The organism is Mesorhizobium sp. AA22, from assembly GCF_001672375.2.
Lineage (GTDB): Bacteria > Pseudomonadota > Alphaproteobacteria > Rhizobiales > Rhizobiaceae > Mesorhizobium > Mesorhizobium wenxiniae.
Map to the genome: position 1 here is coordinate 2236131 of NZ_CP048406.1, position 111168 is coordinate 2347298.

Consider the following 111168-nt stretch of genomic DNA (forward strand, 5'->3'; position numbering starts at 1 on the left):
GACGATGGCGTCGACCTCGCGGATGTTGGCCAGGAACTGGTTGCCCAGGCCTTCGCCCTTCGAGGCGCCGCGCACCAGGCCGGCGATGTCGACGAAGGAGATGCGGGTCGGGATGATCTCTTTCGACTTGCCGATCGCCGCGATCTTCTGCAGGCGCGGGTCGGGCACCGCCACCTCGCCGGTGTTCGGTTCGATGGTGCAGAATGGATAGTTGGCTGCCTGCGCCGCTGCCGTCCTGGTCAGCGCGTTGAAAAGCGTCGACTTGCCGACGTTGGGCAAGCCAACGATGCCGCATTTGAAACCCATTTTTATCCGGTCCTATCGGGAAATCGAAATTTGATGAGGGCTATGGGCGAAAGGGGTGACGAACGTCAACCCCTTCGGCTCCGTTCGCGCCGAAGCTCAATCCTTGCCGCCAAACAGCTTCTTCAGCATGGCGGCCATCGGGCCGGTTTCGGGCAGCTTGACTGCCGGCTGCTGCGGCCGCGCCTGACGGACGTGGCTCTGCTGTTTTGCACCCTGTTGTTTTTGCCCGGGCTTTTCCGGCTCGGGCGCGACGCCGGTCTTTCGCTGGACGGCAACACTGACCTTGTTCATGAAGCCGGGCTCATCACCCCTCACGATCAAGTCGGCATGATCACCGATGGCGTCGAGCAGCGGCTCCACCCATTCGCGATCGGCCCTGGCGAAATCGCCAAGCACATGATGCTGGACGAATTCCTTGACGCCGGGATGGCCGACGCCGATGCGCACGCGGCGGTAAGCGTTGCCGACATGGCCGTCGATCGAGCGGATGCCGTTGTGACCGCCGGCGCCGCCGCCGGTCTTGACACGGACCTTACCGTCGGCGAGGTCGATCTCGTCATAGAAGACGGTGAGCGCCGAGGGAGTGAGCTTATAGAAGCGCAGCGCTTCGCCGATCGACCGGCCTGAATTGTTCATGAAGGTCTGCGGCTTGATCAGGATGATCTTTTCGCCGGCAAGCGTACCTTCGGCGATCAGCCCCTGGAACTTCTTCGACCAGGGGGAAAAGGAGTGGCGGCGGGCGATTGCGTCCGCCGCCATGAAGCCGACATTGTGCCGGTTGTTGGCGTATTTCGCGCCCGGATTGCCGAGGCCTGCAAACAGCAGCATCGTCACCTCTAGTGTGGTGGATTTGAAGTTCCTGCCGCTTTGAAGCCATCAACGTTCAGGAACTTCAAATCCAAAAACCACACTAGAACCTCATGGTTGCTAGTGTGGCCTTTAGAATCCGAAATTCGCCCGGTGCGCTGCTCCAAAGTGATGCGAATTTCGGATTCGCCACACTAGGCGGAAAGGGATTACTTCTCTTCGTCGGCAGGTGCCGCTTCGGGTTCAGCCGCTTCGACCGTCTCTTCCGCCTCCGGCTTCATCGCCGCGGAACCGGCAATGGTCGCGACGGTGAAGTCGCGGTCGGAGATCACCGGCTTGACGCCGGCCGGCAGCTTGACCGCCGAGATGTGGATCGAATCGCCGATATCGGTGCCGGTAAGATCGACGGTGATGAACTCCGGGATCGCATTGGCAGGGCAATGGAACTCGACTTCATGACGCACGATGTTGAGCACGCCGCCGCGCTTGATGCCGGGCGACTTGTCCTCGTTGATGAAGTGGACCGGCACGTCGACATTGACTTCGGTGTCCTTGCCGATGCGCAGGAAGTCGACATGGACCGGGAAATCCCTGACCGGGTCGAGCTGGTAGTCCTTTGGCAGGACCTGGATCTTCTTGCCGTCGACATCGATCGTGGCGATCGTGGTCAGGAACCCGCCGCCATGGATCTTGTAGTAGATGTCCTTGTAGGTCAGCGCAATCGCCAGGGGAGGCTGCTTGTCGCCGTAAATTACTGCAGGCACTTTACCGTTGCGGCGAACTGCACGGGCGGACCCCTTACCGACCTGTTCGCGCGCTTCGGCCTTGAGCTCGTAAGTATCGCTCATGGCATTTCCTTTCGCGTTGTTCTGGAGCGTTCGCGGCCGGCGAGGTGCCTGGGGCCGTAAACGTCGAAAGCCGTCATGGCCTTACATGATCGGGTCCAAAATCTTTTTGGGATCACGTTAGGCCGGACAGCCTTCCGCCGCGTTGCCTCCAAGGGTGTCTACGCGGGTGGCGGCTCTATAGCGGAAGGTGGGACGAGGTGCAAGCCAAAGGCGGGCGTGAGGAAGCTCCGAACGCCCCAATGTCTGCCCGTTGCGGGAACAAGCCCTGTTCCCGCAACGGGCAGACGTTCTGCGCTTCCAGTGAGAATAACCAAGATCGCCAAAATGCGGCAGTTTGCCCCGCCGGTCATCAGCCCGCAACTCAGGATTTATCGGGCACGTCCGTGATCGTAGACACAGCGAAAACCTATGTAGACGACGTAGAAATCGACAGGTTTCCATTGCATCGCGCTGGACACCATCTCTTCGGCACCATACCACCAGGAACCACCGGCAGTTAGAGCCGATTGGCCATCACGATCGGCAAGCCATTCCCACACGTTGCCACCCATATCGTAGAGACCATTGACCCCGACCTGCGTGGTACCCGCTGCCGCATGGCGCGGCCAAGGATCGTCGCTCCGCGTGTTGGCGCCGATGGGCGTGTCGCCGACAGGATATGCATATTGCCTGCCGGCGATGAAGCCCGCCGATGGGGCAGGGCGGGTTTCGCGATAGGCCGCCGGGACCCATTCTTCGATGGTCGGCAAGCGGCCGCCGGCCCAAGCGCAATAGGCTGCCGCCTCGTGCCAGCTGACATGAACGGCCGGCTCGCTCGTCGATTGTGGCGCTTCTCCGAAGGGCGTCCGATATGTCCATCCAGGACGCCGCTCCCATCCCGAGCCCCACTCGTGTCCGCCACCCAAGGTTTCGGCGGCCGTCATCAGCCCCGTCGCTTCAGCGAAGCCGGTGAATTGTCCGATTGTCACTTCGGTGCGGTCGATGGTGAATTGTCCCACGAGAGCCCGTTCGTTGGCGCTGAGCTGGCCGCAGGTCACCAGAAGAACGGCGACCGAGAGAACTGCGGGAGCATTCTTCAAGCGAAGGGCCACTTCACGACCCCTCCATAGTTCTTTCCTGGATAGGGCGGTTGCCGGAGGGCATCGGCCACGCCGGGAAGGGATGTGTAGTATTCCGCCATACGCTCTCGCATCGCCCCGTCCGGCAGCTCGCCAAAGAGCGCGCCCATGTTGTCAACCAGGTGTTCGGGATTGCTGGTTGCCGGAATCACTACGGTAACGTTGGGGTGGGAAATGATGAACTTGAGAAAGTACTCAGCCCAGCTTTCAATGCCCAATTCGGCGGCGAAAGGCGGAAGAGGCTGCTCGGCAACTGGCGTGAACAGGCGCGCCTTCTCGAAGGGAATGTTCACCTGCACGGCGACGCCATTGTCCGCACAGGCCTGCAGCAGTCTCTTTTCGGCCGCCCGCGTATGGATGGTGTAGGCGATCTGAACGAAGTCGAGCGTGCCGCCTGCAACCAACCGCTCCATGGTATCGTAGTATTCGGCGCTCCACTGCGTCGCCCCGATATAGCGGATCAGGCCTTCCTCCTTCCATTGGCGCAGCAGGTGCAGGACCTGATCGTGATTCTCGAGACTATGAACTTGTTGGACATCCATCCGGCTACGCCAGAGGCGCTCGCGCGAGCGAAGAAATTGCGCCTCCGAGTGACTGTTGTCCGAGAGATATTCGCCCGTTGTCCAAGTCTTGTTGGTGACGAAAATGTCATCCGCTATGCCCAGTTCGGTCACGAAATCGCCGACGCTGACCTCGGACATGCCGTACAGCGGCGACGTGTCGATGACGCGCCCGCCCATCTGATGGAAGGAACGGATGATCTCGCGAATGTTGTCTCGCGGTTCACCGGGCATGATGTCGAATGTTTCGAAAGTGCCCAGACCGACGGCGGGGATCATCTCGCCCGTCTTGGGGATCGGCCGCATGATGGCCGAGCGCTCTTGCGCGATTGCCTTGATCGGAAATTGGCAGGCCGCGGCGACTGCGGCCAGCGTTGCGGTGGAACGGAGAAGATCGCGGCGGGTGGTGAGAAACTCGGGACGAGACATCGAGGGTACTCCGTTTGATGTGCGGGCAAGCTAGCCAAAACACGGAGCAAATGCGCGCCTCATCCTGACCGGATCGCTTCATCCTGATCGTTTCTTGCCGGGACGGCGACCGCTCGAAACTCACGTCGATATTCCGACGGCGTCGTGCCGAGTATGGTACGGAATAGCCTTGCAAGGTGGCTTGGGCTCGCCAAGCCCACTTCGAGAGCTATACGGTTAACGGAACAATCCGTCTGAGCCAGCAATGAAGCCGCGCGCTCGACGCGCCGTTCAGAGATAGCTTGAACGGGCGTGCGGCCCGCGGCGCCCCGAAAAGCCCTGTAGAAATGGCCTTCTGAAATACCAAGCGGCGTGGCCAGATCGGCGATCTGGACCGGCTGCGGCAGCAAATGATCGATGCGTTCCATCGTCATACGCAGCTGCCTGGCCGAGAGTTGCCGGATTCCCTTGGCGCGAACGGGGCGACCGGATCGACGCAGCAGATATTCGGCAAGCGCTATCGTCATGACGCTGCAATAAGTGGCGTCGAGCGCGCCATCGACGGACAGGAGATTTTTCATTTGCGCTATCAGACCGTACAAAAATGGTTCTGAAAGCTCGATGAATGGAGCTATCGACATGATGTCTGCGGCGACGGATCCCGGATGCACGGCGATCGCGCCCCACTCCCATGCGACGTGCTCCAAGGAGAGTCGCCGTTCGCAACCCGCAGGCAGGAAGGACACGGTTCCCACTCGGTCTCGGCCGGAATACCGCAGACCGCTGTCAGTCCTGAACTCATGCCGGATCGCTCCACCCTTTGTAGTTGCCATGATCAAGTGACAATCGGAGCGAATGTTGCCTTCCACCGCACGGGTATAGCGACGCGCAGCTGTCTCAAACCAGCCCCCTTGCCAGCCGCAGGTGGCCTGGCTCTGAGGCATCGGTGAGACAGTCCAGGTCGCGCCGGTCACTAACTCCGTCATACGAATCTCTCGGGCCTTTTAGAATCCCAAGATGGAAAGGGACCGCGGCGAAATCAACCGTGCGGTTCGATCACGTTCACGAAGGCGACGAGTTCGGCAAAACACCGTCAAAAGGCCGAGCAGCGGCAGGTTGGAGCAGACCTGAAGACGAAGTCGACGCCTTTCATGTCGGCGACGACCCAAGCCCGGCGGCGGCGATGCTTCCCATGCCGAAGGCGGAGCCAAAGAATATACAGGCGATCATGCCGACCCGGCCGGGCACCAGTCGGCCCGAGGTGCAGCCGTTGCAGGCATGGGCAGTGTTTCGCTTCGAATTTCGGGTTTGCGCCCCATTTTCAAACGTTTGGATCGCGCTTGAAAGCCGACCGCAACCGATCAGTGTCAGACCGGAAACAGGAGTGCCGAAAGCAATCCGGCGACATACAGTCCGACCCCGAAGGATAGATGAGTCATGAGGCCGCGCAGACGCGCAGTGTGCGGGTTGGGAGTTTTCGAGGCTGCAATTCCGGCTCCAAAGGCTGGCTGCATGATGAAGAACGGGGCGACAACCGTGGACATGCCGACAAGAAGTGCGGGAAGCAATGTCGGATATCGTGCCCAGTCGATGCCCCATACTCCCATCAGCAATGCAGCAAAGACGATGCCGATCGCGTAATGCGCTACCCATCCAATCGGCGTTTCGCCTGGAATTCGGGGAGCCTGCGCGATATTTGCATGCGCGAAACGGCCTCGCGGAAAGTGCCCGATCCAGCGGCCGACCCAGGCATAATCAAGCGGCGGAATCGCGAACGCGCGCTTCAGAAATAGCCCCCAAAGATCCATCACCGCCGTCGCGCCCGCTCCGATCGCGGCTGCGCGGACAACCAACTCCAACTGGTCGCTCATTTCTAGGCTCCTGTCCTGTCGATGCTGCTTCTTGGGCGTCAGACACTAGCCGATATAAGCATTTCGTTCAATGTATTGATTGATTGATAGATTCATGGTAGGCCTGCGATATGAAAAACGCAGGTCTCCATCATCCGATCTTCGACGAAATAGCGGATCTCGCCCGCACGCTGGGACATCCACATCGGCTGGTTCTTCTCCGCCACATTGCCGACGGCGAACTCGCCGTGGAGCAGCTGACGCAACTTTCCGGGATCGCGTTGGCCAACACGTCGCAGCATCTTCAACACCTCAAGCGGGCCGGCTTGGTGCAGACCCGGCGAGACGGGAAACGCGTGCTCTATCGTTTGGCCGATGGCCCGATCGAAAACGTGCTCGCCGCCCTGCGAAGCCTTGCGAACCATAGGCGGGAGCAAATCCGCGAACTTATCAATGACACTATGAGCCGGCCGGACAGGCTGGAGAACATCTCGCGCGAGGAACTCGTGCGCCGCATGCGGGACGACGAAATCGTGCTGCTCGACGTTCGGCCGCAGGAAGAATACGCAGCCGGGCATTTGCCGGGTGCGATCAACATTCCCGTCGGTGAGCTGGAGGAACGGCTTGCAGAGCTTCCACGAGAGAAGGTCATCGTTGCCTATTGCCGTGGTGTCCAGTGCATTCTCTCTGCCGACGCGCTGGCAATCCTGAGGGCGCGAGGCTGGGCCTCACGCCGGTTCGAAGGTGGTTTTCCCGAGTGGCTGACGTCAGCCCTGGATGTCGACGGCATGAACTACGAAAGCGGCTGACAATGTTGCGTCATCCGGGCTCAGGCGCTCCCGGTCACAACCTCACCAGACCGAAGCCGGCACAAGCCAGGGCGATTCCTGAAGCGATGGTTCGCGCCTGGTTCCAGAACTGCCACCGTTCTGAATAGCCCTGCCAGATCTCTCTCGCAGTCTCGATATCTTTGGGAATGGGGGTTGCGGCCAATGCCTCGTTCATCGGCACGTGCACCGTCAATGTGAGGAAAAGGCCCGATGTCAGATAGACGAGCGCCGCCGCAGCGAACCAGAACGCAGGCGACTTGCGGCCACTGAAACGCATCGCGGCAGCCGTGAGCCCTAGGACGACCGGCGTCAGAAAGAATGCGGGAAAGAACACGGCGTTGCGAACCGATGCATTCATCGCCTGCATAGCCTCGATTGCCACGCGCGGATCAGTCTGGTCGAGCCCCCACATTGTGGAGCAGACCCAGGCGTAGAAAAATCCGAAAATCGCTCCGGAAAAGACGATCGATGTGACTGATAATCCTACCACTAGCCCAGGCATTACAGCTTCAAGAAACCCGTATCGTTGTGTACGCTTTCGAATATACGTACAAAGGTGTACGGTTCTGGTCAAGCAATTTCAGAGCTTGGCAGTTTGGAGATTGGAATGCGCGAGGACACCAAGGCTGCGCGTCGAGCACAGATCGAGAGGGCAGCCTACAAGCTTCTCAAGGAGAGAGGCTACGGCGGGACTTCCATGCTTGGCATAGCCAAAGAGGCAAAGGCGTCAAACGAAACCCTCTATCGCTGGTATGGCGATAAGAAGGGCTTGTTCAAGACGATGGTCGAAAACAATGCAAGGACGACGAAGGCGGCACTGGATGCGGCAATAAGGGACGACGCCGATCCTTTGGTAACCCTTGAAGATGTGGCTCCGATCCTCCTGTCGATGCTGCTTGGCGAGCGGGCAATTTCCCTGAACCGCGCTGCTGCTTCTGACGAAAGTGGCGAATTGGGTGCGACGATTGCGGCAGGTGGTCGCGATTCGGTATTTCCGCTGATCGAGAAATTGATCCAGCGCGACTTGGAGAGCGGTGCGCTGGTTGCGCCATCTGCGCGCATAGCGGCCGATTGGTTCTTGAACCTGCTGATTGGTGATCTGCAGATCCGGCGGGTCATTCACTCTCTGCCGGTTCCTTCAGACAAGGATGTCCGTTCGAGAGTGACTGCCGCGATCAGCGCATTTAAAAGGCTTTGCAGCACATGACGGCAACAATCGATCTGTGCCCGTTCCACGCGTGAGGTGGGCAGGAAGACGGCGCTCCCGACCCTCTAGGGGCGAGCCGAAACCAAATTCAGCTTCACCCGATCGTGGCCTCCCTCTCGAGCTTCCTCGCTTCCTTCATGTTCGGCAAAAAAACCGTCAGCAGCCCGAGCAGCGGCAGGTAGGAGCAGACCTGAAAGACGAAGTCGATGCCTTTCATGTCGGCGACGACGCCGAGCACCGCGGCGGCGATGCCGCCCATGCCGAAGGCGAAGCCGAAGAAGATACCGGCGATCATGCCGACGCGGCCGGGCACCAGTTCCTGCGCGAAGACGACGATGTTCGAGAATGCCGAGGACAGGATCAGGCCGATCAGCACCGTCAGTATCATCGTCCATTCGAAATTGGCGTAGGGCAGAGCCAGCGTAAAGGGCAGCACGCCGACGATGGAGAACCAGATCATCGCCTTCTGTCCGTAGCGGTCGCCGAACGGGCCACCGAGCAGGATGCCCAGCGCCGAGGCGCCGAGGAACAGGAACAGCATGACCTGCGACATCTGCACCGAAACGTCGAATTTATCGATGGCGTAGAAGGTGTAGTAGCTGGCGAGGCTGGCGATGTAGGCGTTCTTGGTCAGCACCAGCAAGGTCAGCACCGCCAACGCGCCCATCACCTTGCGGCGCGGGATGGGCGATACAAAATCTGCCGCCTTGCGGTTGGCGAGCGAAGCGCGCAGGCGGCTGTACCAGCCGCCGACCCGCCACAGCACGATGATACCGATCAGCGATCCGACGGCAAACCACGCTATGCTGGTCTGGCCGAAAGGCACCACGATGAAGGCAGCCAGCAGCGGCCCGATGGCCTGGCCGAAGTTGCCGCCGACCTGGAACAGAGATTGCGCCAGGCCGAACCTGCCGCCCGAGGCGAAGCGGGCGATGCGCGAGGATTCCGGGTGGAAGATCGCCGAGCCGATGCCGATCAGCGACGCGCCGATCAGCAGCAGCCAATAGTGTCCGGCATAGGCCAGCACGATCAGGCCGATCAGCGAGGACGCCATGCCGTAGGGCAGCGAATAGGGCATCGGCCGCTTGTCGGTGACCATTCCGATCAGCGGCTGCAGCAATGAGGCCGTTACCTGGAAGGTGAACGTCAAAAGGCCGATCTGCCAGAAATCGAGACCGTAATTGTCTTTCAGCAGCGGATAGATGGCCGAGAGCAGCGACTGCATGATGTCGTTGACACAATGACAGAAGCTCACCGCAAGAATGACGCTAAAGGCCGTCGCTTGCGCCGAAGTGTGGCTGGCCGTCGCAGGCGTGGCGGCGGTGGTGGCTGTCGTATCGGTCAAGGCATGCTCCGTGGTCTTTTTGGCGGGCGCTCGCGCAGGCGGCCTCATAGCCGGGTTGCCTTATAAGTCACTTGCCGGGCGACTTCTTTCGTGGTTTGGTCCAATAGTTTCGCGATTGGGCCATTACTCAATGCCGCGTGGCAATGAAATCTTCAAAGTGGGCGACACCGATCTCGGCCAGCTTGCCGACCTCGGGCAGTTGCATGAGCGCCGCTGGCAGTGGCTGGAGCAGGCCGTCGGGCCAGCGGTGGCCCTGCCGACCGAATATCCCGACGGCTACCACGTGCCGCAGCACCGTCACAGTCGCAGTCAGTTGCTGCATGCGCTTGTCGGCGTCGTGCTGGTGACGACGCGGCATGGCCGCTGGATGGTGCCTCCCGATCATGCCATGTGGATTCCCGCCGGCACCGAGCATTCCGTGGAGATGCTTGGCGACGTCAGCATGCGTTCGGTCTATGTGATGCCGGACGCCATTGCGGGGCTGCCGCATGGGCTGCGCGTCGTCGGTATTACAGACCTGATGCACAGCCTGATCGTGGAATCGGAAAAGCTGCCGCAGGGCGCCGAGCTGGAAGGGCGCGGCGGGCTGATCATGAGCCTCCTGCTGCATGAAATCCCGAACCTGCCGGAACGGCCGCTCGGCCTGCCTTTTCCTTCAGATCCAAAGCTTGCGGCACTGTGCCGGCGCTTCGTCGCAGCACCCTCGCCGCACGCGACAATCGACGAATGGGCCGATATCGTCGGCATGAGCCGCCGTTCCTTCACCCGCGCCTTTCATCGCCAGACCGGATTGTCGCTGTCGACATGGCGCCAGCAGGCCTGCCTGTTCGCGGCCTTGCCGAGGCTGGCCGACGGCGAGCCGATCACAAGGGTGGCGTTCGACCTCGGCTATGACAGCGTGCCGGCCTTCATCACCATGTTCAAGCGTATGCTGGGGGCATCGCCGCGGGGCTATATGCGAGGGTCAAGGGACAATATCAGGGTGTCGAACGGGTAACGCATGACCCGAACCTTCGGTTCGCTTCAGCGAAATCGGAACCGATTTCGCTGGGGACCATGCGCAAAATCAAAATGCCACAGCGTCCTTTGCGCGTCCACTGGACGCGCGGCGCTGTAGCGCTGGCAGATTTCAGTCGAACAGGCTCGATACCGATTCCTCGGTCGCCGTGCGCGAGATCGCCTCACCCATCAGGTCGGCGATAGAGATGACGCGGATGTTGCTGGCGTCGAGCACCGCCTGGGTCGGCTGGATGGAATCGGTAATGACCAGTTCCTGCAGCTTCGAGGCGCCGATGCGCGCGATGGCGCCGCCCGACAAAACGCCATGGGTGGTGTAGGCAGTGACGCTGGTGGCGCCGCCGGCAAGCAGTGCATCGGCCGCATTGCACAAGGTGCCGCCCGAATCGATGATGTCGTCGATCAGCAGGCAATCCTTGCCGCGCACGTCGCCGATGACGTTCATGACTTCCGATTCACCGGGGCGCTCGCGACGCTTGTCGACGATGGCGAGTTGAGCATCGATGCGTTTGGCCAGCGCGCGGGCGCGGACCACGCCACCGACATCCGGCGACACAACCATGACATTGGCAAGCTGCTTATATTTCGCCTTCACGTCGCGGGCCATGACCGGCACCGAGAACAGGTTGTCGGTCGGGATATCGAAGAAGCCCTGGATCTGGCCGGCGTGGAGATCCAGCGTCAAGACGCGATCGACACCCGCCCGCGTGATCATGTTGGCGACCAGCTTGGCCGAGATCGGCGTGCGGCCCGAGGCGCGGCGATCTTGCCTGGCATAGCCGAAATAGGGAATGACCGCCGTGATGCGCTTGGCCGACGAGCGCATAAAGGCATCGATCATGATGAGCAGTTCCATCAGGTGATCGTTGGTCGGGAACGAGGTGGACTGCAGGATGAAGACATCCTCGCCGCGCACATTCTCCTGGATCTCGACGAAGATTTCCTGATCGGCGAAGCGCCTGACGCTGGCTTTGCCCAGCGGGATGTTGAGATAGCGGGCGACCGCTTCGGCCAGCACCCTGTTGGAATTGCCCGCGAAAAGCTTCATGCACCGTTCCTGGTGAAGGATGGAGACTCTGGCAGACTCTCTTGAGCCCCTTAGTCGGGGCTTTTAGCGGCCCGTGCCGGTATTGCAAGCGTCGTAAGCGGAATCCGCAGGCTAATCTCAATAAACGTCTACGACGAGGGAAGCCGGCAACATGTCAGCCCGCCAGTCACCCCGCTTGGCCGCCAAGCCATGTGGCAAACTGGTCGATCGTCTGGTCGGCGATCGCCTGCATGGTCTCCGGCGCGACCGCAGCCCAGCCTTCGCCACCATTGGCCGAGGGCGCCTTCTGCTGGCCGTTGATGCGATGCAGCCGGTTGCCTGCCGGGTCATAGATGTCCCAGACATAGATGACGGTGGTGTCCTTGCCTTCCGACATCGTCGAGAAATAGCCCTTCAGCACGTGAGTAGGGGTCTGGCCGGCGCTACCGGCCAAGGTGATGCCGCGCTGCTTGGCTCGCGTCTGGAGCTCCGCGGTCAGCGGTGTCGCGGCTTCCACCGAGGCGCCGACGATCGGCGCTACCTGCAGGCGGGTTCGTGCGATGACTGCGGCGCTCTTTGCGGGCTGCGAGGGGGCGGAAGGCTGTGCCGTTGCGGATGGATGGGCGGTCGTTGCAGGTGTGGTGGGCGTTGCTGCCGTGCCGGTTCCGGTCGTTGGTACGGCCTGTGTCGACTGCGAGGCGATGGCGGAGGGTTCGAGAACGTCCTTCGCGTTGGTGCAGGCGGCCAGCGTCAGCGCCGCGAGCAATGACACGGTCGTCACATGCGATCGCCTCATTTGCCTCAAAACTCCCTGGCGATGAACGCCCCTTGCATTCTTACCATTATGGATTCATTGCACAATCAAGTCGAGATCATGGCGGGACAGCGGTTTCGGCTGCGATTCGGTCGTCAGATACGTACGGCCGAGCGTCATTGCCGTCTCGGTTTCGGAGTCCATGATGATCATGTGGGCGAACAGCGTCATGTTTGGCGCGATGGGTTCGGGATTGCCCTGATAGAACATCGGCATGTCCATCCATGATGGGGTGAAGCGGGCGCCGAGCGAGTAGCCGCAGGCGTTGAGCCGGTGTTTGGTCAAGTTGTGGGTTTCGAGCGTGCGGGCATGCGCGTCGAACACGTCGCCGAAGGTATTTCCGGGCGTCATCGCCTTTTCGACGGCCAGAAGTGCGGCGCGTGCGGCATCGAACAATTCTTGGTGACGTTTCGACACCTTGCCGGTCAGCACCGTGCGCATCATCGCCGCATGGTAATGGTGGAAAACGCCGGCCCATTCGAGCGTCAGCTGGTCGTTTTTGCTCAGCTTGCGGCGGCCAGCCTTGTAACGGCAAAGCAGTGCGTCCACGCCAGAGCCGATGATGAACTCGTTCGCCGGATAATCGCCGCCGCCGGCAAAGATCGCGCCCTGCATGGCAGCAAGGATCAGGGCTTCGTCTCCACCCTGCTTGATCAGCGGCAGGGCCGCATCCAGCGCGTCGTCGGCGAGATTTGCGGCCTTTTCCACCTTGGCGATTTCGGCCGGGCTCTTGAACAGGCGCAGCCGGCTGACGATGCCGGACGCGTCGGCGATCTGGCCAAAGGTCTGCAATTGCTCGTCCAGGCGTCGGCCATTGTAGGCGGTCAGGCCGTGGGTGTCGTATTCGACTCCGATGCGGGCGCCGAGCAGGTCGAGATCGTTGAGCAGATTGCGCAGGTCGATCGCCGGATTGGCGCCGTCGCGATCGGTCCACAGCACGATGTTGTCGATAATCGAGGTGTGGCGCGCCTGGCGCAGATCGGCCGAGCGCGTGAGCAGGATCATCGAACCGTCTGCCTTCACCACCAGGCACTGAAAGAAGCAGAAGCCGAACGTATCGTAGCCGGTCAGCCAGTACATGCTCTCCTGCGCAAACAGCAGGACGGCATCGAGCTTCTTCTCGGCGATCTCGATCATCAGCCGATCGCGCCGCGCGTCAAATTCCGACCGTTCGAAATGCAGCGCCATTATTCTGTCTCCAAAACGATTGCCGAAATCTGCCGCCCATAGTCCGGCTCCTTGCGATGCGTGCTGCGCCGGTAGGAATAGAACAGATCCTCCTCGGCATAGGTGCAGCGGCCGAGCCCATCGGCGATCACACCGGCCCGGGTCAGCCGATCGACCGTATAGAGGTTGAGGTCGAACATCGCGTGCCCTGTTTTCGCGGAAGGCGCGAAATAGTGGATGTTGCCGGCATCGGCCTCGACGAAGCGGGCGACGAATTCGGGTCCTACCTCGTAGTTTTGGGGGCCGATGGACGGACCGAGAACCGCAACGATGCGCTCGCGCCGGGCGCCGAGGCCCTCCATCGCGGCAATGGTGTTTTCCAGCACGCCCGACAAGGCGCCCTTCCAGCCGGCATGGGCTGCGCCGACGATACACGCCTCGGCATCGGCGAACAGCACCGGTCCGCAATCGGCGGTCGAGGCGCCGACTGCGATGCCTGGCCGGTCGGTGACGACGGCGTCGGCCTTCGGCCGCACGCCGGGAAAAGGCTCCCTGACGATGACGACGTCGGGCGAATGGATTTGATGGGCGGTCAAGAGATGGCTCGCCGGCACGCCCATCCAGTCGGCGACGCGGCGGCGGTTCTCGGCTACCCGCGTTTGGTCATCGCTGGAGCCGGTGCCGATGTTGAGGCCCCGATAGATGCCGCTGGAGACGCCGCCGACGCGGGTGAAATAGCCGTGGCGAATGCCTTGCGCCCGCGCCTTTTCCAGCAAGGGCGACCGAACGGGTTCCGGTTTGGTCTGATTCAGCATGGCGGCGTTGTTGTCCGTGTGGGCGATTTCGTCAAGCGACAGTCCAAAAATCGGCGACATTCCAAGATGGGCTACAGTCCAAAGATCGGCGACGTCCAAAACGGGCGACAGTCGGAAATTGGGAGAGTGGGAGAGGCGGCAGCGAAAAGTCAATCCGCCGTTGGAAAGGGCGGAACGGCGATGCCGGCAGGCAGAACTGCAAGCACCTTGAACAGGTTGCCCATGGCTTGCGGACCGGCGAGGCGTTCGACCTCGCCTGCAATCTTTTCGCGAGCAGCCTCATTGGCATTGGCGCCGAGCTGGCCGGCGCGTTCGAGAAGACCCATTTCCACCAGGAATTCGCCTTGCGTGGAGAGATGGGCATCGAGGCCATGCGCCCGCACAATCGCGGCAAGGGCGGCGAAATCGACATGGGCGGTGAGATCGGCTTCGCCCGGATTGGCCAGCACATCTTCGTGATCGTGCTTGCGCACGGCCTGCAACGTGTCGCCGACCCCTGGTCGGAGGTAGCCATAGTCGAGGAACAGGCCGGCGCCACCGAGCCGGGCCAATCGCTCAGCGATGGTCGCCATCAGCGCGGCTCGGGCCGGCGCGACCTCGACGATGGCGCCCTGTGGCGCGTTTTCGGCATCGTCCGGCAACAGCGTCGGATCGACCGAGCCGGCGCCGGCGAAGAAGTGCAATTCGTCAGCGTCATCGAGGCCGATCATCCGTTCGCGCCAGCCTGTTCCGGCACGGACGAACTGGCGGATCGGCACCGCATCGAACAATTCATTGCCGACGATGAAAAGCGGGGTCTGCGGCAGCATCTCGATGCTTTCGTGCCAGCCGATCGCGGTAGGCGTGGCGGCAAGCGTTTGCTTCTGGACATCTGCAAGCCTCGGGCTGGTTTCGATCATGGCGAACGATGCGCCGGCGGTCAGCGCCGGATCGAGCCGTGAAAGCGTGCGCAGCATGTCCTTCATCAATGTGCCGCGGCCGGGGCCGATCTCGGCGATGGTGACCGGCATCGGCCGGCCGTTCGCCAGCCAGGCTTCGTAGAGCCAGACAGCGACCAGCTCGCCGAACATCTGGCTGATTTCCGGCGCGGTGACGAAGTCGCCGGCAGCTCCGAACGGCTCGCGCGTCGTATAGTAGCCGTCCCGCGGATCGAACAGGCAAAGTGCCATATACTGGTTGACGGGGATCGGCCCCGCCGCACCGATCAACTCGACGATGCGGGCTTTCAGTCGGGTCATACCGGCCGTGGCTGTGTAACCGGCTTTGCCGTCGCCATCGCCCAGATGCCGGCCAGCAGCATCGGCAGCGACAGCACCATGCCCATCGTCAGCCAGCCGGTGCCGAGGAGGTAGCCGAGCTGCTGATCGGGCTCGCGGAAGAATTCGACGAAGATGCGCGAGAGACCGTAGCCGGCGATGAAGGCGCCGCCGACGAAGCGCGGTGTCTTCAGCTTGAGCCTGGAATGGGTGAGGAAGCGCAGGACCAGAAACAGCACCAGGCCTTCGAGCAGCGCCTCGTAGACCTGGCTCGGATGGCGCGCGAATGGCCCGCCATTGGGGAATTCGACCGCCCATGGCACGTCGGTCGGCCTGCCCCAGAGTTCGGAGTTGATGAAATTCGCCATGCGGACGAGGCCAAGGCCGACCGGCACGCCGGCCGCCACCACGTCGAACAGCGACCATGTGCGGATACCGCGCGACCAGGAAAACAGCGTCATGGCGAGAATGACGCCGAGCAGCCCGCCGTGGAACGACATACCGCCCTGCCAGACGGCAAGGATATCGAGCGGATGGGCGATGTAACGTGGCAGGTCGTAGAACAGCACGTAGCCGACACGCCCGCCAAGCACCACGCCGATGGCCGCCCACATGATGAAGTCGTCGAGCTCCTCGGGCTTCATGGGCACGGTGCCGCTGGGCCAGAGCCTTGCATTGGTGACGAGCCGCTTGGCATACGACCAGGCAAAGAGAATGCCGACGATATAGCCGACGCCATACCAATGCACCGCCAGCGGCCCGATCTTGACGATGACCGGGTCGATATTGGGAAAGGGCAGGGCGGCCAACGGCAGCATAAAATATTCGCTCAACAGGATCTCCCGGTTGCGATCATGTTCGGGCGCGGACCATGCGGCAGGGTTTTGGCGGGGTCAAGGCGACGTGGATGCTTGCATTCCGCGTCGCGCGCCACTACGTCAAATCGAGCAAGCGAGGATTTGCCATGTCGACCGGACCGAATCGCATTCTCGATGAATTCGCCAAGCTGATGACCGACGCTGCGGGTGCCGCGCAAGGCGTGCGCCGCGAAGTGGAAACCGCCTTCAAGGGGCAGGCTGAGCGCGTTCTCAACTCAATGGATTTGGTGCAGCGCGAAGAATTCGAGGCCGCCCGCGATATGGCGGCGAAGGCCAGGGAGGAAAACACCCGTCTCGCTGCGCGCATCGAGGCGCTCGAGGCGAAGCTCGCCGAATTGACCGGACAGGCCGCACCTGCGGCTGCGGCAAAGCCCAGATCAAAAAAATAATCGTTAAACTTTTCCACAAAGCACAATCGCAAAAAGCGCTTTGTCGTGAATCGCTTACCGGCATTGCGTGAATCTTTGTGACAGCGGCTTTCCACATGCGAATGACGCAGTGCGAAAAATTGGGCTGGTCACGCGACTCCCGATCAATAGACTGAATTTGTTGCATGATTCGGAGCAGGGTCATGCGCCGGGCGGTGGGGTCCGGTCTGGGGTCTTTGCGTTGACGAAGTCCCGGCCGTCCGAGTCCTAGACAAGATTGTTCGTTGTGTGTGCCCCCCGCGGAGCGTGTGGCGCTCACTAGAGCGACGTGCGTCCACTTGGACGCACAAAGTACGCTCTAGAACTTTGAACGTTCGCGTCGTGCTTTCCGAAAATCGAACCGATTTTCGGGCCGATGCGAAGGAACGACAGGAAGCATTCATGGAACTTCTCGAACTCGAATTCTCGCGTGAAATCCATCCCGTGGATGTTATCGAGCAGGTGGCCCACAACAACGACTGGTCCTTCGAACGGGCCGGCGATGACGAGATTTCGATTTCGGTTGCCGGAAGCTGGACCGACTACCACGTCTCATTCTCCTGGATGGAGGATTTCGAGGCGCTGCATCTGGCTTGCGCTTTCGACATCAAGGTGCCGGAGGCGCGCGCGCTCGAAGTGATGCGGCTGCTTTCGCTGATCAACGAGCAGATGCTGTTCGGCCATTTCGACCTCTGGGAACAGGAAGGCGCGATCATGTTCCGCCAGTCACTGCTGCTCGCCGGCGGGGTCGAGCCGTCGAGCCAGCAGGTCGAGGTGCTGTTGTCGTCGGCGCTGGAAGCCTGCGAATGCTATTTCCAGGCGTTCCAGTTCGTCGTCTGGTCGGGAACCTCGGCCAAGGATGCGCTGGCCGGCGTCCTGTTCGAGACCTACGGAAACGCCTGAGCCAGACCTGACCCTCAATGAGTTCGAGCAGCCAGCGCAAGCCCGAGGTCAGCTTCGCCGATTTCGACCGGGTCGATATCCGCGCCGGCACGATCGTCGAGGCCGAGCCGTTCCCCGAGGCGCGCAAGCCGGCGATCAAGCTGAAGATCGATTTCGGCCCGGCGATCGGGGTGAAGAAATCGTCGGCGCAGATCACCAAATATTATGCGCCCGAGACGCTGATCGGCCGGCAGGTGTTCGCGGTGGTCAATTTTCCGCCGCGGCAGATCGGACCCTTCATATCGGAAGTGCTGACGCTTGGCTTTCCCGACGAGGAGGGTGCTGTCGTCCTCGGCGCAATCGAACGCAGGGTGCCTGACGGTGGCCGACTGTTCTAGCAAGGCCTTCTCAGGCGGCTAGTTTTCGCGTGGTGCCCAGCGCCTCTTCAACCGTCTCCAGGAACATTTCCGCGCAGGCCTTCCAACTATAGCGCATTGCCCGTTGGCGCGCCTCGGCGCGGTCGACGTGGAGCGCGGCGAGCGCGGCTTCACGCAAATCGTTCGACACCGCTCCGCCAACGCCGTCGCCGACAATGTCGATCGGTCCGGTCACCGGATAGGCTGCGACCGGCGTGCCGCTGGCCAGCGCCTCGATGATGACATTGCCGAACGTGTCGGTGCGGCTGGGAAAGACGAAGACATCGGCCGAGGCGTAGATTTCGGCCAGTTCGTCGTTCGGGCGGTGGCCAAGGAAATGGGCATCGGGGTATCTGGCCTTGAGCCTGGCCAACTCCGGTCCCTCGCCGACGATTACCTTGCTGCCGGGCAAATCCAGGTCGAGGAAGGCGGCCAGGTTCTTTTCGATCGCAACGCGGCCGACACAGAGGAAGATCGGTCGCTTGAGCCCCAGATCCTTCTGCTTGTCCGGGCGGAAATGGTCGGTGTCGACGCCGCGCGTCCATGGCCTGAGCTTGGTGAAGCCGCGCGCCGCCAGATCGTCCGCCAGCGATTGTGTGGCGACCAGTGTGCCTTGTCCGGAATTGTGAAAATCGCGAAGCCAGCGATAGGTCCAGGCTTCCGGTATTGGCAGCCGCGCGCTCAGATATTCCGGAAAGCGCGTGTGATAGCTTGTCGTGAACGGCCGGCCCGCCTTGCGGCAATAGCGCCGCGCCATGATGCCGAGCGGGCCTTCGGTGACGATATGGATATGATCAGCGTTGCGCGCTTCGATCAGGCGCGCGACGTGGCCTGGCCTCGTCAGCGCCAGCCGGATATCCGGGTAGGTCGGCAGGGGCAAGGTGCGAAATATGTTCGGGGTCAGGAAGTCCGTCTCAACGTCGAAGGATTTGAGGGTTTCCGAAAGCCGTTCCAGCGTGTGGACGACGCCGTTGACTTGCGGGCGCCAGGCGTCGGTGACCATCAGGATGCGCATAGCAGCCCTTTGCTTGAAAGGTCGTCGGTTTCCTTGATGCGAGGCCGCAAGGCCGAATCAATCAGGATCGCGCGCTTCATGCGCGCTCTTCACCATGGTTTCATGACGCCCCGATGAAGGCATAGCCGATGGCCGTCTACAACCGCAGGAAAGCACGATGCGTAGGTTCAAAAGTGTCAGAGCGTACTTTGTGCGTCCAATTGGACGCACGTCGCTCTAATCAGGCCGGAACCTTGATGACGGCGCGCAGGCCGCCGAGCGGGCTCTTGTCCAGCATGATGTCGCCGCCATGGCTACGGGCAATGTCGCGTGCGATGGCAAGGCCAAGACCGGTACCGCTGGCATCGAGATTGCGGGCCTCGTCAAGCCGCACGAAAGGCTTGAACACGTCCTCGCGCTTTTCGGGCGGAATGCCCGGACCGTCGTCGTCGATGGTGACGAGCAGCGAGCCGCGGCCGTGGTTGGCGTTGATCTCCACCGTCTTGGCGTAACGGAAGGCGTTGCCGACGACATTGGACAACAGCCGGGCAAAGGCGTGGGGCCGCACATGCAAATTTGGGTCGCCGGCGAGCGCGGTCGACAGTTTGCGTTTGCGCAGAGTAGCCTCCTCGCCGAGCTTGTCGAAATAGGCTTCAAGATTGAAACGGCCGGCGTCTTCCGTTGCCTCGCCGCGGGCAAAGGCGAGATAGCCTTCCAGCATCGACTGCATGTCATCGATATCCTGGCCGAGCGCCTCGGTGTCGGCCTTGGTCCCGGTCAGCGCAAGCTGCAGCTTGAAGCGGGTGAGGATGGTTCTCAAATCATGACTGACGCCGGTCAGCATGGCGGTGCGCTGTTCGAGCTGGCGTTCGATACGCTCGCGCATCTGGATGAAGGCAAAGCCGGCGCGGCGAACCTCCTCGGCGCCGCGCGGTCGGAAATCGAGCGGCATCGGCCGGCCCTTGCCGAAACTTTCGGCGGCCTCGGCCAGCGTCAGGATCGGCCGGATCTGATTGCGCAGGAAAGGGATGGCGATCATCAGCAGCACCAGCGAGGTGCCGACCATCCAGATCAGGAAAATGTGCGTGTTCGAGGCATAGGCCTGGCTGCGGCGCACGAAGGCGCGCAGCACCTTGCCCTCGAGCTGGACACGGACCTCGATGATATTGGAATTGCCGACCGTATCGATCCAGAACGGACGGTTGATCTGATGGGTGATCTCGGACGAGAGAATTTCGTCGAGGATCGAGAAGAACGGCTTTGGACCGGGCGCCGGCAGCGGATCGGGCGGAAGCAAGTCGATCTTCAGCTGCATGCGATCCTGCGCGATGCGGATGATGTTGGCGTAGTCGGCGTCGTTCGGATAGGTTTCCACCAGATCGACGATTGCGGCAATGTCGCGGACCGTGGCCTGCGACAGGCGCTGTGTCACGGTCTGCCAGTGGCGTTCCATGAAGACAAAGGCGAGGACCGATTGCAGCAGGATCATCGGTGCGATGACGATGATCAGCGAGCGGGCATAGAGCCGCTTCGGCATGTAAAGCGAAACGAGGCGCCAGAACCGTTTCCAGGCGAGCGGCACCGCCTTGAGTGCCCGCGTGGCGCGAGCGCTCAAGCCGCGATCTCCCGGCCGTTCCAGTTGCGTGGTCGCCATTCGCCCTTTTTGCTCATCTTCAGCCACTCAACAAGGGGCTGTGGGCGTCAGTCTATTCCACGCTGAGCCGATACCCAATACCGCGCACGGTCTGCAGCCAGACCGGATTGGACGGATCGCGTTCGATCTTGCGGCGCAGCCTGTTGATCTGGACGTCGATGGTGCGTTCGCCGACTTCGGACTCGTCGCCGACAAGCTCATGACGCGGTATCGTTTCGCCGGCCCGAGCCGCGAAGATCGCCAGGATCTCCTGCTCGCGGTCGGTCAGCTTCAGAGCCTCGCCGCCGCGCTTGAGCTCTCGCCTGGCGATCTGGAACGTGTAAGGGCCGAAGACCAGTTGCTCGACTTTGGGCGTCGTTGCCGGACCGCCGCGGCGCAGGATGTTGTTGATGCGCAGGATCAATTCGCGGGGATCGAAAGGCTTCGGCAGATAGTCGTCGGCTCCGGCCTCGAGCCCGGTAATCCGGCTGTCGGTCTCGGAGAGCGCGGTAAGCATCAGGATCGGCACGTTCTTGCTTGCCCGCAGCGCCTTGGCCAGATCGACACCGGTTTCGCCCGGCATCATGATATCGAGCACGAGCAGATCGAAATCGAGGCCGGCGAGCTTGCGCCTCGCTTCGCCGGAATTTCCGGCAACGGTGACGCGAAAGCCGTTTTCGGTCAGATATTGTTTGAGAAGATTGCGGATACGGGTATCGTCATCAATCACCAGCAGATGCGGCGCGTCGTCGTCCGGTGCTGCCGGTTGATCAACCCTTTCAATGGTCTCCATGGCTTTTCCCTGACGTTTTTGCGGGCACAATGTCGATCTGCGCTCTTAGTTCCGGATTGACCATTGCTTCCAGGAAGCGCTCGATCAAGGTGCGTTCGGTGGCTCCGGCATCTTCCAATGCAGCATGGATGCGGCGTGACTGTGGCCGTGCCAGCGCCAGTGCCAGAGCGCGGCCCTTGGCTGTCGGATAGAGCTCGCGCTGGCGGCGGTCGCGCGGGCCCTGCAGCTGGACGATGTGGTCGGTGTCGATCAGCTGCTTGAGCACGCGCGCCAGGCTCTGCTTGGTGATCTTCAGCACGTCGAGGAGTTCGGCGACCGTCAGGCCAGGCCTGCGATTGACGAAATGCAGAACCCGGTGATGGGCCCGGCCGAAGCCATAGTCGGACAGGATCTGGTCCGGATCGGAGGTAAAATCGCGATAGGCGAAGAAGAACAGTTCGATGATGGCAAAGTCGATGCCGTCCTCGTCGGTGATCGCCGTCCTGATCGGTTTTCCGGCTGGGTGGCTGCGATCTGTCATCTTTTCTCCGTGCGAAAGGGAAATTATGTCAGTACTATTGACGTAACTTCCCGGCAATGCTAATTTTTGACAAGCTTTTCGGCGGATTGCGAACGAAAAGGCAAGGGAAGGCCGTTTTTCCGGAACTTCCTGTGTTTGCCAGAGCTTATATATCCGCCTACGCTTCGAGATACCGGCCGCCCGGTGCGGCTGACAAGAAACGCGCAACGATAATGTGCGGGCGGCCGCCCGCGGGAGGTTACCATGGCATCCGTTCCCTTTGACCAAATGGACGGCTTCATCTGGATGAACGGCGAGTTCGTCAAATGGGCCGACGCCAAGATCCACGTGCTGACCCATGGCCTGCACTACGCCAGCGCGGTGTTCGAGGGCGAGCGCGCCTATGGCGGCGAGATTTTCAAGCTGACCGACCACAGCGAGCGCCTGCACGAATCGGCACGCCTGCTCGGCTTCAAGATTCCCTATTCGGTTGCCGAGATCGACGACGCCTGCCGCACGCTGTTGAAGAAGCAGGGTTTCCAGGATGCCTATGTCCGGCCGATCGCCTGGCGCGGCAGCGAACAAATGGGCGTTTCGGCGCAAAACAGCCGGATCAACTGCGCCATCGCCATCTGGCAGTGGCCGAGCTATTTCGATCCGGCACAGAAGCTGAAGGGCATCCGTCTCGATCTGGCCGAATGGCGCCGCCCCGATCCGCGCACCGCGCCGTCGAAATCGAAGGCTGCCGGCCTCTACATGATCTGCACCATGTCCAAGCATGCCGCCGAAGCCAAGGGCTATGCCGACGCCATGATGCTCGACTGGCGCGGCCAGGTTGCGGAAGCGACCGGCGCCAATATCTTCTTCGTCAAGGACGGCAAGATCCACACGCCCACCCCCGATTGCTTCCTCGACGGCATCACCCGCCGTACGGTGATTGGCCTTGCCAAGGATCGCGGCTTCGAGGTGATCGAGCGCACCATTATGCCGGAAGAGCTCGAAGGCTTCCAGCAGTGCTTCCTCACCGGAACAGCGGCCGAGGTGACGCCCGTTTCAGAGATCGGTCCATACCGATTCGAGGTGGGTGAAATTGCCAAGACTCTGATGAACGACTATTCTGCAGCCGTTCAACCCAAGCACGCAATCGCAGCAGAATAACGAAAGTCACAGCTTTTTTTATAAGTAGGGACGGTTTTCGGGCCGCCCCTTTTATTTAAGCACTTCTGCATTTGACTTTCGTCCAATTCGGCGTCTCATGATGCTGTCGGCCCGGGAGGCTGGCAGCTATGGAGGGACTGGTAATATGGACATGAACACGCTTCTTCCGATCATTGTTCAGGTGATTATGGGTATCATCGGTGGCCAGGCGGTGGGCGCGGCGCTCAAGACAGCGGCAGTGGGGCAGCTTACCAAAATCCTGGGCGGCGCCCTTGGCGGCGTCGGCGGTGCGGCCATCCTCGGCAGCCTGCTCGGCGGTGGCACGATCGATCCGGCTGCAGCCGCAGCGGCAACGAGCGGATTGGGCAGCGCGCTGAATGTGCAGAACATCCTCGGCGGTGCAGGTGGTGGCGCCATTCTGACGGCCATCATCGGCGCGGTCATGAATGCGACGAAGAAGTCAGCCTAGCAGTTTCGGGCTTTTGCATGGGCGGCTTCGGCCGCCCATTTCGTCTTTGCGTTGTGGCGACAGCCGGATGCGGTGGACGACGTTCGCGTGTGGATCTACATCAGGGGCGACACAGCGAAAGGACGATCATGGGTCAGCTCAACGCCGGCGTCGTGCCGGTCACGGCCTTCCAGCAAAATTGCACCATCCTCTTTGACATGGACGACAGACAAGGCGTCGTCGTCGATCCGGGCGGCGACATCGAGAAGGTGCTGGCGGTGCTCAAGGACAATGCGATCAACGCCGGCGCGATCTGGATCACGCATGGTCATATCGACCATGCCGGCGGCGCCATGGAGCTGAAGGAGGCGCTCGGCGTCGAGATCATCGGCCCGCATGAGGCCGACCGTCCGTTGCTTGCCAATCTCGAGAAACAGGCGAAACACTACGGCATCACCGATCCGGTGCGCAATTGCGTGCCCGACCGCTTTCTCAGCGAAGGCGATACCGTCTCGTTCGGCCAGCACGCGTTCGAAGTCTTTCATTGCCCCGGCCACGCGCCCGGCCATGTCGTCTACTACAATCGTGCTGCTAAGTTCGCCCATGTCGGCGACGTGTTGTTTCGCGGCTCGGTCGGGCGCACAGACCTGCCGGGCGGCGACCACGCCGCGCTGATCGCCTCGATCAAGGACAAGCTTTTGCCGCTCGGCGACGACATCGGCTTCATGTGCGGCCACGGTCCCGGCGGCCGCTTCGGCGAGGAGCGCCGGAGCAATCCATTCCTGATTTAAACGCATTGCGGCTGAGGAGCCTCACGCGACGCGCATCGGTCTCCTGCCTTTATGCATGCCTACGACCAAAAGCGCTGGCCTGGCGGACAGCGCTTTTTGTTTGGGGGCAGGGAAGCCTCAGTTCGCGGTGCAGAAATGCTGTTCGCCGTCATAGCCGGTGAACGTGCCGGTGCGGGCGTTGAAAGAGCGATAGCGATCCGAACAATATTCATACCAGCCACGGGTCCATGGCTCGGCATAGCCGTCATTGTAGACGACTCGCGGTTCAGCGTAGTAGCGGCGCACCGGGGCGGGCCGTGGATAACGACCATAATCGTCATAGCCGGGGTCGTAATAGCTGGGCTGCGGGTTGTTGAGCGCACCAACGATCAGGGCGCCGGCCGCGAGGCCAAGGACGCCTGCCGCGACCGCATCGCCATTGCCACGATGGTGGTGCCGGTGACGCCAGTCACCAGCGCTGGCCGCTGGCAAGGTCGCGAGCGTGGTCGCAACAATCGCGGCGGACAGGATGGTGGTCTTGAAAATTCGGTTCATGTCGGTCTCCTTCGTGCCGGCCCGGTAATTTAGGGGATGCGGTCCGGCTTTACCGAAGCTAATAGGCGACCGTGGCTGAACGGGGGCTGAACGAAATTGACGGGATGGGACCAGTCGATATTCGATCAAGCATGGCGCAAGACACAAATATCGTACGCTCAACAAGGAGCGGACCTGCACGACGGGACCGTCCGACGCTGTCTCGAACTCGGCTCAGCCGATCGACAGGTTGACCGCTTTCGGACCCTTGCCGCGCTTGTCCGGCTCGGTGTCGAATGTTACCTTCTGCCCATCCTCAAGACCGGGAAGACCCGACGCCTGCACGGCCGAAATGTGGACGAAGACATCCTTCGCGCCATCATCCGGCGTTATGAAGCCGAAGCCTTTGGCATGATTGAAGAATTTGACGGTGCCGGTCTGCGGCATGGGAAGCTCCTTTGATCCCATAAAGTCCAGTCTCGGGCCGGCAAATGCCCGAGTGGAAATTTGTCCTTTATTTTAGCGCTATCGGCAAGAGAAAGTTTTGGGAGCATTGGCATGCCGCCCTGCCACGAAAAAAGCGCGACGAAAACCGCCGCGCCTTGGAAACTCGGGTCCGGCCCTGAAAGCCGGTTCAAGGCCTTTAGAGGGCCTCGGGCACATTCCTGGCACGTCCGAGCGGACGTGCGCGCGCCGACGGTTCAGTCCGCGCGGAGATTGACCGCCTTCGGTCCCTTGCCCATGCGGTCGGGCTCGACGTCGAACGTGACCTTCTGGCCATCGACGAGCGTGCGCAGGCCCGAGGCCTCGATCGCGGAGATATGGACGAACACGTCCTTGGCGCCGTCATCTGGCGTGATGAAGCCGAAGCCTTTGGTAGCGTTGAAGAATTTAACGGTGCCGGTCTGGGCCATTGGGGAAACTCCTTCACCCGTGTCAGTCTTTGTGGTTTGCCCGCCGCCTGACGCCGTGGGCAAGTCCGGTGGTTGCTTCGGCAGTCATGCATTGGCGCATGGTCAAAACCCCCCGCCGAAAAACGGGGCCGTCAGAGATTCACAGTATCGGGGAAAGGTCGTCCAAAACGTTCCGCTCTCCGGGTCGCAAATGCCCGAACACGAAATTTATCGCACGGAAAGGTGATCGTTGCAAGGTAGCGTCCGCGGGCCGCCCCATGGGCGCATTCCGACGCATGGCATCGATAGGACGGGGTGCTCGCCCGGTCATCGGCCAGCGCCTGGCCACGCATGGTCCAACGGGCTGGAGCTTGCAAACAGGGGTTGCATTTGGCGGTGGAATGGCGAGGATCGGCTTGGAGCGGAGCGCGCGCGTTTGCGCCCGGAGCGGGGGCTCGAGGGAGATATAGTTATGAAATTTCTCGCGGCAATCTTCTCGCGGCAGGGTTTTGCCATCGTGTTGCTGTCGGCAGTTCTTGCAGCCTGCACAGCGGTGGTGGTGGAGGAAGGACCGGGGTACCGCCCGCCAAGGCCAGGGCCGCAATTCTGCACGAGGCAGTATGATCCGGTCTGCGCCCGGCGCGGTGGCGACCGCCAGACCTTCGCCAATGCCTGCCTTGCCGAGCGGGCCGGGTATCGCATCATCCGCGACGGTCAGTGCCGCGACGGCGGCGGCGGTGGCGAAGAGCAGACATTCTGCACGCGCGAATATGCCCCCGTCTGCGCACGCCGCCGTGGCGAATTGCGCACCTTCCCCAACGCCTGCGAGGCTCGCGCCGCCGACTATCGCATCGTCGACGACGGTCCCTGCTGAGAGGGCTGGCTTCCTCCCCGTCTCCGGACGGGGAGGAAGCCATCTATCAACCGGACACAGGCAGGTGAGGGTAGAAGCCGCTCCTGCCTCTACGCCGGCAGCCTCGCTCTATGGCAATGGGCGATGAACTCGGCCCTAGCCAATCCTGACCATATGGCTTCGACGTCGTGTGATCTTTGATCCGATCCGCGCGGTGGCTGGATGAATGCCGGGCTGCTCGTCCGTCCGCCGCTAGCCCTTGGACTTCGGCTTCAAACCGGCTTCCGCCTGTTTGACGGCCGAGCCGAAGGGCGATGCCGGCTTTGCTGCCGCCTTGCCCTTCTTGGGCTTGCGTGTCTCGCGGTTGCTGCGCTGTTGACCCTTGGCCATCTGTTGGTCCTCGTGATTGGTGGTGGTGGCGCCTGATGTGGGCCTAAAGCGCGTTGCGTTGAAAGGATTCAGCCGACGCGCTTTAAGCATTGTTTTATGCATGTCGTTGTCCCAAAACCGCTTCGCACTTTTGGGCGACATGCATTAGGCGCTCGGATTGTCGGCCACTTCGAGATTGTCTTCCGTGGTGACCCGCTCGTAGGTCTCCTCGTCGCTGCGGATGCGGTATTGCGGCGAGCCGTCCTTGACCGGCAGCTTGCTCTTGATTTGGAACAGCTCTGCGGTCTTCTGGACAAGGCCGATGCGGCTCTTCATGCGAACGGTCTGGCCGATCGCGAAAAGATGCGCGGGCGTGTCGGTGCGCGGGCGCGCGTTCTGCTGGAAGCGGATCATGCAGCATTCTCCTGGTCGCGCCTCAGCGCGGTTTCGAGTTCGGCGAGGTCGATGGCGACCAATTGGCTGGTCTGGCTTTTCACCGTCCTTGCCGGCAGATGGATGAAGGTGGCGACACGGCGCCAGGCAAGCCACGACATGCCGTCGATAAGCTCCTCATCGTGGTCGATGTCGTAGTCGCCGGCCGGCAATTTTCCTTCCAGGCCGCCGAGCATCAAGGGTGGCTCGAATGCGCTATGGAATGGGTAGTTCGGCCAGACATTCTCGTGCCTCGAGGTCTCGTTTCGGCTTGGATCCGATAGGTGGTGCCCGCTTTGCGGCACCGGGACTAAATGTCGTGTGTCCCTTTATCGGCAATTTGGGTATCGGCGATCTGGAATGAGTTTGGCGGGTCGAGAACCTCTGACGCCGCGAGTTGCCAAGCTTGGCCCAAAAAACGATCTCAATCCTTTAATCCGAAATTGCGGTTTATTCAAGAAGATTCCTGCCGGATCGTGATCCACCGACAAAATTCGCTCTCTATAATTATTTGTAGAATGCTGATATTACTCAAGAGCTTTCTGAAAATATCTGAGAGGTCGCCGTAACTTTTGTACCGGCATCTATGCTTTATTTCGTTTGAAAGGAAAATTTCATCATCTCTGTAAATACCCCGAGTGGCGTAACCGTAACAGTCAATCCCATCGTCAAGCCGACCGTCGGGCCTGCGAAAGTCATGTCGGCGCGTCTGACGATACGAGGTGACGAGGCAGCAAGGCGAAAGATCGCCGACACCGACGGCACGGTGCGGCGGGCCAGACAGGTTGCGGAGACCAACCGTCTGATCTGACAGCGCGTTTGCGCGTCCTTTTGGACGCGCAAACGGCGCTGTACTACTTTGATTTGCATGATCCTTCTTCCAACCTGCGGTTCGGTCATGCGCTGAGGAGCTCGATCATGACGCTGAATTTTCCCAACCGCAGCCGCTCCTATGACGCGGCGGCCAAGCGCATTCGTTTCGTCGGCCATGACGGCATGTTCGAAGTGCCGTTCTTTGTGGAGATTGCAGCGCTTTCGGCGGCAAGTCCGGCCACCAGTGGAGCGGAAGCCGAGTATCTCAGCGCCTTCGATGCGAAGCGTTCGTCGATCCAGGATGTTGCGCGCGAAGCCTATTCGCACGGTCGCAAGAACATGTATGTGCTAACCCAGGCCGATTTCCGGTAAGCTGGCCTGCGAACCCTTGAACCTGCCGCGCCGATGGCCTAGATCGCGGCAGGCGGACAAAACATGGCAGGTTTCCCATCAACAGAGATCCGAGAAGACCGGCAGGCGCGGGCGCCAATTTCGGCTCAGGCGGACAGCCGCCGCTAGGGCTCGACCAGCGCGTGCAGCAGGCGCTGCAATTGCATCAGGCCGGCCGCCGGCAAGAAGCCGAGATGCTCTATCGGCAGGTGCTGGCGCAAAAGGCCAATCACGCAGCGGCAGCACATTTCCTCGGTTTGCTGCTGCACCAGACCGGGCGCAGCGCCGAAGGACTCGACCTCCTCGAACAGTCGGTGCGCCTGCAGCCCAAGAATCCAGATTTCCTCAACAATCTCGGCACGGTGATGCGCGACCTCGGCCGTGTCGGTGCAGCCGTCGATTTCTTCCGTGGCGCGGTGGCGCTGCGGCCGGACCAGCTTGCGGCGCGCGACAATCTCGGCTCCTCGCTTAAGCAGCTCGGACAGTTCGAGGGCGCGGAGGAGATTTATCGCGGCACCATCGGTCGCAACCCGTTCCATGTCCGCGCCCGAATTGGGCTTGCCGAAACGCTGCAGGAGGCTGGGCAGCTCGACGAGGCGCTTGCCGTCTTCCGCGAAGCACTGGCAATTCGGCCGAAGGACGCCGATTTGCTGCACGGTCTGGGCGTCGGGCTGATGGAGAAGGGCAGCCTCGGAGAGGCGGCGGAGCATTTCCGGCAGGCGCTGGCGGTCGATCCCGGCATGGCCAGGGCCTGGCTGATGCTCACCCAGGTCAAGCGCCAGCAGGAGCGCGACGCCGAGCTTGCCGGGATGGAGGCGCAGCACGCCAAGGCCCCGGAAGGCAGCGTGGCGCGCATGCAGCTTTCCTTCGGCCTCGGCAAGGCCAATGACGATTTGAAGGATTATGGCCGTGCCTTCGATTATTTCGCCGAAGGCAATGCGATTCGCCGTATGGGCATCGACTACGATGCGGCCAAGACACGCGCCGAGTTCGAGGCGATGAAGGCGGTGTTCGACAAGCCCTTCTTCGACAAGCACAGACCGAGCGGGATCGCCGACGATACGCCCATCTTCGTCGTCGGCATGCCGCGCTCCGGCAGCACGCTGGTCGAGCAGATCATCGCCAGCCATCCGCAGGTCTATGGCGCCGGTGAGCTCGGCATATTGAAGACGGCGCTCGGCAAGCAGTTTCCGCCTGGTATGAAGGGCGGCTTTCCCTGGGGCATCGCCGACATGCCCGACAAGGCCTATGCCGAGGCAGGCCAGGCCTACCTAGACCTGCTGCACGCCCGCTATCCGGGTTTCCGGCACGTCACCGACAAGATGCTCGGCAATTTCCTATTGGTAGGCTTCATCCATCTGATGCTGCCCAAGGCCAAGATCATTCATTGCGTGCGCGATGCGGCGGCGACATGCCTGTCGATCTACAAGGTGCATTTCCGCGGCGACAGCCACCGCTACGGCTACGACCTCAGCGAGCTCGCCGATTTCCACAATCTCTACACCGATATGATGGCGCATTGGCGCACCGTTCTGCCTGATGTCGTGCATGATGTGCGCTACGAGGATTTCGTCGCCGACCAGGAAGGGCAGACGCGGGCGTTCATCGCCCATCTCGGCCTGCCATGGGACGATGCGGTGCTGTCGTTCCACGAGACCGACCGGCCGGTGCGCACGGCGTCGGCGGCGCAGGTGCGCCAGCCGATGTACCAGGGCTCGGTCGATCTGTGGAAACGCTATGGCGACCGGCTCAAGCCGCTGCTCGACCGCCTAGCGTAATGCGTTGCCGGCCTACAACTCGATGAACGGCTGAAAGCCGCCGAAGATCATGCGCTTGCCGTCGAATGGCATCGTCGACAAGTCGCCGTTCAGGCGCGGATCGGCCATCACTTTGGCCATCACCGCATCGCGGCTCTGCCGCGATTCATAGACGACCCAGGAGAAGACGACGATCTCGTCGTCCTTGGCCTGCACGGCGCGCGGGAACGAAGTGAGCTCGCCATAGGGCACGTCGTCGCCGATGCATTCGACATAGGCGAGCGCGCCATGCTCCATCCAGACAGTGCCGCCCATCTGAGCCATTTTCTTGTAAGCATCGAGATTTGCCTTGGGTACCGCGAGAACGAAACCATCGACATAGGACATCGTGCTTCTCCTATGCCTTCTTCACCGGCGCGTTCATCGCCCACTCGACGCCGAACGGGTCGCGCATATTGCCCCACTGGTCACCCCAGAACATCACCTGGAGCGGCATGACGACCTCGCAGCCGGCATCGACGGCCCGCTTCCACCAGGCGTCGATGTCGTCGCTGCCGAGATGCAGCTGCATGGTGAAGCCCTGTGGCTTCACCGCGGCCATTCCGTGCTCGGGATAGAAGTCGGAAATCATCAAGGTCGAACCGTTGATATGGAGATGGATGTGCATCGTCCGGCCCTGCTCGTCCGGCGGATAGAAGAAGACCTGCTCGGCGCCGAACGCCTTCTGATAGAATTCCGAAGCCTTGAAGGCGCCGTCCAGCTGAAGGTAGGGCGTCAATCCGCCGAGGACTTTCGCGGCAGATTGGGTTTGGGGCTGATCGTTCATCTCTTGCTCCTCTCTGGTTGGGCATTGCGAACCACAGGACGAATGGGGCAGCGGCGATCCTACATGGCCGATGCGTTTTTTTAATGCCGACCGTGCGACGGTCGGCCCTTGTCAAGGAGCCAGGCCAATCCGCGGGCTGTTCTGTGCGTCGACGACGATTTCCGGCCAGCCGATGTCCTTGCGCAGTTCGATCGGCAACGAAAGGAGGGCGCGCTCGCTGCGGTAGCGGGCGCGAGCCGCCGAGTAACGGGTCGCGATGCGACCTACGGATGACAGTATAGACATGATGCTTTCTCCTCGATTGGCGCCGGCATCACCGTGTCGGCATCCCGAGGACGTGGCGCGCGGCCATGATCCGACAGATCGCGGAGAATTTTCTGTCGCAGGGCCTTATTCAGTCGGGATACGTCTCAGATGACGGACGCGGCCAGAGCGGTGTCGTAATACTCCACCATCTCGATGATTTTGCCGTCGCGTAGCGTCCAGAAATCGGCGGTGCACATGACAAACTCCTCGCCGGTGGTTCGGCGTGTCATGTGGATCTCGACCTGCGCCGCAACCTTGTCGCCGCCGTCGATGATCTCGACCTGCGCCGCAACCTTGTCGCCGCTGTCGATGATCTCGACCGGATGAAGCGCCGGTATTCGAAATCGTCGTCCAGCGCCAAAAGCCGGGCAAGGAACTCCTGCTTACCTTGGCCATCCCGGCATAGCGCGACTGCGCCGGTTCGGCGACCCAGCGGAAGACAATATCATCGGCGCAGTCGACCAGCGCGCCCTCGATGTCACGTTTTGCATAGGTATCATACAGGTTCTTGACGACGTCCGCGCCACATGACCGTTTTCCTCCTCGGTTTGCGAGACCTCGGGATGCGCCTTTTTCGGCTCGCGGGGAAGCGTGGGCCGGCAGCACCTTGAATGCCGGCCCGGCAGATGCGTGGCTTTCCTCAGCCATTCCCCTCAGCCACCGATCGAAAGAAATCCTCCGGGCTGTCGATCTCGGCCAGCCGCCGCTTCTCGATCAGCCAGAAGCGGTTGCCGATCGCCCTGATGAAGGAGCGGTCGTGCGAGGCCAGCACACAGCTTGCCTGATGGGCCAGCAGTTCCGTTTCCAGTGCTTCCTGGCCGTCGATGTCGAGATGGTTGGTCGGCTCGTCGAGCAGATAAAAATTGGGATTGGCGAGCCTGAGCGCCAGCATCATCAGCCGCGCCTTCTGCCCGCCCGACAGGACGCCGATCCTGCGCTCCTGCATGTCGATGCTGACGCCTGCACCCGCCAGCAGCGAGCGTGCGCGCTGCTCGCCGACATCGAAGCTGCGCGAGAGCATCGCCAGCGGCGTGTCTTCGGCGCTGATGCCCGACAGCGCCTGGTCGCTGTAGCCGAGCACCGTCGACGGCGTCACCTTCACGCCTTGCACTGCCGTCTCCGGCTCGATGATGGCATTTCTGATCAGGCTGATCAGCCGCGACTTGCCGACACCATTGCGGCCGAGCAGGACGATGCGGTCGCCCTGGCAGATATGGCGCTTGCCGGTCCTGAACAGCAGCGTTCCGTCAGGCGTTTCGACCGCCAGGTCGTCGAGCGTGATCAGCACCTTGGCATGGGTGCCGCGATTGGCGAGCTTTATCGCGCCCGCCGATTTTTCGCGGTGCGCCGGTGCTGCGACCTCCTCGAGGCGTTGGGCGCGCTGGTTGAGCTGCTTGGTCTTGACCGTCAGCAGGTCGCTGCCCGAATTGATGCCGATGTTGCTAAGCTTGGCCGCCTGCCGGCGCAATTGCTGCGCCACCTTCATGTCACGCTGGAATTTGCGCTCGGTCGAGGCGTCGACTTCGCTCAACGCATCGCGTGCCTTGGAATAGGGCAGCGAGAACACTGGCGATTGTTCTGGGCGCAGGAACAGCGTCCGGTTGGTCGTTGCGTCGAGGAAGGCCCGGTCGTGGCTGGCGATCACCACCGGCACTTCGCGCGGCAGCGTGTTCAGCCAGGTCTCGAGTTGGCTGATCTTGGCGAGGTCGAGATGGTTGGTCGGCTCGTCGAGAAGCAGGACGTCCGGATCGGTGACCCAGACGCGGGCGATCAGCGCCAGCCTTTGCCAGCCGCCGCTCAATGCCCGCATCGGCCGCTCGCGCATCGGCTGCGGTATGTCGAGTGAATCCAGAACCACGTCGACGCGCCATTGCTCGCTTTCAGCCTGCTCGGCCGGCAAGGCGTCGGCCACCACCCGCTGAAAGCCGTGCCCGGCCAATGCTGCGGGAACGGCTTGCTCGACATAGCCGACGCGCAGGCCGCGCGTGCGGGTGATGTCGCCTGATGTCGGCTCCATTTCGCCGGTCAGGCACTTCAGCAAAGTGGACTTGCCGCGCCCGTTGGCAGCAACGATGCCGAGGCGGTCGCCGGTGCCGATGGTGAGATCAAGGTTGGAAAAGAGCGGCGCACTCATGGTGACGCCGAGGGATTTTAGGCTGATCAGGGCCATCTTGGTTTCTCTGGTCTGCCCGGAGGGAGGTTCCGGTTCGATGCACTTTGACGGTGCGCTTGCCTTCAAAATCGGCGTTGCGGCACCACGAAGAGCAGACCAAGAAAATCGAAGCGGGAGAACCCGGACCGTCTCTGATCAGCCCTGCAAGCAAGCTCGCAGGGCACAGACAGGGCCGCGCTGACGGTGGTGGTCGAAAGTCACGCAGCCCTCCTTTCAAGACGTTTTGAGTGGAAACTGGCTACACCAAGGGCAGGGTCGATGGCAAGGGGTCCTGCTCCCCCTTCTCCCCTTGTGGGAGAAGGTGGCCGCGAAGCGGTCGGATGAGGGGTGTTCCAGCTAAGCACCGACGGCGATCCGTCCAGCACCCCTCAACCGTCTCGGCGCTACGCGCCGATCCACCTTCTCCCACAAGGGGAGAAGGGAAGCTACCTACCGTCCCGGCCGCCCGGTCTTGCCGGGTCGGCGCTTCTCACGACGGGCATCGGCGGGGTTTTCGTAGGAGCCGATGCCGGCACGTTCGCGCTTGACTGGCTTGTCGCCCTCAACGGGCTTCTCGGTCCGTCGCACCGTCATCTCGTCCAGCGAATTCTTCTTGAACAGCGGCTTGGTCGAGTCGCCTGGGATACCGAAGTCGGAGCCGTGCGCCTCTTGCGCCGACTGTTTCTTGAACAGCGAGCGCGATACCGCGCCAGCGGGGGTCGGCATGTCGGTGCCCGGGCCCATGGCGTCGAGCGAAGGCTTTGCGAAGAGCGGCTTCTTGACCGGCACCGCACCGTCGGCGCCCATCTCGTCGAGATGCGGCTTGCGGAAGAGACTCTTGCCGTCATTGTCGACCGTGCGGTGGATGGCGCGGCCTTTGTTGTGCTTGCCCTTTTCGCGGCCCGAGACCGGGCTTTCCATGTCGGCATATTTGGCCAGCGGATCGTCGGAGATGGACAGCTCCATCTCGCGCAGCCGCTTGATCTCGTCGCGGATGCGGGCCGCCTTCTCGAAGTCGAGGTTGGCAGCGGCGTCACGCATCTGCTTGTCCATCGCGTCGAGATGGGCTTTCAGATTGTTGCCCATCATCGCGCCGGCGCTATCGGTGAACTGCGAGATGTCGGCGCGGACGTGGTCCTTTTCGTAGACCGAGTCCAGGATGTCGGAGATGCGCGACTTGACCGATTCCGGGGTGATGCCGTTGGCCGCGTTCCACTCCATCTGCTTCTCGCGACGGCGGTTGGTCTCGGCCATCGCCCGTTCCATCGAGCCGGTGACCTGGTCGGCGTAGAGGATGACCTTGCCGTCGACATTGCGCGCGGCGCGGCCGATGGTCTGGATCAGCGACGTTTCGGAGCGCAGGAAGCCCTCCTTGTCTGCATCAAGAATGGCAACGAAGCCGCATTCGGGGATGTCGAGGCCTTCGCGCAAAAGGTTGATGCCGACCAGCGCGTCGAAGGCGCCGAGACGCAGATCGCGCAGGATCTCGATGCGCTCCAGCGTGTCGATGTCGGAGTGCATGTAGCGGACGCGAATGCCCTGCTCGTGCAAATATTCGGTCAGGTCCTCGGCCATGCGCTTGGTCAGCACGGTGACCAGCGTGCGGTAGCCGGCCTTGGTGGTCTCGCGGATTTCGCCGACGACATCATCGACCTGGGTCTTGGCCGGGCGCACCTCGACCGGCGGATCGATCAGGCCGGTCGGGCGGATGACCTGTTCGGCAAAGACGCCGCCGGACTGCTCCATCTCCCAGCCGCCGGGCGTCGCCGAAACCGCGACGGAAAGCGGGCGCATGGCGTCCCATTCCTCGAAGCGCAGCGGCCTGTTGTCCATGCAGGACGGCAGACGGAAACCGTATTCGGCCAGCGTCGCCTTGCGGCGGAAGTCGCCGCGATACATGCCGCCGATCTGCGGCACGGTGACATGGCTTTCGTCGATGAAAACCAGCGCATTGTCGGGGATGTATTCGAACAGGGTCGGCGGCGGATCGCCGGGCTGGCGGCCGGTGAGATAGCGCGAATAGTTCTCGATGCCGGCACAGGAGCCGGTGGCTTCCAGCATCTCGAGGTCGAAGCGGGTGCGCTGCTCCAGCCGCTGCGCCTCAAGCAGGCGGCCGGCCCGTTCGAGTTCGACCAGCCGGTGCTTGAGCTCTTCCCTGATCGACTTGATGGCCTGGTTCAACGTCGGGCGCGGCGTGACATAGTGCGAATTGGCGTAGATCTTGACGCTCTTCAACTCGCCGGTCCTCTGGCCGGTCAGCGGGTCGAACTCGGTGATCGCCTCGATCTCGTCGCCGAACAGCGAGATGCGCCAGGCGCGGTCCTCAAGGTGGGCCGGAAAGATCTCGATCGTGTCGCCGCGCACGCGGAACGAGCCGCGCACGAAATTGATATCCTGGCGCTTGTACTGCTGGGCGACGAGGTCGGCGAGCAGTGCGCGCTGGTCGAGCCGGTCGCCGATCTGCATCTGGAAGGTCATCGCCGTGTATGTCTCGACCGAGCCGATACCGTAGATGCAGGACACCGAGGCGACGATGATGACATCGTCGCGCTCCAGCAGCGAGCGCGTCGCCGAGTGGCGCATGCGGTCGATCTGCTCGTTGATCGAGGATTCCTTCTCGATGAAGGTATCCGTGCGCGGGACGTAAGCTTCCGGCTGGTAGTAGTCGTAGTAGGAGACGAAGTACTCGACGGCGTTTTCCGGGAAGAATTTCTTGAACTCGGAATAGAGCTGCGCAGCCAGCGTCTTGTTGGGGGCAAGGATCAAAGCAGGGCGCTGCGTCTCCTCGATCACCTTGGCCATGGTGAAAGTTTTTCCCGAGCCGGTGACGCCGAGCAGCACCTGGGTGCGGTCGTTGTCGTTGACGCCTTCGACAAGGTCCTTGATCGCCGTCGGCTGGTCGCCGGCCGGCTCGAAATCCGACACCATCTTGATGGCGATGCCGCCTTCGGATTTTTCGGGTCGGGCCGGGCGGTGTGGCGTCCACAGCACGCCATCCTTGTGCAAGGGGTTGCCGGATTCGATTAGCGCCGAGAGCGCCGCCACCGTGGCGGTGACGCCGCCGGAGGCCATGGTCTCGGCCTCCTCGAGCGAAACATCGAGGCCGGCGACAGGGTTGAGGCCGGCCGCGGCGCGTTCTCTGGCCGAAGCCGCGCCGCCCATCGAGGTGCCGCGTGCCGTGCGGCCGGGGGAGGAGGAGCGTTCGGGGATTTTTTTCGCCGTCTTCGGCGATTTGCGGCCGTCCTTGCCGCCATTTTTGTCGGCACCGACTTGCCGCCCTTCCTTCTCCGCTTCCTGCTCGATCTGCTCGGCCCAATCCGCGATCGAGCCGGTCAGCGGCGTGCCTGAAAACTCGGTCTGCGGCGCCTCGGCAAAACCGCCCTTGTGCAGCGGCTCCGACGCATCAAGGAAATCGGTCAGCGGACTGCGCCGCTTGGGCGGCGAAGCGCGATCGTCACGCGCCGGCGACGGCGTGTTTTTATCAGGAGGTTTGGCCATGCCCCAAATATGGGAGGTATCGGCCAAAATGGAAAGAGCGGAGTGGCGAGGGGCGCGAGACGAAACCAAACTGCTGACACAAGGGTGTCAGGAGCGATGTCAAAACGCGCCCTCAGTTGAACCACAGCGCAAATGTCAAAAATCCGGCGCCGCCAAACTGGCGCTGGATCTGGTCGAACTCCTCGCTGGTGAGGATCTTTCCGCTCTCGAGATAGGGCGCGATGGCCGGGCCGGTGATCGACAGCACCAGGTCGAAGGGCTTTGGTTCGTCGAAGAAGCGCTTCATATTGATGCCTTTGTCGGCGAAGCGGAAATGCGGCAGCAAGGTGCGGCCGTCGAGCAGGTCCTCAGCCAAATCAAGCGCGGCGTGCCAGGCGTGGACCTGCTCCTCGCCGACCTCCAGGCCGGTGAGCGGGCTGGCGCCTTTCTGTTGCGGGCCGGGCAGCCATTCACGGTCGTTGTCGGTCTCGGCGCGGATCGCCTTCCAGTCCTCGCGCGACAGCCGGATCATCTCAATGAGATGGCGGCCTGCCGCCTGCCGGCGCTCCGGTTCGACGACCGGCCAGTTGACCAGATGAACCAGCGAGATGAAGTCGGCGATGCGCCATTCGGACGACAACATGCCGCCGCTCATGCCGCCGTCCGGCGGAACGAGCGTGTCCTGCAGCGGCAGTTTGGCGCGCGGAAACAGCATGTGGAACGAACCGTCGAAGGCGTTCCTGAAATCATGCGCCAGCCAGAAATCCGCCTGCGCCATCAGGAATTCGGCATAGCCCTGCAGCCAATAGCCGTCGGCTCGGTCGAAGCGAAAGGTGAGGGCGGGTGGGGCCGGGTCTGGCGCACCGCCACGTGACAGGGATGCCATGATCGCGGCGGCACTTTCGTCCGGCGCGATCTGGCCATCCTCGTTGAGATCGATGCCGAGACGGGTGAGGTCGACCTCCATGCCGATGGCGGCATCGGCAGGCACGGATCCAAGCGTGGCGGCGGACTTTTCCAGCCGATCGCGGAAGGCGACCAGGATGGCGCGGAAGCCGTCGTAGGTCAGCGGCTCGGGATTGGGATTGTCTGGGACCGGCAGCCGCATCAGCGGCAGTATGAATGATTGCGGGCTTTCGAAACCGTGGCGGTGCAAGCCGCCGGCCAGGATCTCCAGCCCGGTGAAGAATTGGCCGGCTCCGGCGGCGTAAGCCGACGCGGGATCAGTGGGTGCGGCGGCTTCCAGCGCAGTAAGGGTGCTGTCGCGGTCCGCTACGGTTTTTGCCTCGAACAGGGCGGCCGGTTCGGGCGCTGCGGCCCCGGCGGAAGAAACCGGCAGCAGCAGAATAAGGGCGGATGCCAGCAGGCTCGAAAATCGCGTCATCTTGGTCCTCCGGTATGCCGTTCGGCGGCAACCATATACGCATCTTGTGTGTTACGCCTACTGCGGGGCATCTGGCAGCACGATTCCGAACGGAGGCGCTTCGCTATATCGTGCGCATCGTCTACCGTGGCCGTTCATCCCGGTGCAGGCTGCGCGTGTCAAACTATCCGTTTTCCTACAAATTGTCTTGGCTGCCACGCTTCTTGAAGCCCTCGCTCAGCGGCGATCAACAAGGCTTTGCGCCGGCAGCCGCAGCGACGATGGTGCCGCCGCCGGCGCGGACGGTGCGGCTCGCTTTCGTCGGCGATATCTCGGCGGTGGCCAATCGCAGAGCGCCGCAATGCGACCCGGCGATCGCTATGTTGCTCGGCTCCGCCGATCTGGTAATCGGCAATTGCGAAAGCCCGGTGGTGGAGCGGCCGAGCGCGACGACGGGAACGAAGCTTGGCACCCATCATGCCATGACCGAGCGGTTTCTCGCCGAGGCGCTGGCGGCCGCCGGTATCTCGCGCGAGAAGCTGGTTTTGTCGCTCGCCAACAACCATGTGCTCGACCAAGGCGTCGAGGGTTTCGACGAGACCGTGGCGGCGCTGACCCGTCTCGGTATCCGCAGCATCGGTACCGCCGCCGGCGGTCCGGTCGAGCGCCTTGCGGTCGGACCGCTGACGATTGGCTTTGCCGCCTTCACGCTGTGGCGCAATGCCGGCGCGGCGGCGTTCGCGGGCCGTGTGTCGATGCAAGCCGACCCGGCACGATGGCCGCGCGGCGCCGCCGTCGACCTCACCTGTGCGGTGCCACATTGGGATTGGGAATTCCGGCATTTTCCACAGGCCGCAACGCGGGCATTGGCACGGCATTTGGCCGCGCAAGGCGTCGGGTTGATTGCTGGCCATCATGCCCATGTCGTGCAGCCGGTGGAGCGGATCGGCAAGGCGCTCGTCGCCTATGGGCTCGGCGATTTTCTAGGCACCGCCTTTGCGCGCCAGCCGTGGCCCGGCCGCATCGGGGGCATCCTGACCGCCGATATCAGCGCTGACGCCGGCACGCGTGGCGCCATTGCCGCCTACCGGCTGCATCCCTTCATGCGGCTGCGCGCCGGCGACCATGAGCGGCTGGTTCCCGTTGAGGCGCTGGAGGGCGCATTAAGGCAAAAGGTTACGGCCCGTTTCGTTGCGGTTTTTGGTAACGGGAATTGATAGCCATAGTTGACTGGTGCTCGGATGAATCGTGTGGCCTCACCACCATCCCAACGCTGTAGTCGCGCGACTTTCGGCAAAATCGGCTATTGTCCGAGCTGGTGTTCGGTCTTTCGACGGTGGGATGGCGATGGAAGCAGCGGATTTCATGCCTGATGAAGCTGACATCGCCGGCATCAAAAGGAATCTCGAGGCCTATGAGGTCGGAAGGGCTGCGGCCTACCGGCAAGTCCGCTGGCGGGTGCCGCTGTTCATCTCCCTGCTGCTGGTATTCGTGGCGCTGGTGGCCTGGCTTTTCAACACGGTCGCCGATCCATACGAACGATGGTTCTCGACGCCGCATGTGCTGCTCTATGTCGTCGGGTTCGTGGCGGCGATCCTGCTCTATTTCCAGGCGATCAAGCCGGCGAGCACCTTGAAGCAATCGTTCCGCAAAACGCTGTTGCCGATCATCTTCGGTTTCATTGAGGATATGCGGTACCAGCATGAGGTAACGCCGAATTCGTTCGACCGGCTGCCGCGCGAGACGATCGGCACTTTTAACAGCAAGCGCTTCGACGACATCGTATCCGGCCGCTACGAGGGATTTCCGTTCGAGCTTTACGAAGCCGATCTCCGGCAAGGCACGGGCAAGAGCGGCACGATAGCATTCAAGGGGATCGTCGTCGCCTTCGAGACCATCGTGCCGTTCCCCGGCATATTGGTGGCCGCCCGCCGGACTGACGTGGCCGTCGGGTTCTTCCGCGGCATGTTCGCCAGCAAAATGCAGGAATTATCATGCGGCGTGCCCGAGCTCGATGCCGCCTACGACTTCCGCACCGACAATGTCGAGGCGGCGCAGCCGCTGGTGAGTGGCCGCCTGGCGCAGGCGCTGACATGGCTCAGCGAGACCTGGCCTGATGATCCGGCGCGGGTTGCGCTCAATGGCGGCGACGGTTTTCTACTGTTGCCGCAAACGAAGGACTTCTTCGACCTGCCTGATAAATCGGTGCCGCTAGACTACGCCAAGCATGTCGCGCCGATGATATCAGATATGGGCGCGATGCTGGCAACGGCGGCGCTGGTGCGCAAGATCGGCGCAAAGGACAAGGCGGCGGGTTAGCCGCTGACGTTCAGCCATCGTCGGCTGCGATCAAGGCGCTGAGCGGCATCGCCTGAGGGCGCTTACAAACCGTTCGGCATTTTCGCCGCCAGCCAGTTCGCCGACCGCTTGGCCATTCCGAGGGTCGCGGATGCGGCGCGGCCAAGGTCGGTTTTGACCAAGGCGTAACCGTTCTTCGTGCGATACAGCACCGAGCGTCCGCCATCGACCGCGGCGCTTCAAAGGCGACCGGCCTGGCAGCCTCTGTTTCCGTGGCTGTTGCCTGCGACCCGACAGCAACGCTGGGCCGACGGCTCAATTCGGACGGGAGTGGGTCGGTGGCGGTCTGCGCTGCCACCGCCAACTCAACCGTCGAGCCGGTCGCGGCAAGCCGCGACGAGGTCTGCGTCGTGCGGCAGATGCCGGACACGAGCGGGTAGTTGAAATTGCGCGCGTGCGACATCTGGCTTTTTATCGCTGCTTCGCAATCGGCGATGGTCGACCACTTGGCCGGCGTCTCGCCGATATACTCGCAAAGCCTGGCATCGCAGTCGCAGCCGACGATGGTCATGGCGACAAGGGTGGTCTTAATCACGGTCTTGTCCCTTCGAATTGCCTTGGCGAGTGCTACAAGGACGTGCGGCGCTGGTGCGTTCACCAATTGCCGTAGATCAAGGCGGGATTTGGCCGCGATTGTGGAATGTGCGTGGTGAAGTACAAGAGAAGGTTTCAGGAGTTCCGCCTGTGGCCGAACTTCATCAGTAGTCGCAGACGTGCTCAAGCGTGGCGCCTGCCTTCATCACTGCCGGCAGAACGGAGTGCAACTCGATTGCGCCTGATGATGAAGATCGTGCCCTCGGCACCGCAGATCGCGCTCGGCCAAGGTGTCCGGCGTACGCTGAAGCCGCGCCAACAACATCGCGGGGATGGCCATGAAAGACAGTCGGCGCCGGGATTTCTCCCAGCGCCTCCCTGTCAGATCAGGACACGGTCGCGGCAGCAACTTCCGTAAAGACGTCGCGCCATGCCGGCCTTGATGTTGACGGTCCTGCCAGCCACCGCCCGAGGGCAGCGTCCGTTCGGGACCTCGCCAGTCTCCACCCTTGCGAGCTTCGTCCAGCGCGCCATCGAAGGTTTTTGCCGTCCTTCATGGCAGCATCGGTCCGCCGTAGGCGTTCGCACGCTTTCCGCGGCCCCGTAGGTCTCGGCATCCCTCCTCAAAACAGGCAAGCCTGCCTTCATTCGGAGCCGTACGGGCCTCAGGAAATCCGCCGTTTCGCTTTGCCCTTCGACTTGGCGATCGGTAGCCGCCTGAGATGGGTTTAACATACGGGGGATAAGCGTCTGGCGAAACAGCCACGAGCCTGTGGATAGCGGGATTATCGGGGACCAATCGCCCTCAACCTTAGCTATAGCTACGATACGCGCGCCTTCTCAGCCAGAAAGTCCAACATCGCACGAGCGCGGATCGACTGGGGACCATCCCGGTCAATGCCGGCAACACGGAATACTTCACGATCTTCCGGGCAGAACTCGTCGAGAATTGAGAGCAGTCGTCCCTCGGCTATATCTAGCTTGACCGTGAAATCGGCGAGTCGCGCCAGTCCAGTTCCTCCGATTGCAAGGTGGCGAAGGGTCTCGGAATCGCTTGCTCGCACCCGCGCGTCGATCGGCACTGTGATCGTGTAACCGTCCACCCGGAAGGACCACCGTTGGTTCGGGACCGAATGGACAAGGTCGAGTATGCAGTGGGTCTTCAAATCTTCGATCTCCTTCGGCCTTCCGAAGCGATCCAAATAAGACGGTGCGGCAACGATCTTCATCCTGGCCGCTCCCAATTCGTTCGCGATGAAACCAGGGGCTCCCCGAACACTGGCGAGTACAGCAGCATCAAACGATCCCACTGCGGCGTCGGACGCCTCATCGGACTGCACGATATCCAATGCGAGTTTCGGGTAACTCGCCAAAAATTCGGGCACTAGCGGCGCAAGGATGTGTATCCCGAAAGACGGGGGCGTGTTCAATCGGACACGCCCTACAGGGTGTTCGCCGGACGCTACGTTGCGCTCGGCTTCTTCAAGATCGGCGAGGATGCAGAGGCTGCGTTGATAGAAGCTGGATCCTTCAAATGTAGTTGAAAACTGCGGGTCGATCTGTTGATGAGGCGCACGCCAAGGCGCGATTCCAAGCGAGCGATAAGCTTGCTCACGGCCGAGGGGGCCATTCGACAGGCTCGAGCCGCGGACGAGAACCCCCCGAGTTCGACGACCCGCGTGAAAACTTCCATCTCGCCAGACCGATTGACCTCCGGCCGTCCCATACTGACCTCAAGTCGAAGGTATTGCGCCAGAATTCTGTCGAACACCGAGGCCGCCGATGCAGACATACTTGGTGTCGAGATAGTCTTCCATGTCCTGATGGCCGCCTTCCTTGCCGAGGCCGGACTCCTTGACGCCGCCGAACGGCGCCTCGACCGTGGTGATGCGACCTTCATTGACCCCGACCATGCCGTATTTCAGCCCTTCCATGACGCGGAACGCCCGGCCACGATCGCCGGTGTAACGAGGTGCGCGCTGTCGACCAGAGAAGGATCGTCATTGTGCGGCCGCATCGGCAGTCACGGACGGACCGGCGCGACCGTCGAGCAGTCGACTTCTCTGCCGTCATTCACCGCTAAAGAGAACGGCCGCTGTCAGGGTATCGGCGACCACCTTGTTTCCCTTTGGCGACAGGTGCAGGTGATCGGCTTGCAGATCAGCGCGGATGGCAACCGGATTTTCGGGATCTGCCAGAAGCTTGTCCAAATCGACCACCGCGTCGAACTCGTCGCTGGCGCGTATCCAGTTATTGATCTCTTGACGCAATTCGTCTCGCTTGAGGCTGTAGTATCCCTCAAGTGGACTGCCCTTCAGGGCATCCTGGAATGGTGTGAGAGTCCCGGCCACTATACGCAGGTTATGCGCATGGGCCATCGCGATAAGCTGGCGATAGCCAGCGACTATCTGCTCCCTGGAAAGGAATGGATCGTCCGGGCCAAATGCCTGCCCCGGCCACGCGATATCGTTGATGCCTATTAGCACAATGACGGTTTCCAGATTGGGCACGCTCAGCACGTCCCGGAAGAAGCGGGCCATAGCGTTTTCGCCCATTTGCGTGTTGAGCAGGCGTGCACCCGAAATGCCTGCGTTCAGGACTGCCACATTGTCTGGAGCAAGGTTCTCTGCCAGAAAATCCGGCCATCGGGAATTGAGGCCCAGGCCGGAGGCGGCGCCGTCAGTGATGGAGTCGCCGAAAGCGACCACCGCCCTGGTGTGTGCAGGCGCCTCGACAAACACGTCGCTGAGGAAGAGGCGTGTGGTCGTCTCCGTCGGTTGATCGATCGAGGCGTTCTCCACCTGATTTCCGGGTCCAATATAGCCAGTTTCCTCAGCATCCCAATGAAAGGTGTCTATTGGCGTTGGATCGGCGACAAAGATCGAAACGACGACATCGCCGCGGGCCGGTACATTCAGCTCAACCGGATCGCTGATGGCTGGTGCCCCCGCGGGGATAGAAAGCCGCTCCGATCCACTGAAGGTAACCAGCTTGTCGGTGCTGGTTTCGACCGCCGATCCGCCCGCGCCTGTTAGCGCAACATGAACGGACTCAATGACCAGGGGGGCTTTGCCATACTCGTTGGACAGGACAATGCGCAGCTTGTCTCCGCCCAGGCTCACGCGCACCTTCTGACGGACGGTTTGGTTCCAGAGGTTAAACGGTAGAAGGGTCGGCAAGGGGAAGTCCCCGTCCCAGGTGGGCTGTGGGCTCGCAGTCCATGATTTCACCCATGTCGAGCCCGCGGCGACAGCTGCGTTGGGTGACGACAGGGCAATGGCAGACGCGGCAACGGCAACGATTGATCCCAAGCGTATCGCCTTAGCCGATGTCGCACACACACTGGTCTTCAAAGACATGTTAATCCTTCCAGAAACTTTGCATGGAGTCGTCTTTCCGATCGCTTACGAAACGATCGGCTGTCGATTGCCGCTTTCGGCAAGCTGCCGAGCAATCTCTTCGATGCCGGCAGCGTCGAGCTTGTAGTGCGCATAAAGATGTGTCGGCGGGGCGATCAGGCTGTACTGGTCATAGATGCCGTGCCGGCGAAGCTTTACCGGCAATCCCTCATCGGCGAGCACCTCGGCGACTGCACTCCCGAGCCCGCCAAGCACATTGTGCTCTTCGACCGTCAGGACAGCTCGGGCGTTGGCCGCAGCATCGAGAACGGCGTCGCGGTCGAGCGGCTTCACCGTCGCCATGTCGATCATACCAATGCTGTAGCCTTTCGCGTTCAGCGATCGTGCCGCCAGCAATGCTGGATGAACCGTCGAGCCGCAGGCGACAATGACAAGGTCCGATCCATTGAGATGCTTGATCGCCTTGCCAAAGACGAATGGCGTACCGCTTTCGTACACATCCGGATCGCGGCCGCGTTGGATGCGCATGTAGACCGGCTCGGGATAATCGGCAGATGCTGCAATCACGGAGGCGAGTTGCGATCCGTCAGCAGGAGCGACAACAGTGAGTCCGGCGATCGAACGTGTGATGGCGAGGTCCTCGGTCGCATGATGTGAGGTGCCATAGAAGCCCAGCGATATTCCGGCATGATGCCCGATCAGCCGCACCGGCAGAGCGGAGTAGGCAACGTCCATGCGGATTTGTTCGCAGCACAGCAACGCCAGAAAGGACGCGAAAGTGGCAACGTAGGGCTTCATTCCGGCGGCCGCCATGCCCGCTGCCGCGGAGACCATGTTCTGCTCGGAGATCCCGAACTGCACGAACCGTTCCGGACACATCCGGGCGAACTTCGAGAGCCCATTGGAGTATTGCAGGTCGGCGGTACCGGCGACGACCGGTTCGCCTGCTGATACCAGCGCCAGGAGAGCGTCTGATAAACAATCGAGCCCGGGCGTTTTGGAGTTGAGTTGGCGATACTGCCAGGAGTCTTCAGACAGAGGACGGGTCATTTCAAAGCTCCATCGACTCGATTTCGGCGATCGCACGCGCTGCGTCGTCGGGCGCGAGATAGCCCAGATGCCAGCCCGGTTCAGTTTCCATGTAGGAGACCCCCTTCCCCTTCACGGTATTGGCAAGAATCATGACTGGTTTTTCGCGTGTCTTGTCCGCCTTTAGGGCACGCAGTAGCGTTGCTAGCGAAGCCACATCATGTCCATCGACGACATGCGTTTCCCAACCGAAGGCGATCCACTTGTCCGGGATCGGCTCGATCCCGATAATGTCGTCGACGCACCCGTCAAGCTGAAAGCCATTGCGATCGATTATACCGACAAGACGGCCCAGGCGGTTGTGCGCCGCGAACAGAGCCGCCTCCCAGACCTGTCCCTCCTGCAACTCACCATCGCCAATCATGACGTAGGTTTCGTAGTCGCGCCGCTGCATCCGCGCCGCCAGGGCCATGCCACAGCCGGCCGATAGCGCATGCCCGATCGATCCGGAGCTGAAATCGATGGCAGGCACCTTGGTCATGTCGGGGTGATCGCCTAACGGATTTCCCAATCGGGTGTATTGATCGAGCGTTTCCTTCGCCAGATATCCGAGATCCGCCAGAATCGGATAAAGTCCGACTGCGGCGTGTCCTTTGCCCATCATGAAGCGATCGCGATCCGGCCATTTCGGATCAGTTGGATGCAGCCGCATGGTGTCGTAGTAGAGAACGGCAAATATCTCGGCAGCAGAAAATGCCGATGTATAGTGCCCCACCTTGGCGATTTCGATCAGGCGGACGGTTTCCAGCCGACTGAGTCTTGCCTTGGCTTTGAGCAAGGCGATCCGAGCGTCATCCGGTCGGAAATCGTTCGTTCTCGCCTTTGCCGCATCAACGTCCATCGCTGGCGCCTCTCCATTCGCAAGGGAATTGCTCTATTCCATAGCGCGGATAGTTGGGTCCGCCGTGTGAATTAAATTCAAAGCAGTCGTGGCCGTTATTCGGACCAGCCTCCACCATCGTCGTGGTAGCCGTGGGACAAATTTGCCCGCGGAGCCTCAAAAAGCGGAGGAATAAGAACGTGAAGGACGGTATGTTTGTTTTTGATGCCGCAGTGCACTGCCAGGATTTCAGCGACAATCAGATCAAGCCGGGCAGCGATGGTCGGCGCGTGCGCATACTGCGTGAGCAACTGACAGGATTCATCAATCTCACCGGACGACGCGGCCCGCCGCCGGAAGTCGAGACTTTTTCCAATCCCGATCTCGACTGGGGCAACCGGATGCTGTTCGAGGAGGCCGATACCGACATGGCCTGCGCCTGCTCGGTGCCTTTGTTCTCTCATTGGCGAGCCGGGCTCGGCCCGGTCGAGCTCAGCCATGCCCTCGCGCAATCCAATCCCATGCGCATTGTCCTGACCGGCGGAGTAGACCCGGTCTATCACGGAATTGACTTCGCTCTTCGAGAAATGGAGCGCCAGGCCAAGGAACTGGGAGCGATCAGCTTCAAGTTTTACCAATATCAATCGCGCGGCTGTGCTTGGCGCGCGGACGATCGGGACATCGCATATCCGCTATGGGAAAAGGCAATCGATCTCGGCATAAAGATGGTCCAATTTCACAAGGGCTTTCCCCTGGAATTGGGACCGGTTGAGGCTTTTCGCCCGAATGACATCCAATATGCCGCCGCAGACTTTCCCGAACTCAACTTCGGCATCCATCACCTAGGCGATCCCTACGTGGACGAAACCATCTCGATCGCCAGCCGCCTCGAGAACGTCTATCTCATCCTGCCCTTGTGGTTCAATCAGTACTTCCTGCAGCCGCACAAGATGCTGCACCGGCTTGGCGAAGCGCTGCTCTTCGTAGGATCCGAGCGCATGTGCTACGGCTCGGAGGCGTTCATCTGGCCGCATGTCCAGACCTACATCGATACGCTCGCCAATCTGGAAATGCCCGAAGAGCTTCAAGAGAAGTGGGGCTATCCCGAGATCACGCGAGCCATGAGAGAGGATATCCTCGGTAAGTCGTTCGCCAGGGGTATGGGCATCGATATTGAGGCCAAGAAGATGGAACTGGGCCTGGCTGCATGACCCCTCCCTTTTCGATTGATGACCTCGAAGCCGCGCTGGCTAAAGTGCGACCCCTCATCCTCGGTCACGGTGGGGAAATCGAGGTCGAACGGATCAGCGACGAAGGAGTGGTGAGCGTTCGCCTCTCCGGTGCATGCAGGGCATGCCCAAACATGGCGATGACCTATGTCGGCCCCATTCGCTCAATTCTGATGCAGGTCGAAGGTATTTCCGAAGTGGAATGCCCGCAAGTGCGTGCAAGTACCGCTACTCTCGACCGTGTGGCACGTTTGATGGGCGCCCGAAGGTTCAGATGAGACCCCGCGGCACGGCTTCCCTTGGCCGCTTACGCCGGAGCGTTTGTCCCGGGATGTCTACAGCGGCAGGGGGTGGTTCGCGCCGCCCTTGAATTCGACGGTCGTGAACACGAGTTCGGTCTCACCGGTATTCGTTAGGTCATGGACCATAAAGTCCCCCGGACCGAATGCAAAGTGGCGCGTGCTTCCAGGATCATATTCGGTCTCGATTACTTCTCAGTTATCAGGTTAGAACGTGAGCGTCCGGGCGAGACCGCCGTCCAGAAGTAGTCGAGCTGATGGCGGTGGAAGCCGAAGCGCTCACCCGGAGCCAGGCGAATGCTCCAGACCCGCACCCGCTCGGTTTCCGATACCAGGCGCTGTCCCACACGACCGTTCGAAAGCTGCGCACGCAGCTCGGCTTTCAAAGCCTCACTCCAGTGATCGGGGCAAATGATTGATTTTTCTTCCATGAGTTCCTTCAGCCCACCGGGCCCGGCGCTCCGCACTAGAGAGCGCTCTTGCCTTAGGGTATGACGCGCTCACGGCGCAGCCGGTCGAAAACGTCGATGAAGGACTGCTCCGTGTCCTGATATTCCATGAAGCCCAGGGCGCGGCTCTTCGCCATCGAGTTCACGCACTCCATCGGGCGGCCAAGGTCGAGGTCCGCGTGCCAGGGCGAGGCGAGTTCGCTGAGTGCATAGGGCTGGAGCTTATGCTCCTTGACCAATCCATCCCAGGCGGATCCGAATCCGGCCATCTGCTCTTCCAGTGAATTGTATCGCTCGGGGTACTCCGCCGGCTCGATCCCGAAATAGCCGGCAATCACCGACCAAAGCTGTTTCCAGCGGAATACATCGCCATTTGCCGCGTTGAACGCTTCGTTGCGCGCATTGGGCTCCATGGAGGCCCACACGACCTGCTTTGCCAGCAAGCGAGCGTCCGTGATGTCGTTGAACCCGCGATATGCTGTCGGATGGCCGGGAAAAATGAAGGGCTGGCCGCTCGCCTTGCAGATGGAGGCGTGGGTTGCCAAGGTCGCACCGATGTTCATCAGGTTGCCGACGGCATAGCCAATGATTGTGTGCGACCTGTGCACGGACCAGCCGAAACCGTGTTCTGCCGCATACTGCATCGCCACGTCCTCGAGCGCGTAGTAGAAGTTCTTCTGCGGTAGCCGGGGGGCGGTCTCCCGGAATGGCGTTACCGGTGTGTTGTTCGCGTAGTTCTCGAACGGACCGAGGTAGTGCTTCGTGCCGGTGACAACCGCCACATGTTGCACGCAGCGTTTGCCAACGAACGCATCCAGCACCGTGCGCAGCATCGCACTGTTGAGGCGGATGTTCTCGTCCTCATTGGCGCCTCGCGTCCAGGTGCAATAGTAGATATGCGTCGGCTCCAGATCGGCCAGCGCTTTGAGCGCGCTGTCACAGTCCAGAAGATCCACTTTTAGGCTCTTCATGTAGGAAGAGCCGGCGGGCGGGCGACGCGAGAGGCCATGTATGTCCCACCCGCCCAGATCGCGCAGGTGTTCAGCTACGTTCAAACCAACTATTCCCGTCGAACCGACAACGAGGGCGCGTTTCTGGTACATGTAATTTTTCCTAAATTGACGGTGCGTGCGCTAAAGAATCGAGTGGATCGCGCCGCCGTCCGCTCGCTGCGCTGTTCCGTTCATCGCCCAATTCGTTGCGAGCTGCAGGATCGCACGTCCATGCTGTTCGGGATCGATGAGACGTTGAATCAGGGAGCCCGGCTGGTCTTTTTCAAAAAAGCCCCTGACAACGTCGTCGAAGCCGATTCCGCGATCCTTTGCGATACCTTGGAAATACGCCTTGACGCTGTCGGTGGCTGTAGGACCGGGCAGGTAAGCATTAACACGAACATTTGTGCCTCGCGTCATTTCGGCGAGCGCACGGGCGAGCCCCAGCTGGGCCGTCTTGGTCACCGAGTAGTGGACCATGAAGGGAATTGACCGCACTGCGGCCTCGGATGCGATGAAGATGACGCTTCCTGAATTGCGCTGAAGCATCTCGCTGAAGACCGGCCGTGTAATGCGAACGCCAGTCATTAGGTTGGTATCGAAATACTCATGCCAACGCTCGTCGGAAATGGCTTGAAAGTCCTCGACATCGAAGCGGCCGATGTTGTTGATGAGAATCTCGACAGGGCCAAATCCAGTCGCGAAGTCGTGCAGCTTTTTCGCGCCGTCGGGTGTGGTCAGATCCGCCACGACCCCATGCGCATTGGGTCCAATCGCGGTCACCGCCGCATTCAGGCGGTCCTCGTCACGCCCATTTATGACCACCGTTGCGCCCTCCTGATGAAAGACGCGGGCAGTCGCAAGCCCGATACCCGAACTCCCTCCGGTCACGATGGTGACCTTACCTGTGACGCCGAAGTCCATTGCGGTTCCTTCCGTAGGTTGCGAACTGTCGCCTTCGCCGTCGTCGCTGTTTCGTCGGACATTCGCACGAGATGCGACTGTGAACATCCGTCAATTATGTCGAAACAAACTTGACGAAAATTCATAAGTGGACCAGCATCGCGGGAATGCGCGGTCGGGAGGAAAACGCAATGATAAACCGCGGCGGGGAGATGGAAGTCTTTGTTCGTGTTGTCGAGTTCGGCAATTTCTCGGTAACCGCCCGGGCCCTGCGCCTAAGCCCCTCCGCCATCAGCAAGCTGATTTCACGGCTTGAAGATAGGCTCGGCGTTTCCCTGATGGTCCGTTCGACGCGCGGTCTGACACTAACCGCCGAAGGAGAGGCGTTCTACGATCGTGCACAGAAGATCGTGAGCGAGATCGAGCAGTCTGAGAGGCTGGTCACCCAGACCGCGGAGGAGGTGCGAGGAATCTTGAGGGTAAACTGCAACATTCCGTTCGCGCAGCACTACCTGTTGCCGATAGTACCGGATTTTCTGGAACGGCATCCGGGCGTGACGCTGGACCTTGTCCAGACTGATCTTCCGGTCGATCTCATCTACGAACGCGCGGACGTTGCTATAAGGACCGGCGTACTTGCCGATTCCGCTCTCAAGGCACGAAGACTTCTGGAAAGCGCACGACATGTCGTTGCCGCACCCCGATACATCGCTCGCTTTGGTGAGCCCGGCAGCCCGAGCGATCTGGTCAACCACAATTGCCTGAATTTCAACATACGACGCAGCCTCGACGTGTGGCCATTCGAGCGCAAGGGGCCGGAAGGCGCCGATCGTCTTGACCAGCCGGTAAATGGGAACATACGAGTCGACAACGGAGAGACGATGCGTCAGATGGCGCTTGCCGGACTCGGCCTGGCGCGCCTCTCCGACTTTCACATTCTGCCGGACATTGAGGCTGGGCGCCTGGTTTCGGTGCTGGAAGATTACAACCCGGGTGACCTCGAGCCGATCCACGCCCTCTACGTCGACCACGCGCATCTAGCGAACCGGATACGTGTCTTTATCGACTTCGTGGTCCAAGCGCTCCGGCACCGCCGGGATCGCTACCTCAGTCGAACGTGATTGGGCACCGGCAGAGGCGGGTTGGCACTGTCCAGGAACTCCACGACCATGAACCCAAGCGCCGCATTTCCAACATTCTCCAGGTCCCTGACGTGCGGCTCGTCCTTTGGAACGCGCTGGAAATAAACCGTGCCATCGACCAACTCGTAACGGTCAGTGCGGCCGGATGCATGGCGCGATTGAAGCACGCCGTCGCTCAAGGCTATCCAACAGTAGTCGAGCGTATGACAGTGAAATGCCATACGCTCGTTTGGTTCGAGCCTTGCCCGCCAGATCCTTGCACGGACATTCTCCATGACAATCTGGCGGCCGACGCATCCGTTCCGAAGGCTGTCGGCCAATTCCTCCTGAAGCCAGTCCGGCCAACCCTCCGCTTCGGCCGTGGCAGGCGCGCGGGCCGGAAGGGGCCGACTTCGGCGCCGCCTCATGAATAGCGCTCCCGCAGGCTGTAAAAGCCGACCATCGTGATAACGACGACGCCATAGACGATCTGCTTGGCCGCTTCCGGCGCTTGCATTATTGAGAGGATCGAGGCCATCAAGGTGAGCAGCATCACACCGGCGACGGTACCGGAATAGTTGCCGCGGCCGCCGAAGAGGCTGGTGCCGCCCAGCACCACAGCCGCAATGCCCGGCAGCAGGTATGTGTCGCCCATGCGCTGGTAGGACTGACCAGCGTAGCCCGCTAGAAGCATACCCGCCATGGCGCTGCAAATGCCCGCAATGACGAACCCGGCGACAAGCACCCGGCGGCTGTTGACGCCTGAAAGATAGGCGGCGGGTTCATGCGTGCCGACCATGTATATGCGCCGACCCAGGGTCGTGCTTCTCAGGATGAAGAGCAGGACCAGCGAAACCGCGACCCAGACAAACACGACGTTCGGAATGCCGAATATGCGTCCGGAGCCGAGCATGGACATAAGCGGCGAAGGCCTGCTGCTCAACGCATAAAAGCCGCTAAAGTAGACCAAAATGCCCATCAGGACATTGTTGGTCGCAAGCGTCCAGATCATGGACGGGATGCGCAGGTAAGCCACACCAAAGCCGTTGACGGCGCCAACCGCCGCTCCGACGGCCAATCCAGCCAGCACCCCCTTTTCCGAGACGAACACCTCGGGCGTCAGGCCTACGACGGCCGTGGCGACGGTTGCGGCGGCGGTCATGGTCCACGGTACCGACAAATCGATGTGGCCAAGCAGGATTACCACCATCGCCCCCGCGGCAACGATTCCCAGGAATGCCCCACTTTGAAGCTGCTGGGCCAGATAAGGAGGCGAAAAGAATTGCGGATATTGCCACCCACCGACGAGAAGCAGGAGCGTCGCCGCCATGACGATTGAACGCGTTGGAACATCGAATGGCAGACGCGCAAAAACGGCGGTCATTGGAAAGCCTCCATCCTGCTTGTCATGCGCAGCAGCCGTGCCGCGCCAAAGGAAACCGCGACCAATAGGACGAGTCCCTCAAACAGTGGTTGTGCCAGCGGTTCGATATCATTGAAGAACAAAAGGTTGCCGATCGTGCGCAGGATCAATGCGCCGGCGATCGAACCTGCAATGCTACCGGCGCCTCCGGTAAGCGCAGTGCCGCCAATGACAACCGCCGCTATTGAGTTCAGCGTATAACTCAGGCCAATCGACGGATCCCCCGAAAGCGTCTGAAAGCCCACAAACAAGCCGCTCAACGAAGCGAAAACGCCAGCCAGCACATAGGCTCCTATCTTCGCACGCTTAACGCGCAGGCCGGAGGCGTAGGCGGCCGCCTCCGAAGACCCAACGGCTACGATGGTCCGGCCCAGCACCGACTTGCGTATTGGATACCAGGCGGCGATGGCGCCCAATATGACGATCAGCGACATGGGAACCAGGCCTCCGAGATCCCCGCTAAAAAAATCGCTCAGCCCCTCTGAAATGTCGCCGCCTGGAATGGGTCGAACGATCAGAGCGATACCAGAGAAGATCGTTCCCGTTGCCAGCGTCGCTATGATTGCCTGCATCCGCCCGATTACTATGACAAGTCCGTTCAGCAACCCGCATGCCGCTCCGGTCGCGATGACTAGGATCATGCCGTTGGCGACCTCAACCGGACTGCCATTGACCAGATGCGAGGCCATGCAATTGGTGAGCGCCATGATTGGACCGATCGACAGGTCGATACCCCTAGACAGGACGACAATCGTCTGACCAACGGCGAGCAACGCCAGCGCGGTGCCCTGATTGGACCAGGCCGTCAGAACGCCGATACTCAACCCCTGCGGATGAATGGACAGATAGTAGACGATGAGGAGCGCCAGCACGGCCCACGCCGTCAGCGGACGCATGTGGGCCCGCAACATGCGGATGATCATTGTTGTGCCTCCCTCGAATGGGGGACTTCGCCAAGGTTGAGCGCGTTCTTCAGAATATTATGTTCACTCAGATCATCTCCGGCGAGTTCCGCGCGCACGCAGCCGTCGTAAATGATCAACGCCCGGTCGCACAGACCGACGAGTTCATCGTAGTCAGTGGTGTAGATCATGATCGCCAACCCCTCCTCGGCGAGTCGCCGCAGCAGGCGATAAATCTCTTGCTTTGTTCCGATATCGATGCCGCGGGTCGGGTCGATCAGCAGGAGCAGGCTGGGCTTTGTTGCCAGCCACTTGGCGATCACCACTTTTTGCTGGTTGCCCCCCGACAGGGTTTCCACTGGATGATCCAAATTCTCCGCCCTGATCTGCAACTGCTCGACCATCCGGGCCACGGTCCCGGCTTCCGCTTTGCGGCTGATGATGCCAAAGCGGGCAAAGGTGTCCATCACGGGTGCTGTCAGATTGGCCCCGATGGAAAGCGGTAGGAACAAACCGCCATATTTCCGATCCTCGGGCACGAGTGCGAAACGCCGATCGCCGGAAATTCCGTCGCCAGGGCCGCGTGCACGCAGGGGGGTGCCGTGCATGCAGATCGTGCCTCCGACTCCGCGCAAAATACCGGCGATCGCCTGCAGAATTTCCTGCTGCCCTTGACCGTCAAGGCCGCCAAGGCCGACAATCTCGCCAGGCATAACCTGAAGATCGATTCCTTTCAGCTTGCCGTTCCAGCGAAGCCCTTTCACCGACAAATTGGGTTCAGTGGTTGCGTGGACTTGGTATTTGGGCGGGTAGACCTGCGTCAGCGAGCGGCCGAGCATCAACTGAACGATCTCGTCACTGGACCTGGACCCAGTCGGGTAGGTTTCGACGTGAGTCCCGTTGCGAAAGATCGAGCAGACGTCGGCAAGGGCCTCGATTTCGTGCATGCGATGCGAAATGAAGAGGATCAGCGTGCCTTCATCGCGAAGGCGCCGAAGCAGATCGGTGACAGGCTTGACGTCGGATGCCGTAAGCGCGGAGGTTGCTTCATCCAGAATAAGGACCTTGGGGCGGCGAATGACCGCCTTGGCGATTTCCACGATCTGGCGCTTGGAGAGCGGCAATTCGCGACACAGACGTGAGACATCGATGTCTTGCCCGACACCCATCTCCCACAGCACGTCACGCGCCATCTGAGCCTGTCTCTTGCGATCGATCAGGCCAAGCCTTGTCCGCGGTGGATCCGCCAGACAAATATTGGCGGCAACGCTGAGATCGGGAATGACGGACAGTTCCTGAAAGATGCACACAATGCCGCTTCGGGCAGCGTCGGCCGGCGAGGTAGGTGAATAGACCTCTCCGTCCAAGCTGATTGCACCGTCTGTGGGGCGAACGACGCCAGCGAGTATCTTCATCAGGGTCGACTTGCCGGCGCCGTTTTCTCCAAGAACGGCATGAATGGACCCGCGGCGCGCGTCGAAATCGACGTCGCGCAGAGCAACGACTCCTCCATAGGATTTACCGATTCCGGTCAATTGCAGAAGTGGTGCAGCGTCGATCAAAGCGCCCTCCCGTGCAGTCTCCAAATATTGCACCGGATGCGGCATGGGGCCGCCTCCGGTGTGGGAGGCCTAATTATTGCCCGCGCTTTTGGCGTTGAGCTCGTCAGGCGTGAACACCATGTCCTTGCCGCAACTGCCGTAGCCGGTCACGGTCTCGAACGTATCAGGCTCGTCCGGGAAATAGTTCACATTGGGATTCATGTCTGCCGTTTTTACGTTGGGCGTCGGCAGATTGACTGTTGCCGGAAGGGCCTCGCCCTGCAACAGCGCGATCGCGGCACGGATCGCCACGGGGCCTTGTCCCGGCGAAGTTGAGACCGAAATGCCCGGGATGTTTCGCGCCGCCAGAGCTTTGACGAACCCGTTCTCGGCGTCGCCGCCGACGGGCACGATTGGATGTCCGGTCGCTTCCATAGCGTTGGTAACGCCGCGACACCCGTGCTGGCAGATGAACGCATCAAACTGGCCATGCACTGCGATTGCATCGGCTGTTACCTTCTGGACTGTTCCGGTATCCCAGTTGCCGACAACCTCGATGACCTCGATATCGGGATAGTTGGCCAGCACACGCTCCAACCCGACATGGCGGTCGCGATCGGTCGAATTGCCCTGGATGCCGCGGACTTCCAGAACCTTGCCCTTGGGCTGTTTCATCTGGTCGACGACGGACTGCGTTTTGATCTCGCCCTCGAATGTCGTCCATTCGGGCGTGATCCTGAGAACCTTTTCACTGTCGACCGGATTATCAAAGGAAACCAGAACGGTGCCGGCGCGCTCGGCCCGTTTGATGACGGCACCGAATGCCGTGGGATTGACTGCGATGAAGGCAATCGCGTCATACCCGGCTTGGATGAAGTTATCGATCGCAGCGATTTGCGCCGCTACGTCGGAACCGGTCGAAATCACTTTGAGTTCAGCGATGTCCTTGGCTTTTTCCGGACGCGCTGCCCAGGCCTTGACGCTCTTGATCATCTGTTCGCGCCACGGAATACCCGTATGTCCGTTAACCAGCGCGATCCGGTACGGACCTTCCCGCCTCTCGTATTTAATGATCGTTTTGACGCCGGCTGCCGGCACATAACAATCCGGCATATACGTTTCCGCCAAAGCTGGCGAAGCGGCGATTAACGCCGCCATGACGGCGAAGCTCGCGGAGCGAGCAACAGTCTTCAGCATAGTGATCTCCTCCCACTGCACTTCCGCTTCTTGTCGGCCCATATTTGGCTTTGCGAGCCCACCTCGGAAGAGATTGGGATACCATCAAGACTTTGACCTCGCGGCAATCAGGTGATTGCGATCATCATTTGTGAATTTTCTTCAAAGCAGGTCGGCAGATGCGCACCTGCCTTAATTCGGCGCCGGAGCGTTTTTCTGGACGAGATGCAGGAGGCGGGACACGGCCCTGATCTGCGGCGAGGAGCAAGATCGAACATTCGGCCCTTGCCCCACAGAGCGGCGCGGGCTTCAATGCCGGCAAAGGATTTTAGGACACCAGTGTCGCTGCGATCCTTTGGGAGGGCGTTCTTGAAGGTCGGGGTGGTTCTCAATCCGATTGCCGGTGGCAGCCGGCTCAAACGGCATTGGCCGGAGGTCAGTGCTTCGCTCAGGAAACATTTCGGCGATTTCGAGCTGCGCGAAACGCAGGCGACCGGCGACGCCGAACGGCTGGCGCTCGTCCTTGCAGCCAGCGGCTTCGACCTGGTGATCGCGGCGGGCGGCGACGGCACCGCCAGCGAAGTGGCCGACGGGCTGCTGCAGGCGTTTGCGGAAAGCGGCCGGACGGCCGAACTCGGCCTGCTGCCTTGCGGCGCCGGCATCGATTTCGCCCGCGGGCTCGGCCTATCTGGCGAGGTCGACCTGACGTTGAAGCGCATCGCCGATGCCAAGGCCCACAACGTCGATGCCGGCCGCATCTCCTATGTCGACGACCATGGCGCGCTGGCCAGCCGCCATTTCATCAACATCGCCAGCCTCGGGCTTTCAGGCGCCACCGACCGCGCGGTCAACGCCGACAAGCGCAAGGGCAAGGTGTCGGCCAAGGCGCTGTTCTACTGGCGCACCGTGTGGGAATTCATGCGCTACCGATTCCAGGACGTTGTGATCACCGTCGATGACGGCGTCCCGGTCGAGGCGCGCGTGGCGCTGGTGGCGGTGGCTAACGGAAAATTCTTCGGCGGCGGCATGATGATCGCGCCGGATGCCGAACTGGACGACGGTCAATTCGACATCGTCATCCTGCGTGCGGCCGGCAAGCTGAAACTGATCTGGGACATCCGTCTGCTCTATGGCGGACGGCACCGCAACCATCCGGCAATCACCATTTTGCGTGGCAAGAAAGTGGTTGTCGAACCGCTCGGTGATGCGCAAAAGAACGCCGCGCTGCTCGACGTAGACGGCGAATCCCCCGGGCGCATACCGGCGACCTTCGAGATCCTACCCGGCGCGCTGACGCTCAGATATTGAATCAAGGTGTTGAGACTTTGATTCAGCTCGTTTCGATCGTGATTCTGGCGATCCGGCCAATATGCTGGAATCGCTTCACAATCCGCCTGTCAGGTCTCGGTCTTGGCAGGAAAAGCCCGGCGTTCTTGCGTGTAAATACTCTTCACCCGTTTGCGCGGCAAACTGGTGACGACGTCTAAAGACAGCTCACGGCATCAACGGCGTCTGCATCATCTGCAGATGCAGGTCCTTGCCGGTCCAGGGATGCGCCTCGCAGACCGCTTCGTCGAGTTCGACGCCAAGGCCTGGTTCCATCGACGGAATGACGTTGCCGTCCTGCCATTCGATCTTTTTCTTCAGCAGCTTTTCGTGAAAGCCGTCCCACTGCTTCAGCGATTCCAGAATGAGGAAGTTGGGCAAGGTCACGGCAAGCTGGATGTTGGCCGCACCGACGACCGGCCCGCAATAGCAGTGCGGTGCGACCTGAATGTGGTAGACCTCGGCCATGGCGGCGATCTTCTTGGTTTCGAGAATGCCGCCGGAGCGGCCGAGATCCGGCTGCAAAATGGTCGCAGCACGGTTCTCGATGACCCGGGCGAATTCGAACTTGGTCGTCAGCCGCTCGCCGGTGGCGATCGGGATAGACGTGCCGCGCGCCACCTGAGCCATCACTTCCGGCATATCGGGCGGCACCGGCTCCTCGAACCACAGCGGATCATAGGGCTCAATGGCGCGGGCCATGCGCAGCGCGCCCGACGCGGTGAATTGGCCATGCGTGCCGAACAGGATGTCGGCCCTGGTGCCGACCGCCTCGCGGATCGCCTTGATCATGCGGGCGGAGAGGTCGATATCGACGAGACGCGGCTGGTGACCGTCAAACGCAGTGTAGGGGCCGGCCGGGTCGAGCTTGACGGCAGTGAAGCCCTGCTCGACATATTCGAGCGCGCATTCGGCCGCCATATCGGGATCGTTGTAGACGTTCTTGCCGCGCGCATCCTCCGAGTGGACGCTGCCGCTGTGTGGGTAGAGGTAAGTATAGGAACGCAGCGTTTCGTGCACCTGCCCGCCGAGCAGCTTGTAGACCGGCTTGCCGGCCTCCTTGCCGATAATGTCCCAGCAGGCGATTTCGAGCGCCGAAAAACAGCCCATCCCGGACACGTCGGGGCGCTGGGTGAAGCCGGACGAATAGGCACGGCGGAAGAAGTTTTCGATGTCGTGCGGATCGCGGCCGATGAGGTAGCGCTCGGCCATGTCCTCGATCATTCTTGCGGTGACGTGGGCGGAGAAGGTGGCGTTGTAGGCCTCGCCATAGCCGACGACGCCGCCGTCGGTGGTGAGCTTGACGAAGATGAAATACTTGCCGCCGATGCCGGGCGGCGGATTGCCGACAACCCAGGTCTTTACGTCGGTGATTTTCATTTTTGATCCTCCAGAACCAGTTCGGCACCCTTCCATCCGGTCACGATCGAGGCGGCGTTGGTGTTGCCGGTGATGTTATCGGGAAAGATCGAGGCATCGATGACGCGCAAGCCGGCGAGGCCGTGAACCCGCAGGCGCGGGTCGACGACGGCGCGCGCAGCGTCCGGTCCCATGCGACATGTCGAGACCGGGTGGTAGACAGTGCCCGAACGTTTCCTGAAATCCTGAATGAGATCCGCGTCGGACTTGATTGATGGGCCCGGCACAACCTCTTCCTCGATGATGTCGGCCATCGCCGGCATGGCGGCGATCTTCCGGACGAACTTCACCGCCGCCAGCATTTCGGCGACGTCCGCTTCGGTCGAGAAGGCATTGGCGACGATCTTCGGATAGTCACGCGGATTGCTGGAGCGGATCATGATCTCGCCACGGCTCGATGGACGGCAGTTGGACAGGCCGATGGAAAAGCCCGGCCACGGGTCGGGCGTCAGGATTGGACGCTCGCCGCTCTTCGGGATGACGGTCGAGAATGCCTGGAAATAAAGCTGCATGTTGGGCCGTGAAAGCGCCGGGTCGGTGCGGAAGAAGCCGCCGGCATTGTTCATCGACAGCGACAGCGGGCCCGAGCGCAAAAGGACATATTGCATGCCGACCATGAGCTTGCCCCACCACGGCCGCAGGATCTGGTTGAGTGTCGGCAGCCTGCCCCGATACGTGTAGTTGATGCCGACATGGTCCTGCAGGTTCGCGCCGACATTCTCATTGGCGTGAATGACGGGAATACCGAGCGCTCCAAGGAGCGCCGAGGGACCGATGCCGGAAAGCTGCAGCAATTGAGGCGAGTTGATCGAGCCGCCCGACAGAATGACTTCGCGACCGGCGCGGGCAGTCTTCGTCTCACCGTTCTGCAGGTACTCAATGCCAACGGCACGCTTGCCCTCAAAACGGATTCTGGTCGCCAGCGCATTCATCTCGACGCGGACGTTTTTGCGCTTCATCGCCGGGCGCAGGAAGGCGCGGGCGGCCGACATGCGGCGGCCGTTCCTGGTGGTGATCTGGTAGATGCCGACGCCTTCCTGAACGGCACCGTTGAAATCGCGATTGAGTGGCAGGCCGGCTTGCTGACCGGCCGCCAGGTAACGCTTGGTTAGCGGATGGACGGCGGTCGAGCAGTCGGTGATGTGCAGTGGGCCGCCGATGCCGCGCCATTGATCGGCGCCGGCCTCATTGTCCTCCAGCGCCTTGAAGGCCGGCAGCAGATCGTCGTAGCTCCAGCCGGGATTGCCGGCATCTCGCCAGGCATCGAAATCCTCGCGCGCGCCTCTGATCCAGACCATCGCGTTGATCGAGCTCGAGCCGCCGAGCAGCTTGCCGCGCGGCCAGTGATCGGTGTTGTTGTCGAGCCCGGGATCCGGGTCGGTCTTGTAGTTCCAGTTGACCGCTGGGTCGAAGAAGGTCTTGCCGTAGCCAAGCGGCATCTGCACGTAGAAGCGCCGATCGGTGCCGCCGGCCTCGAGCACCAGCACCGAGAAGCGGCCGGAGGCGGAAAGCCGTTCGGCGAGGACCGAGCCGGCCGAGCCGGAGCCGACGACGATGAAATCATAAGTCTGCATGGTGGCTGCGGCCGGCTCCGAATGTTCGCACAACCTAGACGCCGCAAGCCGCCGCGATCACCGGAGCTTCCGGCACCCTCTGTGAAAAAAGCGACCGGTACTTCGTTTGCATTCGGTGTCTTGCCCGAAGCGGCCTTCGCCTCGTGGGCGCATCATACGCCATCATCAGCATTTTGCTTGAAATCATAACGCATGATCGGGCGGGCTGGCACCCTGCGAGCGACGACCCTGAACCCGGCGCGAGCGAAGGTGGCGGCGTATCCACTGCCGGAAGCACTCGGCGATACATCGGCATCAAAAGGATAGGCCTCAAGCGCAGGGGCATTTGCGCGCCTTGCAGCTTGCAGCGCCGCTGCGATCAGGTGGGACGTGACGCCCTGCCGGCGGTATCTTTTTCGCACGTAGAGGCAGGACAAGGACCAGACCGGCGCATCATCCACTCGCCTGAGCTGCCACAGCCGATCGAGCCAGGGCACGGCATCTCGCGGTGTCACCTGGCACCATCCGACAGCAGTATTGCCGTCGAGAGCAAGCACGCCTGGAGGCGGACCAAGCTCGACGGCTTGCCGGAACGCGGCCTTGTTTTCCTCACCTGGTCGCTTTCGATAAGAACTGCCGATACGCCCGTACATACACCAACATCGACTGCAGACGGCGCTCTCTTCGAACAGGTCCTCGAGCGCGGACCATAGATCGGGCGTCAGACGGCGAGAGGTAAGTTTCATGTCAGCCTTCCTCAACTCACTCTGCTCAGTCTAGTACCTGCTGGCGCGGTGACGAATCAGCGCCACGACGATACGGGATCGGGAGAAGATCGATATCGAGGGGATTTGGCGCATAGTGCACTACGCGGATGGTCGGCCGATCGCGGAAAAGCATGCATTCCCTTCGGATCAGGGGGCGCACGGGTGGAAAGGCCCTCAAGTCCTGTTGCTTTAGGCGTGAAGAACGACATCAAAATCCCCTGTCCAACGTCGTTCCGGCGACGCTATGGGGTCAAGTTCAAGACTGCTGTCCTGCTCCGCATGTCGACGGGGAGGGAAACGTGCTCGTGCGTGATCGTCCATCTGTCTCCAGCTCGACGAAAAGCATTGCTTACGCGCACCCAGTAGTCGACTTTCGCGCCGGTTTTCAGGATGCCACGCGCTCGGATAAGCATCCAGGCGGCGGCAACCGCATCGCCGGCCGCAACATCCAGTTGGCCAAGCTCCTGGCCAATCGGACCAGACCAGCGGGGAAACCAATCCAGGAACCGCTCGCGAAGGGCGTTGGATCCCACATACCGAAGCGGCGGTACGAGGTCGAAATAGACTATGTCGTTGGAGTAAAGGGACATAAGCCACTCGATGTCTTTGGCGCCCATGGCAGCCGATCGACTCTCCAGCTGTTCCCTAATCGCGGCTTCCACGCCTGGCATCGTCTCCTCCAATCTCTGCATTTCGCCCGCGTGCCGGGCATCAGGCTGTTCCTCCCACGTTGTCATCAAGGTAACCACCGTTGGTGCTTCCCGACAACCAGTGTTCACCACTTGAACAATCACGGAAATCATCATGGCGCGCGGCGACGCGAGAAACATGCATGGCGACGCCATAAGCGCCGAGACCTCCCGCACTCGGCTTCGCCCGCTACCCGGTCGTCGGCAACGGAACGGCTCAATTGAGCCCATAGCCGAATTTCAAACTGCGACATTGCCGGCTGGTGGCGCGTTGACGCATCATCGCCATCCCGATACGGGATCGGGACGATCGATCTCGAAGGGATTTGGCGCATGGTGCATTATGCGGATGGACGGCCGATCGGCGATCTGACGCTCAGGACGCTTGCCATGCCCTCGGACGCCATGCGGCGGGCGACATCTTCGGCGGCTGGGTGATGGCGCAGATGGATCTGGCCTGCGGCATCCGCGCCGCCGAGCGCGCCAAGGGCCGAGTGGTGACGGCAGCGGTGAAGGAAATGTCGTTCGCCAAGCCGATGAAGATCGGCGACACGCTGTGCATCTATACGCATGTCGAGCGCGTCGGCCGCACCTCGATGGCTCTCAAGGTCGAGGCCTGGGCGCAGCGCTACCTCTCCGACCTGATGGAGAAGGTCACCCATGCCGATTTCGTCATGGTGGCGCTGACGGCGAAGGCAAGCCGAAGGCCGTTCCTGCCGAAAGCTGACCGGCTGGATGTCGTCGGCTTAAAGTCGAACGGCAACACCGCTTCCAGCCTCTCGCAAGGAGATGGGAGCAGCGATGCTGTGTGATGCTTTTCATATTCGCGTTCGCACATTTTCGTGACCATGTCCGGCAGGACATGGGGACAAGACAATGCGTCAACGATTGCTGAACGACGCATTGGTGGGCGCGCTTGCGGCCTTGTTCTGCCTGCTGGCCGCAACCCCTATACCGACGTCAAACACGACGAGGCCGAAGCCAGTTGCGCCTCGGAAAACTACACCCTCAATCGGCAAGCGAGCAGGTGCGAAATCTGCGTTGCAACGACGTGCCACACCGGCGCGATGAGCGTGAGCAATTGCGGCAAAGGGGCGGCCTGCGCCATCGAAGCAAGGTGGTCAATCGGGGACGAAATCGAAACGGACCGAAAGCCCACTGCGGGCCGGACTGCCGATGCAGCCGTAGAAATCGTATAAGCTACACGCCGCGCACAAACCCTTGCAGCGCAAGAGTTTCAGGCGTGAATCCCATCGAACCTCGCCCGCGCGGCCTTGACCCGCTCGGTGTTCTTGCGCGCCCATTCGCCGAGCGCACCGACCGGCACAAGAAGCTCGTAGCCAAGATCGGTCAGCTCATAGTCGACGCGCGGCGGAATGGTCGGAAACACGGTGCGGGTAACGAAGCCGTCGCGCTCAAGCCCGCGCAATGTGGTGGTCAGCATCTTCTGCGAAATGCCGCCGACGGCGCTGCGCAATTCGTTGAAGCGCAGCGGCCCGTCACCGAGCTTACCGACGACGAGTACGGTCCATTTGTCGCCGACGCGCTGCAGGATTTCCGAGATGGCGCGGCAGTCCTCAGTGCGGTGCGGGTGCCTTGGTAACAAAAAGGTGCCTCCTTGCGCCTCGTGAGTGCAGTCACTCATATAGCTCAGGTATCTAAACGATACCAGAAATTTGCCTGAAGGAGAGCCCCTCTATGTCCAAACCCAAAATCGCCATTGTCGTCGGTTCGACCCGCGCCGCACGATTTGCCGACGTTCCGACCCAGTGGATCGCCAAGATCGCCAAGTCGCATGCCGACATCGACGTGGAGGTGGTCGACCTGCGCGACTTCCCGCTGCCGTTTTTTGACGAGGTCGCATCATCCGCCTGGGCGCCGTCGCAGAATGAAGTGGCAAAGCGCTGGCAGAAGAAGGTCGCCGAGTTCGATGGCTTCATCTTCACCGCCGCCGAATACAACCATGGCCCGACCGCCGTGCTGAAGAACGCGATCGACTACGCCGCCAATGAATGGAATAAGAAGCCGGCCGGCTTCGTCGGCTATGGCAGCGTCGGCGGCGCGCGGGCCGTCGAGCAGCTGAGGCTGCATGCGGTTGAGCTCCAGATGGCGCCGGTCAAGTCCGCCGTCCATATTGCCTGGGCCGATTTCCTCGCCGTCAGGCAAGGTGAAAAGAAGCTCGACGAGCTTGAGCACCTGAACCAGGCGGCGACCGCGCTGGTCAACGACGTTGCATGGTGGGCCAAAGTGCTGAAGGCGGCGCGTCAGGCTGACGCGGTGGCCGAGGAAGTCAAGGCGGCTTGAACCGCAGACCAGAACAATCCTCCCAAGGATTCCGGGGCGGCGCTTGCGTCGCCCCTTTTTGATTAGGCTAAGGCTGGCTGCCGCGCCTGCCGAGGCCTGATGATGCAATCGGCAAGGCGGTCCATTTCGTTCAGCTCACCCGCATGGTGCTGGCCCCACTCGCAGAGCGCCAAAAGGATAGGCTCGAGGCTAAGGCCGAGTCGCGTCGCCGAATATTCGACGCGCGAGGGAATTTCGGCAAAGATCTCGCGTCTGACAAGACCGTGTTCCTCCATTTCACGAAGCTGCTGGATCAGCACTTTCTGGGTGATATCGGGAACCAGCGTTTTCAGCACCGAAAGCCTTCGGGGGCCGTCGAAGAGATGGTAGAGAATAACAGCCTTCCATCGGCCCGAGATCACTTTCAGGGCGCGTTCCGCCGGCAGCAGAGGCAGTCTCTTGGTTTGCAGCCTTTTGGCCAGCTTGGCCATGGTCACCTCCTGGTCAGCAGGGGACAAATGAGTGTGTGGTCGCGATCAGGCAGATAGTGGCAAACAGCAGCCGATGCCATAGCGATGGATGCATGCCATGAGAGCCATTCAACTGAACCGTTTCGGCGGTCCCGACGTCTTCGACGTCGTCGAAATGCCGAAGCCGCTGCCGGAGGCCGGCGAGGTGCTGATCCGTGTTCGCGCGGCCGGCGTGAATTTCTTCGAAGTGCTGATGCGCGGGGATCGCTACGCGGTGACGCCGGACTTGCCTGTCATTCTCGGCGTCGAGGCTGCCGGGACCGTGGAGGCGCTTGGTCAAGGGGTGGACATCTCGCTGACCGGAACACGCGTTGCGGCGCCGCTGTTCGCTTCGAAGCGCCCGTTTGGCGGCTATGCCGACTATGTCACGATCGACGCAAAGCTGGCCGTGCCTTTGCCCGACGCGCTCTCGTTCGAAGACGCGACGACCTTGATGGTGCAGGGGCTGACGGCTTTTCATCTGCTGCGGCAAAGCCCGCCAGCCGGCAAATCGGTGCTGGTCACTGCAGCCGCGGGCGGTGTCGGCTCGTTGCTTGTCCAGCTCGCCAAACGCCAGGGCGCCAGCACCGTGATCGCGGTCGCCGGCAGCAGGGCCAAGCTCGATCTTGCCCTGTCGCTTGGAGCCGATGCCGCGGTCGACTACAGCACGTCGGATTGGCCCGCGCGTGTCCGGGAAGCGGCAGGCGGCGCCGGCGTCGATGTCGTCTACGACATTGTCGGCGGCCCGATGACGGCGGCGTCGCTGCAAGCTCTCGCGACTGGCGGAGAGTTGGTGTTTGCGGCGCTGGGCAGATACGCGATCGGCACTGCGGAACTGGAAGCGATGATCACCCGAAACCAGTCCTTGCGAGGTTTTGCCCTGCTTCCGCTGCTCTCTGCCGATGGCCTCAGGGCCGGCCTGTCGGAGCTTTTCCACCTGGCCGCCAGCGGCCAGCTTGCCGTGACGCAGGGCGGCCGCTATCCGCTCGACCAGGCAGCCGAAGCACATCGTTCGCTGGAGGAGCGTCGCTCGACCGGCAAGGTCGTGCTGATACCTTAGAGCAATCCTAGGAAAAGTGTGAACGGTTTCGTCCGGAATTGCGCAAAAACAAAGAGATAGAGCGGTTCGGCGTTTCCGTGAAACGATGAACCGCTCTAGTATCGTGGTCGACGATTAACTGCGCACAGGCCAATCGTGGAACCTGTCCGCTTTGCGCCGCATGTCGGCCGCTGAGGTGATTTTAGCTGTTGCCCGATAGCGGACGTTGCCGGCGACCACCTTGGACATCGTTGTTGCGCCACAACGCGACCTTCAGGGCGCTCCTTCAAAGCTGCCCTTCGCGCATTGGTCGGAGTCACCCAAAGCGGAGTTGCGGAGGGCTACGCCCTCAGTCTTTTGACAGTCTGGACGACGCTGTCCAGAAGCAGCTGGCTTCGGTCAGCCACCGGTTTTCAAGCGACGAAGATGGTCCCACTTTGAACTCCCTTCACTCAACTGCTTATAGGTCACAGCCGCCCGGACATAGCGCCTGTTTTCCGATGCTGTGTGTCCGGGCAGCAACGTTTGCCGTGTTCGGCGATCTGCTGCAACGGAGTATTTGACAGTTCGATGAATGAACCGTCATAAAGCCGTACGAAGAGGGGGCGCGCTTCAGAACTGCGATGCGGGGGCCGGTAAGTTTTTCGCTGTTGTTGACGGCGCTCGTCGGCCTCCAGCCGGCGGCGGCCGATGTCGTGCCGCGCAACCAGCCGGCGGCCGGGTCGGTCATTGCCCGCAAATCGGGCGAGGAAGTGCGCTTCCTAGAATTCGCCTCTTGGCAGGTGGTCGATCTCAGGCAGGACGTCGTCCCCGGCGACTATCTGCGCACCAACGCCACCGGCAGCCTAGCAGTGCTGTTTGCCGACCGCACCCAGATGCGGCTTGGCCGCAATACGACGCTCCTGGTCAAAAAGATCGGCGCGGCGTCCGACACCGAGTTCAAGCTGGAGAGCGGCACCATCTGGGCGCGAGCAGAGCGCGGCGGCGAAGGGCTGACCATCGACACGCCCGCCGCCGCCGCCGCCATCCGCGGCACCGACTGGACGATGACCGTCGACGGCAACGGCCGCACCTCGCTGATCGTGCTGGAAGGCACGGTAGAACTCGCCAACGAATTCGGCTCGGTCAGCGTCGCCGAAGGCGAAGCCGCGGCGGCCACCATCGGCTCGGCGCCGACGAAGGTCGTCATCGTCGATTCGGACGACCGCGAGCAGATGCTGTTCTACTACTCCTTGCGCGACGCTTTCACCGTCCTGCCAGCATCGGCATTGTCGAGCCTGGACATGCGCAAGGCGCGCGCCAGGATAAAGGCGATGGAGCCGTCGTCCCGATCCGCCGAGGACTGGGTGACATTGGCCGAGGTTAATCTTGACTTTGAAGGGCGGGAAGCGGCGCGCGACGCGGCCAGGCAAGCGCGACAAATCCCGCTGACGCGCGCGCAGGAAGCCCGGCTCGATCTGATCGACGCGTTGATCGCCGGCGCCGAACAGCGCTATGCCGAGGCGGCGCATCTGTTCGAACGCGCGGCGCCGCATCTCGATCCCAGCCGGCGTGTCATGGCGCGCTATGGCGGCTACTATGCGCGCTCGCTGGCTGACCCCAGCCATATCGAAGCTCCGCCGGTTAATTCGGATGCCGGCGTCGCCGCGGCCATCGCCGAGGCTCTGACGGCCGGATTTCTGGTCGACCTCAAAGCTGCAATTGCCGTTCTCGAAAGAGCCGAACGGCGCTATCCCGGTGATCCGACGCTGCCCGCCCTCAGGGCACAAATTGCGTTCCTGCTCGACGACCGCGAACAGGTGGAAGCGGCAATCGATCGCGCTTTGTCGCTCGACCCGGATAATATGATCGCGCTCCAAGCACGCGCCGGTTATCGGGCCGGAATCAAGGGCGATCTTGAAGGCGCGCTTGCCGACCTCGAGCGCGCGGTGGAGCTGGCGCCCGGCTCGGCGAGCTGGAACGCTCTCGGCCTCGTTCAGAGCGCGCGCGGCGCCACTCGCGAGGCGGAGGCGGCGCTGAAGCGCGCTATCGAACTCGACCCGAAAGATCCTGTCCCCCACGCCAACCTCGCCATCATCTATCTCGAGCAGGACCGCACGGCCGAAGCGAAAGCCGAAATCGACACGGCGCTCGCAGTCGATCCGGCGTTCGACATCGGGCTGGTTGCGCGCGGCCGCTACTATCTGCAGACCGGCGAACTGGACAAAGCGCGTGACGACCTGCTCGCCGGCACGACCGCCAATCCGGCCTATTCCAATGGATTGCTGCTGCTTGCCGTCGCCTATTACGAAGCCGGCGAGCTGGAACCCGCCGAACAGGCTATCGAAAACGCCGACCGCCTTGATCCGAACGATCCGGTGATTTCATCCTTCCGCACGGCGGTTGCAATCGACGAGTACGAAGCCGACAAGGCGATCGCCAGCGCACAGGAAGCGCTGAAGCGCACCAGAGCGCGCGGCGGCGACTATGCCGCCCTCAGCGCCAATCGCGACACCGGCTCGACGTTGAACGACGCGTTCCGGCTACTCAATCTCAACGCCTGGGGCCGCTACTACGGCGACGCGGTTTTCGATCCCTTCACCGGCTCCGGCTATGTCGACCAGGCGCTTGCCGGTAGCTTAAATCCCTTCGTCAACAATCTGCGTTTCGGCGACGTGCCGACGGAACCGGGCCCTAATGCAACCAGCTTCTCATCGTTTTTCCAAGGCTTGATGCTCGACCCGCAAATGCTGGCCGGCCGCCAGAGGAGCGCCAACATCCTCCGGCGACCTTTCATCGAAACCACCGTCGGCGGGGGTTTTGTCGCCGATGACGGCGATCTGGGTTGGAACAGCGAAATCGAAACCCAAGGGTATCAAGCAGCTCCCTTTCCCTGGAGCTTCTACGGCAGGATCAACGGTTTGGAGACCGACACGCGTCGCGGCGATGATCCAGCGACCGGCCAGTTCGATCTCGATGACCGGTCGATCACCGGCACAGGCTACATGGCCATGAAGCCGACGCCGAATGACCGGGTGGTGGCGTATATCGATGTCAAGGACTTCGAGTTCGACCTAAGCACAGTGCTGGACCCTACCGTTCTGCCGCTAGGAGGAACGTATGCCGACTCCGGCGACACCCGAACCGGCAACGCCGGGGTCGCCTGGAGCCATACATTTGGTTACCAGAACGTTGCCAGCGCGGCGCTGTTTGCGACCGACATTACGGATCGAAGCAACAGAACCCGCTTGGAGGAAATCGGCTTCGGGGAAACAGGATTCATTCTGGAGAGTGAGATCAGCCAGCAATCCTATCTCGCCGCATTCAATCACATCTACGGAACCGGTGACTTGACTCTCCGATACGGAGGTGAGGGCGGACTCTTGGAAGTCTCAAAAGACGAAACGTTTTCTTTCGTGTTTCCTTTTATCCCGGACACAATCATATCCGAATCCACTACGGCCGTCGATGTCGCCATTGGGCGCCTCTATTTCGACGCCGTCTACGAGTTCAACCCCAATCTCAAGGTGGAGGGAGCCCTATTCGGCACTTATCTCGACGGTGGCACGATTGATGAACAACGCCTGGAGCCTCGCCTCGGTGTCGCCTGGACGCCTTTCGAAGGCCATTACCTACGCGCCGGGTTCCTGCGGGAAGGCTCGTTCATAACGTCGGCGACCTTGGCGCCGGTCGGAACACTCGGCCTGCAATCCAATCAGAATTCTCTAGCTGTCGACGGCTTTTCGGACACGTTTGCCGCGCGCTGGGACGCCGAGTGGAACAGCCGCCTTTTTACGGCCGTCGATTACCAGCATCAGGAATTCGAGAAACTTTCGATCGGCGTTCCGGCTTCCGCCACCACAATCGATCTCAGCGAGGGCCGGCTCGACCGGATCAGCGCCACGGCCAACGTCTGGATCGGCAACGGCTTCGGCGCGTTCGCGACCTTTGCCTACGCCGATTCAGAGAACGAAGATCCGACAAGTCCAGGCTTCGGCGGCCCGCTGCCCTTTGTCCCCGAAACGTCCGCGCGGTTTGGCCTGACCTGGGTTCACCCGTCCAACATCAAGGTCACGCTGGCCGAAACCTATGTCGGCTCACGCACCGGCGATGCGGCGGGGACTGAGCTCGAATCCTACTGGTCGACTGATGCCTTCCTGACCTGGGAACCTTTCGACAAACGATTTGAACTCGAAATTGCCGCGTACAATCTGTTCGACGAGGATTTTCAGGTCGCATCGTTCACCCCCGGCTGGGGCCGCAGCATCGTCGGTTCGCTGAAGGTCCGGTTCTGATGTTTGCAGGCGGGCCGTGGTGGAAGGGCCTTGGCGCTTCCGCGCCCGGAACCCCCTCCCGCCGCAACGGCATTCTTGCGATCGCGGTCCTCGCCGTGCTGCTCGTTGCTGGTCTGTCCCTGCTCACGCCATGGAAGCTCGTCGAGGCGCGCGCTTTCGATTATCTCTCTACCATTTCGCCGCCGCCCCCGCCCGATGACGGGCCGGTCATTGTCGCCATCGACGAGCCCTCGCTTGCCGAGATCGGCCCGCAATGGCCATGGCCGCGCGATCTTCACGGGCGGCTCGTCGAGGCTCTGCGCCGCGCTGGAGCGAAAGCCGTCGGGCTCGACATCATCTTTGCCGAGCCGTCGACGCCGGCCGCGGACGAAGCGTTGGTCAAGAGCCTTGGCCCGGACGTGGTTCTGGCCGGCGACGAGACATTCATCGAGACCGAGCAGGCCGCCCAGCATGTCCGGGTCGAGCCGCTGGCCATTTTCACCGCGACTGGCGCCGCAACCGGCATCGCCTCAATCGCGCCCGACGGCGACGGCATCCTGCGGCGCGTGCCCGGCTATGGCGACGGCTTTGCGGCAGAGCTTCTGAACGCCGCCGGCCGGCCGGCCACTGTACCGCGAAACGCGCTGCTGCAGGCCTTCGGCCCGTCTCGCACATATCCGACCGTCTCCTACTATCAGGCGCTCGATTTCGACAGTTTCCTGCCGGAGAATTTTTTCCGCGGCCGCATAGTCATGGTCGGGCTCAGCCTGCAGAACGCGCCGTCGCTGTCGCAAGGCGGCGCCGACGTCCACGCCTCGCCGTTCACCATCCGCACCGGCACGCTCGTTTCCGGCGTCGAGATCCAGGCGACGGTCTTCGACAATCTGGCGCATCAGCTGTTCATCGCGCGCCCCCCGGCATGGGCGGCAATTCTCTCGATCCTGCTTGGCGCGGGCATTGGCGTTCTTGCCGTCTGGAAGTCGACCGGATGGAAGACCCTGGCCGGCGCTGTGGTTGCCGTGCTGGCGCTCCTCGCCGGCAGCTATATGGCGCTGCGCTACGGCCGTGTCTTTGTCGCGCCGCTGGCGCCAGCGCTTGCCTTTACTCTTGTCGCAAGCGCGCAGGCGGCGCGCGATTTCGCGGCGGAGCGGAAGCTTAGGCGCGGCATAACGCGCGCCTTCTCGCAATATCTGTCGCCGGCCTTGGTGGAACGCCTAGCGCGCGACCCGACGCAGCTTCGCCTTGGCGGCGAGGTCCGCACGCTGACCATTCTCTTTTGCGACATTCGCGGCTTCACCACCATCGCGGAGGCGATGAAGAGCGATCCCGAGCGGCTGACAACGCTGATCAACCAGCTGCTGACGCCGCTTTCCGACGTCGTGATGGCGCATGGCGGCACCATCGACAAATATATCGGCGACTGCCTGATGGCATTCTGGAACGCGCCGCTGGACGATCCAGACCACGCCATCCATGCGGTGGAGGCCAGCCTCGAAATGCTCGCCGCGCTAGATCGGCTGAACGCGCATTTGCAGGCGGAGGCCGAAACGCGCGGCGAAACGCCGATTGCGCTGCGCATCGGCATCGGCGTCAACACCGGGCAATGCGTCGTCGGCAATGTCGGATCGGAGCAGCGCTTCGACTATTCGGCGCTCGGCGACGCGGTCAATCTGGCATCGCGGCTGGAGGGCGCCTCGAAGGATCTCGGCGTTCCGCTGGTGATCGGCCGGGCGACCGCCGAACTGGTGTCAGACAGGATTCCGCTGACCCCGCTGCGCGAGATCACCGTAAAGGGGCGCGGCGAGTCTACCATGGTCTATGCCCCCGCGGCGGTAAGCGCACCGGTTTCGACAGCCGCAAGTTAGGCGGTTGTCCGTTCCTGGATGGGGTATAGGTTAGACGTTCGTCCTCGGCAAGATTGTCACAACTCGGTCACTCGCCGCCAAATTGCCGAATGTCCGGACACGGCGGCATGCGGACCCTCCGCCTAGGAGACTTTTTTTCCTGAAGCTTCCGGTCCGCATACGGCCCAACGCTGTTGGTCCGCAATGCGCCTCCATATCGGCCGTAGAGGGGTGCCTTGCCTCCGCCCGAAAGCGGACATCGCGGTAACAATGCTGGAGGTCGCGGTTGCACCATTTGCTGACTTTCAAGGAGCCTCTCCAAACCTGGCGTTCACGTTTCGGGCAGATACGACCTTTTTAACTTCTTGCAATGGATTCTCCGACAAAGGTAGATGTTCGAGACATTGCAAAGCAGGCGTTGGGGCATAGGTCCGTTCCGCATCAGCAAACAGAATACACGTACTAGAGTAATCCGAAGCGAAGCAGATGTACGATGGCAACATTCTAGATACGCGTTTCAGCGATTTTTTTGCAAATTGATTAAACAGTGCTCAACACGACTGGTTGAGAATGCCTTGCCTATGGGAGTTCAAGCTGATTAATGAGAGACCGTTCCGGATCAAGTTTGCGCACGACTTCAATCGCCACGCCTTTTCCTTGAACGATCCCCGCCTCAATGTCGGCCAAATAATGGACACCTGCCAGGAAGCGAGATCGTCCCGCTTGCTGAGCCATCAACTCGAGCGTGGCTGCCCTCTTGGGCAGGTAGGACGCGAGCACATGGGATGCTGCAGTCGAAATGACGGAGTGACCCGATGGGTAAGATGGGAAGTTGGGATTTGGAATTACTGGCTCTATTTTGCTGTAAACCTGAGACGGTCGCGGCACTCCGAACGTATATTTATCCCGCCAGCAGGCGATCACAGCGTCATTGACGGCTATCATCGTCGCCCCAACGATGAACAGCTTTTGACCGAGGTCGAGATCGCTGGCTTCCAACCCATCCAGCGCGATTTGAGCCCAATGTCCTGGCGGCGTAAAAGTGCCGATGCCGTCAGCCCAGTAGAGTACTTGCGCTCTTTCTGCCGGCGATAGATTGGAGACTGCATTCCACACCAGCTCGGCCTGGCGGTCGAGCCTCCCGTAAGCGTCGGGTTTCTTCGATTGAAACTTCTCTGGGTCTCCGATGAGAAGCGGGCGGACATTGCCCCAATCGGGCCGCAAGGGGTCTGATCCTCGATCAGGATACCACTGCCCTGAAGGCGGCGGGAGGCCGACGCCCCCGCCGCTCCGCTTCCACAGTCCGTCGAGGAGCCGTGCGACGTCTTTCAGGACTACGAGCATATCCGGCTCAACTTCTGGTCCGCCTGTCGCGCACGAAACCGCCAAGACCGGATAAGGCGCCCAGAGTAGCGTGCGGCTGGTCTGCTCTTGCGCCAATCCCAGGAAAAGATCGGGCACTATTCTCGCCGCTTCTTCAGACCCGAATTTCAACGCCGCATGCCGATATATCGCGTCGCTTCCGATGGCGAATGCCGCATAGAGACGACTCGCAAGGGGCGGGTCGAGCCGGTTGCGGGCAACGAACTGGAATACGGCGTTCCATCCGCATCGGTCGAGACGGGAATCCGCATGGACGGGGGCGATTGCTGCCACGATCGCGGCACACAGAACCCACAATCCAATAGCGGAGACAAGACAAAATCGTCGAACGCAGGACCGTCCAACTAGACTATTGCTGCCTCCCTTTGCAGCATCAGAGATGCTTCTTGGAATGGACATCTGCGTACCCATACCCGTTGAAGTATAGATAATCAACGAAAGCTTGGACTATCCGACTAGATTTGTCGACCGCCGCTGAGAGAAGCCCACTCCCGCAGACCTGTAGTCGGTTCTCCAAGGGCCGAAGAGACCGATTGTTGCTTTTCAGTGCGTAGAGTCCCCGTACGATCGGTGGTACCCTTCTCGGCTGTCAAGTTTGGGAGTGTGAGAATGTGACGGGCCTCAGGGAATGGTTGGTCTCGCTGCAGCTCGAGAATTATTGTGAGAAACTCGTCGAGCAGCGTGTGGATCTCGACGTGCTCTCAGACCTGACCGAAGCAGACCTCGCTGCCCTCGGCGTGCCGCTTGGCGATCGCAAGCGCATGATGCGGGGCATCCGGACGCTGCGTCAGCGCGAAGCGCCTGCACCTCTGCGTACGGCCGCATCACCAGAGCCTAGCGAATTTTCATGTGCTCGATCGGGACAACTCCTACTCTATCCAAAAGAGGAATTGCGTCAGCTGAGCTTGCTGTTTGCCGACCTCGTGGGCTCGACACAGCTGGCCAAGAACCTCGACCTCGAGAGCTACCGCGACGCGATCCGCAGTTATCATCTCTGTTGCTCCGATCTGGTTCGCACAAATTTCGGCTTCGTCGCACAATTCCGAGGCGATGGTGTGCTCGCCTACTTTGGCTACCCGACCGCCGAGGAGGATGACGCCGAGCGTGCAGTCGCAACCGGGCTGCAAATAATCCGGGACGTGGCGCGGCTCGAGCTTGCCGATCATGTGCCGCTCGCAGCCCATGTCGGCATCGCCACGGGGGAGGTGCTGGTGAGCGATCTCGTCGCGGGTCGGCTGACGATTAAGGACGCGGTTCTCGGCGACACGCCCAATCTTGCCGCTCGGCTCCAGGTTGTGGCGAAGCCGGGCCAAGTCATTGTTGCTGGAAGCACCCGGCGCCTGCTTGGTAACCAATTCGATTGTTCCTTCCTCGGCAATCGGCGGATCAAGGGATTCGATAAGCCGCAGGAGGTCTGGCTCGTCCGTGGAATGAAGGCGAGTACGTCACGTTTTGCCGCGCGGTCACAGGGCCGGATGACTCCGTTGGTTGGCCGGGAGGATGAACGCGAAATCCTACAGCACCGCTGGGACACGGCGCGCGCGGGCGAAGGACAGGTGGTGCTTATCTCCGGCGAGGCCGGGATCGGCAAATCGCGGCTGGGCGAGTGGCTGCACGACGCTATTGCCCCTGAGGCTCATTACCGCTTGAGCTATCAATGCTCGCCCAATCATAGCGGCAGCCCCCTCTTTCCAATCATGATGCAACTTGCTCAAGCCGCTGGGCTTGGCGAAGACGACAGCGTTGACGAGCGGCTCGACCAGCTTGAGCATCTCCTCGCGCAGGGGACCCAAGACGTCGTGAGTGTGGCGCCTCTGTTCGCACACTTGCTTTCGATCCCGTTCGAACACCGCTATGGGCCCCTTGATGAGCCGCCCGAAGCGATCAAGGAGCGTACGATGATGGCGCTGCTCGAACAACTTTTCGGGCTGGCGGCGCGTCAACCCGTCTTGATCTGCTTTGAGGACCTGCACTGGGTCGATCCCTCCACCGAGGAGCTGCTCGACGTGCTGGTCGATCGGATCGGTGGAAGCCCGGTCCTGCTCCTGTGCACATTCCGGGCGGGCTATGAGGCGCCCTGGATCGGCCGCGCCGGGGTGATGCACCTGGCGCTCTCGCGGCTCGACCCGAGGCGCTCGCTGGAGCTCGTCATGCGGATCGCCTCGCACGGGCAAATACCAAAGGGCCTGCTCGAACAGATTGTCGTCAGGACGGAGGGCGTGCCGCTCTTCCTTGAGGAGATGACCAAGTCGGTTATCGAGCATAGACAGCTTTCAGTTGACGGCGCTCCGTCGGAAGTCATGCTTCCCGCATCGCTCAAGGAGTTACTGATGGCCAAGCTCGACCGCCTGTCGAGCGCCCGGGAGGTTGTTCCGCTTTGCGCCGCGATTGGTAGGAGCTTCTCGTATCGGCTTCTGGTTGCAGTTTCGGAACTGTCGGAGAAGGCGCTCCGGCCGATCTTGGACCAGCTGATACAATCGCAGATCCTGTTGCGTCGGGGCGAGTACCCCGAGGCAACCTTCACCTTCCGCCACGGGCTAATCCAGGAGGCGGCCTACGAGACCATGCTGGCGAGCCGGGCGCGAAAACTGCATGCTCGGATCGCAGATGTGTTCAACACCCAATTTGCCGAGGTTGCGGAGGCGCGGCCTGAGGTTGTTGCTCAGCATCTGAGCCGCGCCGGTCGCGTCGCCGAGGCACGCGATCGATGGAGGGAGGCGGCCGTACTTTCGATCGCCCGCTCGGCCCACATCGAGGCCTGCGCCCACCTGAACCAGGCTCTGGCCGAGAATGCGAAACTGGCTGAGAATCCGGAGCGCACAGCGGCAGAGATTGCACTGCGCGAAATGAAGCGCGAGCCGATTGAACTCTGCGGCTGGGGGTCCGAAGATATCGAGCTGAACTTGCAGCGACTCTACGAGCTACGCGAGGAGCATGGGGACAGGGATGAACTGTTCTCGGTAATCTACGGCAGCTGCGGCACGCATTTGCTCGCCGGCCGCATCCGCGCGGCCGAGGCCGACGCCGATCGCATGGCTGCGCTTTCCAAAGAGACAGGGGATCCGGCCCACGACATTCTCACCGTCCATACTCGGGCTCTCCTGGCGTTCCTCTCCGGCCGCTTTGCGGTGGCGGTTGACGGCTTCGACCGCGAGCTCTCCGCTCTCCATCCTGAGTACGCCGCCCGGATCCGGCGCCACTACATCGCCGACCCCGCGATCGTGGCTCGGGTCATGCAGGCGTGGGCTCTGACGCTTTCAGGCGACGACGCAGGTGCAACTGCGCGCATAGCCGAGGCAGAGCGGCTGATCGGGATGCAAGGGCAGAGCTTCAGCCGAATCTACGGGCTGACGATCATCGCCTCTATCCGGCAGACCCGCGGCGAAGCCCGGGCGGCCCTAGAGTTGGCCACCGCCGCTTGGCAAATGGCGCATGAGGAGCGGGTGCCGTACTGGGAGGCCTGGGCTGACGTGGTGCGCGGATGGGCGATGACGGCGACCGGCGACGTTGATCAGGGGCTGGCCACGCTGCGCGACGGACTTGCGGCCTACGCCCGCACCGGCGCCCGTCAGATGCTTCCCTACGGCCGGACGCTCCTCGCCGACGCCTTCCTCAAGGCGGGGCGGATCCAGGATGGACTGGCGGTGATCGAACAGCTTGAGCAAGAGGACGCGGCCAACGAGGTCCGATTCTTCGACGCCGAGCGGTTGAGGGTAGCCGAGGCGCTGCGACCCGCGGCCGGCGCGTGAAACCATGGAAGAGGCCGCCAACTTGGCAGGTCGCGTTACTTGGTGTTGATCAGCGGCGGATTCTTGCAGCGGCCGAGACAGTAGTAGGGCGGCGCGGCCCCGGGCGGCAGGGTCTCTGGGGGATAGAACAAGAACATCATGTCGATGCAGGCTTCCGGGTCCGGCAGCAGAAGATGTCGGTAGTTGTCTCTCCAATCGCCATGATCGCGCATCATGACGCGCTCGTTCGGCTCAAAGAAGCCGTCATGATCGTGGTCTACCCACAGCCTTTCCACCTTGATCAGCACCCCCTTGGCCCAAAGCTTGTAGTTGAAAAGAGCCGCCGTGTGAGCGTTGACCGGAATGTCACCGCCGGGGAACACGTTGTTTGGATCCGCGGTGTTCTTTCCGAGCACTTGGAACACGTTGTCGCCGATCCCAACTTCGTATCTGAAACGGTCGATGTCGACGGTGCCGTTGGGCATCCCGATGGTGATCTGGGTCGTAACGTTGAGGTAACCGCCCTTGTCTTGATGGTCGAAGAAATAGCCGTCGATGTGACCACGCGCGTCTATGATGATCTTGAGGTCAGGCTCGAACATGCCGGCGGGCGACTTGGCTTCTGCGGCCTTGAGCAAGGCATGCCCGAATATGCCGCCGAGACCGGTGAGGCCCCGCGACATGTTCTCTCGGCTCCTCCCATCGCCTTGCCGGATCTGATCGATCAACTGTCCGATCGGGAGTTCCTCTATCAAGTCGTCGCGCATGCTCCTTAGGATTTGGCGAAGTTTTGTTTCGTCGTCGATTGCCAGCTGAAAACTGTACATGGGTAACGGCGTCGGCAGCTTCTCCGCCTGCGCGGCCTGACCGGCCTGCGGGGACATCGGCTCGACGTCCCCAGTCATCAGGCGGGTCGGTTCGTAATAGCCGTTCTGGGCCGCAACCGCCGAAGCAGCCAGCGCGGCCATAGTAGTCAGCCCGAGCAGGAGCAGCAGCTGGTTGGGCCACATGGTGTATCCTCCTAAAACCCATGGCAAAGAGAGAGAGACGCTAGCCCCGGGCAGGAAAGCACTCTTGCAAAGCGCTGGCCCCCTTCACGCAAGGCTCTAGCATAACAATTCAGGAAAGGAGGGTCAATTTTCACTGGATTCTTCTTTGTTTCCTGAAGACATTTGGCAAGACGTAGGGAGAATTTAAGCAAACAATCCTACAACTACAGGCGTAGTTGAACCCACAAGTGACCGTGGGAGCAGACGAAGCTCAGCAAAACGGACACTCGTTATCACACCCGACAGCCCGTAGGAGACGTTGATAGTCGGCCCTGAGGTCCGAGACGCGTCGGACGGGTGTGGCCGCCACCGCGGTGACCAAGATGAATTGGCATGGCTCTTCTCCCAGCCGTCTGCACTTAAAGCGAGCCGGTGAATTATAACGGTAAGCAGGGCCTCACTAATGTTTTGCCGGTCGGCGTTGCTGACTTTCATTCTCTCGAGGCAGTCGGCTCAAATAGCGCACCCCCAGGAGCCAGGCGTCCGCTTTCGGCAAGGGAATGAGGCTAGCAAGTCCAGGTTGGGTGAGTTCAAGCCGATGCACACGGCGGCCTAAAGGTCCGCTTCTGACATTCCCGGCCTGGAAGCTGCCGGTCCGGTGTCGACCCAGATCCGCCACGGCTTACGCCATGATGGCCAGAGCGTCCGCGAAGAAGCTTTCGCCGCCGAAATTTCCCGATTTAAGAGCCAACACCATGTCGCCGTGACGACCTCCAATACTGTGCAACACGGGCACGCCCGCAACGATTTCCTGCCCGAGGCCAAATGCGGGAATGGCAAGCCGGTCGACCACCGCGCCAGATGTCTCTCCGCCCGCGACGATCAGGCGGCGCACGCCCCGTTCCACCAGGCCTTCGGCAATCGCCGCAAGGGACTGCTCAATGACTTGGCCGACCGCATCGCGTCCGTAGCGGGTTTGCAGCCTAGATACATCATCCGGGTTCGAGCTGCTGGCGATGATGACGGCAGTTCGGGCCATCCGCTCGGCCGCCCAATCGAGGGCAAGCTTTGCCTCCTCCCGTCCGTTCATAAGCTTTTCCGGATCGAGCCGCAGGACGGGCATTGTCTGCTCGGCTTTGGCGATCTGTTTCAGGGTCGCCTGTGAGCAGCTTCCGGCAAGAACAGCTGCTGGTCCCGCGACCGGCTTGCCGTAAACAGCAGTCCTCTCGTGGCGACGTACGGTGCCCGCTGCAATCAGGCCGCGCGCAAGACCCAATCCCAAACCCGAGGCTCCGATCGACAATCGCTGACGAAGTGCCGCCGCACCAATTGCTTCGAGGTCGCTCTCGAACACGGCATCGGTGATGGCTGCTCCGCTCCCATCAGAAGCCAGCTGTGCCAGCCGCTCGACGATCGCCTCCGCGCCACGCGCAACGATTGAGAGATCGACGAGTCCAACCGCCACAGCACTCTGTCGAGCTAGAACGCGGACCAGATTGGCATCGTGCATGGGGTTGAGCGGATGATCCTTAAGGGGGCTTTCGTTGAGCGGCGCCGCGCCGACGAAGAGATTGCCCTGATAAACGGTGCGACCGGTCTGCGGAAAGGCCGGCGTCACCAGCACCGTTGTTTCACCGGCATCGGCGCGCAGGGAATCGAGCACCGGGCCGATATTGCCCTTGTCAGTCGAATCGAAGGTGGAACAGATCTTGTACATGACATGATCGGCGCCGCGCTCGCGCAGCCAGCGATCAGAGGCACGGGCACGTTCGACCGCCTCAGATGCGGCGATCGACCGGATTTTCAGCGAAACGACGATCGCATCGACTTCGGGCAAAGCCAGGTCGTCCGTGGGAATTCCGATGGTCTGGATCGTACGCAGACCCTCTTTGGCCAGCGTGTTCGCCAGGTCCGAGGCACCGGTGTAATCGTCCGCGATGCAGCCGAGCGAGAGCGTCATGGTAGAACTCCACGCTTGGCACCGGAAATTGGGCGCTGGCGCTCGCCGGTATAGGCAGCGAGCCAGCTGAGCCCGTCGAGCGTCTTGCTCCTCGGCCGGTATTCGCAGCCGACAAAGCCGGCATATCCTAGCCGGTCCAGCTCGTCGAAAATGAAATGATCATCGAGTTCCCCGGTCGCCGGTTCATGCCGCGAAGGCACGCTGGCGATCTGGATGTGACCAATGAGCGGCATCAGCCGGCGAAGCGCCATGGTGACGTCACCATGCATGATCTGGCGATGGTAGATGTCGAATTGCAGCTTGAGATTGGGTAGCGCCAGGTCGCGGACGAGAGCTTCAGCGAAGCCGAAGTCGTTGAGGAAGTAACCCGGCATGTCACGGCCGTTGATCGGCTCGATCAAGAGATCGATGCCTCGGTCGGCAAGTTTCCCGGCCGTCCAGACGATGGCCTTCCGGTAGGCCTCGACAGCTTCCTTGTCGTCGCGAGAGGCAATCCCCGACATGAGATGGAGGCGCTTGACGCCGGTCGCCTCTGCGTAGGAGAGCGCTGTTTCAACGCCGACCTGAAGCTCGTCGAACCGTTCTGCCAGGGAGGCCAGTCCACGCTCACCGGCAGCCCAGTTACCGGGCGGCAGGTTGAACAGGACCTGGCTAAGACCGTTCTTTGCGAGGCGTTCCGCGATCGCATCGGGTCTATGCTCGTAAGGGAAAAGGAACTCGACCGCTTCAAAGCCGGCAGCGGCGGCGGCAGCGAACCGGTCGAGGAACGGCCATTCGTTGAACATCATGGTGAGATTGGCGGCGAAGCGGGGCATGGCTGGGTCCGGTCCTGGTCAGGTTTGCGGTTCGCCGGGCAAGTCGGTGCCCGTGATCTTTGCGTAGAGTCGGGCGACCGACGCATCGTCATCGCGCCCCATCCCGGCCGCCGAGGTCATCAGGAACATCTGCAGCGCTACGGCCGCGACCGGCACGGGGAACTTGGCGCTGCGCGCCATATCCTGGATTATACCGAGATCCTTGACGAAAATGTCGACGGCGCTGCGTGGGGCATAGTCGCCGTCGAGCACGTGCGGAATCCGGTTCTCGAACATCCATGAGTTGCCGGCCGAGGCGGTGATGACCTCGTAGACCTTGCGAATATCGAGCCCTTGCCGTGCGGCCAAGGCGATGGCTTCGCTCGCTGCCGCGATATGCACACCGGCGAGCAACTGGTTTATCATCTTGAATGCGGCGCCGACGCCCGGTTCATCTCCAAGTTCATAAAGGCTGGTTGCCATCGCGTCGAGTGCGGGCCGCGCCCTGGCAAAGGCGGCGGCGCTGCCGGAGGCCAGAATGGTGAGGGCGCCTTCCGCCGCGCGGACCGACCCGCCACTGATTGGCGCGTCGAGATAGAGCCGTCCGGTGGTTTCCAGCCGGGCGGCCAGATTTCGTACAACGTCAGGATCCATGGTGGCTGAGGAGACGAACACCGCGCCATCTGGCAGGGTTTCGGCCACTCCATCGGCACCAAAGAGGATCGCTTCGGTCTGCGCCGCGTTGACCACGACAGAAACCACGAGGTCCGCGGCCTGGGCGGCCTGGGCGGGAGTTTGTGCCCCCCGCCCGCCGTTAGCGACAAGGCGCGCCACCATCTGCTCGTTGACGTCGAAGCCCGTCACCTCGAACCCGGCGCGGTGAAGCGATGCCGCCATCCCAAATCCCATCGAACCGAGGCCAATAACCGCGACCCGTGGCGCGGCTGCAGCTGGGATATCCTTCTGCTTGTCGGTGGTGGTCATAATGGAAACTCCCTGCATGAGGCGGTTCGGCTAGCGGTTGACCAGTTTGGGTGGGACCGTCAGAACCAGGATCGCGCCGACCACTAGAATTGCGGCCAGCGCGTACATGCCGACCTGGCTCGTTCCTGTCAGATCCTTGAGATAGCATCTGTTTCCTCCCATAACGTAGGGTGGTTTCTCAGGGTCTCACGCCCCGGCTGAATTTGGCAGCGCTTGCATAGCCCGATAGCATGAGAATGGCAGCGCTGCCAACGAAAAGTGGCAGCGCTGCCAATTTCTGTTGAGTGCGCCGCCTGAATGTGACAAAAGAAGCGTGAGGAATTGGAGTCGTACCAACGCATCGAGCTGAGAAACTGGAATGCAGAGCGAAGCAGAAGAAGGTACGCAAACCGGCGCGACGATAACCCTCACCGACGTCGCGCGCGCGGCTGGCGTCGGCGAAAGCACCGCCTCGCGCGTGTTGCGCGGGCATGGTTCCTTCTCGACCAAGACACGCGAGAGTGTACTCACTGCCGCGCGGAGCCTCGGCTATGTGCCAAACCGGATCGCGGGAACCTTGGCCTCCATGGGGTCCAAGCTCGTCGGTGTCGTCATTCCTTCGCTAAGCAACATCGTCTTTCCGGATGTGCTGCGCGGCGCCAATACGGTACTGGTCGGCGCCGGCTTCCAACCTGTCGTCGCGGTGACCGACTACGATCCGGAGCGAGAGGAGAGCGTCATCGAGTCACTCCTCAGCTGGCGTCCAGCCGGGATTATGGTGGCGGGGCTCGAGCACACAGAGCGCACCGGAGTCATGCTGCGGAACGCCCGCATCAGAGTGGCCGAATTGCTTGATATCGATGGGGAGGGGATCGACATTGTGGTGGGCTTTTCCAACCGCAAGGCAGGCCGGGCAAGCGCTCAGCATTTGATGTCGCGCGGCTATCGGTGCATCGGCTATGTCGGCCACGACCTCAGCCTGGACCTCCGCGCGGCCAAGCGTTTCGCAGCGTTTCGCGCGGCCCTGGGCGAAGCTGGGCTGAGCATCATCGGAGAAGAAATCATCCGTGCCGCATCTTCGATCGAAGCCGGGCGCGACGGGCTGGCTCGATTGCTGGAGCGTTGTCCCGATCTGGATGCGGTTTACTTCTCCAACGACGACATGGCGATCGGCGGCTATTTCCACTCTCTCGCCCACGGCATCACCATACCGGACCGGCTGGCGATCTTCGGCTACAACGGTCTCGATGTAGCCAGGAGTGCGCCGCAGCCACTTTCGACCATCCTGACGCCGCGCGTGACCGTCGGTGAGATCGGAGCACGGCTCGTCTGCTCCGACGGACCATCCGCAGTGGTCGATATCGGGTTCGAGCTGATTGAAGGAGCGACGACGTGACTGAAACCAAGCTGAGGGACGATATCTGCCGCTTCGGACGTTCGTTGTTCGAGCGCGGGCTGACGCCGGGATCATCAGGCAATATCAGCCTGCGGCTCGATGATGGCGGCTGGCTGGTCACACCCACCAATGCCTCGCTGGGATTCCTGGATCCTGGCCGAATTTCACGCCTTGATGCGCAAGGCCGGCTGACCTCTGGCGATGCGCCGACCAAGGAAATTCCATTGCATACTGCGCTCTATCAGACGAGGGCAGAGGCGCGCGCCATCGTGCACCTGCACTCGACCCACGCAGTCGCCCTTTCCATGCTGCCGGAAATAGATTCCAAGGCGGTGCTGCCGCCGATGACGCCCTACTACCTTATGCGCGCCGGACAAACCGCGCTGGTGTCCTATCATCGCCCAGGCGACCCGGCGGTTGTCGCTGCGATCAAGGGCCTCGCCGGGCGCTACTCCTCAGTGCTGCTGGCAAACCACGGTCCTGTGGTCGCGGGCGAAACGCTCGAGGCCGCCGTATTCGCTACCGAGGAGCTGGAAGAAACCGCAAAGCTCTATCTGCTGTTGCGCGGCCTCAATCCCCGCCACCTGTCGCCGGAACAGGTCGCCGATTTGGTGCGGGTTTTCGGGATATCCTTGCCGGAGCAAGACGGGCACCACCATTAGGACACCCTAACCGGAACAGGCTCATTCCTGCTTGCGAACAGGCCCATACATCCTGTTGATTGTTAGCGCACGATTTCGCGATGGCCGCCGGGCAGGCGCGTGGCGATGAGCTTGTCGATGCGGCGGCCGTCGAGGTCGACGACCTCGAAGCGCCAGCCCTGCGCGTCCACGCATTCGCCGGTCGTCGGCAGATGGTGCAGGTGCGACAGCACGTAACCGGCGACAGTCTCGTAGTCGCGGTTCTCGGGCAGGTCGATGCCGAGAACGTCCGCCATCTCGTCGGCCTGCATGTAGCCGGCGAGCAGCCACGAGCCGTCCTCGCGCTTGACGGCGTTTTCCTCGTCGCCGGCGTCGAGGTCCGCCCGGAAGACGCCGGTGATGGCTTCCAGTATGTCCGCCGGGGTGACAATGCCTTCGAAATGGCCGTATTCGTCATGGACCAGCGCCATCGGCACGTTGGATTCCTTGAGTGTCGAAAGGACATCCAGCGCGTCGGCCTGGTCATGGACGATGGGAGCGGTGCGCACGTGCCGGCGCGGGTCGAGTGCGCGACCGCCAAGCATCGCGGCCAGCACGTCGCGGGTCTGGACGACGCCGATCATGGCGTCGACACTGCCATCGCCGGCTGGCAGGCGCGAATGCTGGGTCTCCATCAAGAGCTTGCGGATCGCCACGTCATCGGACTGCAGGTTGATCCAGTCGACCTCGGTGCGCGGCGTCATCACCGCGCGGACGGCGCGGTCGCCGAGCCGCATGACGCCGGCGATCATGCGCCGCTCGTCGGATTCGATGGTGCCGTGATGCTCGGCCTCGGCGACCAGCATCTTGATCTCCTCGTCGGTGACCTTCTCCTCGCTTTCACCGCGTTGGCCAAGCAGCCAGAGCATAGCGCGGCCGGAAATGTCGAGCAGGAAGACCAGCGGCGCCGAGACGGTGGCAAGGATGGTCATCGCCGGAGCAACCCTGGCGGCGACGCGTTCGGGATCGCGCAGCGCGATCTGCTTGGGCACCAGTTCGCCGATGATGAGCGAGAAGTAGGTGATGAGGGCGACGACGATGCCGACGCCGATCGGGTCGGCAAGGCTTTCGCGGATGCCCGTCGATGCCAGGAACACGGACAGCCGCTCACCGAGCGTGGCGCCGGAAAAGGCGCCTGACAAAACACCGACCAGGGTGATGCCGATCTGCACGGACGACAGGAATTTACCTGGATTGGAGCCGAGCGCCAAGGCGCGTCCGGCACCCGTCACGTTGCGGTCGATCATCGCCATGAGGCGGGCAGGCCGTGACGAGACGATGGCAAGCTCGGACATTGCCAGAAGGCCGTTCACGCAGATGAGGACGACCACGATAGCGATTTCAGCGTAAAGCATGAGGGGTCAATAGCATTGCGGTGAGGTCTTCGAAAATAGATGGACGTCATTTTTCATGGCGGCGGGCGCAACCATCTCACACGGCATCCCATGGTGGCGACGAAAAATGCTCGATCAGGGCGACGTGAGCCGGAGGCCAGCGGCTCGTCTTGCGCCTACGGCAACTGCAGCAGCACGCCCACTACCGCCTTGCCGTCGGTGAAATAGGGATCACCGCCGCCATTGCGCCCGGTCTTTGTCGCACCGATGCCTGATATCTCGCTGGTCGAGATCAGCATGCCTGCGGCAGAAAGGTCGCGGATCAGGAAGTCGCGCTCGGCGTCGATGTCGGGACCGATATGGTGGGTGATCGCGCCGGTGTCGTGGCTGAGGCCGACGCCGCGATCGAAGCTTGCTGCACCCAGCCAGAGCGGCCGGCCATCGTCTCCGGTCGCATCTGTCTGCCAGAAGCGGACGTGATGACGCCGGTCGGCACTGTCGCCGACCGGCTTCTCGAAGGCGAGATCCTGTGCACGGCCTTCAAATAACAACCGGCTGACCGGCGCGTCGGGATAGGGCCGATCGAACAGCACGCTTTCGCCGATCTCGATCGCGGTCTTCAGCGTGAGGGCGTCGGCCGTGTCCCATCCGGCGACCGCGAAGGCGTGGACCAGCTCTTTTTTGGTACCGACGAGGCCGACATTGATCGGATCGCCCGCAATGCCCTGCGGCGTGTGCGTCACCATCTCGAAGCGCTGCGTTCGGAAGTTGCGGTCCCGCAGGGTCCAGAATTCCGGTGCGGCGAAATAGGCGATCACGAGATAGCCGGCACAGAACGCCACCAGCCAGATCGTTGCGCGTCGTCGAAGGCTTCGTCGGCTCACGAGATACCACCCAGGCGATACGGCATCACCTTATGCGGCGTCATTCTACGCGGCGGCGCAGAACTTGGGCAGTGGGCATCGCTTGGGCTCAGCGGCAGGCGCGGTAGCCGTTCTTGCGGTTCTTGATGTCGAAATGGAAATGGTTGCGGTGATCGTAATTGTAGCCGGGGCCGAGCACAGTGGTGAAATACTCACAGCCGTCGGCGCGCACAGTGTTGAGGAAGCCGCGCGTGCGGAAGGCGAATAGGCCGGGCTTGCGCACGTCGATATCTTTGCCATTGCCGAGCTCGATGCTCATGACGTCGAGGGCGTTGCCCTTGCCGTGTTCCGACAGCACGCCTTCGCCGGCGATCCTGCGGCAGGAATAGCTCGAGCCCTGGCGAATGGTCTTGACGCCGGAGAAATAACGCCAGCGGGCGGAGGGCACGAGTTCATTCCTGGTCCAGCCGGCGAAGGTGGCGGCCATGTCGCAGGTCAGTGTCGCGGCCGGCTTCATCCCGATGCTGCCGATAGCCGAGACCTTGACTGGATAGTCGATGCCGCACTGGCCTTCGCGGATCGGCGCAAGGTCGGTGTAGACGACGCCCAGGCGCTTCAATTCCTTGCGGCAGTCGACCTCGCTGGCCGGCATCTGTTCGGTTGGCGCCATCGGCTCGTCCATGCGCGGATAGGCGGCGGTCATGTATGGGTTGGAGGGGACGAGGCGCTGCATGCCCGCGTAGTTCGGAACGGCTGATGTCTGGCTTCCGACATCGACGGCTGGTTCCAGCGAAAGTACGCTGCCGGTGGTGCATGCCGAGATCGCTGCGATGGCAAGCGCGCCGGGAATCATGCGCGCGCGTCTGGTTTGCCGCACGGCGACAAGCGCGGCGCGAAATATCCCGGCCATCGACAAGATCCCTGTCCCCGAGCCTGGTCCCGATCAGGCTCTGTCTCGTTGTTTGATCATGATCTTTCTCCGAAAACCGGATCCCACTTTTCGGGCTCATGATCAGATGAGACAGAGCTTAACCGCCAAGAGTAAAGGAAAAATCAGCGGCCGCGTTTACGGCTGCGGCCAAATTGCGGCGCGCATGTCGGTCGTCACTGGCAGAAGGTGCCGCCGTTGCGGCGCGGTGCAAGATCGAGATGGAGATGCTGCGAATGATCCGTATCGCTGCCCGGGCCGAGCACGGTCTTGAACGGTCCGCAGGCTGCCTTGCGCACCGCGTTCAGGAATTTCGCGTCTTTTTCCGGCGGCACTGGGCCGACGTCGATCCTTCTCCCGTTCGACAAGGTGAAGCTCGCGATATCAAGCGCATTGCCGAAAGCGTGCTCGGACAGTTTCCCTCCGCCGTGGCGCGGCCGGCAGACATAGGCGGATGCCTGGCCGACCGACTTGAGATTGGCGCCGAGTTCGGCCTTGGCCGCCGGCTGGATGGTATTGGCAGCGAAGCGCGCGGCGGCCTCGGCCATCTGGCAGTTCAGCTCGGTTTCGGGGTGGATATCCAATGACTTGCCCAGCGTCTTCAGCGCGATCGGATAGGGGATAGAGCAGCCGACCGCCGCATCGTGCTCGGCCTTGCGTTCCTCGAAGTCGACACCCATCGACTTCAGCCGCCTCCGGCAAGCAAGTTCCTCGTCCGGCATATTTTCCTGCGGCACAGAGGCCGAGCGCGGGTCGGGAGGGATTTCTTTCTCCTGCGCTTGCGCCGGCTTCTCCGGTGGTTTCGTGGTGGCGGCCGGTGGTTCGGCCTCGGCGGGCTTTTCGCTCGGCGTTGGAGCGATTGCCGGCGGCTCCGGCCGGGCTTCCTTATGCTGGTCCGACGTCTGCTGGTCCATTTTGTCGGTCGCAGGTTGATCAGGCTTTGGCCCATCCGCAGGGCGCGGTTCGGGGATCGGCACGTCGGCAGGCGCGGCTTCTTGCGCTGGTTGCGGCTGATTGAGCTCCGGGACAGGCACGGCTTCAGGCAATTCCGGAGCTTGGGCCAGGGCCGATCCTGCGGACAGCATCGCCGCCGCCAAAGGTAGCGCCAATCTGTTCAATCCGGCCAATCTGATCAATGTGGCCAATCTGATCAATGTGGGAGGGGTCAGCGCCGCCATTCGCCGTTAACGGTGAGCGAATGCGGAAGTTGCCTGAACGAGGGTTTTGGCCGATCACGAACGGTAACCCCGGTGTTACGCACCGATCGCTTCCAGCCCTTCCTCCAGCCAGTCGGCCAAGAGCGGCATGCCGAGCAGATATTTCGCCGTCCGCTTGTTGGCGCGCTCGCGCGCGGCCGCCAGCGCGTCGGCCCATTCCGAAGCGTCATAGTCGCCGCGTCCAACCCAGGCCAGGGCGACCAGTTCGGCCGCCTCGTCGACATTGAGGTCGTTGATCAGTTCGCGCAATTCTTCTTCGGTGAGGTTTTCGGAACTTTCCTCGACGAGACCGTCATGATGATGATTGTCATGCGCCTCGCCGTCGAGTTCGACCTCGTGCTCGGCGCCATCGGCATAGTCTTCGTTGACGGCGGCGCTCAGCGCCTTCGCCTTGAGGATGAACAGGCGCACGGTGTCGGGACCGATCGAAAGCTCCCATTCCTTTTCAAGGCGCCGCTGCACTGGCTTTCTCCGCATACTCCGTTGCCGTTTGCTGGATGATAGCGAATTTGCAGCGCTCGTCACGTCATGTTCGGCACTTCTATTTTCCGACTGGCGCGGACCGTTCAAAAAGCGTTCAATGGCCATGACTTTTTTCCGGGATGAAACGGCTTTTGCCCGGCGTTAGTCTTGCATTGTCATTCTTCAAGGAGGGTTCGATGCGCAGACGATTGCTGATCCAGGTTCTGGCGGTTGCCGCCCTGCCGCTATTTGCCGTTCCGGTGTTTTCGGCCGGTGAAGGTGGAGGCGGTGGTGGTGGCGGCCAGACGACACAGTGCAAGAAAGGCATGGTCTGGGACAAGAAGCTGAAGAAATGCGTTGCGCCCAAGCAAGGCATGCTGGACGACGACAACATCTATGAAGCCGGCCGCGCGCTGGCGATGGCCGGACGTTATGACGAGGCGATCGCCGTGCTCAGCCTGGCTGCGGACAAGAAAGACCCTCGCATCCTCAACTACCTCGGCTATTCGCACCGCCATTCAGGACGCGTCACCGTCGGTCTCGGCTATTACGAGGAAGCGCTGCGCATCGATCCGAACTATACGCTGGTACGTGAATATCTCGGCGAGGCGCATCTGCAGATCGGCGATCTCGCCGGCGCCCAGGAACAGCTCCGCGAGATCGAGAAGCGCACCGGCAAGGGATCTCGTGAGTACGGCATGCTGTCTGAGCAGATAGACCGTTTCATGAAGAGCTGATTCGAAGCCCAAAACGCTCCTCACTCCGGCTGTGAGCAATCGCAGCCGGTTTTTTTACCGCTCGCCCGGCCAGCCGTGCTGCCGTGACGGCATTTCAAAAAAATGGCGGGTGAATTTTTCAAAACCGATTTTTTGGCGTGAAAAACCCACGAGGATTGCTATATTGGGGGAAATTGCGGTGAGACGGTTCCGTTAGCCCGAGGCTGCCGGACCGTTTTCTTTTTGTACCCATCGACAAGGTCGCTCCCGGAATGCGGGGGCGGCGGCAGGAAAGGTCAGGCATCATGAATAAGGTCCCGATGACAGGCGAGGGGTTCGCGTCATTGAAGGAAGAACTGCGCTGGCGCCAGCAGGAAGAGCGGCCGCGCATCATCGAAGCGATCTCCGAAGCGCGCTCGCATGGCGATCTTTCCGAAAATGCCGAGTACCACGCGGCGAAAGAGGCGCAAAGCCTCAATGAGGGTCGCGTCAACGAGCTCGAGGACTTCATCGCCCGTGCCGAGGTGATCGACGTCACCAAGCTCAGCGGCGAAAAGGTCAAGTTCGGCGCGACCGTGGTGCTGGTCGACGAGGACACGGAAGAGAAGAAGACCTACCAGATCGTCGGCGACCAGGAAGCGGATGTGAAGTCCGGCCGCATCTCGATCTCCTCGCCGATCGCGCGGGCGCTGATCGGCAAGGAAGTCGGCGATGCGATCGAGGTCAACGCGCCAGGCGGTGCGCGGGGCTATGAGATCGTCCAGGTGCAGTTCATCTAGGGGTAGAGCGGGCAGGGTTTGTTCCTGAATCGCACTGTTTTAGCCCGAGGTTTCCGCTGCCGCTCATCGCCCTGCCGGGCACTTCTCCCCGTATAGTGACGGGGAGAAGTGGGGCTGGACGCGAACTCGGCGCCTGTCCTGCAACGCTGATAATTGGCGAACCCCGTCGGTTACGGCGTCCTTCTCCCCGTCACTATACGGGGAGAAGTGCCCGGCAGGGCGATGAGGGGCGGCGCCGACCTTTCCATTTGGATTGATTCAATAAATCAACGCCTTCCGGTTGCCAGATCGTGCGCTTGGCGCTCCAAAAGCCTCTCCGCCTCCGCCACCACTTCCGCAGGCACGACACGGCCGCCGGGCGCGGCCAACAGCGTTGACGAGAACGGCCCGCGCGGGCCGGTCAGGCCGGGTTCTGTCGCCAGAAACACCGCGACCGTCGGCAGGCCGCAGGCACTGGCGAGGTGGGTGAGACCGGTGTCCGCGCCGATGACCAGCACCGATCGGCCGATGATCGCGGCGATCTCGGCAAGCGGTGATTTCGGCACCAGCACGGTCTGCGGAACGGCTTGGGCGATCGCCTCGGCAATCGCCTTTTCCCTGTCGTTAGACCAGGTGGTGACCGGCGTCATTCCTCTTCCCACGAGAAGCCGGGCAGTTTCGATCCAGTCGCCGACTGGCCATTTCTTGTCCTCGCGGCTGGTGCCATGCAGCAGGAACGCGGTTTTTCCCCCGACAAAGTTCGAACCGCCGGCCGGCGGCATGATGCCGGACTCCAGCCCGGAAAAATCCGGTTCATAGCCGAGCGCCAGCCCGAACAGCCGCCTTGTGCGTTCTATGGCGTGCAGATCGCGCGGCACAGCGTAGCGGCGGTCGTAGAACAAAGTCGCCGAAGGCTCGCGAGCGCTCGACCGGTCGAAGCCGACGATCGGCGCCGCGGCCTGTTTCGCCACCAGGGCCGACTTCAGCAATCCTTGCGCGTCGACGACGAGATCGTAGCGGCAATCTCGCAAGGCGCGGCGCAATCCCGCTGCCTCGCGCCATGTGCCGCGGCCGAGTGGGCTTGTGCGCCAGCGCCGGATTGCCACTGTGTGGATGGTTGCGATCGCCGGATGCAGCGCCACGATGCCGGCAAAAGCCTCTTCCACACACCAGTCGAGCGACACATCCGGCCGGTTGCGGCGCGCATCCTCGACGGCCGGAAAGGTGTGGATGACGTCACCCATCGAGGATGTCTTGACGATGAGCACCCTCATGCGGCGGCCGGCATTTCCAGCAGCCGTTCCGCCGCTGCCGCGACCTGTGCAACCTCGAGCGTGTTCAGGCAATTGAGATGGCTGAGCGGGCAGATTTTCCGGTGGCAGGGCGAACAGGACAGGCCGAGCCAGACCAGTTCGCGCTGCTCGGCGAGGGGCGGCGTATTCTGCGGCGAGGTCGAGCCGTAGACGGCAACGATCGGCGTGCCGACTGCGGCGGCAACATGCATCAGCCCACTGTCGTTCGACACCGCAAGCCTGGCCGCGGCGATCAGGTCGATGGCGTCCTCCAGCCGCGTCTGGCCGGCGAGATCGACGACGCCAGGTGCAAGCGTGGCGATTTCCGCCGTTACGTCGGCGTCGTTCTTCGACCCGAACAGCGCGACCTCAAAACCTTTGGCCATCATGTCGCGGGCAAGGCCGGCATAGCGTTCGCTCGGCCAGCGTTTGGCCGGGCCGAATTCGGCGCCGGGCATCAGCGCGAGGAATTTTTTCGCCTCCAGCCCGAAGCGGCCCAGCAGTTCCGCCTGGTTTTTTGTATCGACAGCGAGCTTGGGAGCGCGGAACGTGCCCCCTCGCGCGAGGCCGAAATAGGCCTGCGCCGTGCGCCGTTTCAAATGGTCGGGCAAGGGAACGATATCGGTCAGCAGCCCGTAGCGCATTTCCTTGAGATGGCCGACGCGGCGCGGAATGCGGGCAAAGAACGGGACGAGCGCCGACTTCCAGCTCCCAGGCATGACATAGGCGATGCCGTAGTGGCCGCGCAGCAGGCGGCCGAAGCGCCTTCGCATGCGGAATCCCAGCGCGCCGGATTTCAGCGGCAGATTGATCTGCTGGCGTATTTCGGGCATGCGCTTGACCAGTGGCGCCGCCCATTCCGGGGCCAGCACATCGATCGCCGCGTTCGGGTGAAGCTCTCTTAGCGCCGAGAACAGGCACTGCGCCATCACCATGTCGCCCACCCAGCGTGGGCCGATCACGAGGATCGTTGGGCTTTCAGCCATTCGACATAGTCTCTGACGCCGGTTTCCACTGTGCGAAACTGACCATTGTAACCGGCAGCGCGCAACCGGGACATATCAGCTTGCGTAAAACTCTGGTAGCTTCCCTTCAGGTGGTCGGGGAAGTCGATGAACTCGATCTCGCCTTTGCCCAGCGTGCCGATCACCGTTTCGGCTATGGCGCGGAACGGCTGGGCAAGGCCGGTGCCGCAGTTGAAGATGCCGCTTGAGCCCCGTTTCCATAGCCACAGATTGACCTCGGCGACATCGCCGACATGGATGAAATCGCGGCTCTGCTCGCCAGGTCCGAAACCGTCATAGGCGCCGAACAGTTTCGGGTTCTGGCCTTGCTCGACCTGATTGAACAGATGGAAGGCGACCGAGGCCATGGCGCCCTTATGCGCCTCGCGCGGTCCATAGACGTTGAAATAGCGCAGGCCCGCAACCGGCGAATGATCGGTATCGAAGACGGTGCGGCGGACATAGTCGTCGAACAGCTTCTTTGAATAGGCATAGACATTGAGCGGGCGTTCGCATTCCGGCTCCTCGCGAAACTCGGCGCCGCCGCCATAGACCGATGCTGAGGAGGCGTAGAGGAAAGGCACCCGCAGTGCCAGGCAGGCATGCAGCAGCCGCTTCGAATAAGCGTAGTTCACCTCCATCATGAACTTGCCGTTCCATTCGGTGGTCGTCGAGCAGGCGCCCTGGTGGAAGACGGCCTCGATGCGGCCGAGGTCCCCGGCCTCCATCCGCGGCAGGAAATCGTCCTTGTCGAGATAATCGGCGATCTGCAGGTCGGCGAGATTGGCAATCTTGTGGCCGTCGGTCAGGTCGTCGACGACGACGATGTCGCTGATCCCTTCGGCATTGAGCGCGGCGACGATGTTGGAGCCGATCATGCCGGCGCCGCCCGTGACGATGATCATGAAAGCCTCTGGTATCTCGTGCCGATTCCGGCCCTTATAGGGGACGCTTGCGGGGCTGTCGATAAAGCAGGTCGCAATCCGGCGGTTGGGTGAGCGCCACAGTGCCGCCGCAAAGCTTTCGCTTCAGTCGACGATCCACCGGCGAGGCACGACAGGAGCAAGGATAATGCCGTCAACCGAACTGCTTATCGCCTTTTTCGCCACCACGGCGATCTTTGCCTACATCCCCGGTCCGGCGATGCTTTACGCTGCTGCGCAAACCATGGCGCGCGGCCGCTGGTCCGGCCTGACGGCGGCGTTGGGTATCCATCTTGGCGGCTATGTGCACGTCGTCGCCGCCGCTGCCGGGTTGTCCGTGCTTTTCCACGCCGTGCCGACGCTCTACATCGCGGTCAAGCTGGCCGGCGCACTCTATCTGATCTGGCTGGGTGTGTCGCTGTTTCGCGCCAGGGCGCAAGACGATGCTGTCATGCCTGGTATTGAGCCGAAATCCGCCCGCCGCGCCTTTTTCGAGAGTATCACCGTCGAGGTGCTCAATCCCAAGACTGCAATCTTTTTCATGGCGTTCCTGCCACAATTCATCGACGCGTCCGCGACGTTTCCCGTCTGGCTCCAATTCCTCGTCCTCGGGACGATCGTCAATCTGATGTTCTCTTCGGCGGATGTCATGTGCGTGGTGCTGGCAGGTGCGCTGGTCACCAGGCTGCGGCGCTCGAGCCACGCGCAGCGCCTCATGCGGCGTGCGGGCGGTGCGGTGCTCGTCGGATTGGGCGTTCATGTGGCTTTGCAGAAAAGCTGATCCGTCAACCGGCGTTGGCTGTGGTCCGTTCGATGCCTGCCGTTGCGCTGGACCGAATTGCGGTATATCGGCTTCGCCATGAACGACCAGCCCGCCAGTCCAGCGCTTTCACAGCTTGGGGACCGGCTCTCATTGCACGTCGCGGATGACATGAGCGAGCAATACCTGCCTTCTCCCGAACCCCTTCACCGCGCCATCTCGCGATTCGGCAACGTCACCGTGCTGGTGGTCGGCGACTTCATTCTCGACCGTTTCGTCAACGGCGTCATCGAGCGGATTTCGCCTGAAGCGCCCATTCCGGTGCTGCGCGGGCGTGGCGAAACGTCGGCGATGGGCGGCGCCGGCAATGTCGTCGCCAACATCGTCTCGCTCGGGGCCACCGCGATACCGGTCTCGGTGATCGGCGCCGATCAGGCCGGCGTCAATCTGATGCGCATTCTCGCCGAGTTTGGCGTCGACACTGGCGGCCTCGCGCAGGACCCGAACCGGATGACCTCGTCGAAAAGCCGCTTCAGCGCGCTCAACCAGCAGGTGCTGCGCTTCGACGAAGAGGAAATCAAGCCGCTGGGCGACGCTGAGCGAGCAACGCTGGTCCGGCATTTCCGCGCCGTGCTCGCGCAAGCCGACATCGTTATCCTGTCCGACTACGGCAAGGGCATGTTGCTCGACGGCGTCGCCGGCGAGCTGATCTCGATCTGCCGCCAGGCGGGAAAACCGGTGCTCGTCGACCCCAAGGGCCGCGATTATGCGTGCTATGCCGGGGCGACGGCGATCACGCCCAATCGCAAGGAACTCGGCGAAGCGGTCGGACGCGCGGTGTTTGGCGATGACGAGATCGTGGCCGCGGCACGTGAGCTGATCTCGGCACACGGCTTCGATTTCGTCGTCGCGACGCGCAGCGAAAAGGGCATGAGCGTCGTCGGCTCGGACGATGCCCACCACATCGCCACGCAGGCGCGGGAAGTGTTCGACGTTTCAGGCGCCGGCGATACTGTCATCGCGACGTTTGCGCTGGCTCTGGCTGCGGGCGCCGACCGCGTCATTGCCGCCGCCATTGCCAACGCGGCGGGTGGCGTGGTGGTTGGAAAGCGCGGCACCGCGCGGCTGACGGTCGAAGAGCTTACCGGCGCGCTGTTTCGCTCGCACGGCCCGATTGCCCATAAGGACGCAATCCTCGATGCCGCTGCCGCTGCAAGGCTGGTGGCGACGTGGAAGGACGAAGGCCTGAGTGTCGGTTTTACCAATGGCTGCTTCGATATCCTTCACGCCGGCCATGTCAGCCTTTTGCACGCGGCACGCAGTCAATGCGACCGGCTGGTTCTGGGCCTCAACAGCGATGCCTCGGTGCGCCGGCTGAAAGGGCCGGGACGCCCGGTCAACGACGAGCATGACCGCGCCTGCGTGCTTGCGGCGCTTGCCTCGGTCGACGCCGTCGTCGTCTTCGAGGAGGACACGCCGCTCGCGCTGATCGAGGCGCTCAAGCCCGACATACTGGTCAAGGGCGCCGACTATACGATCGATCAGGTGGTCGGTGCCGAAATCGTGCGAAAGGCGGGCGGCCGCGTCGTGCTGGTCGATCTCGTCGTCGGCAAGAGCACGACCGGCACCATCGGCAAGTTGCGCGCCGGCAGTACAAACTGAGGTTTTCATGTCCAAACTGAACGAATACCTGGTCCGCTCGGCGGCCGCGATCACCGCGATGGTCGAGCGCGACCTCACCAGCGAGATGGAGCGGGCGGTGACCGCCGTCGTCGCGGCGCTTTCGCAAGGCAAGGCGCTGCTGATCTGCGGCAATGGCGGTTCGGCCAGCGATGCCATCCACATCGCCGGCGAACTGGTCGGCCGCTTCCTGAAGGAGCGCAAGGCCTACAACGTCATCGCACTGCCGGCCAATGCGGCGGTGCTGACCGCCTGGGGCAATGATTACGGCTTCGACACGGTGTTTTCACGCCAGGTCGAGGCACATGGCGCGGCGGGTGCTGTGCTGCTCGCCATCTCGACCAGCGGCAACTCGGCCAGCACCCTTGCCGCCGCCGAACAGGCGCGCATGATGGACATGACGGTGATCAGCCTGACCGGCGACACCGGCGGCAAGCTCAAGCCGCTCTCCGACATACTGCTCAACGTGCCCTCGACCTCGACACCGATCATCCAGCAGGGGCATCTTTGTCTCTATCATCATCTGTGCGAAATGGTCGAAGCGCGCCTCTGTGATGGCTGACAGGGACGCTGTCACGACCTCGCAGCCGTATCAGCTCGAAGAGCCGGGACTCTGGGTCGAACGGATCGGTACTGCGGCCTTTCCAGCTGGCACCCCGGCGCTGTTCCTCGACCGCGACGGCACCATCAACGTCGATAGCGGCTATCCCAGCGATCCGGCCGACATAGTGCTGCGGCCGGAGATGCTGCCGGTGATCCGAACGGCCAACATCGTCGGCCTTCCTGCGGTCGTAGTCTCCAACCAGTCGGGCATTGCCCGCGGCTATTTCGGCTGGCCGGATTTCGCCGCAGTCAATGCCTGGCTGCTAGCGCTTCTCGAAGCGCAGAATTGCCGGATCGATCTGGTGCTCGCCTGCGCCTACCATTCGAGCGGGACGGGTGAACTCGCAGTAGGTGACCATCCGATGCGCAAGCCCAATCCGGGCATGCTTCTGCGCGCCCGCGATCTGCTGGGCGTGGATATCAGCCGATCGATCATCGTCGGCGACAAGGCTGATGATATGGAAGCCGGACGGCGAGCCGGGCTATGCGAAGGCTGGCTGGTGCACGGCAGATCAAATCGGACTTCTGGCGATGGTATGTTCGCGACGCGCAAACTGACGACGAGCAACGATCACAACAAACTCTGCGAGACCATCGCCGAACTCGGCAGGGATTAGGTTCTCATTTCGCTGAAAGCCACCAGGCCTTCGTCCTTGACGCGACGGATGGTCAGTGCGGTGCGCACCGTGTCGACATTCGGCGCCGAGGCCAGTTCCTCGATGACGAAAGTCTGAAAGGCGCCGAGGTCGCTCGCCACGCAATGCAGCAGGAAATCGGATTCGCCCGATACCATCCAGGCGTCGCGCACGATCGGCCAACCGCGGGTGCGTTCGGCGAAGGTTTTCAGCTCCGCATCGGCCTGGTGATGCAGGCCGATGAGGCAGAAGGCGACGACATCCAGGCCGAGCGCCGGCGCATTGAGCAGGGCGCGATAGCCGCGGATGATGCCGGTCTCTTCCAGCCGCCTGACACGGCGCAGGCATGGCGGCGCCGAAATGCCGACGCGGCCGGACAGCTCGACATTGGTCATGCGCCCGTCGTGCTGAAGCTCGCGCAGGATCTTCCAGTCGATGGCGTCGAGATCGGCTTTGAGCGGCATGGATACCTTCGGCGCTTCACGCAAGAATCTTTCGTGATCTTGTAATTAAACGACTTCGGTGTCCATTCCATCCCTCAGTCGGTGATTTTCGGACAGTCACCGCGCAAGATGTTCATGGATCGTCTGTTTGTGCGGAAGCTTTCCGGGGACGACGGCGCGGTCGTCTTGCTGGCGTCGCCTGCAACACCTAGATTAGGGGCCGATATTGATCCTTGTGCCGGACGCTTCATTCGCGTCCGGTTGTTGTGAAAGCCCGTCCATGACCACCAAGCACGCGCCTGTTCTCATCATCGGCTCCGGTCCCGCTGGCTATACGGCGGCAATCTACGCCGCCCGCGCCATGCTGAAGCCGATGCTCGTCGCCGGCCTGCAGCAGGGCGGTCAGTTGATGATCACCACCGATGTCGAAAACTATCCGGGCTTCGCCGATCCGATCCAGGGTCCGTGGCTGATGGAACAAATGCTGAAGCAGGCCGAGCATGTCGGCACCGACGTCATCAACGACATCATCACTGAGGTCGACCTCAATGTGCGGCCGTTCCGCGCCAAGGGCGATTCTGGCACCACCTATACGGCCGACGCGCTGATCATCGCCACCGGCGCGCAGGCGAAATGGCTGGGTATCCCGAGCGAACAGACCTTCATGGGCTTCGGCGTATCGGCCTGCGCCACCTGCGACGGCTTCTTCTATCGCGGCAAGGATGTCGCCGTGATCGGCGGCGGCAATTCGGCGGTGGAGGAGGCGCTCTATCTTTCCAATCTGGCAAAGAGCGTGACGGTCATCCACCGGCGCAGCGACTTCCGCGCCGAGCGCATCCTGAGCGAGCGGCTGTTCAAGAAGGACAATGTCCGCGTCATCTGGGACACCGTCGTTGACGAGATCACCGGTCAGTCCGGCAAGATGCCGCTGCCGCCGTCGGTGGAGGGACTGAAGCTGCGCAATCTGGTGAGCGGTCAGGAGATGCATCTGACGGTCGACGGCGTATTCGTGGCGATCGGCCATGCGCCGGCGGTTGAGTTGTTCGCTGGCAAGCTAAAGCAGAAGCCGAACGGCTATCTGTGGACGGCGCCGGATTCGACCTGCACCGACGTGCCGGGCGTGTTCGCCGCCGGCGACGTGACCGACGACATCTACCGCCAGGCAGTGACGGCGGCGGGGCTCGGCTGCATGGCCGCGCTCGAGGCGGAAAAGTACCTCGCCGGGATCGAAGTTCACCGCGAAGCGGCGGAGTAAGGAAGCGGCCGAGAAAAGCCGCGCAAAAGCCTGATTTTTCATTCAAACGCCAAAAAAACAGAGCGAGGGGCATCATGGCGTTGGACTGGGACAAGCTACGCGTGTTTCACGCTGCGGCGGAAGCTGGGTCGTTCACCCATGCCGCCGAGACACTGCATCTGTCGCAATCGGCGATCTCGCGGCAGGTCAGCGCGCTCGAACATGACGTCGGCGTGCCGCTGTTCAATCGCCATGCCCGCGGCCTGGTGCTGACCGAGCAGGGTGAGATGCTGTTCCGCACGGCGCATGATGTGCTGATGAAGCTGGAGACGATCAAGTCGCGGCTGACCGAGGCCAAGGATCGGCCCTCCGGCGTGCTCAGGGTGACGACCACGGTCGGGCTCGGTGCCGGCTGGCTGACCGAGCGCGTGCAGGAATTCATCGAGCTCTATCCCGAGATCAGCCTGCAGTTGATCCTGGCGAACGAGGAACTCGACCTCACCATGCGCCGGGCGGACTGCGCGATCCGGCTGCGCCAGCCGCAGCAGCCTGATCTCATCCAGCGCCGCCTGTTCACCGTGCATTTCCATCTCTACGCCGCTCCTTCTTACGTCAACAAGTATGGCAAGCCGGCGTCGATCGCCGAGTTGAAGAGCCATCGCATCGTCACCTTCGGCGTGCCGGTGCCGGCGCATTTGTCGGAATTGAATTGGCTGGAAACGGTCGGCGATTTCGAAGGCGGGCAAAGGGTGCCGACGCTGCAGATCAACGACATATTGTCGATAAAGCGCGCGGTACAGGGTGGCGCCGGCATCGCCATGCTGCCCGACTATGTGGTCAGCAAGGACTCAGGGCTGGTGCAATTGCTGCCGGAGACCGAAGTGCCGTCCTTCGACACCTATTTCGCTTATCCCGATGCGATGAAGAACCAGGCGAAACTGCACGTCTTCCGAGATTTCATTATCGCCAAGGCCCGAAGCTGGTCGTTCTAACTTTCAGAAAATCGCTTCCGCCTTGCACCGCCGACGACAACTCTTACTGGCAGCGCCATGGGGTCAGGCGGGGCAGCCAGCCTGGGACGGCGCGGCGGTAGGCCTCGTAGCCGGCGCCATAGCGGCGGGCAAGCGTCGGTTCCTCGTAGAACTTCACGAACGAGACCATGGCGATGGCGGCGATAGTGGCATAGGCGACGAGAGCCCAGCTCGAAAACAACAGTGCCTGGCCAAGGATGATCGACAGCACCGCCACATACATCGGGTTGCGGACATGGCGGTAGATACCACCGACAACCAGTTGCTCGGTCGGCGCAACCGGGGCGGGCGTGCCCAGGCCTTCGAAAGCAAAACGGGCGAAGGCATGAAGCAGCAAGGCCGCTGCGACCACAATCAGGACCCAGCCGACCGGGACCAAGCCGGGCTGGGTCGACCATGGCAGACGATAGCGATCGGTCAACAGCCAGGGCAGCAATCCCGCGACCATGCCGGGCGCTGCGATGAAGAATAGCGCGCTGCCGGCGATCGCCTGACGTGTCCTCATCGAGGCTTCCTTCTAGAGCGACGTGCGTCCACTTGGACGCATAAAATACGGTCTAGCACTTGAAATCTACGCATCGTGCCTTCCGAAAAGCGATTCCTATCTCGGGCCGATGCGGCTGCTGCAAAAATAAACGCGTATTGCCTGATTCGACGTCATTCGTTGTTTTTGCGTTTCGGGCCGAGAATTGACTCTGATTCGCTATTTCCCAATGATCTTTGCCTGGCCGTGCACCGCATTTCGACGATTCTGCTGGTCCTATGAGGCCAAGGAATGGGTTAGACCACAGCCTGTGTCATTTTGCATGCGTGTGTTGCAAAATAGATGCTTGTTTCTTGAGCATGATGAGCACATATATAGATCATCTCCTGGGCGCGTTCTCCTCCCATTAGCGCCCTCGAGTGTTCCCCTCTGGAGGTTAGCCCTAACAGGCACTTCCAATCAAACTCAGCCGGATCTTCATTGATCCGGCTTTTTTGTTGCCCGAAACCTGCTGGCGCTGAGGGAAAGCCGACCGAAATTGTCACGTAACAGTGACATGTAACCTCAGGTAACCTATCACAGGCGCCCAGCATCGACTAAGCAGATCATAGGACGCGGTGTGGTTCGTGCGGGAGATGGGGGCATCACTCGGGCGATCCGGGCTCAGGCGGCTACCGCGTCCGAACCATTCTTCCGCTGAGGCCGTCAGGCGCTGGAGGCATGTGCGGCGGACCTGCCGTTTCGCCTCCCACGAAGACGGTCCGCAAGAGAGCGGCGTCCGGATCATTCCGGACGCCGTTTCTTTGTGTTCTGCAGCCTGCGATATTGGCGCCAAAATCCAGTGTCAGGCGGCCTTGCCGTTGGCGTTCATCGCCTCGTCGGCCAAGCGGCCGGTGAGTTCGGCCATATGGTCGAAGGTCGCGCGATAGCTGGCCACGCCGGCGGTAGCCGAACGCAGCTCGATGATCAGATCGCCGATCTCGGCCTGCGGCATGGTCGCCTCGACGATATCCCATCCCGGCCAGCCGGGCCGCGCGTCATAACGGAGGATCTGGCCCCGCCGTTGCGGGATCAGGGCGATGATCTTCGACGTCGCATCGGACGGCGTGACGATCTCGACCTTCATGATCGGTTCGAGGAGCACCGGCGAGCAGGCCGCCATGCCTTCCTTCATCGCCAGCTTCGCCGCCATCTGGAAGGCCATGTCCGACGAATCGACAGCGTGATAGGAGCCGTCGGACAGGTTGACGGCGACATCGACCACCGGAAAGCCGAGCGGGCCGGATTTCAAATAATCGCGCACGCCGGTCTCGACCGACTGGATGTAGGTCTTCGGCACGGCGCCGCCGGTGATGGTGTCGGTGAACTGGAAGCCGGAGCCGCGCGGTAGCGGCTTGATCTCGATCACCACGTCGCCGAACTGGCCATGGCCGCCCGACTGCTTCTTGTGGCGGCCGCGCTGCTGCGCCGTTTTGCGGATCGTCTCGCGATAAGGCACGGCCGGCGCATGGCCTTCGACCGGGATCTGGTTCTTGCCCTCCAGCCGCTCGCGCACGACACGCAGATGCATCTCGCCATGGCCCGACAGCACGGTCTCGGCCGAATCTTGATTGTGGCGCAGGCTGAGCGAGGGGTCTTCTTCGGCAAGTCGCTGGATGGCTGCCGACATCTTCACTTCGTCTTTGCGTTCCTTCGGGCGCAGCGCGAACGCAAAGACCGGCTGCGGCGGCATCAGCGTGACCAGTGGCTTGATGCCGCCCTTTGCCGAGCTCAAGGTCTGACCGGTCGTGACGTCGTCCAGCTTGCCGAGCGCGACCGTGTCGCCGGCCCTGGCCGAGGTGAGCTTGGTCTGGTCCTTGCCGAGCATTTTGTAGATGCCGGAGACTTTTGCCGTGGTGCCATTCGAAAGGAAGAGCTCGGAGGCGTCGGCAAGCTGGCCGGACAGGATGCGCGAGACCGACAGTTTGCCGCCATGCGCGGTGTGAATGGTCTTCATCACCTGGACCACGGTCGCATTGCCATCAGGTGCACCAAGGCGCTTGCGGGTCGCCTCGATGTCGGGCGCGTCGTGGCGGATCGTCTTCAACAGGCGCAGCACGCCATTGCCCTTCTCGGCGGTGCCGATCAGCACCGGCGTCACGGCGCCGTCACGCAGATCGGCGGCGAGGTCGTCGAAAATCGCGTCCTTCGGCGGCTCAATCTCTTCGAGAAGCTGCTCCATCAACTGGTCGTCATGATCGGCGAGCGTCTCCAGCATGGAAAAGCGCGCCTCCAGCTCGCGCGCCTTGTCGTCGCTGGGAATCTGGGCGACCTCGCTTTCGGCATATTCGCGATAGATGTAGGCGCGCTCCAGAGCGAGATCGATCGAGCCGATGACGACGCCGTTCTTGCGCAGCGGAATCTGGCGAAGCAGCAACGGCACCGAGCTTGCCGGCTGCAGCAACTTCAGCGTGTCGCGCACGCCTGATATCGCCTTATCGACCTTGTTGAGGAACATGATGCGCGGCACGCCGAGATCGTCGAGCTTGCGCATGATCAGCTGCAGGGCAGGGATCTTCTTCTCGTCGGCTTCGGCGACGACCACGGCGATGTCGCAGTTGGCGAGGACCGGCTCTGCCTCGAAGGAGAATTCGATGGAGCCGGGACAATCGACGAAAGTGAGTTGCTCGCCCATGAATTCGGTGGTCGCAAACGTCGCCTCGACACTCATGGCGTGGGCGCGTGCCTCGGGCGAATGATCGGAAACGGTGTTTCCCGAGGAAACGGGATTCTGGCGGGGAATGGCGCCCGTGCGGGCCAATATGGCTTCGAGAAGTGTCGTCTTACCGCTTGCAAAGGGACCGACTATGGCAATGCATTTCGGTCCCGTGCGTCGTCCTCCGGCGCGAGTTCCCATGACTGACCTCCACTCAGGCGTTTCCCTGGGAGCGGCGGCCGGCCTGTCGACCGTCGCGGGCGGGGCTTTTTTCGGTTTGCCACCTACCCAAAGGCATCGTCCCACGGGTTAGCCGGGAGGGCAAGGGATTTGAGGATCGCCTGATGTCGTGGATGTTGAGCCGTGATCGGCGAAGCCGTCGGATGCGAGCCCAGCCTCCCATCAAATCCCGCAACAAAGCCCGTCGCCGAACAGCCGCAAAAGCGGTTGCGCCGTGATGGTTATCGGACGAAAGTGCCCGCTTCTTGCGACAAAAAGGAACGGCCGTCGCCGACCGATCCGCCATCAGCCTGAGGACTCGAGACGATGAAGCTCATTGCCTGCGGCAGCGTGCCGACCGCCATTGCGCCGGAAAAGTACTTCACCGGCCGCGTGTGGCAAACGCCAATCATCGAGAAGGAAGCGCCAGCGCGGCTGCGCGCCATCATGGTCAGTTTCGAGCCCGGCGCGCGTACCTACTGGCATACGCATCCGCTGGGCCAGACGCTCTATGTCATATCAGGCGCCGGCCTCGCGCAAAGCTGGGGCGAGCCGGTACAGGCGATCAGGGCCGGCGACGTCATTTCGTTCGCTCCTGATGAAAAGCATTGGCACGGTGCCGGTCCAAAATCGGCGATGGCGCATATCGCCATGCAGGAGGCGCTTGACGACGTCCATGCCGACTGGCTGGAAATGGTGACAGACGAGCAGTATGGCGGCTGAGGCTTTTGAGCCCACCAAACCCGACTGCTAGCCGGGTTTGGTGTTCGAGATGCGCCTGATCAGGTCAGCGAGGCGGCGAAGCGCTGGATGCGCGTGCAGGCCTCTTCGAGCAACGCCTCCGACGTGGCATAGGAGATGCGGAAGTTGGGGCCGAGGCCGAAGGCCGAACCGAACACCACCGCTACGCCCTCGCCCTCGAGCAGCTCCGAGCAAAAGGCTTCGTCGCTGTCGATCACCTTGCCGGCTTTAGTCTTCTTGCCGATCAACTGGGCGCAGGACGGATAGACGTAGAAAGCACCTTCGGGTGACGGACATGTGATGCCGCGCGCCTGATTGAGCATCGACACGACGAGATCGCGCCGAGCCTGGAAGATCGCCTTGTTTTTCGCAATGAAATCCTGCGGACCGTTCAGCGCCTCCACCGATGCCCACTGGGCGATGGTGCAGGCGCCGGAGGTCTGCTGGCCCTGTATCATATCCATTGCCTTGATCAGCGCCACGGGCCCGGCCGCATAGCCGATGCGCCAGCCAGTCATGGCATAGGCCTTCGAGACGCCGTTCATCGTCAGCGTGCGCTCATAAAGCTTCGGTTCGACCTCGGCGATGGTCTTGAAGACGAAGTCACCATAGATCAGGTGCTCGTACATGTCGTCGGTCAGCACCCAGACATCGGGATGCTTCAACAGCACGTTGGCCAGAGCGCGCAATTCAGACTCGGTGTAGGCAGCGCCCGACGGGTTCGACGGTGAGTTCATCAACAGCCATTTGGTGCGCGGCGTAATCGCCTTTTCCAACGCCGCCGCCGTCAGCTTGAAGCCGTTGTCGATGGAGGTGTCGGCAAATGCCGGGGTGCCGCCGCAGATCGCTACCATCTCGGGATAGCTGACCCAGTACGGCCTCGGAATGATGACCTCGTCGCCGGGATTCAGCGTCGCCATAAAGGCATTGTATAGGATCTGCTTACCGCCGGTGCCGACGATGGTCTGCTCCGGCCGGTAGTCGAGATTGTTCTCGCGCTTGAATTTTTCGACGATCGCCTCGCGCAGCGGCACGATGCCGGAAACCGGAGGATATTTCGTTTCGCCGCGGCGGATAGCCTCGATCGCAGCGTTCTTGATGTTGTCCGGCGTGTCGAAGTCCGGTTCGCCGGCACCCAACCCGATCACGTCTCGGCCGGCGTTTTTCAGCTCGCGTGCTTTCTGCGTCACCGCGATGGTCGCGGAAGGCTTTACGCGGGAAAGGACGTCAGCAAGAAAGGCCATGACGATCTTATCTCCTTGGGGATGCAGGCGGTCCATCTAACCGCGGCGCTTCTCATGTCGCATCATTCCGCCAAGCGCAAGCACTGTCGGATGAGCGAGATCTCAAATCCCCGGCAAATTCGGCAACAATAAATTCACCTACACGCGGTAAAACCCCGAGTGGCTGGATCACGATCCATTCCGCCAGTCTCGCAGAGCGAGGAACCGTGTCGCGCAGCATCGGGCATGACCATATCGTCCGTCATGACGACGGCACCGCCAGCGGTGTCTGGGGCATCTATACGCTGCAGAGCGCTTTCCAGCCGATCTTCGCCTTCAGCAACGGCAAATTGTCCGTCACCGGATTCGAGGGGCTGATCCGGCCGTTCCGCGACGGCGAGCCGCAGTCGCCGGTGAGCTTTTTCAACACCTGTCCAACGGTCGACCGCCTGCACATCGAGGCGTTGACAAGGACGCTGCATCTTTTGAACGCCGGGGCCTGCCTGCCGCAAGAGGCATTCATTTTCATTAACTTCGATCCGTCGGTGTTCACCGATCGCAGCATCGCCGACAAGGCGCTGCGCGACATGCGGCTGGTGCTGCATGAGGCTGAGATCGATGCGAACCGGGTCGTCTGCGAGGTGACCGAGCAGAAATCGGCGTCGCAGGAAACGCTCTACAATTTCGTCGAGGCACTCAGGGCCAACGGATTTCGCATAGCGGTCGACGACTACGGCGCCGACGAGTCCGACATCAACCGCATCAAGGAGCTCAGGCCGGACATCGTCAAATTCGATGCCCACTGGATCATGCAACTGATGGAGTCCGGCGCCGGTTTCGCACTGCTGACCGCCATGGTGGCAAGTTTCGAACAGCAAGGCATCCGCACCGTGTTCGAGGGCATCGAGGAGAGCTGGCAGCTTGAACTGGCTGAAAAATCGGGAGCCTCGATGGTGCAGGGATTCGCGCTGGCGCGCCCGGAGCTTGCGCCGACCAGCTTTCACGTCTTCGGCAAGGACAGGCAGATGCCGGTGGCAGTGCCCGATGCCGACGAGATGCCTGCGACTGTCTCGCCTTCGCCGAGGCCGAAACGGGCTTTCGGACGCAAGGTGGTACCATGACCGGGCGGCCCGACAGGCGGCGCAATGTCGGCGAGGCAATCTTTGCCGACGAGGTCGGTATCGAATACGGCGTCTATGGCGCGTTCCGGCTGAGGAGCGCCTACCAGCCGATCTTCGCGCCGCGCGGCAGGTTGTTGAAGGCCGTCGCGGTCGAAGGCCTGATCGAGCCGCACCGCGCCGGCAGGTCGGTCGCGCCACGCGTATTTTTCGAGGGCGTACCCGTGGCGGATCGCCTGTTCGTCGAGACGATGTGCCGGGTGCTGCATCTCCGGAACTTCCGCAACATCGGCGTCGACGGGCTCGACCTATTCTTCAACTACAATCCGCTGATCAACGATGACCCCGGGCGAGCGCTGGCTGAGATCAGGCTGATGACCAGGCATCTCGCCGAGTTCGATCTGTACCCCGGCATGCTGGTCTGCGAAATCACCGAACAGGCGGCCGACGACAAGGTGCTCGTCAGCCTGGCGCGCGAGATGCGGCGTTACGGCATCCGCATCGCCATCGACGATTTCGGTACCGGGCATTCGACGGAAGAGCGGGTTGCGCTTGTCCGGCCCGACATCGTCAAGATCGACGGCACCTGGTTCGCGGAATTCTGTCGCCATGCCGCCGCCGAACGGTTTTTCCGGCCGCTGGTCTCCGCGTTGCACGACCGCGGCACCAAGGTGCTGGTCGAAGGCATCGAGCAATCCACGCATCTGCGCGTGGCACTCGACGGCGGCGTCGACCTGATGCAGGGTTTTTACCTTGCCCGGCCGGCGCTGGCCGGCACGAACTTCGACGAGGAGCCACTGCCCATCGACAGGCTGCTTGGCAGGGACAACAACGTCGTGCCGTTGTTTGGGTGATCTATCAGCGGCGCTGATGGTTGCGCCAAAACAAATCACTGGAATAAGCCCTCGCTGCCAGGATAATTGCCGGTAAGGCGGCTCCCGAGGGGAGCGGCGATGGGAGCAAAAATGACCACACTCTATGGAATGATCGACAGCGGCAATTGCTACAAGCCGCGGCTGTTGATGGCCAAGCTCGGCATACCTTTCACCAATGTCGAGGTGAGCTCGCACACCGGCGACACGCGCAAGCCCGACTATGTCGCCAAGAACCCGAACGCCATGGTGCCGCTGCTCGAGCTCGACGACGGCAGGCGGCTTGCCGAATCCAACGCCATCCTGCTTTACCTCGCCGAAGGCACGCGGTTCGTGCCGGCCGACAGATACGAGCGGGCGCTAACCTATCAGTGGCTGTTTTTCGAGCAGTACAGCCACGAACCCTATATCGCGGTGCGCAAGGCGCTGCTCACCTTTCCCGAACGGGCCAAGGATGCGACGCCGGAACGGCTGGCGGTGACGCTGGAGCGCGGCAACAAGGCGCTCGGCGTAATGAACAAGCATCTGGCGGGCAGTGCGTTCTTTGCCGGTGAGGCATTGAGCGTCGCCGACATCGCGCTCTACGCCTATACGCATACGGCCGAGATGGGCGGTTTTCAGCTCGACGCCTATCCGGCGGTGGCGGCCTGGCTGAAACGAGTGGAGGCCGATCCGGGGCATGTGCCGATGGAGTGGCTGGGGTAGTACTGTCCTCACTCGTCGCCGCTTCGCGGCTCGCTCCGGGCAGGACGCACCAAAAGGCGCAACGCCCGGCGGGGCTTGCGGCCTTCGGCCGGGACACGAAAACCGAACAGAGATGGAATCCGAACAGCAAAAAGGCGGGACAAAATCCCGCCTTCCATGCTTGGTAGCCTGATCGGGAGCGTTTGGTCCGGGCCGGCAGCAATCTGCTGCTTCGGCTTGTCGGGGTTTTTCGCTCCGGTGCGCTTCTCGCGCGACTGTCAGTACATCCGTGACTTGCCGCGCGCCCCGAGCTATCGCCCGGTGCGCGCCATTCGCAAAATCAGGCTGCCTTGCTCAGAGATCCAGCGGACGACTTGCCAGTGCGGCGGTCCTGCTCGATCTCGAAGTTGATCTTCTGGCCTTCGACCAGGGTCGACAGCCCAGCGCGCTCGACTGCGGAGATGTGGACGAAAACGTCCGCGCCGCCGCTGTCAGGCTGGATGAAGCCGAAACCCTTGGTGGAATTAAACCACTTGACCGTACCTGTTGCCATTTTGATAGTCCTTTTACGTTTGCTTTAGCTTGACCGAACAAAGTCCAGCCGGTTTGTATCGAGATTTTGGAGATAGACGTCAGCAAACGCGAATATCGCGAGGCCCGGATCGATCGGCCGAAATATCAATGGACATCATATAGTCCGCTTCTCCGCAAAAAACAAGACGGCACGAAAAAAGGCGCTGATGCGGCGCTGCCCAACGGCCGCCCCAATCGCGTGAAAGCCTTTCAACATCGCGCGTTGCGGAGGGTTCGCATCGCCTATCGCGCACGTTGCGGGGAAGGATCGTGCCGCCTTCGAGCGTCCGGTCCTGTTTTGGGAGAGGACCATGAGAACTGTTCTGCTTGCCGCCTGCCTGACGCTGGTGGCCGCCGAGGCGCAGGCGATCTCGCGCTACGATCCGAGCCGCATGAGCTGCGGCAGAGTGCGGGCGACGATCGCGCGAGAGGGCGCCGTCATCCTGCGTTACCAGTCGACGCGCACGCCGGGGCTGCCGCTCTACGACCGCTATGTGCGGAGCCAGGGTTTCTGCAACATGGGGGAGGTCAGGGCACGGGCGTCAGTGCCAAGCGCCGATTCGACGTCCTGCATCGTCTACAAATGCAAGCGGGTGGACACAGACCGGCGTTTCCGCCGGCGCATCTTTCCGGACTAGCAACGTCCGGCCTCAGAATCCGAATGATACCTGCGCCGGCGGCGGCGGGCCGACACGCACGCCTTCCATCGCCAGCATCTTTCCCTTGGTGGTCGAGCCGCCCGGCGCAGAAAAACCGCCGATCTTGCCGCCGGCGGCAAGAATGCGGTGGCAAGGGATGACCAGCGGCACCGGGTTGGCGCCGAGCGCCGCACCCGTCTCACGCGCCAGCCCAGCATGGCCGGCGCGCTTGGCCAGTTCGCCATAGGTGGTGGTCTCGCCGAAGGCGAGCTTGCGCGCCGCGTCGTAGATGGCGAGGCGGAAATCGTCGACGCCGGTGAGATCGACCGGCACACCGGAGAAATCGATGTCTTCGCCGGCTGCATAGGCCTGTATCGACCCGATCAGCTCGGTAACCCATTGCGGTTGGGCGCTCGAACCGGCGCTGCCGGCATGGCGCAGCAGCCGGCGTTCCACCGCGTCGCGGTTGCGCTGGGGCAGGCAAAGCCTCGTCAGTCCGGCCTCGCTCCAGGCGATCCCCATGAAGCCGATCACGGTTTCGAAGACCGCGTGGCCGGCGGTGGCCTGAGAGGTGCTTTCCATGATGTGCTCCTTCCGCAGAAACGGATGGGAATCCAGTACATATCGAGAACGAGATATCGCATTTTCAGGTTGCTGTTGCCACCCGAAAATCATTCGAAGTCCACAACAGGCTGCGGATTGCCGGGGGAAAGGCGCTGGTGTAAGGACTTTCTTAACAGACGAACCGGACCCGAGCGCGGCTTGCCAGCAAAAATCATTTTTCCCGCGATCGGCGTGATGCTCGCTGCGGCCGGTCTCAGCGGCTGCAGCTCGACCTCGCAGACGAAGGCCGTGCCTTCCCTGACTGAAACCGCCGCCGCGGGCGCTGATGCCGGCTTTACGCTGGCTCTGCCCGACACGGTTTCGGTGCTGCCGGAATCGTCCGGCATCGCGCCTGTCCAGGCGGTGGCGCTGGCCGTCGACCCCGCCGCGACGCCTGTCCAGCCAGCAGCCTTTGCCGGACCGACCCCGCTGGCCGCAACTGCACCTGCAGCCATGACGGCCGGTGCCGCCCCAGCCGGCGCAGCACCTGTCTATGCGACGGCCGCTGTCGCCATGCCGGTCACCGGCGAGACAGGCAAGACGATGCCCGGCGTTCAGCAGGCCGCCTATGTCGCGCCTGACGACCCATCCGCCCTGCTTTCGACCAGCCCTGCCAAAAAGTATTCGGCGGGACCGCGCGGCGAGATCGAACGGCTGATCGAGAAATATGCCGTCCTCTACGAGGTGCCGGTCGATCTGGTGCGCCGTGTCGTCAGCCGCGAGAGCACCTTCAATCCCAAGGCCTACAGTCGCGGCCATTGGGGGCTGATGCAGATCAAGCATGCGACGGCGCGCGGCATGGGCTATGACGGGCCGGCGAGCGGGTTGTTCGACGCCGAGACTAATCTGAAATATGCGGTGAAATATCTGCGCGGCGCCTGGCTGGTGGCCGGCGGTAACGCCAAGCGCGCCGACCGCCTCTACCAGAGCGGCTATTATTACGACGCCAGGCGCAAGGGCATGCTGGAAGAAACCGGCCTTGGCCGCGACCGCGGCCGCCGTCGCCTGCAGCCCGATGCCTGAAAGCGCGTCGCGTTTGAATGGACACATGCGACGCGCTTTCAGGTCTTGTTTTTATGCATGTCGTTATCGCAAAACCGCTGCGCACTTTTGCGCGACAGGCATTGAACACCATGCCTGAGCCGCGCCCGCCGGCGCCGAACGACATAAGGCTGCGCAAGATCCTCGACGACACGCTTGCTCCGCCGCGCTGGCCGGAAGGTTTTGTCATGCGCGGCTTCGATGCC

Annotated in this window: 111 protein-coding genes and 6 pseudogenes (2 of these 117 running past the window's edge); 44 read left to right on the forward strand and 73 right to left on the reverse strand. The window is 61.8% G+C overall.

Annotation, left to right across the window (positions count from 1 at the left end):
• The 8 genes and pseudogenes from ychF to A9K68_RS11015 form a co-directional block, all read right to left on the reverse strand.
• On the reverse strand, positions 1–306 hold the start of the coding sequence (gene ychF / locus A9K68_RS10985; protein ID WP_065011950.1) for a redox-regulated ATPase YchF. It extends 798 nt beyond the left edge of the window; 306 of the gene's 1104 nt are visible here — the first part of the coding sequence; the start codon lies at positions 304–306; the stop codon falls past the left edge of the window.
• Between the two features lie 96 nt (positions 307–402).
• Complete coding sequence (gene pth, locus A9K68_RS10990) at positions 403–1134, reverse strand: aminoacyl-tRNA hydrolase (RefSeq protein ID WP_065011951.1); 732 nt, start codon at positions 1132–1134, stop codon at positions 403–405.
• Positions 1135–1322: 188 nt separating this feature from the next.
• Positions 1323–1961, reverse strand: coding sequence for a 50S ribosomal protein L25/general stress protein Ctc (locus A9K68_RS10995; RefSeq protein ID WP_065011952.1), 639 nt, complete (start codon positions 1959–1961; stop codon positions 1323–1325).
• Between the two features lie 368 nt (positions 1962–2329).
• Positions 2330–3052, reverse strand: coding sequence for a formylglycine-generating enzyme family protein (locus A9K68_RS11000; RefSeq protein ID WP_246811344.1), 723 nt, complete (start codon positions 3050–3052; stop codon positions 2330–2332).
• Positions 3037–4068 (reverse strand): aldo/keto reductase, encoded by a 1032-nt coding sequence (locus A9K68_RS11005; RefSeq protein ID WP_246811345.1) that lies wholly within the window; start codon positions 4066–4068, stop codon positions 3037–3039. The genes A9K68_RS11000 and A9K68_RS11005 overlap by 16 nt, the downstream gene beginning before the upstream one ends.
• Before the next feature lie 59 nt (positions 4069–4127).
• The gene (locus tag A9K68_RS11010; RefSeq protein ID WP_065011954.1) at positions 4128–4754 is read right to left on the reverse strand and encodes an AraC family transcriptional regulator; all 627 of its coding nucleotides are present in this window, start codon (positions 4752–4754) and stop codon (positions 4128–4130) included.
• A gap of 297 nt (positions 4755–5051) precedes the next feature.
• Positions 5052–5298 (reverse strand): annotated as a pseudogene (locus tag A9K68_RS31665) (hypothetical protein); the annotation flags it as partial.
• A 116-nt stretch (positions 5299–5414) separates the two neighbouring features.
• Positions 5415–5918 (reverse strand): DUF2938 domain-containing protein, encoded by a 504-nt coding sequence (locus tag A9K68_RS11015; RefSeq protein ID WP_065011955.1) that lies wholly within the window; start codon positions 5916–5918, stop codon positions 5415–5417.
• Positions 5919–6028: 110 nt separating this feature from the next.
• On the opposite strand from A9K68_RS11015, the pseudogene A9K68_RS31670 reads away from it, so the two are divergent.
• Positions 6029–6232 (forward strand): annotated as a pseudogene (locus A9K68_RS31670) (helix-turn-helix domain-containing protein); the annotation flags it as partial.
• Positions 6233–6358: 126 nt separating this feature from the next.
• Complete coding sequence (locus tag A9K68_RS31675; RefSeq protein ID WP_246811408.1) at positions 6359–6706, forward strand: rhodanese-like domain-containing protein; 348 nt, start codon at positions 6359–6361, stop codon at positions 6704–6706.
• A 34-nt stretch (positions 6707–6740) separates the two neighbouring features.
• On the opposite strand, the gene A9K68_RS11025 is transcribed toward A9K68_RS31675, so the two are convergent.
• Positions 6741–7139, reverse strand: coding sequence for an anthrone oxygenase family protein (locus A9K68_RS11025; RefSeq protein ID WP_348640712.1), 399 nt, complete (start codon positions 7137–7139; stop codon positions 6741–6743).
• A 195-nt stretch (positions 7140–7334) separates the two neighbouring features.
• Here A9K68_RS11025 and A9K68_RS11030 point away from each other — a divergent pair, with 195 nt between their 5' ends.
• Positions 7335–7934, forward strand: a complete 600-nt coding sequence (locus tag A9K68_RS11030) for a TetR/AcrR family transcriptional regulator (RefSeq protein ID WP_065011958.1) — start codon at positions 7335–7337, stop codon at positions 7932–7934.
• Positions 7935–8028: 94 nt separating this feature from the next.
• Here the strand turns inward: A9K68_RS11030 and A9K68_RS11035 are convergent, their stop codons facing one another.
• Positions 8029–9279 carry an MFS transporter gene (locus A9K68_RS11035; RefSeq protein ID WP_065012048.1) on the reverse strand — a complete coding sequence of 417 codons (1251 nt, stop codon included), beginning with the start codon at positions 9277–9279 and terminating at the stop codon, positions 8029–8031.
• 130 nt (positions 9280–9409) lie between these two features.
• On the opposite strand from A9K68_RS11035, the gene A9K68_RS11040 reads away from it, so the two are divergent.
• Complete coding sequence (locus A9K68_RS11040; RefSeq protein WP_065011959.1) at positions 9410–10276, forward strand: helix-turn-helix transcriptional regulator; 867 nt, start codon at positions 9410–9412, stop codon at positions 10274–10276.
• A 132-nt stretch (positions 10277–10408) separates the two neighbouring features.
• Here the strand turns inward: A9K68_RS11040 and A9K68_RS11045 are convergent, their stop codons facing one another.
• The 6 genes from A9K68_RS11045 to lgt form a co-directional block, all read right to left on the reverse strand.
• Positions 10409–11344 carry a ribose-phosphate pyrophosphokinase gene (locus A9K68_RS11045; protein WP_065011960.1) on the reverse strand — a complete coding sequence of 312 codons (936 nt, stop codon included), beginning with the start codon at positions 11342–11344 and terminating at the stop codon, positions 10409–10411.
• Between the two features lie 166 nt (positions 11345–11510).
• The gene (locus A9K68_RS11050; protein ID WP_065011961.1) at positions 11511–12119 is read right to left on the reverse strand and encodes a hypothetical protein; all 609 of its coding nucleotides are present in this window, start codon (positions 12117–12119) and stop codon (positions 11511–11513) included.
• A 54-nt stretch (positions 12120–12173) separates the two neighbouring features.
• Positions 12174–13325, reverse strand: a complete 1152-nt coding sequence (locus A9K68_RS11055) for a Xaa-Pro peptidase family protein (protein ID WP_065011962.1) — start codon at positions 13323–13325, stop codon at positions 12174–12176.
• Positions 13325–14119 carry a peptidoglycan editing factor PgeF gene (pgeF, locus tag A9K68_RS11060; protein WP_065012049.1) on the reverse strand — a complete coding sequence of 265 codons (795 nt, stop codon included), beginning with the start codon at positions 14117–14119 and terminating at the stop codon, positions 13325–13327. Before pgeF ends, A9K68_RS11055 begins: the two co-directional genes overlap by 1 nt.
• Positions 14120–14268: 149 nt before the next feature.
• Positions 14269–15357, reverse strand: a complete 1089-nt coding sequence (locus tag A9K68_RS11065) for a class I SAM-dependent methyltransferase (RefSeq protein WP_065011963.1) — start codon at positions 15355–15357, stop codon at positions 14269–14271.
• Complete coding sequence (gene lgt, locus A9K68_RS11070) at positions 15354–16208, reverse strand: prolipoprotein diacylglyceryl transferase (protein ID WP_082982750.1); 855 nt, start codon at positions 16206–16208, stop codon at positions 15354–15356. Before lgt ends, A9K68_RS11065 begins: the two co-directional genes overlap by 4 nt.
• Positions 16209–16339: 131 nt before the next feature.
• Between lgt and A9K68_RS11075 the strand changes: the two genes are divergently transcribed.
• The 3 genes from A9K68_RS11075 to A9K68_RS11085 all read left to right on the forward strand — a co-directional run bounded on the left by A9K68_RS11075 (position 16340) and on the right by A9K68_RS11085 (position 17940).
• Positions 16340–16642 carry an accessory factor UbiK family protein gene (locus tag A9K68_RS11075; protein WP_065012050.1) on the forward strand — a complete coding sequence of 101 codons (303 nt, stop codon included), beginning with the start codon at positions 16340–16342 and terminating at the stop codon, positions 16640–16642.
• 420 nt (positions 16643–17062) lie between these two features.
• Entirely contained in the window at positions 17063–17563 is a 501-nt protein-coding gene (locus A9K68_RS11080) for a YbjN domain-containing protein (protein WP_006202532.1), read from the forward strand.
• A 17-nt stretch (positions 17564–17580) separates the two neighbouring features.
• Positions 17581–17940: a tRNA-binding protein gene (locus A9K68_RS11085; RefSeq protein ID WP_065011965.1), complete on the forward strand. Its 360-nt coding sequence runs from the start codon at positions 17581–17583 to the stop codon at positions 17938–17940.
• A gap of 10 nt (positions 17941–17950) precedes the next feature.
• Here A9K68_RS11085 and A9K68_RS11090 read toward each other — a convergent pair whose 3' ends face one another.
• The 4 genes from A9K68_RS11090 to A9K68_RS11105 all read right to left on the reverse strand — a co-directional run bounded on the left by A9K68_RS11090 (position 17951) and on the right by A9K68_RS11105 (position 21898).
• Positions 17951–18973 (reverse strand): glycosyltransferase family 1 protein, encoded by a 1023-nt coding sequence (locus A9K68_RS11090; protein WP_065011966.1) that lies wholly within the window; start codon positions 18971–18973, stop codon positions 17951–17953.
• Positions 18974–19193: 220 nt separating this feature from the next.
• Positions 19194–20606 carry an ATP-binding protein gene (locus A9K68_RS11095; protein ID WP_065011967.1) on the reverse strand — a complete coding sequence of 471 codons (1413 nt, stop codon included), beginning with the start codon at positions 20604–20606 and terminating at the stop codon, positions 19194–19196.
• A 52-nt stretch (positions 20607–20658) separates the two neighbouring features.
• Positions 20659–21378 (reverse strand): response regulator transcription factor, encoded by a 720-nt coding sequence (locus A9K68_RS11100; RefSeq protein ID WP_036267167.1) that lies wholly within the window; start codon positions 21376–21378, stop codon positions 20659–20661.
• Positions 21365–21898, reverse strand: coding sequence for a MarR family transcriptional regulator (locus tag A9K68_RS11105; RefSeq protein WP_029349986.1), 534 nt, complete (start codon positions 21896–21898; stop codon positions 21365–21367). Before A9K68_RS11105 ends, A9K68_RS11100 begins: the two co-directional genes overlap by 14 nt.
• 243 nt (positions 21899–22141) lie before the next feature.
• On the opposite strand from A9K68_RS11105, the gene A9K68_RS11110 reads away from it, so the two are divergent.
• The 3 genes from A9K68_RS11110 (at position 22142) to A9K68_RS11120 (ending at position 24274) form a co-directional block, all read left to right on the forward strand.
• Complete coding sequence (locus A9K68_RS11110) at positions 22142–23035, forward strand: branched-chain amino acid aminotransferase (RefSeq protein WP_029349987.1); 894 nt, start codon at positions 22142–22144, stop codon at positions 23033–23035.
• Positions 23036–23180: 145 nt separating this feature from the next.
• Positions 23181–23504, forward strand: coding sequence for a hypothetical protein (locus tag A9K68_RS11115; RefSeq protein ID WP_065012051.1), 324 nt, complete (start codon positions 23181–23183; stop codon positions 23502–23504).
• Between the two features lie 128 nt (positions 23505–23632).
• Positions 23633–24274, forward strand: a complete 642-nt coding sequence (locus A9K68_RS11120; RefSeq protein ID WP_065011968.1) for an MBL fold metallo-hydrolase — start codon at positions 23633–23635, stop codon at positions 24272–24274.
• Between the two features lie 117 nt (positions 24275–24391).
• On the opposite strand, the gene A9K68_RS11125 is transcribed toward A9K68_RS11120, so the two are convergent.
• The 3 genes from A9K68_RS11125 to A9K68_RS11135 form a co-directional block, all read right to left on the reverse strand.
• Positions 24392–24808, reverse strand: coding sequence for a BA14K family protein (locus A9K68_RS11125; RefSeq protein ID WP_065011969.1), 417 nt, complete (start codon positions 24806–24808; stop codon positions 24392–24394).
• Positions 24809–25021: 213 nt separating this feature from the next.
• Entirely contained in the window at positions 25022–25234 is a 213-nt protein-coding gene (locus A9K68_RS11130; RefSeq protein ID WP_006202521.1) for a cold-shock protein, read from the reverse strand.
• Positions 25235–25488: 254 nt separating this feature from the next.
• Positions 25489–25701 carry a cold-shock protein gene (locus A9K68_RS11135; protein WP_023799871.1) on the reverse strand — a complete coding sequence of 71 codons (213 nt, stop codon included), beginning with the start codon at positions 25699–25701 and terminating at the stop codon, positions 25489–25491.
• 451 nt (positions 25702–26152) lie between these two features.
• Here A9K68_RS11135 and A9K68_RS11140 point away from each other — a divergent pair, with 451 nt between their 5' ends.
• Positions 26153–26554 carry a Kazal-type serine protease inhibitor domain-containing protein gene (locus A9K68_RS11140; protein ID WP_065011970.1) on the forward strand — a complete coding sequence of 134 codons (402 nt, stop codon included), beginning with the start codon at positions 26153–26155 and terminating at the stop codon, positions 26552–26554.
• A gap of 231 nt (positions 26555–26785) precedes the next feature.
• On the opposite strand, the gene A9K68_RS31290 is transcribed toward A9K68_RS11140, so the two are convergent.
• From A9K68_RS31290 to A9K68_RS11155, 4 genes are all read right to left on the reverse strand, one after another.
• The gene (locus A9K68_RS31290; protein WP_203546896.1) at positions 26786–26923 is read right to left on the reverse strand and encodes a hypothetical protein; all 138 of its coding nucleotides are present in this window, start codon (positions 26921–26923) and stop codon (positions 26786–26788) included.
• Positions 26924–27067: 144 nt separating this feature from the next.
• Positions 27068–27316, reverse strand: coding sequence for a hypothetical protein (locus A9K68_RS11145; RefSeq protein ID WP_065011972.1), 249 nt, complete (start codon positions 27314–27316; stop codon positions 27068–27070).
• The gene (locus A9K68_RS11150) at positions 27313–27534 is read right to left on the reverse strand and encodes a hypothetical protein (RefSeq protein ID WP_246811346.1); all 222 of its coding nucleotides are present in this window, start codon (positions 27532–27534) and stop codon (positions 27313–27315) included. The genes A9K68_RS11145 and A9K68_RS11150 overlap by 4 nt, the downstream gene beginning before the upstream one ends.
• Before the next feature lie 391 nt (positions 27535–27925).
• Positions 27926–28234, reverse strand: a complete 309-nt coding sequence (locus tag A9K68_RS11155) for a hypothetical protein (RefSeq protein WP_156768561.1) — start codon at positions 28232–28234, stop codon at positions 27926–27928.
• A gap of 18 nt (positions 28235–28252) precedes the next feature.
• Here A9K68_RS11155 and A9K68_RS11160 point away from each other — a divergent pair, with 18 nt between their 5' ends.
• Positions 28253–28519: a DUF1488 domain-containing protein gene (locus A9K68_RS11160; protein WP_065012052.1), complete on the forward strand. Its 267-nt coding sequence runs from the start codon at positions 28253–28255 to the stop codon at positions 28517–28519.
• Positions 28520–28680: 161 nt separating this feature from the next.
• On the forward strand, positions 28681–30315 hold the full coding sequence (locus tag A9K68_RS11165; protein WP_065011974.1) for a tetratricopeptide repeat-containing sulfotransferase family protein: 1635 nt from the start codon (positions 28681–28683) through the stop codon (positions 30313–30315).
• A 12-nt stretch (positions 30316–30327) separates the two neighbouring features.
• Here A9K68_RS11165 and A9K68_RS11170 read toward each other — a convergent pair whose 3' ends face one another.
• The 4 genes from A9K68_RS11170 to A9K68_RS31680 form a co-directional block, all read right to left on the reverse strand.
• On the reverse strand, positions 30328–30681 hold the full coding sequence (locus tag A9K68_RS11170; RefSeq protein ID WP_029350007.1) for a DUF1428 domain-containing protein: 354 nt from the start codon (positions 30679–30681) through the stop codon (positions 30328–30330).
• Between the two features lie 10 nt (positions 30682–30691).
• On the reverse strand, positions 30692–31120 hold the full coding sequence (locus tag A9K68_RS11175) for a glyoxalase/bleomycin resistance/extradiol dioxygenase family protein (RefSeq protein WP_065011975.1): 429 nt from the start codon (positions 31118–31120) through the stop codon (positions 30692–30694).
• 111 nt (positions 31121–31231) lie between these two features.
• Complete coding sequence (locus A9K68_RS31295; RefSeq protein ID WP_082982752.1) at positions 31232–31405, reverse strand: hypothetical protein; 174 nt, start codon at positions 31403–31405, stop codon at positions 31232–31234.
• Positions 31406–31530: 125 nt separating this feature from the next.
• The gene (locus tag A9K68_RS31680) at positions 31531–31656 is read right to left on the reverse strand and encodes a hypothetical protein (protein WP_348640713.1); all 126 of its coding nucleotides are present in this window, start codon (positions 31654–31656) and stop codon (positions 31531–31533) included.
• On the opposite strand from A9K68_RS31680, the gene A9K68_RS32250 reads away from it, so the two are divergent.
• A complete protein-coding gene (locus A9K68_RS32250) occupies positions 31622–31753 on the forward strand; it encodes a hypothetical protein (RefSeq protein ID WP_281409499.1) in 132 nt (43 codons plus the stop codon). The genes A9K68_RS31680 and A9K68_RS32250 overlap by 35 nt on opposite strands.
• 313 nt (positions 31754–32066) lie before the next feature.
• On the opposite strand, the gene A9K68_RS11185 is transcribed toward A9K68_RS32250, so the two are convergent.
• The 3 genes from A9K68_RS11185 to A9K68_RS11195 all read right to left on the reverse strand — a co-directional run bounded on the left by A9K68_RS11185 (position 32067) and on the right by A9K68_RS11195 (position 38439).
• Positions 32067–33596 (reverse strand): ABC-F family ATP-binding cassette domain-containing protein, encoded by a 1530-nt coding sequence (locus tag A9K68_RS11185; RefSeq protein ID WP_065012053.1) that lies wholly within the window; start codon positions 33594–33596, stop codon positions 32067–32069.
• 432 nt (positions 33597–34028) lie between these two features.
• Positions 34029–37076: an excinuclease ABC subunit UvrB gene (uvrB, locus tag A9K68_RS11190; RefSeq protein ID WP_065011976.1), complete on the reverse strand. Its 3048-nt coding sequence runs from the start codon at positions 37074–37076 to the stop codon at positions 34029–34031.
• A gap of 112 nt (positions 37077–37188) precedes the next feature.
• Positions 37189–38439, reverse strand: coding sequence for a hypothetical protein (locus A9K68_RS11195; protein WP_065011977.1), 1251 nt, complete (start codon positions 38437–38439; stop codon positions 37189–37191).
• A 155-nt stretch (positions 38440–38594) separates the two neighbouring features.
• Between A9K68_RS11195 and A9K68_RS11200 the strand changes: the two genes are divergently transcribed.
• Positions 38595–39635, forward strand: a complete 1041-nt coding sequence (locus tag A9K68_RS11200) for a CapA family protein (protein ID WP_065012054.1) — start codon at positions 38595–38597, stop codon at positions 39633–39635.
• Positions 39636–39765: 130 nt separating this feature from the next.
• The gene (locus tag A9K68_RS11205) at positions 39766–40737 is read left to right on the forward strand and encodes a DUF3137 domain-containing protein (RefSeq protein WP_065012055.1); all 972 of its coding nucleotides are present in this window, start codon (positions 39766–39768) and stop codon (positions 40735–40737) included.
• Positions 40738–40799: 62 nt separating this feature from the next.
• Here the strand turns inward: A9K68_RS11205 and A9K68_RS11210 are convergent.
• The 6 genes and pseudogenes from A9K68_RS11210 to A9K68_RS11235 form a co-directional block, all read right to left on the reverse strand.
• Positions 40800–41311, reverse strand: a pseudogene (locus A9K68_RS11210) (hypothetical protein).
• A gap of 820 nt (positions 41312–42131) precedes the next feature.
• Positions 42132–43036, reverse strand: a pseudogene (locus A9K68_RS11215) (LysR family transcriptional regulator).
• Positions 43037–43043: 7 nt separating this feature from the next.
• Positions 43044–43277, reverse strand: a pseudogene (locus A9K68_RS11220) (aldehyde dehydrogenase family protein); the annotation flags it as partial.
• A 102-nt stretch (positions 43278–43379) separates the two neighbouring features.
• Entirely contained in the window at positions 43380–44669 is a 1290-nt protein-coding gene (locus tag A9K68_RS11225) for an SGNH/GDSL hydrolase family protein (protein ID WP_082982753.1), read from the reverse strand.
• Positions 44670–44714: 45 nt separating this feature from the next.
• On the reverse strand, positions 44715–45719 hold the full coding sequence (locus A9K68_RS11230; RefSeq protein ID WP_065011980.1) for a transketolase C-terminal domain-containing protein: 1005 nt from the start codon (positions 45717–45719) through the stop codon (positions 44715–44717).
• A gap of 1 nt (position 45720) precedes the next feature.
• Positions 45721–46599, reverse strand: coding sequence for a transketolase (locus A9K68_RS11235; RefSeq protein ID WP_065011981.1), 879 nt, complete (start codon positions 46597–46599; stop codon positions 45721–45723).
• A gap of 131 nt (positions 46600–46730) precedes the next feature.
• Between A9K68_RS11235 and A9K68_RS11240 the strand changes: the two genes are divergently transcribed.
• Complete coding sequence (locus tag A9K68_RS11240) at positions 46731–47789, forward strand: amidohydrolase family protein (protein WP_246811347.1); 1059 nt, start codon at positions 46731–46733, stop codon at positions 47787–47789.
• A complete protein-coding gene (locus A9K68_RS11245; RefSeq protein WP_065011983.1) occupies positions 47786–48085 on the forward strand; it encodes a NifU family protein in 300 nt (99 codons plus the stop codon). Before A9K68_RS11240 ends, A9K68_RS11245 begins: the two co-directional genes overlap by 4 nt.
• Before the next feature lie 209 nt (positions 48086–48294).
• Here A9K68_RS11245 and A9K68_RS31685 read toward each other — a convergent pair whose 3' ends face one another.
• The 3 genes from A9K68_RS31685 to A9K68_RS11260 are packed head-to-tail and all read right to left on the reverse strand — an operon-like array spanning position 48295 to position 50471.
• The gene (locus A9K68_RS31685) at positions 48295–48537 is read right to left on the reverse strand and encodes a hypothetical protein (protein ID WP_246811348.1); all 243 of its coding nucleotides are present in this window, start codon (positions 48535–48537) and stop codon (positions 48295–48297) included.
• A gap of 53 nt (positions 48538–48590) precedes the next feature.
• Positions 48591–49658, reverse strand: coding sequence for an SDR family oxidoreductase (locus A9K68_RS11255; protein WP_065011984.1), 1068 nt, complete (start codon positions 49656–49658; stop codon positions 48591–48593).
• Positions 49659–49688: 30 nt separating this feature from the next.
• Positions 49689–50471: an SDR family oxidoreductase gene (locus tag A9K68_RS11260; RefSeq protein WP_065012056.1), complete on the reverse strand. Its 783-nt coding sequence runs from the start codon at positions 50469–50471 to the stop codon at positions 49689–49691.
• Between the two features lie 170 nt (positions 50472–50641).
• Between A9K68_RS11260 and A9K68_RS11265 the strand changes: the two genes are divergently transcribed.
• Complete coding sequence (locus A9K68_RS11265; protein ID WP_065012057.1) at positions 50642–51571, forward strand: LysR family transcriptional regulator; 930 nt, start codon at positions 50642–50644, stop codon at positions 51569–51571.
• Here the strand turns inward: A9K68_RS11265 and A9K68_RS11270 are convergent.
• From A9K68_RS11270 to A9K68_RS11290, 5 genes are all read right to left on the reverse strand, one after another.
• A complete protein-coding gene (locus A9K68_RS11270; protein ID WP_156768562.1) occupies positions 51553–51912 on the reverse strand; it encodes a hypothetical protein in 360 nt (119 codons plus the stop codon). The two genes, A9K68_RS11265 and A9K68_RS11270, sit on opposite strands and share 19 nt — an antisense overlap.
• A gap of 83 nt (positions 51913–51995) precedes the next feature.
• Entirely contained in the window at positions 51996–52955 is a 960-nt protein-coding gene (locus A9K68_RS11275) for an ABC transporter permease (RefSeq protein ID WP_065011986.1), read from the reverse strand.
• A complete protein-coding gene (locus tag A9K68_RS11280; RefSeq protein WP_065011987.1) occupies positions 52952–53917 on the reverse strand; it encodes an ABC transporter permease in 966 nt (321 codons plus the stop codon). Before A9K68_RS11280 ends, A9K68_RS11275 begins: the two co-directional genes overlap by 4 nt.
• The gene (locus A9K68_RS11285; protein ID WP_065011988.1) at positions 53914–55503 is read right to left on the reverse strand and encodes a sugar ABC transporter ATP-binding protein; all 1590 of its coding nucleotides are present in this window, start codon (positions 55501–55503) and stop codon (positions 53914–53916) included. The genes A9K68_RS11280 and A9K68_RS11285 overlap by 4 nt, the downstream gene beginning before the upstream one ends.
• A 24-nt stretch (positions 55504–55527) precedes the next feature.
• A complete protein-coding gene (locus A9K68_RS11290) occupies positions 55528–56634 on the reverse strand; it encodes a sugar ABC transporter substrate-binding protein (RefSeq protein ID WP_065012058.1) in 1107 nt (368 codons plus the stop codon).
• 348 nt (positions 56635–56982) lie between these two features.
• Here A9K68_RS11290 and A9K68_RS11295 point away from each other — a divergent pair, with 348 nt between their 5' ends.
• Complete coding sequence (locus tag A9K68_RS11295) at positions 56983–57921, forward strand: diacylglycerol kinase family protein (protein WP_065011989.1); 939 nt, start codon at positions 56983–56985, stop codon at positions 57919–57921.
• 186 nt (positions 57922–58107) lie between these two features.
• On the opposite strand, the gene A9K68_RS11300 is transcribed toward A9K68_RS11295, so the two are convergent.
• From A9K68_RS11300 to A9K68_RS11315, 4 genes are all read right to left on the reverse strand, one after another.
• Complete coding sequence (locus tag A9K68_RS11300) at positions 58108–59319, reverse strand: mandelate racemase/muconate lactonizing enzyme family protein (protein ID WP_065011990.1); 1212 nt, start codon at positions 59317–59319, stop codon at positions 58108–58110.
• Positions 59316–60932, reverse strand: coding sequence for a GMC family oxidoreductase N-terminal domain-containing protein (locus tag A9K68_RS11305; RefSeq protein ID WP_065012059.1), 1617 nt, complete (start codon positions 60930–60932; stop codon positions 59316–59318). Before A9K68_RS11305 ends, A9K68_RS11300 begins: the two co-directional genes overlap by 4 nt.
• A 152-nt stretch (positions 60933–61084) precedes the next feature.
• Positions 61085–61672: a GNAT family N-acetyltransferase gene (locus tag A9K68_RS11310; RefSeq protein ID WP_203546897.1), complete on the reverse strand. Its 588-nt coding sequence runs from the start codon at positions 61670–61672 to the stop codon at positions 61085–61087.
• Positions 61673–61920: 248 nt separating this feature from the next.
• A complete protein-coding gene (locus A9K68_RS11315; RefSeq protein WP_163603008.1) occupies positions 61921–62508 on the reverse strand; it encodes a nuclear transport factor 2 family protein in 588 nt (195 codons plus the stop codon).
• Between the two features lie 192 nt (positions 62509–62700).
• On the opposite strand from A9K68_RS11315, the pseudogene A9K68_RS11320 reads away from it, so the two are divergent.
• Positions 62701–63094 (forward strand): annotated as a pseudogene (locus A9K68_RS11320) (acyl-CoA thioesterase).
• Positions 63095–63604: 510 nt separating this feature from the next.
• On the opposite strand, the gene A9K68_RS11325 reads toward A9K68_RS11320, so the two are convergent.
• Complete coding sequence (locus tag A9K68_RS11325; protein WP_029350030.1) at positions 63605–63973, reverse strand: helix-turn-helix domain-containing protein; 369 nt, start codon at positions 63971–63973, stop codon at positions 63605–63607.
• Positions 63974–64065: 92 nt separating this feature from the next.
• Between A9K68_RS11325 and A9K68_RS11330 the strand changes: the two genes are divergently transcribed.
• Positions 64066–64671: an NADPH-dependent FMN reductase gene (locus tag A9K68_RS11330; protein ID WP_065011992.1), complete on the forward strand. Its 606-nt coding sequence runs from the start codon at positions 64066–64068 to the stop codon at positions 64669–64671.
• Positions 64672–64733: 62 nt separating this feature from the next.
• Here A9K68_RS11330 and A9K68_RS11335 read toward each other — a convergent pair whose 3' ends face one another.
• Positions 64734–65141, reverse strand: a complete 408-nt coding sequence (locus tag A9K68_RS11335; protein WP_082982757.1) for a helix-turn-helix domain-containing protein — start codon at positions 65139–65141, stop codon at positions 64734–64736.
• A 97-nt stretch (positions 65142–65238) separates the two neighbouring features.
• Between A9K68_RS11335 and A9K68_RS11340 the strand changes: the two genes are divergently transcribed.
• The 3 genes from A9K68_RS11340 (at position 65239) to A9K68_RS11350 (ending at position 72316) form a co-directional block, all read left to right on the forward strand.
• The gene (locus tag A9K68_RS11340; RefSeq protein ID WP_065012061.1) at positions 65239–66219 is read left to right on the forward strand and encodes a zinc-binding dehydrogenase; all 981 of its coding nucleotides are present in this window, start codon (positions 65239–65241) and stop codon (positions 66217–66219) included.
• A gap of 602 nt (positions 66220–66821) precedes the next feature.
• Positions 66822–70472, forward strand: a complete 3651-nt coding sequence (locus tag A9K68_RS11345) for a tetratricopeptide repeat protein (RefSeq protein ID WP_065011993.1) — start codon at positions 66822–66824, stop codon at positions 70470–70472.
• Positions 70472–72316 (forward strand): adenylate/guanylate cyclase domain-containing protein, encoded by a 1845-nt coding sequence (locus A9K68_RS11350; protein WP_065011994.1) that lies wholly within the window; start codon positions 70472–70474, stop codon positions 72314–72316. Before A9K68_RS11345 ends, A9K68_RS11350 begins: the two co-directional genes overlap by 1 nt.
• A 558-nt stretch (positions 72317–72874) precedes the next feature.
• On the opposite strand, the gene A9K68_RS11355 is transcribed toward A9K68_RS11350, so the two are convergent.
• On the reverse strand, positions 72875–73951 hold the full coding sequence (locus tag A9K68_RS11355; protein WP_163603009.1) for a vanadium-dependent haloperoxidase: 1077 nt from the start codon (positions 73949–73951) through the stop codon (positions 72875–72877).
• Between the two features lie 338 nt (positions 73952–74289).
• Here A9K68_RS11355 and A9K68_RS11360 point away from each other — a divergent pair, with 338 nt between their 5' ends.
• Positions 74290–77427 carry an AAA family ATPase gene (locus tag A9K68_RS11360; protein ID WP_082982759.1) on the forward strand — a complete coding sequence of 1046 codons (3138 nt, stop codon included), beginning with the start codon at positions 74290–74292 and terminating at the stop codon, positions 77425–77427.
• A 35-nt stretch (positions 77428–77462) separates the two neighbouring features.
• On the opposite strand, the gene A9K68_RS11365 is transcribed toward A9K68_RS11360, so the two are convergent.
• From A9K68_RS11365 to ltnD, 4 genes are all read right to left on the reverse strand, one after another.
• Positions 77463–78374, reverse strand: coding sequence for a hypothetical protein (locus tag A9K68_RS11365; protein WP_156768564.1), 912 nt, complete (start codon positions 78372–78374; stop codon positions 77463–77465).
• Positions 78375–79077: 703 nt separating this feature from the next.
• Positions 79078–80355, reverse strand: a complete 1278-nt coding sequence (gene otnK, locus A9K68_RS11370) for a 3-oxo-tetronate kinase (RefSeq protein WP_065011998.1) — start codon at positions 80353–80355, stop codon at positions 79078–79080.
• Positions 80352–81170 (reverse strand): 2-oxo-tetronate isomerase, encoded by an 819-nt coding sequence (gene otnI, locus A9K68_RS11375; RefSeq protein ID WP_065011999.1) that lies wholly within the window; start codon positions 81168–81170, stop codon positions 80352–80354. Before otnI ends, otnK begins: the two co-directional genes overlap by 4 nt.
• Positions 81171–81188: 18 nt before the next feature.
• Positions 81189–82133 (reverse strand): L-threonate dehydrogenase, encoded by a 945-nt coding sequence (ltnD, locus tag A9K68_RS11380; protein ID WP_065012000.1) that lies wholly within the window; start codon positions 82131–82133, stop codon positions 81189–81191.
• A 358-nt stretch (positions 82134–82491) separates the two neighbouring features.
• Between ltnD and A9K68_RS11385 the strand changes: the two genes are divergently transcribed.
• Both A9K68_RS11385 and A9K68_RS11390 read left to right on the forward strand, forming a co-directional pair.
• Complete coding sequence (locus A9K68_RS11385) at positions 82492–83508, forward strand: LacI family DNA-binding transcriptional regulator (RefSeq protein WP_065012001.1); 1017 nt, start codon at positions 82492–82494, stop codon at positions 83506–83508.
• Entirely contained in the window at positions 83505–84170 is a 666-nt protein-coding gene (locus A9K68_RS11390; protein ID WP_065012002.1) for an aldolase, read from the forward strand. The genes A9K68_RS11385 and A9K68_RS11390 overlap by 4 nt, the downstream gene beginning before the upstream one ends.
• A 62-nt stretch (positions 84171–84232) precedes the next feature.
• Here A9K68_RS11390 and A9K68_RS11395 read toward each other — a convergent pair whose 3' ends face one another.
• The 4 genes from A9K68_RS11395 to A9K68_RS11410 form a co-directional block, all read right to left on the reverse strand.
• Positions 84233–85543, reverse strand: a complete 1311-nt coding sequence (locus tag A9K68_RS11395) for a hemolysin family protein (protein WP_065012003.1) — start codon at positions 85541–85543, stop codon at positions 84233–84235.
• Positions 85544–85698: 155 nt separating this feature from the next.
• Positions 85699–86406, reverse strand: coding sequence for an LssY C-terminal domain-containing protein (locus tag A9K68_RS11400; RefSeq protein WP_065012004.1), 708 nt, complete (start codon positions 86404–86406; stop codon positions 85699–85701).
• Positions 86407–86494: 88 nt separating this feature from the next.
• Positions 86495–87295 carry an extensin family protein gene (locus tag A9K68_RS11405; RefSeq protein ID WP_065012005.1) on the reverse strand — a complete coding sequence of 267 codons (801 nt, stop codon included), beginning with the start codon at positions 87293–87295 and terminating at the stop codon, positions 86495–86497.
• 194 nt (positions 87296–87489) lie between these two features.
• A complete protein-coding gene (locus A9K68_RS11410) occupies positions 87490–88398 on the reverse strand; it encodes an extensin family protein (RefSeq protein ID WP_163603107.1) in 909 nt (302 codons plus the stop codon).
• On the opposite strand from A9K68_RS11410, the gene A9K68_RS31690 reads away from it, so the two are divergent.
• Entirely contained in the window at positions 88328–88501 is a 174-nt protein-coding gene (locus tag A9K68_RS31690) for a hypothetical protein (RefSeq protein WP_163602972.1), read from the forward strand. The genes A9K68_RS11410 and A9K68_RS31690 overlap by 71 nt on opposite strands.
• Before the next feature lie 65 nt (positions 88502–88566).
• Here A9K68_RS31690 and A9K68_RS11420 read toward each other — a convergent pair whose 3' ends face one another.
• Positions 88567–88992, reverse strand: coding sequence for a DUF3775 domain-containing protein (locus A9K68_RS11420; RefSeq protein ID WP_029350061.1), 426 nt, complete (start codon positions 88990–88992; stop codon positions 88567–88569).
• 197 nt (positions 88993–89189) lie between these two features.
• Here A9K68_RS11420 and A9K68_RS11425 point away from each other — a divergent pair, with 197 nt between their 5' ends.
• Together A9K68_RS11425 and greA are read left to right on the forward strand one after the other, a co-directional pair.
• A complete protein-coding gene (locus A9K68_RS11425) occupies positions 89190–89729 on the forward strand; it encodes a tetratricopeptide repeat protein (RefSeq protein WP_065012063.1) in 540 nt (179 codons plus the stop codon).
• A 284-nt stretch (positions 89730–90013) separates the two neighbouring features.
• Positions 90014–90487, forward strand: coding sequence for a transcription elongation factor GreA (greA, locus tag A9K68_RS11430; protein WP_065012064.1), 474 nt, complete (start codon positions 90014–90016; stop codon positions 90485–90487).
• 266 nt (positions 90488–90753) lie between these two features.
• Here greA and waaC read toward each other — a convergent pair whose 3' ends face one another.
• Genes waaC through rfaD form a run of 3 tightly spaced genes read right to left on the reverse strand, consistent with a single transcriptional unit; the run spans position 90754 to position 93667 of the window.
• Entirely contained in the window at positions 90754–91740 is a 987-nt protein-coding gene (gene waaC / locus A9K68_RS11435; RefSeq protein WP_065012007.1) for a lipopolysaccharide heptosyltransferase I, read from the reverse strand.
• Positions 91737–92744, reverse strand: a complete 1008-nt coding sequence (gene waaF / locus A9K68_RS11440) for a lipopolysaccharide heptosyltransferase II (RefSeq protein ID WP_065012008.1) — start codon at positions 92742–92744, stop codon at positions 91737–91739. Before waaF ends, waaC begins: the two co-directional genes overlap by 4 nt.
• On the reverse strand, positions 92717–93667 hold the full coding sequence (rfaD, locus tag A9K68_RS11445) for an ADP-glyceromanno-heptose 6-epimerase (protein ID WP_065012009.1): 951 nt from the start codon (positions 93665–93667) through the stop codon (positions 92717–92719). The genes waaF and rfaD overlap by 28 nt, the downstream gene beginning before the upstream one ends.
• A gap of 166 nt (positions 93668–93833) precedes the next feature.
• Here rfaD and A9K68_RS11450 point away from each other — a divergent pair, with 166 nt between their 5' ends.
• The 4 genes from A9K68_RS11450 (at position 93834) to A9K68_RS11465 (ending at position 97345) form a co-directional block, all read left to right on the forward strand.
• The gene (locus A9K68_RS11450; RefSeq protein WP_065012010.1) at positions 93834–94466 is read left to right on the forward strand and encodes a LysE family translocator; all 633 of its coding nucleotides are present in this window, start codon (positions 93834–93836) and stop codon (positions 94464–94466) included.
• Positions 94467–94616: 150 nt separating this feature from the next.
• Entirely contained in the window at positions 94617–96107 is a 1491-nt protein-coding gene (gene rfaE1, locus A9K68_RS11455) for a D-glycero-beta-D-manno-heptose-7-phosphate kinase (protein ID WP_065012065.1), read from the forward strand.
• Positions 96108–96114: 7 nt separating this feature from the next.
• Positions 96115–96687, forward strand: coding sequence for an SIS domain-containing protein (locus A9K68_RS11460; protein ID WP_065012011.1), 573 nt, complete (start codon positions 96115–96117; stop codon positions 96685–96687).
• The gene (locus A9K68_RS11465) at positions 96680–97345 is read left to right on the forward strand and encodes an HAD family hydrolase (RefSeq protein WP_065012012.1); all 666 of its coding nucleotides are present in this window, start codon (positions 96680–96682) and stop codon (positions 97343–97345) included. The genes A9K68_RS11460 and A9K68_RS11465 overlap by 8 nt, the downstream gene beginning before the upstream one ends.
• Here A9K68_RS11465 and A9K68_RS11470 read toward each other — a convergent pair.
• Complete coding sequence (locus A9K68_RS11470) at positions 97342–97827, reverse strand: Lrp/AsnC family transcriptional regulator (RefSeq protein ID WP_029350080.1); 486 nt, start codon at positions 97825–97827, stop codon at positions 97342–97344. The two genes, A9K68_RS11465 and A9K68_RS11470, sit on opposite strands and share 4 nt — an antisense overlap.
• A gap of 259 nt (positions 97828–98086) precedes the next feature.
• Here A9K68_RS11470 and trxB point away from each other — a divergent pair, with 259 nt between their 5' ends.
• Together trxB and A9K68_RS11480 are read left to right on the forward strand one after the other, a co-directional pair.
• Positions 98087–99061, forward strand: coding sequence for a thioredoxin-disulfide reductase (trxB, locus tag A9K68_RS11475; RefSeq protein WP_065012013.1), 975 nt, complete (start codon positions 98087–98089; stop codon positions 99059–99061).
• A 74-nt stretch (positions 99062–99135) separates the two neighbouring features.
• On the forward strand, positions 99136–100032 hold the full coding sequence (locus A9K68_RS11480) for a LysR family transcriptional regulator (RefSeq protein ID WP_023799796.1): 897 nt from the start codon (positions 99136–99138) through the stop codon (positions 100030–100032).
• Between the two features lie 43 nt (positions 100033–100075).
• Here A9K68_RS11480 and A9K68_RS11485 read toward each other — a convergent pair whose 3' ends face one another.
• Together A9K68_RS11485 and A9K68_RS11490 are read right to left on the reverse strand one after the other, a co-directional pair.
• Positions 100076–100576, reverse strand: coding sequence for an isoprenylcysteine carboxylmethyltransferase family protein (locus tag A9K68_RS11485; RefSeq protein ID WP_065012014.1), 501 nt, complete (start codon positions 100574–100576; stop codon positions 100076–100078).
• Positions 100577–101399: 823 nt separating this feature from the next.
• A complete protein-coding gene (locus tag A9K68_RS11490; RefSeq protein WP_065012015.1) occupies positions 101400–103451 on the reverse strand; it encodes an elongation factor G in 2052 nt (683 codons plus the stop codon).
• Positions 103452–103796: 345 nt separating this feature from the next.
• Here A9K68_RS11490 and A9K68_RS11495 point away from each other — a divergent pair, with 345 nt between their 5' ends.
• Positions 103797–104192, forward strand: coding sequence for a cupin domain-containing protein (locus tag A9K68_RS11495; protein WP_065012016.1), 396 nt, complete (start codon positions 103797–103799; stop codon positions 104190–104192).
• A 59-nt stretch (positions 104193–104251) separates the two neighbouring features.
• On the opposite strand, the gene A9K68_RS11500 is transcribed toward A9K68_RS11495, so the two are convergent.
• Positions 104252–105454: a pyridoxal phosphate-dependent aminotransferase gene (locus A9K68_RS11500; protein ID WP_065012066.1), complete on the reverse strand. Its 1203-nt coding sequence runs from the start codon at positions 105452–105454 to the stop codon at positions 104252–104254.
• A gap of 206 nt (positions 105455–105660) precedes the next feature.
• Here A9K68_RS11500 and A9K68_RS11505 point away from each other — a divergent pair, with 206 nt between their 5' ends.
• The 3 genes from A9K68_RS11505 to A9K68_RS11515 all read left to right on the forward strand — a co-directional run bounded on the left by A9K68_RS11505 (position 105661) and on the right by A9K68_RS11515 (position 108128).
• Positions 105661–106554 (forward strand): EAL domain-containing protein, encoded by an 894-nt coding sequence (locus tag A9K68_RS11505; RefSeq protein ID WP_065012017.1) that lies wholly within the window; start codon positions 105661–105663, stop codon positions 106552–106554.
• Positions 106551–107405: an EAL domain-containing protein gene (locus tag A9K68_RS11510; protein WP_065012018.1), complete on the forward strand. Its 855-nt coding sequence runs from the start codon at positions 106551–106553 to the stop codon at positions 107403–107405. The genes A9K68_RS11505 and A9K68_RS11510 overlap by 4 nt, the downstream gene beginning before the upstream one ends.
• A gap of 111 nt (positions 107406–107516) precedes the next feature.
• A complete protein-coding gene (locus A9K68_RS11515) occupies positions 107517–108128 on the forward strand; it encodes a glutathione S-transferase family protein (RefSeq protein ID WP_065012067.1) in 612 nt (203 codons plus the stop codon).
• 319 nt (positions 108129–108447) lie between these two features.
• Here A9K68_RS11515 and A9K68_RS11520 read toward each other — a convergent pair whose 3' ends face one another.
• Complete coding sequence (locus A9K68_RS11520) at positions 108448–108660, reverse strand: cold-shock protein (RefSeq protein WP_023678332.1); 213 nt, start codon at positions 108658–108660, stop codon at positions 108448–108450.
• Positions 108661–108991: 331 nt separating this feature from the next.
• On the opposite strand from A9K68_RS11520, the gene A9K68_RS11525 reads away from it, so the two are divergent.
• Positions 108992–109318, forward strand: coding sequence for a hypothetical protein (locus tag A9K68_RS11525; protein WP_065012020.1), 327 nt, complete (start codon positions 108992–108994; stop codon positions 109316–109318).
• 12 nt (positions 109319–109330) lie between these two features.
• On the opposite strand, the gene A9K68_RS11530 is transcribed toward A9K68_RS11525, so the two are convergent.
• Complete coding sequence (locus A9K68_RS11530; RefSeq protein ID WP_065012021.1) at positions 109331–109900, reverse strand: methylated-DNA--[protein]-cysteine S-methyltransferase; 570 nt, start codon at positions 109898–109900, stop codon at positions 109331–109333.
• 180 nt (positions 109901–110080) lie between these two features.
• On the opposite strand from A9K68_RS11530, the gene A9K68_RS11535 reads away from it, so the two are divergent.
• Together A9K68_RS11535 and A9K68_RS11540 are read left to right on the forward strand one after the other, a co-directional pair.
• The gene (locus tag A9K68_RS11535) at positions 110081–110944 is read left to right on the forward strand and encodes a lytic transglycosylase domain-containing protein (protein WP_065012022.1); all 864 of its coding nucleotides are present in this window, start codon (positions 110081–110083) and stop codon (positions 110942–110944) included.
• Positions 110945–111054: 110 nt separating this feature from the next.
• A protein-coding gene (locus tag A9K68_RS11540; protein ID WP_065012068.1) for a GNAT family N-acetyltransferase crosses the window boundary here: on the forward strand, positions 111055–111168 show its 5' portion. 375 nt of this gene lie beyond the right edge of the window; the window shows 114 of its 489 coding nt (coding positions 1–114); its start codon is at positions 111055–111057; its stop codon lies beyond the right edge, outside the window.

Bases quoted from the DNA above. Each gene is read 5' to 3' on its own strand.
- pth (WP_065011951.1), bottom strand. From the start codon at position 1,134: ATGCTGCTGTTTGCAGGCCTCGGCAATCCGGGCGCGAAATACGCCAAC.
- A9K68_RS10995 (WP_065011952.1), bottom strand. From the start codon at position 1,961: ATGAGCGATACTTACGAGCTCAAGGCCGAAGCGCGCGAACAGGTCGGT.
- A9K68_RS11005 (WP_246811345.1), bottom strand. From the start codon at position 4,068: ATGTCTCGTCCCGAGTTTCTCACCACCCGCCGCGATCTTCTCCGTTCC.
- A9K68_RS11015 (WP_065011955.1), bottom strand. From the start codon at position 5,918: ATGAGCGACCAGTTGGAGTTGGTTGTCCGCGCAGCCGCGATCGGAGCG.
- A9K68_RS31675 (WP_246811408.1), top strand. From the start codon at position 6,359: ATGAGCCGGCCGGACAGGCTGGAGAACATCTCGCGCGAGGAACTCGTG.
- A9K68_RS11025 (WP_348640712.1), bottom strand. From the start codon at position 7,139: ATGTGGGGGCTCGACCAGACTGATCCGCGCGTGGCAATCGAGGCTATG.
- A9K68_RS11030 (WP_065011958.1), top strand. From the start codon at position 7,335: ATGCGCGAGGACACCAAGGCTGCGCGTCGAGCACAGATCGAGAGGGCA.
- A9K68_RS11040 (WP_065011959.1), top strand. From the start codon at position 9,410: ATGCCGCGTGGCAATGAAATCTTCAAAGTGGGCGACACCGATCTCGGC.
- A9K68_RS11045 (WP_065011960.1), bottom strand. From the start codon at position 11,344: ATGAAGCTTTTCGCGGGCAATTCCAACAGGGTGCTGGCCGAAGCGGTC.
- A9K68_RS11050 (WP_065011961.1), bottom strand. From the start codon at position 12,119: ATGAGGCGATCGCATGTGACGACCGTGTCATTGCTCGCGGCGCTGACG.
- A9K68_RS11055 (WP_065011962.1), bottom strand. From the start codon at position 13,325: ATGGCGCTGCATTTCGAACGGTCGGAATTTGACGCGCGGCGCGATCGG.
- pgeF (WP_065012049.1), bottom strand. From the start codon at position 14,119: ATGCTGAATCAGACCAAACCGGAACCCGTTCGGTCGCCCTTGCTGGAA.
- A9K68_RS11065 (WP_065011963.1), bottom strand. From the start codon at position 15,357: ATGACCCGACTGAAAGCCCGCATCGTCGAGTTGATCGGTGCGGCGGGG.
- A9K68_RS11075 (WP_065012050.1), top strand. From the start codon at position 16,340: ATGTCGACCGGACCGAATCGCATTCTCGATGAATTCGCCAAGCTGATG.
- A9K68_RS11080 (WP_006202532.1), top strand. From the start codon at position 17,063: ATGGAACTTCTCGAACTCGAATTCTCGCGTGAAATCCATCCCGTGGAT.
- A9K68_RS11085 (WP_065011965.1), top strand. From the start codon at position 17,581: ATGAGTTCGAGCAGCCAGCGCAAGCCCGAGGTCAGCTTCGCCGATTTC.
- A9K68_RS11090 (WP_065011966.1), bottom strand. From the start codon at position 18,973: ATGCGCATCCTGATGGTCACCGACGCCTGGCGCCCGCAAGTCAACGGC.
- A9K68_RS11095 (WP_065011967.1), bottom strand. From the start codon at position 20,606: ATGGCGACCACGCAACTGGAACGGCCGGGAGATCGCGGCTTGAGCGCT.
- A9K68_RS11100 (WP_036267167.1), bottom strand. From the start codon at position 21,378: ATGGAGACCATTGAAAGGGTTGATCAACCGGCAGCACCGGACGACGAC.
- A9K68_RS11105 (WP_029349986.1), bottom strand. From the start codon at position 21,898: ATGACAGATCGCAGCCACCCAGCCGGAAAACCGATCAGGACGGCGATC.
- A9K68_RS11110 (WP_029349987.1), top strand. From the start codon at position 22,142: ATGGCATCCGTTCCCTTTGACCAAATGGACGGCTTCATCTGGATGAAC.
- A9K68_RS11115 (WP_065012051.1), top strand. From the start codon at position 23,181: ATGGACATGAACACGCTTCTTCCGATCATTGTTCAGGTGATTATGGGT.
- A9K68_RS11120 (WP_065011968.1), top strand. From the start codon at position 23,633: ATGGGTCAGCTCAACGCCGGCGTCGTGCCGGTCACGGCCTTCCAGCAA.
- A9K68_RS11125 (WP_065011969.1), bottom strand. From the start codon at position 24,808: ATGAACCGAATTTTCAAGACCACCATCCTGTCCGCCGCGATTGTTGCG.
- A9K68_RS11130 (WP_006202521.1), bottom strand. From the start codon at position 25,234: ATGCCGCAGACCGGCACCGTCAAATTCTTCAATCATGCCAAAGGCTTC.
- A9K68_RS11135 (WP_023799871.1), bottom strand. From the start codon at position 25,701: ATGGCCCAGACCGGCACCGTTAAATTCTTCAACGCTACCAAAGGCTTC.
- A9K68_RS11140 (WP_065011970.1), top strand. From the start codon at position 26,153: ATGAAATTTCTCGCGGCAATCTTCTCGCGGCAGGGTTTTGCCATCGTG.
- A9K68_RS31290 (WP_203546896.1), bottom strand. From the start codon at position 26,923: ATGGCCAAGGGTCAACAGCGCAGCAACCGCGAGACACGCAAGCCCAAG.
- A9K68_RS11145 (WP_065011972.1), bottom strand. From the start codon at position 27,316: ATGATCCGCTTCCAGCAGAACGCGCGCCCGCGCACCGACACGCCCGCG.
- A9K68_RS11155 (WP_156768561.1), bottom strand. From the start codon at position 28,234: ATGACCGAACCGCAGGTTGGAAGAAGGATCATGCAAATCAAAGTAGTA.
- A9K68_RS11160 (WP_065012052.1), top strand. From the start codon at position 28,253: ATGACGCTGAATTTTCCCAACCGCAGCCGCTCCTATGACGCGGCGGCC.
- A9K68_RS11170 (WP_029350007.1), bottom strand. From the start codon at position 30,681: ATGTCCTATGTCGATGGTTTCGTTCTCGCGGTACCCAAGGCAAATCTC.
- A9K68_RS11175 (WP_065011975.1), bottom strand. From the start codon at position 31,120: ATGAACGATCAGCCCCAAACCCAATCTGCCGCGAAAGTCCTCGGCGGA.
- A9K68_RS31295 (WP_082982752.1), bottom strand. From the start codon at position 31,405: ATGTCTATACTGTCATCCGTAGGTCGCATCGCGACCCGTTACTCGGCG.
- A9K68_RS32250 (WP_281409499.1), top strand. From the start codon at position 31,622: ATGACAAACTCCTCGCCGGTGGTTCGGCGTGTCATGTGGATCTCGACC.
- A9K68_RS31680 (WP_348640713.1), bottom strand. From the start codon at position 31,656: ATGACACGCCGAACCACCGGCGAGGAGTTTGTCATGTGCACCGCCGAT.
- A9K68_RS11185 (WP_065012053.1), bottom strand. From the start codon at position 33,596: ATGGCCCTGATCAGCCTAAAATCCCTCGGCGTCACCATGAGTGCGCCG.
- uvrB (WP_065011976.1), bottom strand. From the start codon at position 37,076: ATGGCCAAACCTCCTGATAAAAACACGCCGTCGCCGGCGCGTGACGAT.
- A9K68_RS11195 (WP_065011977.1), bottom strand. From the start codon at position 38,439: ATGACGCGATTTTCGAGCCTGCTGGCATCCGCCCTTATTCTGCTGCTG.
- A9K68_RS11205 (WP_065012055.1), top strand. From the start codon at position 39,766: ATGGAAGCAGCGGATTTCATGCCTGATGAAGCTGACATCGCCGGCATC.
- A9K68_RS11225 (WP_082982753.1), bottom strand. From the start codon at position 44,669: ATGTCTTTGAAGACCAGTGTGTGTGCGACATCGGCTAAGGCGATACGC.
- A9K68_RS11230 (WP_065011980.1), bottom strand. From the start codon at position 45,719: ATGACCCGTCCTCTGTCTGAAGACTCCTGGCAGTATCGCCAACTCAAC.
- A9K68_RS11235 (WP_065011981.1), bottom strand. From the start codon at position 46,599: ATGGACGTTGATGCGGCAAAGGCGAGAACGAACGATTTCCGACCGGAT.
- A9K68_RS11245 (WP_065011983.1), top strand. From the start codon at position 47,786: ATGACCCCTCCCTTTTCGATTGATGACCTCGAAGCCGCGCTGGCTAAA.
- A9K68_RS31685 (WP_246811348.1), bottom strand. From the start codon at position 48,537: ATGGAAGAAAAATCAATCATTTGCCCCGATCACTGGAGTGAGGCTTTG.
- A9K68_RS11255 (WP_065011984.1), bottom strand. From the start codon at position 49,658: ATGTACCAGAAACGCGCCCTCGTTGTCGGTTCGACGGGAATAGTTGGT.
- A9K68_RS11260 (WP_065012056.1), bottom strand. From the start codon at position 50,471: ATGGACTTCGGCGTCACAGGTAAGGTCACCATCGTGACCGGAGGGAGT.
- A9K68_RS11265 (WP_065012057.1), top strand. From the start codon at position 50,642: ATGATAAACCGCGGCGGGGAGATGGAAGTCTTTGTTCGTGTTGTCGAG.
- A9K68_RS11275 (WP_065011986.1), bottom strand. From the start codon at position 52,955: ATGACCGCCGTTTTTGCGCGTCTGCCATTCGATGTTCCAACGCGTTCA.
- A9K68_RS11280 (WP_065011987.1), bottom strand. From the start codon at position 53,917: ATGATCATCCGCATGTTGCGGGCCCACATGCGTCCGCTGACGGCGTGG.
- A9K68_RS11285 (WP_065011988.1), bottom strand. From the start codon at position 55,503: ATGCCGCATCCGGTGCAATATTTGGAGACTGCACGGGAGGGCGCTTTG.
- A9K68_RS11290 (WP_065012058.1), bottom strand. From the start codon at position 56,634: ATGCTGAAGACTGTTGCTCGCTCCGCGAGCTTCGCCGTCATGGCGGCG.
- A9K68_RS11300 (WP_065011990.1), bottom strand. From the start codon at position 59,319: ATGAAAATCACCGACGTAAAGACCTGGGTTGTCGGCAATCCGCCGCCC.
- A9K68_RS11305 (WP_065012059.1), bottom strand. From the start codon at position 60,932: ATGCAGACTTATGATTTCATCGTCGTCGGCTCCGGCTCGGCCGGCTCG.
- A9K68_RS11315 (WP_163603008.1), bottom strand. From the start codon at position 62,508: ATGTTTCTCGCGTCGCCGCGCGCCATGATGATTTCCGTGATTGTTCAA.
- A9K68_RS11330 (WP_065011992.1), top strand. From the start codon at position 64,066: ATGTCCAAACCCAAAATCGCCATTGTCGTCGGTTCGACCCGCGCCGCA.
- A9K68_RS11335 (WP_082982757.1), bottom strand. From the start codon at position 65,141: ATGGCCAAGCTGGCCAAAAGGCTGCAAACCAAGAGACTGCCTCTGCTG.
- A9K68_RS11340 (WP_065012061.1), top strand. From the start codon at position 65,239: ATGAGAGCCATTCAACTGAACCGTTTCGGCGGTCCCGACGTCTTCGAC.
- A9K68_RS11345 (WP_065011993.1), top strand. From the start codon at position 66,822: ATGCGGGGGCCGGTAAGTTTTTCGCTGTTGTTGACGGCGCTCGTCGGC.
- A9K68_RS11350 (WP_065011994.1), top strand. From the start codon at position 70,472: ATGTTTGCAGGCGGGCCGTGGTGGAAGGGCCTTGGCGCTTCCGCGCCC.
- A9K68_RS11365 (WP_156768564.1), bottom strand. From the start codon at position 78,374: ATGGCCGCGCTGGCTGCTTCGGCGGTTGCGGCCCAGAACGGCTATTAC.
- otnK (WP_065011998.1), bottom strand. From the start codon at position 80,355: ATGACGCTCTCGCTCGGCTGCATCGCGGACGATTACACCGGTGCCTCG.
- otnI (WP_065011999.1), bottom strand. From the start codon at position 81,170: ATGCCCCGCTTCGCCGCCAATCTCACCATGATGTTCAACGAATGGCCG.
- ltnD (WP_065012000.1), bottom strand. From the start codon at position 82,133: ATGACCACCACCGACAAGCAGAAGGATATCCCAGCTGCAGCCGCGCCA.
- A9K68_RS11385 (WP_065012001.1), top strand. From the start codon at position 82,492: ATGCAGAGCGAAGCAGAAGAAGGTACGCAAACCGGCGCGACGATAACC.
- A9K68_RS11395 (WP_065012003.1), bottom strand. From the start codon at position 85,543: ATGCTTTACGCTGAAATCGCTATCGTGGTCGTCCTCATCTGCGTGAAC.
- A9K68_RS11405 (WP_065012005.1), bottom strand. From the start codon at position 87,295: ATGGCCGGGATATTTCGCGCCGCGCTTGTCGCCGTGCGGCAAACCAGA.
- A9K68_RS11410 (WP_163603107.1), bottom strand. From the start codon at position 88,398: ATGCTGTCCGCAGGATCGGCCCTGGCCCAAGCTCCGGAATTGCCTGAA.
- A9K68_RS11425 (WP_065012063.1), top strand. From the start codon at position 89,190: ATGCGCAGACGATTGCTGATCCAGGTTCTGGCGGTTGCCGCCCTGCCG.
- greA (WP_065012064.1), top strand. From the start codon at position 90,014: ATGAATAAGGTCCCGATGACAGGCGAGGGGTTCGCGTCATTGAAGGAA.
- waaC (WP_065012007.1), bottom strand. From the start codon at position 91,740: ATGAGGGTGCTCATCGTCAAGACATCCTCGATGGGTGACGTCATCCAC.
- waaF (WP_065012008.1), bottom strand. From the start codon at position 92,744: ATGGCTGAAAGCCCAACGATCCTCGTGATCGGCCCACGCTGGGTGGGC.
- rfaD (WP_065012009.1), bottom strand. From the start codon at position 93,667: ATGATCATCGTCACGGGCGGCGCCGGCATGATCGGCTCCAACATCGTC.
- A9K68_RS11450 (WP_065012010.1), top strand. From the start codon at position 93,834: ATGCCGTCAACCGAACTGCTTATCGCCTTTTTCGCCACCACGGCGATC.
- rfaE1 (WP_065012065.1), top strand. From the start codon at position 94,617: ATGAGCGAGCAATACCTGCCTTCTCCCGAACCCCTTCACCGCGCCATC.
- A9K68_RS11460 (WP_065012011.1), top strand. From the start codon at position 96,115: ATGTCCAAACTGAACGAATACCTGGTCCGCTCGGCGGCCGCGATCACC.
- A9K68_RS11465 (WP_065012012.1), top strand. From the start codon at position 96,680: ATGGCTGACAGGGACGCTGTCACGACCTCGCAGCCGTATCAGCTCGAA.
- A9K68_RS11470 (WP_029350080.1), bottom strand. From the start codon at position 97,827: ATGCCGCTCAAAGCCGATCTCGACGCCATCGACTGGAAGATCCTGCGC.
- trxB (WP_065012013.1), top strand. From the start codon at position 98,087: ATGACCACCAAGCACGCGCCTGTTCTCATCATCGGCTCCGGTCCCGCT.
- A9K68_RS11480 (WP_023799796.1), top strand. From the start codon at position 99,136: ATGGCGTTGGACTGGGACAAGCTACGCGTGTTTCACGCTGCGGCGGAA.
- A9K68_RS11485 (WP_065012014.1), bottom strand. From the start codon at position 100,576: ATGAGGACACGTCAGGCGATCGCCGGCAGCGCGCTATTCTTCATCGCA.
- A9K68_RS11490 (WP_065012015.1), bottom strand. From the start codon at position 103,451: ATGGGAACTCGCGCCGGAGGACGACGCACGGGACCGAAATGCATTGCC.
- A9K68_RS11495 (WP_065012016.1), top strand. From the start codon at position 103,797: ATGAAGCTCATTGCCTGCGGCAGCGTGCCGACCGCCATTGCGCCGGAA.
- A9K68_RS11500 (WP_065012066.1), bottom strand. From the start codon at position 105,454: ATGGCCTTTCTTGCTGACGTCCTTTCCCGCGTAAAGCCTTCCGCGACC.
- A9K68_RS11510 (WP_065012018.1), top strand. From the start codon at position 106,551: ATGACCGGGCGGCCCGACAGGCGGCGCAATGTCGGCGAGGCAATCTTT.
- A9K68_RS11515 (WP_065012067.1), top strand. From the start codon at position 107,517: ATGACCACACTCTATGGAATGATCGACAGCGGCAATTGCTACAAGCCG.
- A9K68_RS11520 (WP_023678332.1), bottom strand. From the start codon at position 108,660: ATGGCAACAGGTACGGTCAAGTGGTTTAATTCCACCAAGGGTTTCGGC.
- A9K68_RS11525 (WP_065012020.1), top strand. From the start codon at position 108,992: ATGAGAACTGTTCTGCTTGCCGCCTGCCTGACGCTGGTGGCCGCCGAG.
- A9K68_RS11530 (WP_065012021.1), bottom strand. From the start codon at position 109,900: ATGGAAAGCACCTCTCAGGCCACCGCCGGCCACGCGGTCTTCGAAACC.